115 protein-coding genes and 1 riboswitch (1 of these 116 running past the window's edge) are annotated in these 115,343 nt (G+C 49.0%); of the genes, 25 read left to right on the top strand and 90 right to left on the bottom strand.

Going from position 1 to position 115,343, the window contains the following annotated elements:
- The 16 genes from purF to AOA63_RS00500 form a co-directional block, all read right to left on the bottom strand.
- Positions 1-325, bottom strand: partial view of an amidophosphoribosyltransferase gene (purF, locus tag AOA63_RS00575; protein WP_053957887.1) — the 5' end (the start) only. Its footprint begins 1,097 nt before the window's first position; only the first 325 of its 1,422 coding nucleotides appear in the window; it begins with the start codon at positions 323-325; its stop codon lies off the left edge, out of view.
- A 2-nt stretch (positions 326-327) separates the two neighbouring features.
- Positions 328-2,499, bottom strand: coding sequence for a phosphoribosylformylglycinamidine synthase subunit PurL (gene purL, locus AOA63_RS00570; protein WP_053957886.1), 2,172 nt, complete (start codon positions 2,497-2,499; stop codon positions 328-330).
- Positions 2,496-3,179, bottom strand: a complete 684-nt coding sequence (gene purQ, locus AOA63_RS00565; protein WP_053957885.1) for a phosphoribosylformylglycinamidine synthase I — start codon at positions 3,177-3,179, stop codon at positions 2,496-2,498. Before purQ ends, purL begins: the two co-directional genes overlap by 4 nt.
- The gene (purS, locus tag AOA63_RS00560) at positions 3,176-3,424 is read right to left on the bottom strand and encodes a phosphoribosylformylglycinamidine synthase subunit PurS (protein WP_053957884.1); all 249 of its coding nucleotides are present in this window, start codon (positions 3,422-3,424) and stop codon (positions 3,176-3,178) included. The genes purQ and purS overlap by 4 nt, the downstream gene beginning before the upstream one ends.
- Positions 3,421-4,125 carry a phosphoribosylaminoimidazolesuccinocarboxamide synthase gene (gene purC, locus AOA63_RS00555; protein ID WP_053957883.1) on the bottom strand — a complete coding sequence of 235 codons (705 nt, stop codon included), beginning with the start codon at positions 4,123-4,125 and terminating at the stop codon, positions 3,421-3,423. Before purC ends, purS begins: the two co-directional genes overlap by 4 nt.
- A 20-nt stretch (positions 4,126-4,145) precedes the next feature.
- Positions 4,146-5,447 (bottom strand): adenylosuccinate lyase, encoded by a 1,302-nt coding sequence (gene purB / locus AOA63_RS00550; protein WP_053957882.1) that lies wholly within the window; start codon positions 5,445-5,447, stop codon positions 4,146-4,148.
- 151 nt (positions 5,448-5,598) lie between these two features.
- A complete protein-coding gene (gene guaA, locus AOA63_RS00545; protein ID WP_053957881.1) occupies positions 5,599-7,119 on the bottom strand; it encodes a glutamine-hydrolyzing GMP synthase in 1,521 nt (506 codons plus the stop codon).
- On the bottom strand, positions 7,116-7,658 hold the full coding sequence (gene hpt / locus AOA63_RS00540) for a hypoxanthine phosphoribosyltransferase (RefSeq protein WP_020373930.1): 543 nt from the start codon (positions 7,656-7,658) through the stop codon (positions 7,116-7,118). The genes guaA and hpt overlap by 4 nt, the downstream gene beginning before the upstream one ends.
- A gap of 3 nt (positions 7,659-7,661) precedes the next feature.
- Positions 7,662-8,096, bottom strand: a complete 435-nt coding sequence (locus AOA63_RS00535; RefSeq protein ID WP_053957880.1) for a MerR family transcriptional regulator — start codon at positions 8,094-8,096, stop codon at positions 7,662-7,664.
- A gap of 170 nt (positions 8,097-8,266) precedes the next feature.
- Positions 8,267-8,752, bottom strand: coding sequence for a hypothetical protein (locus AOA63_RS00530; protein ID WP_431607698.1), 486 nt, complete (start codon positions 8,750-8,752; stop codon positions 8,267-8,269).
- 155 nt (positions 8,753-8,907) lie between these two features.
- Complete coding sequence (gene plsY, locus AOA63_RS00525) at positions 8,908-9,501, bottom strand: glycerol-3-phosphate 1-O-acyltransferase PlsY (RefSeq protein WP_053957878.1); 594 nt, start codon at positions 9,499-9,501, stop codon at positions 8,908-8,910.
- 280 nt (positions 9,502-9,781) lie between these two features.
- Positions 9,782-11,416 (bottom strand): chaperonin GroEL, encoded by a 1,635-nt coding sequence (gene groL / locus AOA63_RS00520; protein ID WP_020373934.1) that lies wholly within the window; start codon positions 11,414-11,416, stop codon positions 9,782-9,784.
- 32 nt (positions 11,417-11,448) lie between these two features.
- Positions 11,449-11,751, bottom strand: coding sequence for a co-chaperone GroES (locus tag AOA63_RS00515; RefSeq protein ID WP_082343639.1), 303 nt, complete (start codon positions 11,749-11,751; stop codon positions 11,449-11,451).
- Positions 11,752-11,944: 193 nt separating this feature from the next.
- Entirely contained in the window at positions 11,945-12,424 is a 480-nt protein-coding gene (locus tag AOA63_RS00510) for a MogA/MoaB family molybdenum cofactor biosynthesis protein (RefSeq protein WP_053957877.1), read from the bottom strand.
- Positions 12,396-12,905 (bottom strand): cyclic pyranopterin monophosphate synthase MoaC, encoded by a 510-nt coding sequence (moaC, locus tag AOA63_RS00505; RefSeq protein ID WP_053957876.1) that lies wholly within the window; start codon positions 12,903-12,905, stop codon positions 12,396-12,398. Before moaC ends, AOA63_RS00510 begins: the two co-directional genes overlap by 29 nt.
- A 67-nt stretch (positions 12,906-12,972) precedes the next feature.
- Entirely contained in the window at positions 12,973-14,127 is a 1,155-nt protein-coding gene (locus AOA63_RS00500) for a M20 metallopeptidase family protein (protein WP_053957875.1), read from the bottom strand.
- A gap of 111 nt (positions 14,128-14,238) precedes the next feature.
- Here AOA63_RS00500 and AOA63_RS00495 point away from each other — a divergent pair, with 111 nt between their 5' ends.
- Positions 14,239-14,949, top strand: a complete 711-nt coding sequence (locus tag AOA63_RS00495) for a polysaccharide deacetylase family protein (protein WP_053957874.1) — start codon at positions 14,239-14,241, stop codon at positions 14,947-14,949.
- Between the two features lie 33 nt (positions 14,950-14,982).
- On the opposite strand, the gene AOA63_RS00490 is transcribed toward AOA63_RS00495, so the two are convergent.
- The 7 genes from AOA63_RS00490 to tsaD form a co-directional block, all read right to left on the bottom strand.
- Positions 14,983-15,837 carry a 3-hydroxyacyl-CoA dehydrogenase family protein gene (locus AOA63_RS00490; RefSeq protein WP_082343638.1) on the bottom strand — a complete coding sequence of 285 codons (855 nt, stop codon included), beginning with the start codon at positions 15,835-15,837 and terminating at the stop codon, positions 14,983-14,985.
- 13 nt (positions 15,838-15,850) lie between these two features.
- Complete coding sequence (locus AOA63_RS00485) at positions 15,851-17,032, bottom strand: acetyl-CoA C-acetyltransferase (RefSeq protein ID WP_053957873.1); 1,182 nt, start codon at positions 17,030-17,032, stop codon at positions 15,851-15,853.
- Between the two features lie 229 nt (positions 17,033-17,261).
- Positions 17,262-18,551 (bottom strand): UDP-N-acetylglucosamine 1-carboxyvinyltransferase, encoded by a 1,290-nt coding sequence (gene murA / locus AOA63_RS00475; RefSeq protein ID WP_053957871.1) that lies wholly within the window; start codon positions 18,549-18,551, stop codon positions 17,262-17,264.
- Between the two features lie 30 nt (positions 18,552-18,581).
- Complete coding sequence (gene guaB, locus AOA63_RS00470; protein ID WP_053957870.1) at positions 18,582-20,048, bottom strand: IMP dehydrogenase; 1,467 nt, start codon at positions 20,046-20,048, stop codon at positions 18,582-18,584.
- Positions 20,049-20,105: 57 nt separating this feature from the next.
- Positions 20,106-21,488, bottom strand: a complete 1,383-nt coding sequence (gene murC / locus AOA63_RS00465; protein WP_053960576.1) for a UDP-N-acetylmuramate--L-alanine ligase — start codon at positions 21,486-21,488, stop codon at positions 20,106-20,108.
- 74 nt (positions 21,489-21,562) lie between these two features.
- Positions 21,563-22,075 carry a gamma carbonic anhydrase family protein gene (locus AOA63_RS00460; protein ID WP_053957869.1) on the bottom strand — a complete coding sequence of 171 codons (513 nt, stop codon included), beginning with the start codon at positions 22,073-22,075 and terminating at the stop codon, positions 21,563-21,565.
- Positions 22,076-22,116: 41 nt separating this feature from the next.
- On the bottom strand, positions 22,117-23,085 hold the full coding sequence (gene tsaD / locus AOA63_RS00455; protein WP_139061415.1) for a tRNA (adenosine(37)-N6)-threonylcarbamoyltransferase complex transferase subunit TsaD: 969 nt from the start codon (positions 23,083-23,085) through the stop codon (positions 22,117-22,119).
- 100 nt (positions 23,086-23,185) lie between these two features.
- Here tsaD and AOA63_RS00450 point away from each other — a divergent pair, with 100 nt between their 5' ends.
- On the top strand, positions 23,186-23,677 hold the full coding sequence (locus AOA63_RS00450; RefSeq protein WP_053957867.1) for a hypothetical protein: 492 nt from the start codon (positions 23,186-23,188) through the stop codon (positions 23,675-23,677).
- A gap of 37 nt (positions 23,678-23,714) precedes the next feature.
- Here AOA63_RS00450 and rimI read toward each other — a convergent pair whose 3' ends face one another.
- The 4 genes from rimI to thiL are packed head-to-tail and all read right to left on the bottom strand — an operon-like array spanning position 23,715 to position 26,384.
- On the bottom strand, positions 23,715-24,209 hold the full coding sequence (rimI, locus tag AOA63_RS00445; RefSeq protein ID WP_053957866.1) for a ribosomal protein S18-alanine N-acetyltransferase: 495 nt from the start codon (positions 24,207-24,209) through the stop codon (positions 23,715-23,717).
- Between the two features lie 2 nt (positions 24,210-24,211).
- On the bottom strand, positions 24,212-24,901 hold the full coding sequence (gene tsaB, locus AOA63_RS00440; RefSeq protein ID WP_053957865.1) for a tRNA (adenosine(37)-N6)-threonylcarbamoyltransferase complex dimerization subunit type 1 TsaB: 690 nt from the start codon (positions 24,899-24,901) through the stop codon (positions 24,212-24,214).
- A gap of 3 nt (positions 24,902-24,904) precedes the next feature.
- A complete protein-coding gene (gene tsaE / locus AOA63_RS00435; protein WP_082343637.1) occupies positions 24,905-25,420 on the bottom strand; it encodes a tRNA (adenosine(37)-N6)-threonylcarbamoyltransferase complex ATPase subunit type 1 TsaE in 516 nt (171 codons plus the stop codon).
- Entirely contained in the window at positions 25,377-26,384 is a 1,008-nt protein-coding gene (gene thiL, locus AOA63_RS00430) for a thiamine-phosphate kinase (protein WP_053960575.1), read from the bottom strand. The genes tsaE and thiL overlap by 44 nt, the downstream gene beginning before the upstream one ends.
- On the opposite strand from thiL, the gene AOA63_RS00425 reads away from it, so the two are divergent.
- Positions 26,337-27,314 carry an alpha/beta fold hydrolase gene (locus AOA63_RS00425; RefSeq protein WP_347474735.1) on the top strand — a complete coding sequence of 326 codons (978 nt, stop codon included), beginning with the start codon at positions 26,337-26,339 and terminating at the stop codon, positions 27,312-27,314. The two genes, thiL and AOA63_RS00425, sit on opposite strands and share 48 nt — an antisense overlap.
- A 47-nt stretch (positions 27,315-27,361) precedes the next feature.
- Here the strand turns inward: AOA63_RS00425 and AOA63_RS00420 are convergent, their stop codons facing one another.
- The 18 genes from AOA63_RS00420 to AOA63_RS00335 all read right to left on the bottom strand — a co-directional run bounded on the left by AOA63_RS00420 (position 27,362) and on the right by AOA63_RS00335 (position 42,075).
- A complete protein-coding gene (locus AOA63_RS00420; protein WP_242848242.1) occupies positions 27,362-27,910 on the bottom strand; it encodes a phage holin family protein in 549 nt (182 codons plus the stop codon).
- A 71-nt stretch (positions 27,911-27,981) separates the two neighbouring features.
- Positions 27,982-28,212 carry a hypothetical protein gene (locus AOA63_RS00415; RefSeq protein ID WP_139061414.1) on the bottom strand — a complete coding sequence of 77 codons (231 nt, stop codon included), beginning with the start codon at positions 28,210-28,212 and terminating at the stop codon, positions 27,982-27,984.
- Positions 28,213-28,247: 35 nt separating this feature from the next.
- Complete coding sequence (locus tag AOA63_RS00410; RefSeq protein ID WP_053957860.1) at positions 28,248-28,847, bottom strand: uracil-DNA glycosylase; 600 nt, start codon at positions 28,845-28,847, stop codon at positions 28,248-28,250.
- Positions 28,826-29,260 (bottom strand): Fur family transcriptional regulator, encoded by a 435-nt coding sequence (locus tag AOA63_RS00405; RefSeq protein WP_053957859.1) that lies wholly within the window; start codon positions 29,258-29,260, stop codon positions 28,826-28,828. The genes AOA63_RS00410 and AOA63_RS00405 overlap by 22 nt, the downstream gene beginning before the upstream one ends.
- Positions 29,257-29,847 (bottom strand): DUF3501 family protein, encoded by a 591-nt coding sequence (locus AOA63_RS00400; protein ID WP_053957858.1) that lies wholly within the window; start codon positions 29,845-29,847, stop codon positions 29,257-29,259. Before AOA63_RS00400 ends, AOA63_RS00405 begins: the two co-directional genes overlap by 4 nt.
- 2 nt (positions 29,848-29,849) lie before the next feature.
- Positions 29,850-31,127, bottom strand: a complete 1,278-nt coding sequence (locus AOA63_RS00395; RefSeq protein ID WP_053957857.1) for a heterodisulfide reductase-related iron-sulfur binding cluster — start codon at positions 31,125-31,127, stop codon at positions 29,850-29,852.
- A 61-nt stretch (positions 31,128-31,188) separates the two neighbouring features.
- A complete protein-coding gene (locus AOA63_RS00390; protein ID WP_020373958.1) occupies positions 31,189-31,611 on the bottom strand; it encodes a rubrerythrin family protein in 423 nt (140 codons plus the stop codon).
- Between the two features lie 109 nt (positions 31,612-31,720).
- Positions 31,721-32,863: an amidohydrolase gene (locus tag AOA63_RS00385; protein WP_053957856.1), complete on the bottom strand. Its 1,143-nt coding sequence runs from the start codon at positions 32,861-32,863 to the stop codon at positions 31,721-31,723.
- Entirely contained in the window at positions 32,851-33,876 is a 1,026-nt protein-coding gene (locus AOA63_RS00380) for an asparaginase (RefSeq protein ID WP_053957855.1), read from the bottom strand. The genes AOA63_RS00385 and AOA63_RS00380 overlap by 13 nt, the downstream gene beginning before the upstream one ends.
- A 2-nt stretch (positions 33,877-33,878) precedes the next feature.
- On the bottom strand, positions 33,879-34,625 hold the full coding sequence (locus AOA63_RS00375; RefSeq protein WP_053957854.1) for a gamma-glutamyl-gamma-aminobutyrate hydrolase family protein: 747 nt from the start codon (positions 34,623-34,625) through the stop codon (positions 33,879-33,881).
- Between the two features lie 92 nt (positions 34,626-34,717).
- Entirely contained in the window at positions 34,718-35,068 is a 351-nt protein-coding gene (locus AOA63_RS00370) for a type II toxin-antitoxin system PemK/MazF family toxin (protein ID WP_171822743.1), read from the bottom strand.
- Between the two features lie 18 nt (positions 35,069-35,086).
- Positions 35,087-35,341: a CopG family ribbon-helix-helix protein gene (locus AOA63_RS00365; protein WP_020373963.1), complete on the bottom strand. Its 255-nt coding sequence runs from the start codon at positions 35,339-35,341 to the stop codon at positions 35,087-35,089.
- A gap of 46 nt (positions 35,342-35,387) precedes the next feature.
- Positions 35,388-36,494: an alanine racemase gene (gene alr / locus AOA63_RS00360; protein WP_053957852.1), complete on the bottom strand. Its 1,107-nt coding sequence runs from the start codon at positions 36,492-36,494 to the stop codon at positions 35,388-35,390.
- A 49-nt stretch (positions 36,495-36,543) separates the two neighbouring features.
- On the bottom strand, positions 36,544-38,058 hold the full coding sequence (locus AOA63_RS00355; protein ID WP_242848354.1) for an NAD(P)H-hydrate dehydratase: 1,515 nt from the start codon (positions 38,056-38,058) through the stop codon (positions 36,544-36,546).
- Between the two features lie 4 nt (positions 38,059-38,062).
- A complete protein-coding gene (gene acpS / locus AOA63_RS00350) occupies positions 38,063-38,434 on the bottom strand; it encodes a holo-ACP synthase (RefSeq protein ID WP_053957850.1) in 372 nt (123 codons plus the stop codon).
- Between the two features lie 85 nt (positions 38,435-38,519).
- Positions 38,520-39,416, bottom strand: coding sequence for a glutamate formimidoyltransferase (gene ftcD, locus AOA63_RS00345; RefSeq protein ID WP_053957849.1), 897 nt, complete (start codon positions 39,414-39,416; stop codon positions 38,520-38,522).
- Positions 39,410-41,449 carry a molybdopterin-containing oxidoreductase family protein gene (locus AOA63_RS00340; RefSeq protein WP_053957848.1) on the bottom strand — a complete coding sequence of 680 codons (2,040 nt, stop codon included), beginning with the start codon at positions 41,447-41,449 and terminating at the stop codon, positions 39,410-39,412. The genes ftcD and AOA63_RS00340 overlap by 7 nt, the downstream gene beginning before the upstream one ends.
- Before the next feature lie 98 nt (positions 41,450-41,547).
- A complete protein-coding gene (locus AOA63_RS00335; protein WP_053957847.1) occupies positions 41,548-42,075 on the bottom strand; it encodes a sulfocyanin-like copper-binding protein in 528 nt (175 codons plus the stop codon).
- A 589-nt stretch (positions 42,076-42,664) separates the two neighbouring features.
- Between AOA63_RS00335 and AOA63_RS00330 the strand changes: the two genes are divergently transcribed.
- Positions 42,665-43,816, top strand: a complete 1,152-nt coding sequence (locus tag AOA63_RS00330) for a pyridoxal-phosphate-dependent aminotransferase family protein (RefSeq protein WP_053957846.1) — start codon at positions 42,665-42,667, stop codon at positions 43,814-43,816.
- A complete protein-coding gene (gene serA, locus AOA63_RS00325; RefSeq protein ID WP_053957845.1) occupies positions 43,816-45,375 on the top strand; it encodes a phosphoglycerate dehydrogenase in 1,560 nt (519 codons plus the stop codon). The genes AOA63_RS00330 and serA overlap by 1 nt, the downstream gene beginning before the upstream one ends.
- On the opposite strand, the gene AOA63_RS00320 is transcribed toward serA, so the two are convergent.
- Entirely contained in the window at positions 45,357-46,025 is a 669-nt protein-coding gene (locus tag AOA63_RS00320; protein WP_053957844.1) for a DNA-3-methyladenine glycosylase, read from the bottom strand. The genes serA and AOA63_RS00320 overlap by 19 nt on opposite strands.
- Before the next feature lie 238 nt (positions 46,026-46,263).
- On the opposite strand from AOA63_RS00320, the gene AOA63_RS00315 reads away from it, so the two are divergent.
- From AOA63_RS00315 to leuD, 4 genes are all read left to right on the top strand, one after another.
- Positions 46,264-47,358, top strand: coding sequence for a DUF763 domain-containing protein (locus AOA63_RS00315; RefSeq protein ID WP_053957843.1), 1,095 nt, complete (start codon positions 46,264-46,266; stop codon positions 47,356-47,358).
- A 103-nt stretch (positions 47,359-47,461) separates the two neighbouring features.
- The gene (locus tag AOA63_RS19475) at positions 47,462-47,602 is read left to right on the top strand and encodes a hypothetical protein (RefSeq protein WP_020373974.1); all 141 of its coding nucleotides are present in this window, start codon (positions 47,462-47,464) and stop codon (positions 47,600-47,602) included.
- Positions 47,603-47,875: 273 nt separating this feature from the next.
- Positions 47,876-49,282 (top strand): 3-isopropylmalate dehydratase large subunit, encoded by a 1,407-nt coding sequence (gene leuC / locus AOA63_RS00310; protein WP_053957842.1) that lies wholly within the window; start codon positions 47,876-47,878, stop codon positions 49,280-49,282.
- 53 nt (positions 49,283-49,335) lie between these two features.
- Positions 49,336-49,926, top strand: a complete 591-nt coding sequence (gene leuD, locus AOA63_RS00305; protein WP_053957841.1) for a 3-isopropylmalate dehydratase small subunit — start codon at positions 49,336-49,338, stop codon at positions 49,924-49,926.
- Between the two features lie 81 nt (positions 49,927-50,007).
- Here leuD and AOA63_RS20315 read toward each other — a convergent pair whose 3' ends face one another.
- The 3 genes from AOA63_RS20315 to AOA63_RS00290 form a co-directional block, all read right to left on the bottom strand.
- Positions 50,008-50,592, bottom strand: a complete 585-nt coding sequence (locus tag AOA63_RS20315; RefSeq protein WP_082343634.1) for a methylated-DNA--[protein]-cysteine S-methyltransferase — start codon at positions 50,590-50,592, stop codon at positions 50,008-50,010.
- 32 nt (positions 50,593-50,624) lie between these two features.
- Positions 50,625-51,476 carry a DMT family transporter gene (locus AOA63_RS00295; protein WP_278277055.1) on the bottom strand — a complete coding sequence of 284 codons (852 nt, stop codon included), beginning with the start codon at positions 51,474-51,476 and terminating at the stop codon, positions 50,625-50,627.
- A gap of 176 nt (positions 51,477-51,652) precedes the next feature.
- Positions 51,653-52,393 carry a sulfite exporter TauE/SafE family protein gene (locus tag AOA63_RS00290; RefSeq protein WP_053957839.1) on the bottom strand — a complete coding sequence of 247 codons (741 nt, stop codon included), beginning with the start codon at positions 52,391-52,393 and terminating at the stop codon, positions 51,653-51,655.
- A 284-nt stretch (positions 52,394-52,677) separates the two neighbouring features.
- Here AOA63_RS00290 and AOA63_RS00285 point away from each other — a divergent pair, with 284 nt between their 5' ends.
- The 3 genes from AOA63_RS00285 to AOA63_RS00275 all read left to right on the top strand — a co-directional run bounded on the left by AOA63_RS00285 (position 52,678) and on the right by AOA63_RS00275 (position 57,383).
- Positions 52,678-55,482, top strand: coding sequence for a 2-oxoglutarate dehydrogenase E1 component (locus AOA63_RS00285; RefSeq protein WP_139061411.1), 2,805 nt, complete (start codon positions 52,678-52,680; stop codon positions 55,480-55,482).
- A gap of 13 nt (positions 55,483-55,495) precedes the next feature.
- Positions 55,496-56,755: a 2-oxoglutarate dehydrogenase complex dihydrolipoyllysine-residue succinyltransferase gene (odhB, locus tag AOA63_RS00280; RefSeq protein ID WP_053957837.1), complete on the top strand. Its 1,260-nt coding sequence runs from the start codon at positions 55,496-55,498 to the stop codon at positions 56,753-56,755.
- Between the two features lie 88 nt (positions 56,756-56,843).
- Positions 56,844-57,383, top strand: coding sequence for a cytochrome P450 (locus AOA63_RS00275; protein WP_197648367.1), 540 nt, complete (start codon positions 56,844-56,846; stop codon positions 57,381-57,383).
- Here the strand turns inward: AOA63_RS00275 and AOA63_RS00270 are convergent.
- A complete protein-coding gene (locus tag AOA63_RS00270; RefSeq protein ID WP_053960573.1) occupies positions 57,350-59,014 on the bottom strand; it encodes an IS1634 family transposase in 1,665 nt (554 codons plus the stop codon). The two genes, AOA63_RS00275 and AOA63_RS00270, sit on opposite strands and share 34 nt — an antisense overlap.
- Positions 59,015-59,825: 811 nt before the next feature.
- Between AOA63_RS00270 and AOA63_RS00265 the strand changes: the two genes are divergently transcribed.
- Entirely contained in the window at positions 59,826-61,145 is a 1,320-nt protein-coding gene (locus tag AOA63_RS00265; protein WP_053957836.1) for an RNA-guided endonuclease InsQ/TnpB family protein, read from the top strand.
- 14 nt (positions 61,146-61,159) lie between these two features.
- A complete protein-coding gene (locus tag AOA63_RS00260) occupies positions 61,160-61,666 on the top strand; it encodes a cytochrome P450 (RefSeq protein ID WP_242848241.1) in 507 nt (168 codons plus the stop codon).
- Positions 61,667-61,744: 78 nt separating this feature from the next.
- On the opposite strand, the gene mctP is transcribed toward AOA63_RS00260, so the two are convergent.
- From mctP to AOA63_RS00235, 5 genes are all read right to left on the bottom strand, one after another.
- On the bottom strand, positions 61,745-63,304 hold the full coding sequence (gene mctP, locus AOA63_RS00255; protein ID WP_242848240.1) for a monocarboxylate uptake permease MctP: 1,560 nt from the start codon (positions 63,302-63,304) through the stop codon (positions 61,745-61,747).
- Positions 63,305-63,496: a DUF3311 domain-containing protein gene (locus AOA63_RS00250; RefSeq protein WP_053957835.1), complete on the bottom strand. Its 192-nt coding sequence runs from the start codon at positions 63,494-63,496 to the stop codon at positions 63,305-63,307.
- A gap of 122 nt (positions 63,497-63,618) precedes the next feature.
- Positions 63,619-63,951 carry an AzlD domain-containing protein gene (locus AOA63_RS00245; protein ID WP_171822551.1) on the bottom strand — a complete coding sequence of 111 codons (333 nt, stop codon included), beginning with the start codon at positions 63,949-63,951 and terminating at the stop codon, positions 63,619-63,621.
- Between the two features lie 5 nt (positions 63,952-63,956).
- A complete protein-coding gene (locus AOA63_RS00240; RefSeq protein ID WP_053957833.1) occupies positions 63,957-64,697 on the bottom strand; it encodes an AzlC family ABC transporter permease in 741 nt (246 codons plus the stop codon).
- A 36-nt stretch (positions 64,698-64,733) separates the two neighbouring features.
- Complete coding sequence (locus AOA63_RS00235; RefSeq protein ID WP_053957832.1) at positions 64,734-66,059, bottom strand: helix-turn-helix domain-containing protein; 1,326 nt, start codon at positions 66,057-66,059, stop codon at positions 64,734-64,736.
- A 136-nt stretch (positions 66,060-66,195) separates the two neighbouring features.
- Here AOA63_RS00235 and AOA63_RS00230 point away from each other — a divergent pair, with 136 nt between their 5' ends.
- The gene (locus AOA63_RS00230) at positions 66,196-66,804 is read left to right on the top strand and encodes a MerR family transcriptional regulator (protein ID WP_053957831.1); all 609 of its coding nucleotides are present in this window, start codon (positions 66,196-66,198) and stop codon (positions 66,802-66,804) included.
- Positions 66,805-66,836: 32 nt separating this feature from the next.
- Here the strand turns inward: AOA63_RS00230 and AOA63_RS00225 are convergent, their stop codons facing one another.
- The 6 genes from AOA63_RS00225 to cdaA all read right to left on the bottom strand — a co-directional run bounded on the left by AOA63_RS00225 (position 66,837) and on the right by cdaA (position 73,319).
- The gene (locus AOA63_RS00225) at positions 66,837-67,190 is read right to left on the bottom strand and encodes a hypothetical protein (protein ID WP_053957830.1); all 354 of its coding nucleotides are present in this window, start codon (positions 67,188-67,190) and stop codon (positions 66,837-66,839) included.
- Between the two features lie 123 nt (positions 67,191-67,313).
- Entirely contained in the window at positions 67,314-67,631 is a 318-nt protein-coding gene (locus tag AOA63_RS00220; protein ID WP_053957829.1) for a hypothetical protein, read from the bottom strand.
- Between the two features lie 111 nt (positions 67,632-67,742).
- Positions 67,743-67,827, bottom strand: a riboswitch (Fluoride riboswitch).
- Positions 67,828-68,145: 318 nt separating this feature from the next.
- Complete coding sequence (glmS, locus tag AOA63_RS00215) at positions 68,146-69,963, bottom strand: glutamine--fructose-6-phosphate transaminase (isomerizing) (protein ID WP_053957828.1); 1,818 nt, start codon at positions 69,961-69,963, stop codon at positions 68,146-68,148.
- Positions 69,964-70,191: 228 nt separating this feature from the next.
- The gene (gene glmM, locus AOA63_RS00210) at positions 70,192-71,532 is read right to left on the bottom strand and encodes a phosphoglucosamine mutase (RefSeq protein WP_053957827.1); all 1,341 of its coding nucleotides are present in this window, start codon (positions 71,530-71,532) and stop codon (positions 70,192-70,194) included.
- Positions 71,533-71,580: 48 nt separating this feature from the next.
- Positions 71,581-72,519 carry a CdaR family protein gene (locus AOA63_RS00205; RefSeq protein ID WP_242848353.1) on the bottom strand — a complete coding sequence of 313 codons (939 nt, stop codon included), beginning with the start codon at positions 72,517-72,519 and terminating at the stop codon, positions 71,581-71,583.
- On the bottom strand, positions 72,519-73,319 hold the full coding sequence (gene cdaA, locus AOA63_RS00200; RefSeq protein ID WP_431607697.1) for a diadenylate cyclase CdaA: 801 nt from the start codon (positions 73,317-73,319) through the stop codon (positions 72,519-72,521). Before cdaA ends, AOA63_RS00205 begins: the two co-directional genes overlap by 1 nt.
- 184 nt (positions 73,320-73,503) lie before the next feature.
- Here cdaA and AOA63_RS00195 point away from each other — a divergent pair, with 184 nt between their 5' ends.
- Both AOA63_RS00195 and AOA63_RS00190 read left to right on the top strand, forming a co-directional pair.
- Complete coding sequence (locus AOA63_RS00195) at positions 73,504-75,174, top strand: ABC1 kinase family protein (RefSeq protein WP_053960570.1); 1,671 nt, start codon at positions 73,504-73,506, stop codon at positions 75,172-75,174.
- A 118-nt stretch (positions 75,175-75,292) separates the two neighbouring features.
- Entirely contained in the window at positions 75,293-76,774 is a 1,482-nt protein-coding gene (locus tag AOA63_RS00190; RefSeq protein ID WP_053957825.1) for an FMN-binding glutamate synthase family protein, read from the top strand.
- On the opposite strand, the gene AOA63_RS00185 is transcribed toward AOA63_RS00190, so the two are convergent.
- The 21 genes from AOA63_RS00185 to rapZ all read right to left on the bottom strand — a co-directional run bounded on the left by AOA63_RS00185 (position 76,775) and on the right by rapZ (position 96,478).
- Positions 76,775-77,659 (bottom strand): DMT family transporter, encoded by an 885-nt coding sequence (locus tag AOA63_RS00185; RefSeq protein ID WP_053957824.1) that lies wholly within the window; start codon positions 77,657-77,659, stop codon positions 76,775-76,777.
- The gene (locus AOA63_RS00180) at positions 77,656-78,285 is read right to left on the bottom strand and encodes a redox-sensing transcriptional repressor Rex (RefSeq protein ID WP_053957823.1); all 630 of its coding nucleotides are present in this window, start codon (positions 78,283-78,285) and stop codon (positions 77,656-77,658) included. Before AOA63_RS00180 ends, AOA63_RS00185 begins: the two co-directional genes overlap by 4 nt.
- A 28-nt stretch (positions 78,286-78,313) precedes the next feature.
- Positions 78,314-79,279, bottom strand: coding sequence for a polyprenyl synthetase family protein (locus AOA63_RS00175; RefSeq protein ID WP_053957822.1), 966 nt, complete (start codon positions 79,277-79,279; stop codon positions 78,314-78,316).
- A 95-nt stretch (positions 79,280-79,374) separates the two neighbouring features.
- Positions 79,375-80,796 (bottom strand): NADH-quinone oxidoreductase subunit N, encoded by a 1,422-nt coding sequence (locus AOA63_RS00170; protein ID WP_053957821.1) that lies wholly within the window; start codon positions 80,794-80,796, stop codon positions 79,375-79,377.
- The gene (locus AOA63_RS00165) at positions 80,793-82,235 is read right to left on the bottom strand and encodes a complex I subunit 4 family protein (RefSeq protein ID WP_053957820.1); all 1,443 of its coding nucleotides are present in this window, start codon (positions 82,233-82,235) and stop codon (positions 80,793-80,795) included. The genes AOA63_RS00170 and AOA63_RS00165 overlap by 4 nt, the downstream gene beginning before the upstream one ends.
- A 49-nt stretch (positions 82,236-82,284) precedes the next feature.
- Positions 82,285-84,150 (bottom strand): NADH-quinone oxidoreductase subunit L, encoded by a 1,866-nt coding sequence (gene nuoL, locus AOA63_RS00160; protein WP_053957819.1) that lies wholly within the window; start codon positions 84,148-84,150, stop codon positions 82,285-82,287.
- 59 nt (positions 84,151-84,209) lie between these two features.
- Positions 84,210-84,512, bottom strand: a complete 303-nt coding sequence (gene nuoK / locus AOA63_RS00155; RefSeq protein WP_053957818.1) for an NADH-quinone oxidoreductase subunit NuoK — start codon at positions 84,510-84,512, stop codon at positions 84,210-84,212.
- Positions 84,509-85,087, bottom strand: coding sequence for an NADH-quinone oxidoreductase subunit J family protein (locus AOA63_RS00150; RefSeq protein WP_053957817.1), 579 nt, complete (start codon positions 85,085-85,087; stop codon positions 84,509-84,511). Before AOA63_RS00150 ends, nuoK begins: the two co-directional genes overlap by 4 nt.
- Before the next feature lie 14 nt (positions 85,088-85,101).
- Positions 85,102-85,539 carry a NuoI/complex I 23 kDa subunit family protein gene (locus AOA63_RS00145; RefSeq protein ID WP_053957816.1) on the bottom strand — a complete coding sequence of 146 codons (438 nt, stop codon included), beginning with the start codon at positions 85,537-85,539 and terminating at the stop codon, positions 85,102-85,104.
- 118 nt (positions 85,540-85,657) lie between these two features.
- Positions 85,658-86,647, bottom strand: coding sequence for an NADH-quinone oxidoreductase subunit NuoH (gene nuoH, locus AOA63_RS00140; protein ID WP_053957815.1), 990 nt, complete (start codon positions 86,645-86,647; stop codon positions 85,658-85,660).
- Positions 86,644-88,968 carry a 2Fe-2S iron-sulfur cluster-binding protein gene (locus AOA63_RS00135; protein ID WP_053957814.1) on the bottom strand — a complete coding sequence of 775 codons (2,325 nt, stop codon included), beginning with the start codon at positions 88,966-88,968 and terminating at the stop codon, positions 86,644-86,646. Before AOA63_RS00135 ends, nuoH begins: the two co-directional genes overlap by 4 nt.
- Positions 88,949-90,241: an NADH-quinone oxidoreductase subunit NuoF gene (gene nuoF / locus AOA63_RS00130; protein ID WP_082343631.1), complete on the bottom strand. Its 1,293-nt coding sequence runs from the start codon at positions 90,239-90,241 to the stop codon at positions 88,949-88,951. Before nuoF ends, AOA63_RS00135 begins: the two co-directional genes overlap by 20 nt.
- Positions 90,238-90,714 carry an NADH-quinone oxidoreductase subunit NuoE gene (gene nuoE / locus AOA63_RS00125; RefSeq protein ID WP_053957813.1) on the bottom strand — a complete coding sequence of 159 codons (477 nt, stop codon included), beginning with the start codon at positions 90,712-90,714 and terminating at the stop codon, positions 90,238-90,240. The genes nuoF and nuoE overlap by 4 nt, the downstream gene beginning before the upstream one ends.
- Positions 90,711-91,919 (bottom strand): NADH dehydrogenase (quinone) subunit D, encoded by a 1,209-nt coding sequence (gene nuoD / locus AOA63_RS00120; protein ID WP_053957812.1) that lies wholly within the window; start codon positions 91,917-91,919, stop codon positions 90,711-90,713. The genes nuoE and nuoD overlap by 4 nt, the downstream gene beginning before the upstream one ends.
- 11 nt (positions 91,920-91,930) lie before the next feature.
- The gene (locus tag AOA63_RS00115) at positions 91,931-92,392 is read right to left on the bottom strand and encodes an NADH-quinone oxidoreductase subunit C (protein WP_053957811.1); all 462 of its coding nucleotides are present in this window, start codon (positions 92,390-92,392) and stop codon (positions 91,931-91,933) included.
- Entirely contained in the window at positions 92,389-92,904 is a 516-nt protein-coding gene (locus tag AOA63_RS00110) for an NADH-quinone oxidoreductase subunit B (protein ID WP_053957810.1), read from the bottom strand. The genes AOA63_RS00115 and AOA63_RS00110 overlap by 4 nt, the downstream gene beginning before the upstream one ends.
- The gene (locus tag AOA63_RS00105) at positions 92,895-93,224 is read right to left on the bottom strand and encodes an NADH-quinone oxidoreductase subunit A (RefSeq protein WP_242848238.1); all 330 of its coding nucleotides are present in this window, start codon (positions 93,222-93,224) and stop codon (positions 92,895-92,897) included. Before AOA63_RS00105 ends, AOA63_RS00110 begins: the two co-directional genes overlap by 10 nt.
- Before the next feature lie 79 nt (positions 93,225-93,303).
- On the bottom strand, positions 93,304-93,435 hold the full coding sequence (locus AOA63_RS20310) for a hypothetical protein (protein WP_278276918.1): 132 nt from the start codon (positions 93,433-93,435) through the stop codon (positions 93,304-93,306).
- 25 nt (positions 93,436-93,460) lie between these two features.
- Positions 93,461-94,312 carry a DNA-binding protein WhiA gene (whiA, locus tag AOA63_RS00100; RefSeq protein WP_053957809.1) on the bottom strand — a complete coding sequence of 284 codons (852 nt, stop codon included), beginning with the start codon at positions 94,310-94,312 and terminating at the stop codon, positions 93,461-93,463.
- Complete coding sequence (locus AOA63_RS00095) at positions 94,273-95,607, bottom strand: gluconeogenesis factor YvcK family protein (protein ID WP_053957808.1); 1,335 nt, start codon at positions 95,605-95,607, stop codon at positions 94,273-94,275. The genes whiA and AOA63_RS00095 overlap by 40 nt, the downstream gene beginning before the upstream one ends.
- 1 nt (position 95,608) lies before the next feature.
- A complete protein-coding gene (gene rapZ, locus AOA63_RS00090; RefSeq protein ID WP_053957807.1) occupies positions 95,609-96,478 on the bottom strand; it encodes an RNase adapter RapZ in 870 nt (289 codons plus the stop codon).
- Between the two features lie 147 nt (positions 96,479-96,625).
- On the opposite strand from rapZ, the gene AOA63_RS00085 reads away from it, so the two are divergent.
- On the top strand, positions 96,626-96,871 hold the full coding sequence (locus AOA63_RS00085; RefSeq protein WP_053957806.1) for a hypothetical protein: 246 nt from the start codon (positions 96,626-96,628) through the stop codon (positions 96,869-96,871).
- Here the strand turns inward: AOA63_RS00085 and AOA63_RS00080 are convergent.
- The 8 genes from AOA63_RS00080 to ftsE are packed head-to-tail and all read right to left on the bottom strand — an operon-like array spanning position 96,833 to position 107,662.
- Complete coding sequence (locus AOA63_RS00080; RefSeq protein ID WP_053957805.1) at positions 96,833-97,681, bottom strand: Cof-type HAD-IIB family hydrolase; 849 nt, start codon at positions 97,679-97,681, stop codon at positions 96,833-96,835. The genes AOA63_RS00085 and AOA63_RS00080 overlap by 39 nt on opposite strands.
- On the bottom strand, positions 97,660-98,001 hold the full coding sequence (locus tag AOA63_RS00075; RefSeq protein ID WP_053957804.1) for a phage holin family protein: 342 nt from the start codon (positions 97,999-98,001) through the stop codon (positions 97,660-97,662). Before AOA63_RS00075 ends, AOA63_RS00080 begins: the two co-directional genes overlap by 22 nt.
- A 50-nt stretch (positions 98,002-98,051) precedes the next feature.
- Positions 98,052-99,935, bottom strand: coding sequence for an excinuclease ABC subunit UvrC (gene uvrC, locus AOA63_RS00070; RefSeq protein ID WP_139061408.1), 1,884 nt, complete (start codon positions 99,933-99,935; stop codon positions 98,052-98,054).
- A 57-nt stretch (positions 99,936-99,992) separates the two neighbouring features.
- Positions 99,993-102,830 (bottom strand): excinuclease ABC subunit UvrA, encoded by a 2,838-nt coding sequence (gene uvrA, locus AOA63_RS00065; RefSeq protein ID WP_053957803.1) that lies wholly within the window; start codon positions 102,828-102,830, stop codon positions 99,993-99,995.
- The gene (uvrB, locus tag AOA63_RS00060; RefSeq protein ID WP_053957802.1) at positions 102,823-104,835 is read right to left on the bottom strand and encodes an excinuclease ABC subunit UvrB; all 2,013 of its coding nucleotides are present in this window, start codon (positions 104,833-104,835) and stop codon (positions 102,823-102,825) included. The genes uvrA and uvrB overlap by 8 nt, the downstream gene beginning before the upstream one ends.
- A 21-nt stretch (positions 104,836-104,856) precedes the next feature.
- Positions 104,857-106,047 carry a S41 family peptidase gene (locus tag AOA63_RS00055; protein WP_053957801.1) on the bottom strand — a complete coding sequence of 397 codons (1,191 nt, stop codon included), beginning with the start codon at positions 106,045-106,047 and terminating at the stop codon, positions 104,857-104,859.
- Positions 106,048-106,098: 51 nt separating this feature from the next.
- Positions 106,099-106,986, bottom strand: coding sequence for a permease-like cell division protein FtsX (gene ftsX / locus AOA63_RS00050; RefSeq protein WP_053957800.1), 888 nt, complete (start codon positions 106,984-106,986; stop codon positions 106,099-106,101).
- Positions 106,976-107,662 (bottom strand): cell division ATP-binding protein FtsE, encoded by a 687-nt coding sequence (gene ftsE / locus AOA63_RS00045; RefSeq protein WP_020374025.1) that lies wholly within the window; start codon positions 107,660-107,662, stop codon positions 106,976-106,978. The genes ftsX and ftsE overlap by 11 nt, the downstream gene beginning before the upstream one ends.
- A 111-nt stretch (positions 107,663-107,773) precedes the next feature.
- Between ftsE and AOA63_RS00040 the strand changes: the two genes are divergently transcribed.
- The 7 genes from AOA63_RS00040 (at position 107,774) to AOA63_RS00005 (ending at position 115,151) form a co-directional block, all read left to right on the top strand.
- Entirely contained in the window at positions 107,774-108,475 is a 702-nt protein-coding gene (locus AOA63_RS00040; protein ID WP_053957799.1) for a cytochrome c biogenesis CcdA family protein, read from the top strand.
- 5 nt (positions 108,476-108,480) lie between these two features.
- On the top strand, positions 108,481-109,002 hold the full coding sequence (locus tag AOA63_RS00035; RefSeq protein WP_082343629.1) for a TlpA family protein disulfide reductase: 522 nt from the start codon (positions 108,481-108,483) through the stop codon (positions 109,000-109,002).
- A 2-nt stretch (positions 109,003-109,004) separates the two neighbouring features.
- The gene (locus tag AOA63_RS00030) at positions 109,005-109,712 is read left to right on the top strand and encodes a prolipoprotein diacylglyceryl transferase family protein (RefSeq protein ID WP_053957797.1); all 708 of its coding nucleotides are present in this window, start codon (positions 109,005-109,007) and stop codon (positions 109,710-109,712) included.
- A gap of 43 nt (positions 109,713-109,755) precedes the next feature.
- On the top strand, positions 109,756-110,640 hold the full coding sequence (locus tag AOA63_RS00025) for a 4-hydroxy-3-methylbut-2-enyl diphosphate reductase (RefSeq protein WP_053957796.1): 885 nt from the start codon (positions 109,756-109,758) through the stop codon (positions 110,638-110,640).
- Between the two features lie 201 nt (positions 110,641-110,841).
- Positions 110,842-111,735: an alpha/beta fold hydrolase gene (locus tag AOA63_RS00020; protein WP_053957795.1), complete on the top strand. Its 894-nt coding sequence runs from the start codon at positions 110,842-110,844 to the stop codon at positions 111,733-111,735.
- Between the two features lie 923 nt (positions 111,736-112,658).
- A complete protein-coding gene (locus AOA63_RS00010; protein WP_053957793.1) occupies positions 112,659-113,735 on the top strand; it encodes a hypothetical protein in 1,077 nt (358 codons plus the stop codon).
- A 762-nt stretch (positions 113,736-114,497) separates the two neighbouring features.
- Complete coding sequence (locus AOA63_RS00005; protein WP_053957792.1) at positions 114,498-115,151, top strand: class I SAM-dependent methyltransferase; 654 nt, start codon at positions 114,498-114,500, stop codon at positions 115,149-115,151.
- Positions 115,152-115,343: the final 192 nt, after the last annotated feature.

The following is a 115,343-nucleotide window of genomic DNA, read 5'->3' as shown; positions in this document are numbered from 1 at the left end:
TTTGTCCCAGGGCTAAAAGACCAAAGCGGGTTTTCATGAGTAATGGTTGCGCATTCACGATCGACGATTCGCCTGTCGTGGAATAACGCACATGCCCAATCGCGGCATGACCGGCGCGTTGACTTTCTTCCTCGATTTTTAAGGCTTCGGTAACGAGTCCCATTCCTTTATGCACGGTAATCTCTTCACCTTGTAAGACGGCCAACCCGGCACTTTCCTGGCCCCGGTGTTGCAAGCTGAACGTTCCCCAATATGATTTCAGGGCGGCTTGATTATCCCCGTAAATTCCGAAGACCCCACACTCATCATGCAATTCGTCTGCCATCGTTACCCTCCATAGCCCTGCCTAAACGTCCTGTCGAGTTCTGTGCGCTCGAACACATAGGAGCGACCCGCCCGGATTACCATCGTGGACGAATCAGTCACGTGACCGATAACATCGGCCGGAATTTTGTGGTGATGGAACAGATTGACCCAATGCTCAGTGATGCTGGGTTCTGTAAACAATAGCATTTGTCCCATCACTTCGCTAAAGAGTTCCTGGGTCGTCTCGTCTCTCGAAACAGTGATCTCCATGCCCAAATTGGCTGGGGACGCCAACAGGGATTTGGTCAAAGCCACAAATAAACCGCCATCACCCACCAGGCGTGCACCATATTCTAACGACTCCGGGTTAGACGCAATTAATAGGTCATACATGCGAGCCAATTTGGTGATATCGGGTCTTGGATAAGCACTCAATTCGCTGTGCAGCATCTCAAACACACTGCCACCCAAATTAAAGTCCGAAGAGGGACTCAGCCGGATAATATCCAGACCCGCTTGCCAAGGAGCGTCAATAGTAGGGCGCAATGGATGGAGATGTCGACCTACCGCCCCAATAACGGGCGTAGGCCAAATAGGCTCGCCTTCCGTTTCATTGTGCAAGGACACATTACCCCCGGTGACAGGCACACGAAATTCTTGACTCGCATCGGCAATCCCTGCAATCAAATGGGTCAAAGCTAAAAATACGCGTTCTTTGTCCGGATTGCCCGCATTAATGCCATCTGTAAGACCTAGGGCCGCTGCCCCTTGAGTCGCCAATAAACCCATTACCCGGCTGACTGCAGCAAGCCCACCACTGTAAGCATCACGGGCCGCATAACGTCCAGGTCCTGAAACCGCAACAGCGAGCCCTTCTTGCGATCCCTTTATACGTAAAACGGCCAAATCATGCGTGGGCCCCCAAACCGTATTCGTCAAAATCATCGAGTCATAACGTTCATAAATTCGATGACGGCTGCGGCAATGGGGTGACCCCAAAACCTCTAAAGCCCATTCCCGTTCAAATGTCAGAGGGCGAAATGCCGTCAACTGAGGCGCTTGTTCTCGCGCATTTTCTGCCCACATCGATATTGCAGGCCTTCTGGGGCAGGAGCCGGCTAAGATCTGAGGAGGAACCGCCGCAACAATTTCCCCGTTCATGGAAATCACGAGCTCATTATCTGCACTCACTTCGCCAATAATGGAATAAGGCACTTCCCAGTGCTGGATGATGTCTTCTACCACCGGCCAATTTTCTGGAGACACGACGAGCAACATCCGTTCTTGAGTTTCCGACAACATAATTTCGTAAGGAGTCATTCCCTCCTCACGACAAGGCACCCGTTCAAGCCAAATGTGGGCACCGACGCCGGAACGATAGGCGAGTTCGGCAACTGATGAGGTCAAACCTGCAGCGCCTAAATCTTGTACAGCATCCAATTTATCGGTTTGGATGGCACTCAAGGTAGCTTCCATCAACATTTTGCCCATAAATGGATCCCCTACCTGCACGGTAGGACGCATGTGTTCTGTAGCATCGCCAAAATCTTGCGAGGCCAACAGGCTAGCACCATGAATGCCGTCGCGTCCGGTAGGCTGCCCTAACAAAACGAGATAGGATCCCACCTTTGCATCGCTTGCACTAACTTGATGTTCCGGCGACAATAGTCCGATCGCCATAACATTCACTAACGGATTTTTGTCGTAAACCGCTCCATAAGCAACTTCCCCGGTCACAGTCGGAATGCCAATAGCATTGCCGTAAGCGCCGACACCTTCGACGACTCCATTTTGAATCCATTTCGCCTTATCATCGGTTCCAAAACGCAAGGAATCTGCCAAGGCGATTGGCCTTGCGCCCATTGCGACAATATCCCGCAAAATGCCGCCAACGCCTGTCGCCGCGCCTTGCACAGGTTCTACATAAGATGGGTGATTATGGCTCTCGACCTTAAATGCCACATGAACTTGGTCGTTTAAAGCCACAATCCCGGCATTTTCTCCCGGGCCCTGGACCACTGCTGGTCCTTCATGGGGAAGCCAAGACAACAGGTTCTTCGAGCTTTTATAACTACAATGCTCAGACCATAAAACGCCAAATAACCCCAGTTCCAATTCATTGGGCTCGCGACCGAGTTGCTGTTGAATGACGCGGTATTCCTCTTGTGTAAGCCCGACATCTTGATAAGTCATGCCATGTCCTCCCCTAACCAAGCCTTTAAGAACCGCGCACCATCGGCGGAACCTAAATACGCTGCCATCGCTCGCTCGGGATGTGGCATCAAACCGACAACAGGTCCTCGACTAACCGCCGCAATATTAGCCACTGCCCCGTTGGGATTAGTCAAAGCATGCACGGCGCCGTGTTCGTCACTATATTGCAAAAAGACCTGTTGATTTTCAAAGAGCGGGGCTAATTGACCCGGTTCTACGGCATAAGCACCTTCATGATGAGCAATCGGCAAACGCAATACTTCACCAGGCTTAAGGCCGGGGAAACTCTCGGGGACAGCGTTTACGCGCACATACTCCCAAGTACAACGGAATTCCCCGGACGCATTGGGTCTTAATGCCCCCGGCAAAAGGCCCCGTTCACACAAAATCTGAAATCCATTGCAAATTCCTAATACCGGTAAGTCCTGTTCCTCAATCGCCTGTTCGACCGCATCCATAATAGGGGCCTGCGCGGCTAATGCTCCGCTCCGCAGGTAGTCGCCATAAGAAAAGCCTCCAGGTAGAATTAACCGATCAATTCCGGATAATGAGGTATCGGTATACCATAACGGCACGGCGTCAACACCTAACTGCTTTAAGGCTTCAAAGGTATCCGTATCACAGTTCGACCCAGGAAAGGTAATGACCCCGACTTTCATGATTCATTCACCACAATGTCGTAGGTTTCCATTACCGGGTTAGCCAATAATTTCTCTGCCATCTGCCGAGCCTGCTCCTTCGCGTCGTTAAGGCTTTCGGCCGTCACTTGTAATTTGATTTGCTTGCCAATACGCACATCTTGCACCGGATATCCCATATTACGCAAAACTTTGGCGGTCGACTGACCAGCCGGATCTAAAATCGCATCCTTTAACGCCACATTAACGATAATGTCGAACGTCATGATAAAACCCTCTCTAATACTTCATGATAAGCTTCTTCGACTCCACCCAAATCCCGGCGAAAGCGGTCCTTGTCCAATTTTTTGAGGGTTTGTTCATCCCACAAACGGCAGGTGTCGGGAGAAATTTCATCCCCTAAAACCAATTCATCTCCTCGCAGTCCGAATTCGAGTTTAAAATCGACAAGAATCAACTGCCGCTCGCCAAAAAACTGTTGTAAAATCTCATTAATTTTCGTAGCCGTGCTTCGCAGCTGGCGTAATAATTCTGGTGAGGCTAATTGTAACACTTCAATGTGATCGTCATTGAGCAAGGGATCACCTAATTGGTCATTTTTGAAGTAGAGTTCAATGACCGCCTTCGGCAAAACCGTTCCCTCTTTTAACCCTGTTCGCTTTTCCAAGGATCCTGCCACACGGTTTCGAACGACAACCTCCAGAGGGATCATTTGCAACAAGTCCACGGCGAGATGTCTGGCATCTACCTGCTCTCGAAAATGCGTGGCAATTCCCTGAGCTTCGAGTAATTGAAATAATTTTGTAGAAATCGCGGCATTGGCAACTCCTTTATCCGCAATTTGCCCTTTTTTCTCCCCATTGAAGGCGGTTGCATCATCTTTAAACTCCACAATCACTACACCCGGTACATCGGTCTCAAAAACTTTTTTGGCCTTTCCTTCGTAAAGCAGTTTTTGGGATGTCATTTCCTTTTACTCCCTTTCTATTAATCAATCAGTCCAATCCGGCGGTAAATCCTATCAACTTCCTTCAAATAGGGTTCGATCGCAAAAAGAGCAACAATCTTATCAGCGGTTAAATACTTCTCGATCTCAGGATCGTGCAAGATACGTTCTTGGAAATTTGGCGAGGATTCTTTCATAGCAGCCATAGCATGCGACTGAACCCGTTTGTAAGCTTCTTCCCGTGTCATGCCCGCTTCGACCAGTGCGAGCAGAATTTTTTGGGAAAAAACCAGTCCTCCGGTTAAATCAATATTTTCTCGCATGCGCTGAGTATTGACGGTCAACCCTTGCATAATGCGAAGCATCGTATCGAGAAGGTAATCAGCCAATGTCGTCGCGTCAGGAAATATCACCCGTTCCACTGAGGAATGCGAAATGTCCCGCTCATGCCATAAGGCCATATCGTCTAAAGCCGGAACCATATATCCACGAAGTATGCGGGATAGACCGGAAATTTGTTCCGCCATCACGGGATTTCTTTTATGAGGCATAGCGGACGACCCCCTTTGTCCTTCCCCAAAAGGTTCCGCTAATTCGCCCAGTTCCGTGCGCTGCATATGACGAATTTCCGTGGCGATTTTATCCAATGTTCCCCCTAAAATAGCTAAGGAGGCAATCACTTCGGCATGGCGATCGCGTTGAAGTACCTGCGTGGACAATGGGGCCGGTTTCATGCCCATTTTCTGGGCAACAAATTCTTCGATATCGGGAGAAATATTTGCGTAATTTCCGACGGCTCCAGAAATTTTTATCACGCTTATGGTGTCACGGGCCCGGTCAATCCGTTCATAATCCCGTCCCAATTCTAACCACCATAACGCAAGTTTTAATCCAAAACTTGTCGGCTCAGCATGAATGCCGTGAGTGCGTCCCATCACTGGGGTATCTTTGTAGCGAATCGCCAACTCCCGGACGACATCTTGCAGTTTCCTCAAATCATCCAAAATGATTTCTAAACTATCCCGAATTAACGACGATAACGCGGTGTCCACAACATCTGTTGATGTTAATCCAAAATGAATGTATTTGGCATCTTCAGGCGCTACTGTCTCTCCAGCAGCATTGATAAAAGCAATGACGTCATGATGAAACGTTTTTTCGTATTCATCAACGCGAGCGGGATCCACTGTGGCTTTCTTGAGTCGATCCGCCACGCCTTGAGGAATCACTCCTAAATGCTCCCACGCTTCAACCACATATCGTTCAATGTCCAACCAGCGGTTATAGCGATTTTGGTCAGACCAAAGTGTTTGCATGATGGGCCGTGCATAGCGGTTGATCAAATGAACAAACCCCTTCCTGATAATAACCGAACATTACAGTTAAATACTATAGAAATTGTTCGGAAATGTCGACCCTTATCGTCCCCCGTCCAAGAAAAAAAGAGGTCATGGGCATAATGTATCCCTGACCTCTTTTCCTATACGGTTATCCTTATTCCCACTCAATAGTGCCAGGAGGTTTAGATGTAATATCATAAACAACCCGGTTGACCCTTGGTACTTCTCCAATAATCCGGCTGGCCATGGTTTCTAAAAGATCATCTGGCAATCGTACCCAGTCCGCTGTCATCCCATCCAAACTTTCGACCGCCCGAATCACAATGGGGAATCCATAGGTCCGTTCATCGCCCATGACCCCCACCGATCGAATATCTAACAGCACGGCAAAAGCCTGCCAAATTTGGCGTTCGAGACCAGCTTTACGAATCTCTTGGCGGACAATGGCATCCGCTTGACGCAAAATATCCACCTTATCTGGGGTGACTTCCCCAACAATACGCACGGCTAAGCCGGGTCCCGGAAAGGGTTGTCGCCAGACAATACTATCTGGCAAGCCCAGCGCTTCTCCAACTTTCCGCACCTCGTCCTTGAACAGCCACCTAAGCGGTTCGACTATTTCAAACCCGACATCTTCGGGGAGACCCCCGACATTGTGATGGGATTTGATAGTCCGGGCATTTTTTCCTCCCGATTCAATCACATCGGGATAGACAGTCCCTTGGATTAAAACATCCACCGGACCTATTGCCTCTTTGGCATGTTCAAACGCACGAATAAATTCCCGACCAATAATTTTCCGTTTGGCTTCGGGATCCGTTACGCCTTTTAACGCGGCAAAAAAGACGTCATCACGACGAACGACTCGCAAATCCAACGAGGGAAATGCTTTGACGACTTCTTCGATTTCGCCTTGCCGCATTAAACCATGATCAATTAAAATCGCGGTCAATTTCGAACCAATCGCTTCATGCGCCAAAGCCGCCGCCACTGCTGAATCGACTCCACCCGACAAGGCTATTAAGGCACGTCCATTGCCCACTTTTTGTCGAATTTGGTCAATAGCTTGCGGAATAAATTGGTCGGGTTGCCAGTTTGGTTCCAGATGCGCAATCTGATATAGAAAGTTTTGGAGCATCCGAAAACCACCTTCGGTGTGGTGCACCTCTGGATGATATTGCACGGCATAGAGGTTACGGGCCGGATTGGCCATTGCCGCAATTGGCGTGGTGTTGGTCGAGGCCAGTACGGTAAAGCCTTCCGGTGCTTTTAGCACATGATCACCATGACTCATCCACACGGTGCTGTGTTCAGGAATGTCTAAAAATAGCGGGCTTGATTGCGTGAGAGTCATGAGCGTCCGCCCGTATTCACGCCGTTGTGCTGGGGTCACCGTCCCGTTTAGCAAGTGCGCCATCAACTGCATACCATAACAGATTCCCAACGTGGGAATACCCATTGTTAAAATCGCCGGATCCATACTCGGAGCCCCCGGTTCAAAAACACTCGCCGGGCCCCCGGATAAGATAATGGCAGCCGGATTTTTTGCCCGTACTTCTTCGTAAGAAATATCTCCGGGCACGACTTCACAAAAGACCTGAGCTTCACGCACACGCCGTGCAATCAATTGATTATACTGCGCCCCAAAATCTAAAACTAATACCGTATCATTCATCCATTGGCCCTCACTAACTTGCAGACATCAGGCAAGTTGCGGTAGCGTTCACCGACATCTAATCCGTAGCCTACAACAAATTCATCAGGAATTTCGAACCCTTTATAATGCAAGGGTACAGCCACTTGACGCCTTGAAGGCTTGTCCAATAACGAACAAATTTTTACGCTCAAGGCGCCACGCGATTTCACATGCCCATAAATGTAGTTTAACGTGAGCCCTGTGTCGACGATATCTTCGACCACGAGGACATGATGGCCCTCCAAGCTATGATCTAAATCCTTAATAATGCGAACCACGCCCGAGGATTTCGTTGAACTGCCATAAGACGACAGAGCCATAAAATCAACGGCCACAGGTAAATCAATAGCACGGATAAGATCCGCCAAAAAGATAAAAGACCCTTTTAGAATCCCAATCAGTATCAATGGTTTGTTTTGGTAGTCTAACGTAATACGTTTTCCGAGACTTTCCACCCGACTCGCAATGTCTTTAGCAGACAAGAGCACTTCCAGCTCTTCTCCCTGAACCCCCTGCAACCTCTACTGGTCCCCTTTCGTATCTTCGTGCCCATTTGTATGGTCACGGACTAACCGACGCATAATCTCATGACGATTGATTAAGGGATACAATGAATCCCGGTGAATTTCGGCTTTCCGGGCAATTAGCTTGCCTTGGAAATAACTTTCGGCATCCCGTTCCACATCATCAAAGTCACGGTCATGCGCAATTAAATCTTCCTGTTGAAGCTGAGCGCGCACTTCTTTTAGTGACACCCCATGGTCCAACAAGCTTTTAATATACTTCAACCGATCAATGTCTGCTTGAGTATACAGACGTTGATTTCCTTGAGTACGCCTTGGCGCTAACAAATGCAACGTCTCATAATAGCGTATGCGCCTTTCTGTCAAACCGGTCGCCTCTTTTACAACACGGATAGAAAACGAAGGCTGATCCGAATGATTGGCATTTTTCATAGCGCATCTCCTTTTTGTTAAGGTGAAACGACCTTTTGAGGCTCCGCCACCATCTTACCGAACTTTGACACGAAACTAAACAGGTTGGTAAGAATTTGGCAGGGGTCATAAAAACCCCTGCCACCTAACCCGTTATAATTCTCCATAGATCGTTGCCCAGATAACCCGTTTTATGCTTGTTCCAGGTGATTATCGGCATGGTCTTTCAATAAACGCTCCAACCGCTCGATCTGTTGGTGCGATTGTCCAAGTTTATAGGACAATTCTTGCATTTCCCGAGCTTGCCGATCCACACGTTCCTGACGGTGCCGCATTTCATCAGTCAGCACTTCCAGGAGCTGGCTCATCATGTTTTGTTGCGACTCCATTATCTTCATAAACGGTTGCCAGTTGGCCTCATTGCCAATAGCTGGCGTGTGATGAATTCTACCCATATTGGCACTGCGAGAACGCACCACTTCTCGGCCGGCTTCTAAATCTTGGGCTAATTGCCGAAAAGCTTCGCGATCGGACTGCATTAAAGCTTGGGTATCAACCACATAGGGACGCCCCGCGACGCCCTCTTGGCGTTTGGCAGCTAAGCGTCCCTTGCGAATATCGGTGCGTAAGGCTACCGCTAATTCCGGTGCCGATTCAATAAGCTGGGATAATGTCACTTCCAATGGGATAAGCCTCCTTAGACTGTTAGACTCCTTTGAGAAAGGTATTATCTAACAGTCAGCTTTCCCCATTTTACCTATTTCATTCCATTGCCAACCCATTCTTTGACTATTTCAAAGTCCCCAGAGGAAGAGACCTGTCCGTCATCACCTCACCGTCCAAAGCGAGGTTCCTGACCTTTAAGCAGTCGGCGCCAATTATTGCGATGCGCCCAAAATGCCAAGATAACCGCAGGAATTCCAAAAAACCAAAAATCGGTTTGTTGACCAAATGCCCAAAAACTCACTAGGGCCGCCAACATGGCCACAAAAGAGGCCACAGACACAATCCGGAATAGGGCGACAACGAAGGCGAAACATAAGACAGCTATGAGCGCTGCAGGCCAAAATAATGCTGACAAGACACCGAGTCCAGTGGCAATGCCTTTGCCGCCTTTAAACTTCATGAATGGAGAAAAAACGTGGCCAAGCATGGCCATCAGACCAGCTACAGCAGGCACCATTGGCAAATGAGGAAATAACATAAAGGCCATCATCACCGCCAATATCCCTTTGAGCGCATCTAAGACTAACACCACCAATCCCACGCGAATGCCAAAAGTCCGCGCCACATTGGTCGCTCCAATATTTTGACTACCATGTTGGCGAATATCCGTTTGAAAACGCATACGGGCCATCAAGTATCCAAAAGGAATAGAACCCAATAAAAAAGATCCGATAAACAACACCATTTCAGGTGCCGACACCCTGTTGCCCCCTTATCTCAATCACTTTGCATCCAATAAAGAAAATTATTCAGGTGTTCTTTTTAACATCCGTTGATGACTCATTGTTGGGTGTCCCTTACACGTTGTGCCCTCTTCTCATGCTATCAGCGTTCGACACGATAGACGTTGACACCATATACGCCTTCGGTATCTTACCACAGACCTTAAGCCCATCTCTCTGGTCTATTATTGATTGCCCTCTCGCAAAAAGAAAGAGGAGAGCAAAATCCTTTTGCTCTCCTCTGGCAACTGATGGGCCTTACATCATCATATCGCCCATGCCGCCCATGCCGCCCATGCCTCCGGGCGCTGCGGCATCTTTCTTTTCAGGCTTGTCAGCGACTAATGCCTCTGTGGTGAGAAGCATGGCCGCAATAGACGCCGCGTTTTGCAAGGTTGACCGGGTCACTTTGGCGGGGTCAACAATACCACTCTTGACCATGTCAACGAGCTTGTTGTGAGCTGCATCGTAGCCGACGTTACCCGATTCCTTTTTCACCATTTCCACAATAACAGAACCTTCGAGTCCAGCGTTGAAAGCAATTTGCCGTACGGGTTCTTCTAAAGCGCGACGAACGATGTTGACTCCAATACGCTCGTCACCTTCAGCTTCAATAGCTTCTACTGCGGGAATCGCCCGGAGCAATGCTGTTCCACCACCGGGAACAATTCCTTCTTCCACAGCAGCACGGGTTGCCGACAACGCGTCTTCAATGCGCAGTTTCTTTTCTTTAAGCTCAACCTCTGTAGCAGCACCGACTTGAATCACAGCCACGCCACCGGAGAGTTTGGCCAACCGTTCTTGCAATTTTTCACGGTCATAATCAGAAGTGGTGTCTTCGATTTGCTTCTTGATAACCTGGACGCGCTTCTTAATTTCTTCTTGCGAACCGCGACCTTCGACGATGGTGGTTTCCTCTTTAGCAATCTTGACTTGGCGCGCTTGCCCTAACATATCCGGAGTGACATTCTCTAATTTGAGACCAATGTCCTCGGAAATAACTTGCCCACCGGTCAAAATCGCAATGTCTTCTAACATCGCTTTACGACGGTCACCGAATCCCGGAGCTTTCACAGCCACGGCTGTTAAGGTTCCCCGCAATTTGTTCACAACCAAGGTAGCCAAGGCTTCGCCTTCGACATCCTCAGCAATGATGACGAGGGGTTTCCCGCGCTGAACAACTTTTTCCAATACCGGCAGCAAATCTTGGATGGCAGAAATCTTCCGGTCCGTAATCAAAATGTAGGGGTCATTTAATACCGCTTCCATCTTTTCCGTGTCGGTAACCATGTACGGAGAAATGTACCCGCGGTCAAACTGCATTCCTTCGACGGTTTCTAATGTCGTGCCCGTGGTCTTTGATTCTTCAACGGTGATAACTCCGTCCGAACCGACTTTTTCCATGGCTTCGGCAATTAACCGACCAATTTCTTCGTCATTCGCCGAAATGGATGCCACTTGGCTAATCGCGTCTTTGCCCTCAATCGGTGTCGCGATTTTCCGAATCTGTTCGACGGTTACAGCCACTGCCCGCTCAATACCCCGTTTGATGCCCATGGGGTTAGCGCCCGCTGTGACGTTCTTGAGCCCTTCTTTAATCATCGCTTGCGCCAACACCGTGGCGGTTGTGGTTCCGTCACCAGCAACATCCTGGGTCTTGGTAGCAACCTCTTTGACTAATTGCGCACCCATTGATTCGAACGGATCCTCTAATTCAATTTCCCGTGCAATCGTGACACCATCGTTGGTAATTAACGGTGCGCCAAATTTCTTTTCTAACACGACATTGCGGCCCTTAGGTCCTAAGGTTACCTTCACCGCATTGGCCAATTTGTCTACACCACGCTCTAACGCGCGGCGAGCTTCTTCTTCGTAGACCATTTGCTTAGCCATTGATTTTACCTCCTAGCCAATTCTCCAGTGTGTTAAACATGAGCCAAAGACGGGTTGATCGCTGCTAACACGTCGTCTTCTTTTAATAGCCAATAATCGTGGCCGTTGACTCGCACTTTCGTTGCAGATTCTACGTTGAATAACACAACATCTTCGGATTGAATCTCTAAAGGTGCTCGGGTACCGTTGCTCAGCAGTCTCCCTGATCCTACTGCAATCACACGTCCCCGCTGCGGATTATCCTTCGCGGTGTCGGGCAGCACAATCCCCGAAGGCATAGAATCGTCACTTAAGATTTGCACCACAATATGGTCTCCCAGTGGACGAATCTCCACAGATGTTTTCCTCCTTGCAACGAGAGTAATATGTTTTTGTTAGCACTCGAAGTCGGTGAGTGCTAACGTACCCATAAAGCAGTTTACTCAAAAGGCCTAGCAGCGTCAAATAATTCCCAGACAAACAGGATCATGATAATAAGGGATTTTCCTCCATATTTCTCGCGTTATCTCACTAAATCTAGCTCAATCTTCAATTTTTATGTCCCGTTTGCCCATGAATCACCTCAAGGGCATGGTTAAGAACGGGTAAAATAACGGGCAATAACTCCTGCACAGCTTTCAACGAGCCGGGCAAGTTAATAATCAACGTACGATCTTTTTGTCCGCACACCGCACGCGACAGCATGCCCATAGGTGTGTGCTTGAGGGATTCATAACGCATAGCTTCGCTCATTCCTGGAATTTCTCGGTCGATTATCTGGCGAGTGGCCTCGGGCATGTTGTCACGGGGACCAAGTCCCGTTCCTCCTGTGGTCAAAATCAAATCCATACCCGCATCCACCCAGGCCTTGAGTTGTGTCACCAAGCCCTCCTCATCATCGGGAAGAATTTGATACGCGACCACTTCGCCCAAGTCACGAACGGCATCTTTAATATAGGCTCCGGACGTATCGGCGCGTTGACCCAAAGCCCCTTGGTCACTACTCGTCAGGATGGCGATTTTCCACATGTGAAATGCCCTCCCGTATAAAATGTCCCGAACGCCCTCCGTCTTTTTCGAGTAACAAGATATCGGTCATGACCATTGTCCGGTCCATAGCCTTGAGCATGTCATATAACGTCAATAGGCTAGCCGAGACAGCGGTTAATGCTTCCATTTCAACACCGGTAGGTGCCGTGGTGCGCACTGTCGATTCGACCACGAACCGATCCGTTTGAACGGTAATCACGATGTCAACCGCCGTAAGCGGCAAGGGATGGCATAAGGGGATCCATTCGCCAGTCCTTTTCGCCGCCATAATCCCGGCAACCCGGCTCACAGCCAATACATCGCCTTTAGGAATCCGGCCTTCCTTTACCGCTTGGCAGATTGAAGGGGAAGCCAGAAGAGCCCCTTTGGCCCGAGCCATCCGTTCGGTAATGGCTTTGCCCCCCACATTCACCATATGCACTTCGCCACGTTCATTTAAATGATTTGGATAAGTGTCCATCAGCTATGTGACCCCCTAGTGTTGGTTATGGCGGTTTATTACGTGCTCCTTGACGCCTCTAGGGACCTCATGACACATACAGTGCCACCGCCGCATAGGCTTTAGCCCCGGTGATTAAAGCTCTCTCATCCAAATTAAAACCTGCAGAGTGAATGCCCGTAACAAACTCTGGTCCGACGACGCCGACATGTAAATTGGTAGCCGGAACTTTTTGGGCAATATAGGCAAAATCCTCGGCTCCCATTGATGGTTTGGGCAAACGTCTTACCGCATCTGGTCCTAATTCTCGCTGTAGTACCGCTTCGACTTGGTCTGTCAACAAAACATCGGCGACTAAAGGCGGATAACCGCGCGTAATTTCGACAGTCGCTTGGGCACGGTACGCCGCAGCAATTTGCTCAATAAACCGGGTAAAGCGCGTTAAGGTGTTATCAATCTCTTTTGGAGACAGGATGCGGATGGTTCCTGTCAATTCCACTTCGTCTGCAATGACATTTTCTCGGTATCCGCCATGAATCGTCCCAAATGTCACCACTAAAGGTTCTGTAGGATCGTGTTCTCGGCTTACCAAAGTTTGACAGCCTTGAACAATTGCCGTGGCCGCAATGATGGCGTCCACCGTCTTGTCCGGATGCGCCCCGTGTCCCCCTTTCCCCCGCACGGTGATCTTAAAGTCGTTGGGAGAGGCCATCGCCGGCCCACTAAAAAGACCAATGGTTCCCCATGGTAACTCACTGTCCACGTGAGTCATTACGGCGCGAGTAACCCGGGGATGGTCCAAAATTCCCGCTTCAATCATCGGCAATGCTCCTCCGGGTCCTTCTTCTCCTGGCTGAAACATGAGGGTTACTGGATGTTTTAAGTCCCTTTCCCGGCGTTTCAAATAATAGGCGGCGCCTAGCAACATGGCGGTATGCGCATCGTGTCCACAAGCATGCATGCGTCCTTTCATCTTTGACGCGTAAGGCAGACCCGTTTTTTCTTCAATGGGCAATCCATCCATATCAGCCCGCAACAAAATGGCATCGCCATTTTGGGGGCCAAGATAGCCGACCACTCCGTTCTCAACTAGCCGTCGATGACCAATCCCCAATTCATCTAACGCCTCTTCAACGCGTGAGGCGGTTTTTGGAGTGTCAAGTCCTAGTTCGGGATATTGGTGAATCTTCCGTCTGATCTCCACCATCCACGGCATAATTTCTTGCCATAATAGTTCGTCCATGTGATTCAGCCCCTTTCCCTGTTTGTTCTTTTTCGCATATTGATTTGGACCAGTGCGTACACATCATGTGAGTTGGCATGCCTAGTGCCCATTAAGGAGATGACCTGTACAATGAACCAGGGATGGGGATGGCTCGTCCTAAGTCCCGTCATAATTGTCGTGTTAGCGTTCTTTCTTGTGAGTCAGCCAGCGAGTCAGGGCGCATTGACCCACGTCGTGACTGATAAAAAAGTTGTGGCCATTACCTTTGATGATGGTCCCTCCCCCAAATATACCCCATTAATTCTCAAAACTTTATCGCAATATCATGCCTATGGCACATTTTTCGTTGTCGGCAGCGAGGTTCAGCGGTTTCCCGGATTGGTTAAGGACATTGCCCACCAAGGTTCGGCCATTGCCGATCACGGCTGGAGTCACTTAAATTTACGCCGAGTAGGTGCCCAAGCATTGTGGAATGATGCGGCTAAAACGGCTCAATACGTTCAATCATTGGGGGTTTCTGTGGTCCCGTTTTACCGCCCACCATATGGCATGGTGTCAACTTCACTACTCAAAACTTTTGGAGAACACGGCTACACCGTTGTTCTCTGGTCCATTGATACAAGAGACTGGGCACGTCCGGGAGTCGCGTCAATCATCAACAAAGTGGCCACACAGGTCAAACCAGGCTCAATCATTTTGCTACATGATGGAGGCGGAAATCGCAGTCAAACCGTCACAGCCTTAAATGCCATCTTAGAACAATTAACACAAATGGGTTACAAAATGGTCACATTACCCACCTTAGTCAAAGAACGTCACGATGCGCCTAAAGCCATCTAATCACAGCAGGCTTAAAGACGGGAAAACCCGTCTTTAAGCCTTTTCATATTCGTAAAACCCCACACCGGTTTTCCGTCCGAGTAATCCTGCATCCACCATTTTGCGCAAAAGCGGTGCTGGCCGGTATTTGGAATCGGCAAAGCCTTCATATAACACTTCCATAATGGCTAAACACGTATCAAGTCCAATAAAATCCGCCAGAGTTAACGGTCCCATGGGATGATTCATCCCCAGTTTCATCACCGTGTCTATGGCTTCTTTACTAGCCACGCCCTCCTGCAATGCAAAAATAGCTTCGTTTATCATGGGCATCAAAATTCGGTTCGAGACAAATCCGGGGTAATCCTGGACAATGACAGGGGTCTTCCCCATCATCTCCGCCCACTTGACAACCTTTTGCACGGTATCTTGACTAGTCAAAGTCCCTGCCACGACTTCAACCAGGCGCATAACAGGTACCGGATTCATAAAATGCATCCCGATAACCCGTTCGGGATGAGGAACAGGGCGGGCAATCCGGGAAATAGAAATTGACGAAGTGTTTGACGCCAGAATTGTGGATGCATCAAACAGACGGCCCAGCTGTTCAAAGAGTGAAACCTTTTCCTTCTCTTGTTCAATAATCGCTTCGACGACCAAATCGACCGGGGGTACCAAGGCCAGATCACGAGGAACAGCAATCCGCCCCATAATAGCATCAGCCTGGGATGTATCCATCTCGCCTTTTTGCACCGCTCGGTCTAAACGAGCGCGAATCTGTTGTAGCGCTTTTTCTGTTTGCTGCTTAAGGCTGTCCCAAAGAAACACCTCAAAATCGTGCTGAGCCGCATTTTGAGCAATTCCAGTGCCCATTTGGCCGGCTCCAACAACTAACAACCGCAATGACACGTGCCATCATCTCCTAATCCACGCGAACCAGTGTCGCTTCGCCCTGTCCGCCACCACTACAAATGGTCGCCACTCCATAGCCTCCACCGATTCGTTGCAATTCGACAATCAACGTCATTAATATTCTGGCTCCCGACGCGCCAATCGGATGGCCCAATGCCACAGCGCCCCCATTGACATTCACAATTTCCGGATCAAATTCGCCAATTTTGATACTTGTTAACGTCACTGCGGCAAACGCCTCATTAATTTCAATACGCTTCAATTCTGAAGCATCCAATCCTGCCCGGGATAACGCCATTTGTGCCGCATAGGCCGGCACTGTGTGAAGATATTTAGGCGCTCGTGAAACATAACCAGAACTAATGATCGTGGCCAAAATGGGTAAACCCAGTTCTTTAGCCATATTCTTTTCCATTACCACAAGTGCAGCAGCCCCGTCAGTCAATCCTGGCGCATTGCCTGCGGTAACCGTTCCGTCTTCCACAAATACTGGGCGCAATGAGCTGATTTTTTCAAGGCTCGTATCCCGCCTAGGTCCTAAATCCTGTTCAATCACAGTTTTTTCCCCGCGCTTGCCTTGAACGGTGAATGGTGCGATTTCCTTAGCAAACCGTCCGCTATCAATGGCTTCAATAGCCCGCATATGACTGCGGTATGCCCACTCATCTTGGGCTTTACGCGATATGCCAAATTCTTTGGCCACTTCGCTGCCATAAACCCCCATGTGACATTGTCCAAAACTGCACCATAAACCGTCTTTAATAACGGCATCGACGAAGGTGGTATCACCCATACGCAAACCAAAACGAGCCCCGTCGACTAAATACGGAGCCCGGCTCATGGATTCCATGCCTCCAGCCACAGCCGACCGAATTTCTCCTGCCCGGATTGCCATGTCCGCTAAATTGACTGCTCGTAAACTCGACGCACACACTTTATTGATTGTGTCCGAAGGAACAGTATCAGGCATACCCGCGCCAATAGAAGCTTGACGGGAAGGAATTTGGCCAGCCCCCGCTTGCACAACTTGCCCCATAAAGACATAATCAATCGCTTGAGGATCAAGTGCAATGCGGTCTAAGGCGGCACGAATTACGTGAGCTCCAAGTTCCGTGGCCGGGACATCTTTTAATGCCCCCCCAAAAGGAACAAAGGGGGTCCTGGCTAAACTCACCACAACACTTTCTGGCATGTGAGGTCATCTGCCTTTCTAACAAATTCGACAAGTTTTTGATTTTCCGGGTGATTCCAGGAAAAGCAGGCTTTATGGATCTTCTCTTTCATCTTCGTACCGTCAAACATGCCTTGTAAAAGGACATCTATTTCGATGTGAGAAGTGAATCCACAAAAGCCTGTTTGAATACGGGCTTCAGCTGTTATTATACTGCTGTGGGCCTGATTGCAGGGTGTGATGCCCAAGCTCACAACATTTTTGGATATTTGCCGCTATTCTCATCTTCACGATAGATTTTTGCGCCTAAGGAACTTAATTTTTGTTCGAGCGCATGATAACCCCGATCGATATATTCCACCCCTTCAACTATCGTTGTTCCCAAGGCTCCTAATCCTGCCAGCACCAGGGCAGCACCACCCCGAATATCCTGGGCCTGCACGGGGGCCCCAGTCAGTTGCTCAACCCCGCGAACAATGGCTGTTTCCCGTTCGAGTTTGATATCGGCGCCGAGACGCACTAAATCATGAGCATAGCCAAAACGGTTTTCAAACACGGTTTCTTGGACAACGGCCACACCATCAGCCAAGCTTAATAAACTCACCATTTGCGGATGCAAATCGGTCGGGAAACCAGGATGAGGCAAGGTTTCGATATCTACGGATTGTAAGCGCCGGTTCACCACGATCCGGATCCAATCCATATCCTCCTCAATTTCAGCCCCAGCTTGCTCCAGTTTGAGCAAAACGGTGCGGAGGTGCTCGGGGATTACATTGGTGACCGTAACAACCCCACCAGTCACGCCCGCCGCAATCAGGTAGGTGCCGGCCTCTAGGCGATCGGGAATAATTTCGTGATGCGCTCCATGTAATACGTCAACGCCTTCGATGCGGATTAAATTCGTTCCCGCTCCCCGGACTTTCGCGCCCATGGCATTCAGAAAATTGGCCAAGTCAACAATTTCGGGTTCCATCGCCGCGTTTTCCAACGTCGTAGTTCCTTCAGCCAAACTGGCCGCAATCATGAGGTTAATCGTGGTACCAAAGGAAGCCCGTTCAATATAAATCCGGGTTCCTACTAGCCGGTTTTCGACTTTGCCGTGAATCGATCCGTGTTCTAGCCACATTGTCGCCCCAAGAGCCTGAAACCCTTGTACATGAAAATTTACAGGTCTCGAGCCAATTTGACAGCCTCCTGGAAAGGCTACATCGGCTTGCTTTAAACGTGCGAGCAATAATCCGACGACATATGTCGAGCCCCGCAATTTTTTCGCCAATTCATAGGGCGCATGGTAATTGGATAAACTGCGTGCCGTAATTTTTAACCGGCTTTCTCCAATCCATTCGACCTCTGCGCCCAATTCGCGCAAAATTTGGCATAAATCCATGATGTCCGTGTAACGGGGCACATTTTCCAGGACCGAGGTTCCTTCGGCGGCGAGCGCCGCCGCCGTAATGATCGGTAATGCACTGTTCTTAGACCCTTCCACACTGACTTCCCCAGTTAGAGGATAACGCCCTTGAATAACGAGCCTTGCCAAGTCAATCCGCCTTTCATCAACCGTTAGCCCTTATAAACTATAATTAGGAGCTTCTTTCGTAATTTGAATATCGTGCGGATGACTTTCTAAAAGTCCGGCATTCGTAATACGAATGAATCGTCCTTTTTCGCGAAGATCCGCCAAGGTTGGCGTGCCACAATACCCCATGCCCGCACGCAATCCTCCTAACAATTGATAGGCGGTATCGGCTAGAGAACCACGGTAAGGCACTCGCCCTTCAATACCTTCGGGCACCAGCTTTTCGACATCTTGATCATCTTGGAAATAGCGATCTTTCGATCCTTCCTTCATTGCCGATAATGATCCCATGCCCCGGTATACTTTAAAGGAACGACCTTTGAAAATCTCCATTTCTCCCGGACTTTCTTCTGTGCCAGCAAAGAGCGAACCAATCATCACCGATGATGCACCCGCTGCCAGTGCTTTGACAATATCCCCGGACCACCGGATTCCTCCATCAGCAATAACAGGCACATCATATTTCTTGGCGACCTGGTACACGGACCACACCGCCGTAATTTGCGGAACTCCAATACCCGCCACCACACGTGTCGTGCAAATTGATCCCGGACCGACCCCAACTTTGACCGCGTCAGCGCCAGCCTCAATTAATGCCTCCGCAGCTTCGGGAGTCGCAATATTGCCACCGACGACATCAACATGAGGAAATAATTCTTTGATTTGACGCACGGTATTGATCACGCCTTGGGAATGCCCATGAGCGGTATCAACCACAATGACGTCGACACGAGACGCCACTAATGCCTCAACTCGCTCGATTGTATCGGCTCCCACCGAGACAGCTGCGGCCACAAGTAATCGGCCATTGCGATCTTTGGCCGAATGCGGAAACTTTTTGGCTTTCTCAATGTCTTTAATGGTAATTAATCCGCGCAAGCGTCCCATGCGGTCCACCAACGGCAACTTTTCAATGCGGTGACGGCCTAATATCGCTTTGGCTTCGTCCAAAGTGGTCCCTTCAGGAGCGGTGACCAACCCATCTTTCGTCATAACATCTTGAATCGGCCGATCGAAATTGGTTTCAAACCGTAAATCCCGGTTAGTAAGAATGCCTACCAGATATCCTCCGTCGCGGACAATCGGCACGCCCGAAATGCGGTAGCGTCCCATCATTTCCAGCGCTTCCCGAACCATATTGTCAGGGCCCAAAAAGATCGGATCAATGATGACACCATGTTCTGAACGTTTGACCTTGTCCACTTCACCGGCTTGGCGTTCAATCGACATATTTTTATGAATGACGCCAATTCCACCTTCCCGGGCGATAGCAATCGCCATACGGGCTTCTGTCACAGTATCCATACCTGCTGAAACTAAGGGGGTATTAATCATCACATTACGGGTAAATCGTGTCGTTAAATCGACTTCTTTGGGTAATACGGTTGAATGTCCTGGTACTAATAAGACATCGTCGAAAGTTAAGGCCTCAGGCCCAAACTTCTCATGAAACTCCACTGTATATCTCTCCTTCTGTTACTTGCCCGCTGTCGTTCGGAATTTCTAATCAGTCTATCACAACCCTGCGCCGGACACACCTCTGGTATTTAATTTCTTTGCCATATCCCGTGCCACTAAATAAACATTGCCGGCGCCCATGGTGATAAAAAGGTCTCCTTCTTGTAAGCTTTCGGCCAATTCATCCACAACAGCAAACATATCCTTGCGAAAATGCACGGCTTTTCCGTGACGGGCAATATCTTCGGCCAAACGTTCACCGCTGATGCCCTGGATCGGCATTTCTCCAGCAGGGGCATAAATATCGGTTAAATACAAAATATCTGCATCTTGCAAAGCCGTCACAAATTCATTCCATAAGTTTTGGGTGCGCACATACCGCTGCGGCTGGAATAATGCAATCACCCGGCCTTTAGCACGTTGCCGGCATGCTTTTAAGGTCGATTGAATCTCCGTAGGATGGTGAGCATAATCATCCACAACCATCACCGGATGCTCCAACAAGACTTGAAAGCGCCTATTAGCATTTACAAATCGTTCAAGACTTTTCGCCGACACGTCCCAGGGAACCCCAATATGATACGCGGCGGCCATCGCGCCTAAACTGTTTACGACATTATGAAGTCCCGGCACTGACAAAATGACTGGCGTCACAAATTGTCCATCAACGACAACGTCAAACCGGGTTTGATGATCCCCAAGAACGATATTCCGGGCTCGCACCCTCGCTTCAGATGAAAGTCCATAGCTCATCATTGGAACCGCCAAGGTTCGCGATAAAGTCAATAAATGCGGGTTATCCACGCCGATGACTGCTAATCCCTTCTCTGGAACTTTAGCCAAATATTCTTGAAACGCCGCAATCAACGACGAAAATTGCCCGTGATAATGATCTAAATGCTCTGGTTCGACATTCGTTGCCACCGCAATAAAGGGATGATAGCGTAAAAATGTGCCGTCACTCTCATCAGCTTCGGCGACGGCATAGATTCCTTGGCCCATACGCACATTCCCTTCAAACTGGGGGACTTCTCCTCCCACTAACACCGTGGGATCGAGTCCCGCATCTTGCAATATCGTCCCGATCATTGTCGTCGTTGTCGTTTTTCCATGCGTCCCGCTAATGGTAATGGCTTTATGACCTGCCAAGGCTTGTGCCAGGATTTCCGAACGGTGCAACAACAAAATACCTTGGGCGACCGCGGCCTGTCTTTCTGGATTGTCTTCTTGGACGTCTGTATTATAAACAACCCAGTCGGCTCCACGAACGTTTTCCGGCTTGTGTGTAAATTCAATCGGAATCCCATGCTTTTGAAGACGCTCTGTACGGCTTGAAGGATTCACATCAGACCCCGTGACCTGGTATCCTTGTTGGTGCAGCAAGAGGGCTAACCCGCTCATACTATATCCGCCTATGCCGATGAAGTGTACGTGCTTCACAATGAATCCCTCCAAGCTTTTTGGGGTATGATTTACCATCTCTGCGGTATTCATGCCTCGTTCACCAAAAATATCTACCGAAAATGCCATCCTTGCTTAATCCACAATTGCTGATAATGTTGAGCGGATTGGACTATTCCTTCCATTTCCTGTGTGGTTAAGGCTCGCACCACTTTGGCCGGATGGCCCTGAACAAGCATTCCTTCAGGAACTTCCATGCCTTGAGGTATTAAGGATCCGGCCGCGATCAGAACCCTCGGGTGAATCTTAGCGCCATTCATCACAATGGCCCCCATCCCCACCAACACCTCATCCGCAATTTGTGCTCCATGAATGACCGCATTATGGCCCACCGTGACGTTTTGACCGATGGCACAAGGAAAACCAGGATCCGCATGTATGCTCACATTATCTTGGATGTTAGTGCCAGCTCCAATGATAATGGGTGCACTATCTGCCCGAATGACGGCATTAAACCATACCGAGACATAGTCACCTAATACCACCTGCCCGATGATATAAGACCCTGGCGCCACAAAAATCGGCTGACCCACTTCGGGATAGAATTCCCCAAATTTTAACAACATGACCGATCACCATCCTCCTTTCCCCTCCTGTGTGTACCGTACTAGCGCAACGGCAAGACAGCATGAGGGCCTTCAAAAGGTCCCATGGATTTTCCGGCTTGCCACAGATAATATCCAAGCGCCGCCACCATTGCCGCATTATCGGTACAATATGCCGTAGGAGGAATATGGATGTGTATGTTTCGCATTTGCCCAAGATGCCTTAAAGCCTCGGCCAACGCTTGATTGGCACTGACACCACCAGCCACATAAAGATGCTCAACCAAATAGCGATCTAGAGCCTTCTCGACATTTTTGACAAGCGCTTTAACGACCGCTTGTTGGAGCGCGTAGGCCACTTCTTCTGGCTCATGAGAATGATCTTTCCATAACGTTTGTGTCGCCGTTTTCACCCCGCTAAAACTAAAATCTAACGTATTCCCTAGATTGGCGATGGGCAAATGCAGCGACTTTTTTTCAGCCCGGCGGGCCAGCCGTTCAATTTCAGGTCCGCCAGGATACCCAAGTCCAAGAATTCGAGCTCCTTTGTCAAACGCTTCCCCCGCTGCATCATCCCGCGTTTCCCCAAGAAGTTCCCATTGTAAATAATCTCGCCATAAAAGCAAAGAAGTATGGCCACCGGAAACCAAAAGAGCCAATGCGGGAAACTGTAAGGCATCGACTAAGGCATTAGCATAGAGATGGGCTTCAAGATGGTGAACCCCTATGACCGGAATATTGAGTGCAGCACCTAAAGTTTTGGCAAAGGTCACGCCAACCAAAAGCGCCCCCAAAAGCCCCGGCCCTTGCGTTACCGCAATCGCATCGAGATCCTGAAGGGTAAGCGAAGACTCCCTCAAGACTGCATCAACGACCGGCAAAATGGCCAGGGCATGTTCTCTCGCTGCGACTTCGGGCACGACCCCTCCGTATTGCGCATGAATTTGAGCTGATGAGGATAATGTCGTCGCAATAAGGTGTCGGCCGTCTTCAACAATGGCAGCAGCGGTTTCATCACAAGATGATTCAATCCCTAAAATTTTCGTTGGATTTCCTCCTACTCCTTAAATGCATAAAATCCCCATATCATTCGCCATATTAATCATATGTTACCCGACTAAGGAGTGCATAATGATTATGTTTGGGCTAGCGATCATCTCTACCATCTTGTTATTATTCGTCTTGGCAGGGCCTTCGGTATTGGCCTTGTCCGCGCAAACCTACCCCTATCTCACGCTCAGTCACATCTTTTCGTTTCTCTTTAGCGTGCTAATTTTTATCATTTTTGGCCGGCATCTAAAAAAGCGGGGGCACCAGCCATTTTGGCCAGGCCTACTATTAGGAGCCTTTAGTGCTTTTGCTAGCTCCCTCATTTACCAATATACAATTCGTTTACCCCAGGCGGAGATGGCTTTAATACGCCAGCTTCACGGCGTACCGGCTCAAGCGGTGATCACAATGCTGCACTTGCATATGATTTCTGGCGCAGTGATTACCGCGCTGTTTGCAGCCGGATTTTATGGTCTTCTTGGAGGCTTTGCCAGCTGGTGGGGCGGATGGCCCATCAAAGGCTCTCCTCCCAGTCCGGCCAAAAAATCCGAACCCGAGTCCCGTGTCAGTTAATTTGTTACGTGAATTTCCTGACCGCCTCAAAAACCGTTTACAATGGGTCCTTCCACATAATAAAGGCATCTTCGCGCGTATCTGTATAATAGCCGCGCCGCACACCTAATTGCACAAATCCTAATTTGTTATACAAATTTTGTGCCACTAAATTGCTGCGACGCACCTCCAACGTCATCCGCACCACGCCGGCATGTTTGGCCCGTTCAATAAGTCCCATCATAATTGCTTCTCCCAAATGGTGCCCGCGGTAATCCGGATGGACCGCAATATTGGTCACGTGCGCTTCATCCAAAATAATCCACATTCCCCCATAAGCCACAACTTTGCCATGAAATTCCACAACAAGATAGGTTGCAAAAGTATTTTCTAAAAGTTCAGTTTGGAAGGCATTACGCGACCACGGAGTAGGAAATGAATGGCTTTCAATGCCCATTACCGCATCCAAGTCAGCCATATACATATCCCGGATCACAATATCCGGGGAGGATTGAGACGAGTCGTTTCCGGTTCGATCATCACTGATTGCCATGCCTACTGTCTTCCTTTCCCCTCAGGCCCTATTCGCCCTCGTGGCGTCGATATCGCGGGTGGGCGAATATATAACGGAGCCAATGTCATGGGATCGTCCACCTGCCCTAATTGTAACCTGCTTTGACCAAGAAATGCCACACGACTCCCTAATATCGGACATTGTAAGGATATGGGGTGCAAACTGATCTGATAACTATATGACCGATCTGCAGCAACCGGACCAACGATCGCTACCGGTTCGGATAGTGGAAAAAGCTCTGGCAAGGATTGGTTCACCGCCCAATCTGGGATAATCACTTCAGGAAAAGGATTATGACCCAGAAAATACAGCCCCGCATAAAATGCCGGTCCTCTTTTTTCACTAGATACAAAAACTTTTCCCTGATATCCCTTAATGGAGTACGCCCAAGCTTGTAAAGATGAAACCCCCACTACTGGCACTTTCCATGCATAGGCCAAGGCTTTAGCAGCACTCAGTGCAATGCGAACTCCAGTAAATGATCCCGGGCCAATTCCCACGGATACACCCTCAGGTTGTCCGAATTCTTTCACAATCATCTCGATCCACGCCACTAAATGACTGCCTGCGGTTTTTGGCCGTTGCCAATATAAATCGGCCAAAACTGCATCGCCCTCAATATAGCCCACGGATAAGGTTTGACCCGATGCATCAAATCCTAATACGCGCATAATTTAGGAATTTCTCTCCTTATCTGACATAGAATGGCGAGCTTGCCATGTCCCGTAGCGTTGTTGGAGAGTTTCCCCGTGGGTCTCGAGCGTGAACCGGCGACAGGTATCCCCACACGCCTCACACGTTAGCTGAAAATACTCGGGGTAAAATGTTGTCAACATTTCGCCCCATTCGACCAAGAGCAAGGTATTCTCTTCCCCAGGAGCGGGTAAATCTAATACCGCCAGCTCCTCGGGACTGTCCAACCGGTACAAATCGACATGGTAGACACGAAAGGGATGGAACTCATAGATATGAACAAGGTCAAAGGTAGGAGATTTGACCGATTCCTTATAGCCTAGATGCCATAACATAGCTTGAATCATCGTGGTTTTGCCTGTTCCCAAATCCCCTGAAAACAACATTACTCCAGAAGGCAGCAGCAACTCTACCAGCGTGCTAGCCAGTTTCTGGGTTTGCTCGAGATTGTAACTAGTCCTGATCCAAGGCGAAGTGATGGAATCCTTTTCGTTCATCTACCGCGAGCTCCTCTCCGTCTCGCATCACATGAATTCCCAACGTATCGGTCACAACCCCGATTTCGGTAATGGGCACCCCGCAGCGTAAACACAATAGTTCGGCTTCCCGCGCACGAGAAGGTGGAACCGCGGCCAACAATTCGTAGTCTTCACCGCCATATAAGGCAAAATCTAAGGCATCTTGTCCATATTCTTTGGCAACCATTTTGGTAGCCTGATCAATAGGGACCCGTTCGGCCTCAATTCTGGCGCCAATCCCGCCAAACCGCGTCATGGCCTTCAGTTCATTGACTAATCCGTCAGAAATATCTGTCATAGCATGAGCCAATGCCCCAAGTTGCTGACCGGCCTCCACACGTGCCACCGGTGCCAAGTGAGCTTGCAAAACACTTCGATGTTGAATGGAGGTGCTTGGCCAACTCACATTGTGACACAATAGCATATAGCCCGCATAGGATGCGCCAAGACGACCCGTGACAAATAACCGGTCTCCGGGTTTGGCTCCGGATAATAACACCGGTCCTTTGGCTCCCGGATGGCCCACCACGGATACATCTAACGTGAATTTATCTGGCGAAGACACGGTATCGCCGCCTACTAATACGGCTCCGTAACGATCAAGCGCCTTCGCCATCCCGCGGTATAAGGCCTCGATAACTTCTACATCAAAATCCCCGGGCACGGCGATACTCGTTAGAATAGCCTTGGGAATGCCCCCCATCGCTGCGATATCACTGATGTTCACGGCGACCGCTTTTTCTCCCAGTTGTTCGGGAGTCATCCAATCAAAGCGAAAGTGCACCCCTTCAACCAGCATATCCTGGCTGATAAGCCAACCCGCAGGAGACGGGGGAAGATAGGCCGCATCATCCCCAATGCCTAAATATCCCATGGGAACAATAGCCTGCAAACGGTGGATCGTCGAAATGAGCGCTCGTTCGCCCACATCTTTCACTTTCATCGTTTCACCTTGTTTACGACGCCTAAATGTCCGCATCTCTATAATATCCATATCTTCTCTTTTCTACAGTCTTCCCTTCTCTTTGGTCGGCGACAAGTTTACAATAACGACAGCTTATACAAGGAGGCGACAACAATTACCACCGATATTATACGCCAGACGAGCCGTTGGCGTGGTAAAGGGTTTAGCTGGTTCGAAAGTGGTCAAGGTTATCCCCTCGTGTTTTTGCACGGTGGGGGTGGCACTGGCAAAGCCTTTTGGCACCAGATTCAGTATTTCTCTCCTTCGTTCCGAGTCATAGCCCCCGATATGCCCGGCTTTGGACAATCTGAATGGATTGATGACGTCACATCCGTTGAACATATTCCGCACGTTTTACAACGTTGGTTCGAAATTCTTAACATCTCCCAATGTATCTTAGGGGGAAATTCCATGGGAGGACGCGTGGCCCTATCCTTTGCCGCACACTATCCTCATATGGTATCAGCGTTAATTATCCTCGACAGTGTTGGCGTGAATTTGCCCGGTGTGCCGATAATCAACCCCTTAACTCTGCCCCCTGATCAATTTATGTCGGGTTTGGTTCATGATCCTCAGCGTTATCGCGAGTTCACTCCCTACCGTACCTTGGACGATGCCAAAGAACTGAACCGCGGGCGTCAAAGCTTTGCAAAATATTTAGGTTCTCAAGGCATTGTGCCGGATCCGGACCAAAATCTCAACCAGATCACGATGCCCACTTTGCTAATTTGGGGACGGGAAGACCGTATTATTCCCTTAGAATATGGCAAAGCATTAGAAAAGGCGTTACCGGATGCGGAACTCGTCGTCTTTGATGGGGTTGGCCATTTGCCTCACATTGAAGCTCCCCAATTAACTAACCGCAGCATTGCCCATTTTCTTGAACGCCGCCTCCCCCAGGTCTTTTAACGAAAAAAGAACCGTCTTCCTAAGACGGTTCTTTGTAATCAACATGTTTAGCTATTAGCCGCGGCTTCTGTTGGATCAAATAAATCCACATGCGTCGGTTCCATGCTCTTTAATAGTAAATAAGCGCGGTTCACCAACTCCGGGTCGCCACTCACTGTAACCAAATAATCGCCTTGTTCAATCGATCGTTGATAATCAATGGCTTTTTCATGTTTCATTCCCCAACCGACCAAAACGCCCGCTAAACCTCCAAAAACAGCGCCTTCCACAGCCGTTGCCAGAGCATAAGCCAACGGGCCGAATAAAATTAATGGCCCCGCTACCGGGCTGAAAAAGATGGTGAATCCCATCAGCAATCCTAAAACTCCACCCCACAAGGCACCAAACTTACTGCCTTGTTTCGCAACGCCACTAATAGTGGTATAGCCTAAAGGCTTTTCCTTAATAGCAAAATTCTTTCCCACTAAAGAAATATGTTGAACCGGAACCTCACGATCGATCAGTTTACGCACCGCATCTTCAGCTTCTTCATAGGTTTTAAAGGTCGCCGCCACATGCGCAGCGTGGTTATCATGTAATAATTCGTCAGCCATCATTCATTCCCCTTTCATCCTGATCCTTATCACTCAATCCTCATCTATTATCTCCGAAAATCGTTACCAAAATATTACTGACAATGAAATTTCACACGGATGACCAAAAATATTTTCGGAAACTCTGCGGTCGGGCCGGTTACCGTATCAGTCAAAAGACCGAACCCGTGAACCACAATGCTTTGCATCATGCGGCTAAGTCGATCGTCATGATTTATCAGACCACCGGAATCACGGCTCGCCGTCCCATTCCCTTCAAAGAAACGCCCAGGCATCGCTGCCTGGAGTCCCCAGCTGATGTTCATGGTGAAATAAGCTGCGACCGGGATATCTTCACCGTTCAGGACAGACAAAATCCCAGTTGTTCGGACGGCCGATGTTCAATGCCGTTGTCATCCATGTAGCGGATTAAGGCCGTCAAATCTTGACACATCACAACACGCATTTCCCGCCGGTAAATGAGATAGGCCGGATGAAACAAAGGAAACACAGAGGGCAGACCAGGAACTGTTACAGGTTTGCCACGCATGGCGGCAAAGTCGTCGTGTCTGGTAAGTGATTCATAGGAAATGCGGCCCAAAGTCACAATGAGGCGTGGAGCGATCTGATCCACATCTTGAAGTAGCCATGGCCTACAAGCTTCAATCTCGTCGCGACGGGGAGTTCGGTTCTTTTGGCCTTGTAACGGCCGACACCGCACGGCATTATTAAGCCAAATCTCGTCTCGCCTTAACCCTAGATAGGCTAGCATAGCATCAAAAATTTTCCCTGCTTGCCCTTGGAATCCCACTCCTAGACGGTCCTCGGCTTTTCCCGGAGCTTCCCCGGTAAACATTAAAGCAGCCTTAATGCACCCTGATCCGTTTACAATTTGCGTTCGACCGAGAGAAAGAGGACACCGTTGGCACTCTGTGACTTTTAAGGTTGTGAGTTCATACACTGCGGACAAACCCCTTCCAAAATCACCGTGTGTTGATTTATCTGCCATGTCTGTCCCTTGACCAAAAATTCCTGGGGCACCGTCATCCCAGCCGAAGGACAATCATCCGGACAATCTTCCAACCGATGGCACACTTGGCATAGTAAGTGGTCATGGTGATCCAGACGTAAATCATATCGTCTTTTACCTTCCACCATAATGACGCGCACTAGCCCTTCTTGGACCAAGCGTTCCACGGTATTGTAGACGGTAGCCACACTCATTCCCGGGTGACTATGACGCAAATGGTCATAAATTTCGTCAACTGCAGGGTGATCCAGGCCGGCAATACTTTCAAAGACGGCCAAGCGCTGCGGTGTAATCCTGAGTCCCGATGAACGCAAAAGATCTAAACTGCGAACCGATGGGTTCATAGATTTCCCCGTTCTTGAATCAAGTCCGCTAACAATGATGCTTTCGTCACTTCCGGCAGTGCCACCACATAGTCATAATGCGGATGGTGAATCGCAACCGTATTGTTCTCGGATTCGGCGAATTGTTGAACTTGTTCCTTCGTAAAGGTAAACGTCAAATAATGAACAGCACTGGTCTTTTCTTCAGTTGACCGCCCGAGTTCGGCTTGTGCATGAATTCGAAATTTGTCGGTCTGCAAATATACCTGTTCTTCAACACCCGATAGCTGCCGTAAAATTTCTGGCATATTGTCTTCTTGACTCAGTGCAATCAACAAGGTGGCACCGATAGCATATCCCAAGGGAAGCAAATCGTTATAGATATCTAATTCCTGTTGAATCAATTCCGGTTGGGTGATGTGTTCAATACGGCACATTTCCTGGACTTGAAAACGCATCGTGTCGCGATTTTCAAAGACCACGGAAATTCTAGGACCAATGTCGACCCGCCGGACTTTTTTGATGTCAATAATCCGGCGCCTGAATTGATCCCGCGTTTGTTCATATATCTCATTGGGCACAATGTCTTCTCGGGTCAAAGGTCTCATGATTAATCCTCACTTTCCAAACTGTCTACACCAGCCAGCCCATATGCGGCCTGTAATAGTTCGACCGGATGTTTAGGCGCCCTATCTGCGACCGTTTCAATTTGTAAACCGGCCAAGGCACAATCAGAGCATGCAGTCGTACCCGTCGCTTTCTGAAACGCTTCGGTTAGTTTGGCCGCGACTTTCTGCGACTCATCATAAAACTCGGCCTTTAATCCCCAGGTGCCGTCGATGCCAGCACACCGGTCCACCACATTCACTGTCGTGCCGTCAATATAACTTAACAGGTCTTTAGCCGATCGCCTCAACCCTTCGGCTTTGGTGTGGCAGGACAAATGATAGGTAACCGTGCCAAGACCGTGTTTGAAATCTGTCTTTAATTGTTTGCGTCGTGCCATATGCGCCAAGTACTCCGTAACATCGATGGTGGCCTCGCTGACGGCTTTAGCATCATCCGTTCCCAATAATAGGGGATATTCCTGTTTCAAAACATAGGCACAAGTAGGCTGTAAAGCCAAAATTTTTTTGCCCGCCTTCGCATAGGGTGCAAAAATAGAGACATTTTGTTTGGCACGTTCCATCGCGCCAGCAATATCTCCACCATCTAGTGCCGGCATTCCACAACAGCGTTGGTTTGACGGGACCGTGGCGCGCACGTCATTGTGGCTAAGCACATTCATAGCTGCCTGGCCAATACCCGGTTCATGATATTCCACGGTGCAGGTACTAAATATCGCCACATCGGTCTCTTCGAGGCGTTTTTGACGCTTTAAAGCCCACGTCGAAAACCGCATGATGGCAAATTTGGGAAGATGACGGCGATGATCAATGCCAATGGTTTTCTCCATCAATTGTCTCATCATCGGATTTTGATTGCTCCAATTGGACAATGTCGGCGCCGCCGTCCCTAAGCGCCCAATGCGTTCCGGATCTCCAAGGAAGCGGTCCACTGGTGCCATGCCGTTCTTTTTGGCCCGAATGGCTTTTGAACGCAGCATTAAGCGAGGAAAATCTAAATCAAAACGGTGCGGAGGGATATAGGGACATTTCATATAACACAGTTTACATTGGTAACATAAATCTGCAGGCCGTGCCAATTCTTCGTCTGTTAATAAGTCCACGTTGTCATCATGCGCTTCTACCGATTTAAAGAGATCAGGAAACGATGGACAAAGGCTAAAACAAAGCCGACATCCATTACAAATGTCAAATGCGGTTTTCATATCCTGGACTAATGCACTCTCATCCCAATAGGTATCCGTATTCGGATTATATTCCACTAAACATCCCCCCTTAACGTAGCGTTAAAAGGGGGCACCAAGGCCCCCCTTTGTTCCCCGGTTAGTCCTCGAGTGCAGCAAGGCCCTTGGTGAATCGCCCAGCATGACTTTTTTCCGCTCGTGCTAAAGTTTCAAACCATTCCGCGATTTCATCGAACCCTTCTTCACGGGCAACTTTGGCAAATCCCGGATACATTTGCGTGTATTCGTATGTTTCACCTTCAATCGCACTCTTCAAGTTATCTTCGGTGCTACCGACAGGAACACCTGTGACCGGATCTCCGACTTCTTCCAAAAATTCAAAATGTCCAAATGCGTGACCGGTTTCTCCTTCAGCGACGTCACGGAATAATCCAGCTACTTCGGGGCGGCCTTCAATATCGGCTTTTTGAGCAAAGAATAAATAACGGCGGTTAGCCTGCGATTCTCCGGCAAAGGCTTCTTTTAAGTTGGCGTGGGTCTTGGTATTCGCTAATGATGGCATAAAAATCCCCCTTCATTCTGTTTTGGTAATAAAACTTACCTAATAATTATTCTAATTTAGGACGTAGATAAAAGCAACACTTTTTTACTAGTAGAAAACCCAATCAGTCCTACGATGACAACACGGACTGCCCGGAAATATAGACGGCCGTGGCTTCTGCTTGAATATCGGTCAGGGGATTTCCCTTCCAAAGTACAAAATCCGCTCGATAACCGGCTTTCAACTGCCCGAGTTGATCACCCATCCCTAAAATTTGTGCCGGCGCTGTGGTGATGGTGCTGAGGGCCTGGGTAAAACTTAATCCCTGGCGCATCGTAAGGCCGGCATAAAGCCGCAGATACTCAGCAGGCACCACAGGGTGATCAGAAGCCACCGCCGTCACGATTCCAGCCTGGACTAATGCTGCTGGTGTATGAAATCCTTTGTGGCGCAACTCTTGTTTGGTTCGGGCGGAAAAAGAGGGTCCTGTCACCACGAACACGCCCGCCGCCTTAATTTGGTCGATAACTAAATCCGCCTCGGTACCGTGATCGATGACAAGATTGAGATGAAATTCACGGGCAATGCGAAGGGCGGTTAAGATATCATCTGCCCGGTGCGCATGAACCCGTAAGGGAATGTCCCGGCGGACCACAGCCGCTAGCGCTTCAAGACGCGGATCATAATCTTTATAACTAACGTGGCTTTGCTGGGCATATAACCGGGCCCTTTCTAGCCATTCCCTCAAAATGGCCGCCACTCCGGGCCGGCTACTGGGTCGGTGTTTCAAATTGCCATGCACACGAATAGGGTTCTCTCCCATAGCTGCCTTCATTCCGGCTGCAGGGGCAATCACCATGTCTTCCACGGTCTCTCCCCATAAATGCACAACAGAGCCCATGCCACTGATTACATTGGCTGAACCCATTGTTATGAACGCCGTAGTCACTCCTTGCGATAAGGCCTCTGAAATCGCGGGATCGTGGGGATTAATCCCATCTAAGGCCCGCACGTCAGCGGTGATGGCTTCGGTAGCCTCATTGACATCTTGGTTTCCTAAAGTCTCACCGCTGGTGCTCAGTCCAATATGACTGTGGGCATCAATAAATCCCGGCAAACATAGCTGCCCCTGTCCGGATACCTCTTTCACGTGAAGTGGAACCTGAAGATGGGTAGATACATCCACAATCCGCCCATTGTCGATCAACATTCCCCCATCTTCGATATCTAGCCCACTGCCGTCCATGATCCTAACATGTGTTAATGCCCACATAAGATTTTCCCCCGGTGTAAATGAAATGTCGGCGTTATGCGTCCGACCTCTAATCCGCGGTGATTGCGTAAAATGGGAACCCTCACTTCTGAGAGTGCCATCAATTCTTGAGCTGATAGGATACCCATGTCTTCTAGCGCATGGATAACAACAGGAGGGATGGTCCGTGACATGCCATCATCGATTTTAACCGCTAAACCTAGTCCTTTTTCTGGAATTCCTAGACAAAAGACAGCTTCAGCACCACCTTTAGCCACAAACCGGTGATGCGTGGCTTCAGCTAAAGTGACCTCAAGACGTCCCGTCCCACTCACCAAATATGGATGAAGGCGCATAGCTTCTGCGATAACGGCGGTAGCAGCCTGGATATCCTCAGGAAGTCCGCGGGGATCGACTAGCCTGGCATAAGCCAGAGCCATGCGGGCTAGTGGCAAGTAAAAGGTCGGGACACTACATCCGTCGATACCTGTAATCAAATCCATTTCAGGAATATCGGTCATAAGCGAGATAGCCTGGCGGATTTTGCGTTGAACAGGATGATCGCTCTTTTCATAACCGGCTAACGGGGCATCTAACATGCGTGCTAAGGTTAGCATGCCCGTATGCTTACCACTACAGTTGTTGTGTAAAATCGTCGGTTCTTGACCTGTTTCCAATAAAGACCGCCAAGATGCTTGATCACTTGGAGGATGCACACCGCACGCTAAATCCTCGCCGCTTGCGCCAATCCGCTCTAATAACGAGGACACTTGCCGGACGTGGGCCTCCTCTCCCCCGTGGGACGCACAAATAATCGCTACATCTTCGGAAGAAAAATGATACCGTTCCATCGCCCCCGACAAAATTACGGGCAGTGCTTGAAACGGTTTCGCGCTCGACCGCCAAAATGTGGGGCGTTCGGGATTCCCCAGCCAAAAACGAATATGTCCTAAACTATCAACGACTGCTACATCTGCAAATGCGCGGCTTTCTACCATCTTACCGCGAAGGATCTCGACTGCTTTTTCTGCCATGCCTAATAGTTTGCCTCCTGATATTGTCGTGCCGCTTGCACAAACGATATGAATAATTGACGAGCCTCCCCAAAGTTATCGACCAAATCTTCGGGATGCCATTGCACACCGATAGCGAAGGGATATTGCGGCAATTCAATCCCTTCAATCAGTCCATCTTCAGCATGGGCATTAACCACCCAGTTTTTCGGTACCTTGTCGACGGCTTGGTGGTGAAACGAATTTACCTGTACTTGTTCAGTGCCTACAATGCTGGCGAGACGACTCGATTTGTCCACCGTCACCTGATGAGTGGGATAAGAACGCGGCGCCGATTGATGATGGTGCAATAATGAGTCCGGATAGGTTGTAGCAATATCTTGAATCAAGGAACCATTGCCGGCCACAGCTAGGGCCTGAATACCCCGGCAAATCCCAAATACCGGCATTGCTAAATCGAAGGCCGTACGAATTAATAGCAATTCCGTTTCATCCCGGTCCGCAGAGACTCCATCCCATTTCGTTCCCTTATCGGATTGCCCATAACATGCCGGATCATAATCGCCCCCGCCAGTCAACAGCAGGCCATGGCAGACTTTTAAGGCTTCTTGGCTCTCAGGGATATTGGGCAATAATATGGGGATGCCACCTGCCAATTGTATGGCATGAAGATAACTGGCACGCAGGAAGTCACGCGGCACATTATCCGAACCGATTTCTCGTGAAACAGAAATCCCGATTAAGGGCTTCGTTAGCTGCAGCGTCGACACGAGGTGGCCCACCTTTCATTTTGGAATTCACCATGTTCCTAACTGGTGCCTTAAATAGGGAAAGTGAGTCCGTGCGTGGACTCACCTTAACTTTACAAATCGGTCAAGCCTAAACTTATGACGATGGCTTGATTGACTCGGTTCATCACTTCAGGACTTAAATGCGCAATGCGCTCTTTTAGTCGGCGTTTATCAATCGTTCGAATCTGTTCTAACAAGATGACCGAATCCCGGTCGAGATTAGATTCCTCAGCTTTCAGATCCACGTGAATCGGTAACCGTGTCTTAAAAACCTGTGAGGTAACCGCACAAATTATGGTTGTTGGACTATACCGGTTACCGATATCATTTTGCAGGATTAGCACAGGACGTATGCCGCCTTGCTCCGATCCTACTACAGGAGAGAGATCTGCAAAAAAAATGTCACCACGTTTCACGACAATGTCTGAGGTTGCCACCGATTACTCCCTAGAATATCCGGCGTATTCCCAGTGTTCTTCCGCGAGGGCCGCGTTGAGCGAGCCAAGTTCCTGATAACCTTGAATCAGTTCCTGCCGGAGTTGCTGCTTACGCTGTTCTGCAAGATAAAACTCGACGCTTTCGCGAATCACTTCGCTTCGATGACGTCCTTCTCCGTCCGCCATCTTATCTAATGCGTCCACCAAATGATGGGGCAAACGCACTATCACGCGACGGTTTTCTTCCAAAATGCCCACCTCTTTCCCTCTTCCAATTCATTATAGACTTCGCAAAATTTTACTGTCAATTACCATAAACCCGGGGAATTCTTGGTGATAACCCACTCACAATCTCATAACCGATCGTATCTAAAAGACGAGCCAAGTCATCGGCCGTAATACTCTCTTGGCCTTGTTCCCCAATCAGCACCACGGGATCGCCTATCGCCACTGGATCGTCTATGCCCATGCCTACGGTCAATTGATCCATGGAAATCCGTCCAATCACCGGATATCTCCGTCCCCGGATCAAAACGTGTGCCCGGTTCGACAGTCCCCGGCGGTAGCCATCGGCGTAACCTACCGGCACGGTCACAATCTTCATAGGTTCCTGGGTGATATAGGTGCTGCCATACCCCACGGCGAAGCCTTCGTCGACTGTTTTGATAAAAACCACTTGCGATGTCAGTTCCAATACCGGTTTTAAGTCCGCGGGCATTGGTGAATAGGCTTCCAATCCATACATGGCAATCCCAATACGGACCAAATTAAACTGAGTCCCGGGCATTTTCAGCGCCGCTGCCGAATTGGCTGCGTGCACAAAAGGCGGTTCAAGCCCGTTTTCCCGACATATCTCTAGGACGTCTAAAAATCTTTGGACCTGTTCTTTAGTCCCTCGCTCGTCTTGCGCATCAGCATTGGCAAAATGCGTCATAAGGCCTTGGAAACTTATGGCCGGATTTCTTAATCGTTCTATCCAGGTCCGGTCGAAGTAATCGGGCCATAAGCCAATCCGTCCCATCCCAGTATCTAACTTCAAGTGAATTTTTACGGGCTTGTGCAGAAATTGACCAGCGCGTACGGCCTGATCAAACGTCATGGGATCAAACACGACGATGTCCAAGTCATAGGCAATGGCCTCGGTGACTTGATTCATGGGAACTTGCCCCAACACTAAGATGGGTGATCGAATTCCATGACGTCTCAGCGCCATCCCTTCTTCAACGAGAGCGACACCAAGAAACTCTGCACCCGCCTCTAAAGCCGCCTCCGCCACTTTGTGCGCACCATGACCATAGGCATCCGCCTTAACGACAGCCATCATCTTCACATGAGGATTCAGTTGTGCTCGTATCCACTGCACATTCTTACGCAATCGATCTAAATGAATCGTGGCGACCGTCGGTCTCATCAACGCCTTGCCCTACCTCTCTATTCTGTCTATCGTGATTGTCTTGGAGTCAAAAACGTTCTGGCAACATTGGAGGTTGTTCCTCGCGCACAATGCTATCCCAAGCTTGGCCAAGTGCGGCAATAATATCCGTCGCTATCACACTGAGGCCATGCTCACGCTCCGCATGAATCCCTGCCCATCCATGCAAATAGGTGGCCAGCGCGGTCATTTCCGTAACATCTTTGGGATATCTCCCCGCTAACAGCGCGGCAATAATACCACTTAAAACGTCCCCTGATCCGGCTGTCGCCAAAGCGGGTGTATTCGCGGTGTTAACAAAAGTTGGCCCGCGGCTGATTAGCGAATAGGGCCCTTTAAGAACAACACATGCCTGGTAACGGTCTACGGCCTGTTTGACACTCTGATAGCGAAAAGCATCCACAGCTTGTGCCGTTGTTCCCAATAATCGGGCCATTTCTCCGCTATGAGGCGTTAGAACTGTTCCCTCTGGTAATGGTCCCGTGGCAATCTCTTTTAATAAGCTCAGGGCATCAGCATCAATGACCAACGGCTTGCCTAAGGTCATAACCGTTTCGAGTAATGCCGGGCTTACTCCTGTTCCTAACCCTGGCCCAATGATGACAACATCGGCCCTTTTCAACGCTTCAACGTCTTCTCCCGTTAAAACCATATTGCCGCCCTCACCGACACCACGCACCAATAATGGCGTAGGTGCCTGAACACGGTGGACAATGCTACGGGGCACAAACAGCTCGACCAGACCCGCTCCCGTTTTGAGAGCTGCCAATCCCGCAAGAACCGGAGCACCGGGCATGGACGGCGAACCGCCTATCACCGCTACGCGTCCGCGCCGGTACTTGTGGGCATAAAAGTCCCGAGGAGGCATATGCATTTTAGCCCATAATGGATCCAGCCATTGCCCAGATGGTGGACCTAAATCAGGGAGTCCTATGTCTAAGATGACCAGTTGTCCACTAAAACGGGATCCCGGAAAACTAAAATGTCCCCATTTCGCCGCCCCAAAGCTCAGGGTTTTGTAGGCATAAACGGGATCAAGACCATAACTTCCGGTATTCGCATCAATTCCTGACAAGATATCGAGAGCATACACTCTATTCTCAGTCTGACTCAGCCTTCTCCATAACTCGGTAATCAATCGGTCTTCCACGTTCCCGTGAAAACCGGTGCCAAATAAGCCATCAACAACCCATCTGGCTTGGCTCAAAGCCCTCTCCATCTGATCGGGCCTCACAATTTTAGCCCCATAATTTTGAAGGGCCTTGAGCAATTCCTCGGCTCCGGGAAATTTGGGTACACCAAATGGCAACAGCAGCTGAACATCTCCATAACGCGCCAAATGCCGTGCCATCACCAGCGCATCTCCGCCGTTATGGCCTTTGCCAGCAATAATGAGTCCATGTCCCTTGAGCTCTGGCAACAAATAATATGCAGCCCGCGCTCCTGCCGTTTCCATCAAGGCCAAGAGGTTGACGCCCATTTCTTGGGCCCTGTTGTCATGCGCGCGGGATTCTTCTACCGTCCACACGGCGTGGCTTTCCATCACGTCACGCACTCCCTTTTTCTAACACAACCATGGCAATCGCATAATGCTGCTCATGGGTAAATGATAACCAAATTTTCAAGTGATTTTGCTCAATCCATTGTCCCAAGGGTCCTCGGACCCGAACCATAGGCTCTTGATGCACTTGCCGAATGATTTCGATATCGGTCCAACGGCTTTGACGGATTCCCCCACACGCTTTGATTAAAGCTTCTTTAGCGGCGAACCGTGCAGCCCAGCGCCGGATACTTTCAGGACCATTTCCTATGCTCTGGGCTTCTTCTTCGGTAAATAAACGAGGAAGAAAACGGGGATTCCTTAACGCCTTAGCAATGCGAGCGATTTCCGTGGCGTCTACCCCAATGCCATAGATCATCAGTGGATCTCCATTCTCTCAATCAGTACACTTTTCATTTTATTATAGCCGAAGTCGGGAATATCCGAGAAACGAGACATCAGGACTATTTGAGCGAAGAATCCTTCATGATGGCCCATTCTAATATCTGGTCAAAGCGTAACTCGGGTTGTTGTAAATAATACCGTACCGTATCGAGTACGGCTTGTGCAGGCATAAATCCAACCAGCTCAGTATGGGATATGCTGACGCCATAGCGCATAGCTTCTTGCCGAATCATCTCTAAGACTCTAGGCAAAGGGGTTTTGGGATAATCCACTAAATTTAATGACACCTGCACTTGTCCATGGCTGACCGTATTCATCGCCAGGGCTTTAATCCCGACCAATCCCCCACTCGAACCGCGCACAGCTCGGGCCACATGCTTAGCCACTGACATATTGGTGGTCGTTAAAAACACGTTAAAAGCAATGAGCGGAAGTCTCGCTCCGATGGCACTCGCGCCAGCCGTAGGATGCGGATGTGCTGGACCAAAGTCAGGCGGGTCATTGACCATACGACGTGATAACCCTTCGAATTGGCCTCGGCGCACGTCAGCTAAATTCTTTCTCTCCGGTTTTGTAGCGGCCTGTTCGTATAAATAAACTGGGATATTAAGTTCTTGGGCAAACAGGTGCCCCAATTTTCGTGCGGTACTTATTGCATCCTCCATGGTAGCATCTTGCAAAGGAATAAAGGGCACGACGTCAATGGCCCCCATACGAGGATGGGTTCCGTGATGATGTTGCAAATTTATGTGACTTACGGCCACTTGGGCCGCACGAAAGACCGCCTCAACAAGCGCCTGGGGTTCTCCAACCACCGTAAGCACGGAACGGTTATGATCGGGATCTCCCTCCATGCCTAAAACTTTCACCCCATCAATCCGCGCCGCCTCGGCTATGGCCGCCATCACCTCAGGACGACGTCCTTCAGAAAAATTTGGGACCGATTCTATCAGCATGACTCCTCCTGTTGACACCATCTCATACTTACCCGCGTATTATAAAAAGTTGAGCCTCCACCGTAATCCGACAACGCTTGACTCGTTAGTTGATTCACATTCTTTCCGTTCCCATCGTTATTCCACCGGACGGCATAACTCACGAGAACACCCGGTGATACCCGTTCACTGGCATGAACAACCATTTGACACGATCCCTGGTCATTATATAATTCCACTTTTTCACCATGGCTCACATTAAAGATCTTCATGTCCTGGGGATGCATATAGACTGTTGGCACAGGCTCTTTCACTAAAAGACTGTTGATATTAGCGAAGCTTGACTTAATTGTGTTTTTTCGTGACGGGGTAATAAGCCACAAAGGGTAGCGATTATCAGCTATATTCCCGACAAATTCCTTAAACGCGTTCCTGCTAAAGGGTAAAGGATCAAGACGCAGTCCCGACTTAGGCCATCCAAAGTCGATGAATGGCCGAGCCTCTATAGACAGGCGGAGTTTTTGCACCGGCTTAGTTTGCAAAGAATCCCAAGTAATCCCTTGAAGCCAGGGATGATCCGTGTCTAGCGCCTGCTTGATTAAGATTTCATCGGAATCTAATGCCCAGGATTCTCGCCCTAATCCCACAGATTGTGCCAAACGCCGGAAAAATTCTGTATTTGATACCGCTTCACCAGGTGGGGTTATGGCCGGTTGATTCAATTGAACGTAACGATGCCAATAAGAGGTGTGCACGTCAAGAATTTCCGGAAACATTGCCGCCGGTAGCACCCAGTCAGCGTACCGGGCGGTATCAGTTAACATCTGTTCATGCACTATGGTTAATAAATCTTCACGCATGAGACCTCGCAATACCGCCGATTGATCGGGAGCGGTAGCAGCCGGATTGGAATTATACACAATCAACGCTTTGATGGGCGGATTCAATGCAGGGGATAAGGCGTTTCCTAACTGCAACATGTTTATTTCCCGCGGATTTCCCTTCAGCAAATCCGGCCGCGTGAGTTTGTCCCAATTGATGGGAAACATTTCGCTATTGGACATTAAATGTCCTCCGCCTGGATAACGATATGATCCGGTTAAAATGGATAGCGCAGATATCGCCCATATGGCTAAGGCTCCGTATTGATGGCGCTGAACCCCGTATCCCGTTCGGATTAGTAGGGGCTGAACATTTTTCATCCTCCTGGCCAGGTGTTGAATTAAGTCTTGAGAAATACCGGTGACTAACGCCGTCTTCTCTAGAGTCCATGGTTCCACAAATTGACGGTAGGCCTCTAGCCCCACGCTATAACGACCCACAAACTCCGCATCATAGAGTTTTTCATCCACCATATAGCGTCCTATGCCCATGGCCAAAACCGCATCGGTTCCGGGATTTAAACGAATATGAGAGCCATAACGGTCTGCCGTTTCGGTCCTTACCGGGTCAATCACAACCAGCTCGGCTCCGTTTTCCACCGCCTTATCCAATAAGGGGATCTGATGGATATTGGTGGCCACCGGATTGGTTCCCCATAACATAATAAATCGTGCGTAGACAATACTTTCCGGATCAGGGCCAATGCGAGAACCATAAACCCATTTCCAGGCCGCATCGGCTGATGCCGTGCAAATAGTCCGTGCAAGCCGGCTCGCCCCGATTGCATGGAAAAATCGTCGGTCCATAGATGCTTCACTTAAAATCCCCATATTTCCTGAAAAACTATAGGGTAAAACCGCTTCGCCCCCGTAATTTTGAATAATATGCTGTAATTGCTGGCCAATCTCCGTCATGGCTTCATCCCATGTGCAGCGTGTAAACTTACCTGAACCTTTGGGTCCGGATCGTCGCAAGGGATACCGTACCCGATCGGGATGATGGAGCCGTTCTGAATACCGGTTAATCTTCAAACAGGCAAAGCCTTGTGTAATGGGATGATTTCGATCTCCCTGAATGCGAATCACCTGGTTATCTTGCGCCGTGATTTCGAGGCCGCATGTATCATAACAGTCATGAGGACAGACTCCATGTACCCTTCGGGCACTGGTCATAATCAGGCCATCCTTTCTTGAAGTTCAAGTTCTTTCTCCGTGTTGTGTGCGTACGGTGTGTATGTTAAAAGGAATACGTTGCGCGCATTATATAATCTTTAGAAGCGCAAAGAGGGCTTGCCCCCATTCGTCACCACAAAATGCGCCCACATCCCCGAATCTTCGTGTCCTGGCACCAAGCTTGCTAATCGAAAATGGCCTGTACGCATAGGCGTAAAAGAGAAAACTCGGCTCTGCCCTTGGGGAATACCATTGGTTAAATCCTTTGTCGAAGCCCCCGGAAATACGACATGATTACTGGTCGGGCCCGGTACTACGGCCAAAGAGTTTGATAACCCGGAATCATTAGTAAAATGTACGGTAACATGCCAATGCACGGGCACAGTAATCCACATGGCACCATTTTGGGTACCATTTAAATTAAAGCCATGACTCTGATAGCCAGCAATAACGGTTAAACTGAGCGAGTGTGCTGCCTCATTCACCGTCATCCATTGGCTTTTGGCATGGGACGGTGAAGGAACTACCATTGAAGGCACTGTCTGGGGGGGCGGTCCAGCAAACAATCCACATCCTGACAAACCTAAACTTAAGACACTTAATGACAAAACATACCCTAACTTCATCGCAACTGTCCTCTTTATCTCAATTGAGTTTTCACGTTGTCGACGACCGTGGAACAGGCTTTCTCCTGCCCTGTCCATGACGAGCCAACGTTTCTTTCCATTGTACATCACGAGGACAAGCCATCTGGTGCAAACATGCCCGGCAAAATTTTCTTGATAAAAAGTCTTTACACGCACGCCAGACTATGTTTATAATTTCACAAACAGCCAATGAATGGGAAGAGCCGGGTGGTTCTCTAGAAAGTCGGTAGGATGGAACCCGATGAGCTGCCCGAGCCCGATTCCGCCCAGGAGGATATCAGCGATGAGTTGATCGCAGTGCTGCGTTATAGCCAAAGAGAGGGCAGATCATTGATCTGTCAAATAGGGTGGCACCGCGGTGACTACCGTCCCTAAAGATTTAGGGGCGTTTTTTGTTTTGCGTCACATCGTTGGTCAAGTGGTTATTTCATTGATCATACAAGACAAGCATCGTGTTTCTCACAAGCAAGACGTCAATTATTAGGTTGTTCTATTTCGAAAATCCTAAGACGCCAGCAGCTACAAACCGAAAAAATCTACGATCTTAAATCTCAAGGAGGAATAATTGATGTTATACCCGCCACAAATATTATTACCCGGACCCACTCCCGTTCCCCCCAGTGTGAATCTGGCCATGCAACAGGCGATGTCCGATCACCGGGGCAGTGTCTTCACCAAAGTCAAAGAGCACGTATTAGCCCAATTGCAACAACTGTTTGATGTGGGTCCAGATGGTGGCGTTGCCGTTATCCCCACCAGTGGAACAGGTGCGCTGGAAGCGGCTGTACAAAATTTCTTTTTGCCCGGCGATAAAGTCATTGGCGTGAGCACAGGCACTTTTGGCGAACGGTTTATGGAAATCGCCGAAAAAATGGGTGTACATGTGCGCCATATTCGCGTTCCTTATGGCCAAGCCTTTGACCCGCAGCATATTCTCGAAACCTTGAGCGAAGAACGTGACATCAAAGCCATTCTCGTGACCCACAATGAAACATCCACGGGCGTATTAAATCCCGTGCCACAGCTGGCTCAAGCACTCCGCACAGTCAATAATGCTCCCCTACTTATTGTTGACAGCATTTCAGGTGTTCCTTCTATTCCCTTAAAGATACAGGCTGATCATGTCGATGTCATTGTTGCCGCATCACAAAAAGGATTCATGTGCCCTCCCGGATTGGGCATTCTCGCGTTGTCAGCCCGCGCCAAACAGGAGGTTTTAAAAGATCGCCCAGGTCGCCTGTTTTTTGACTTACAACCTTATCTCAATGGCCAATTTCCCTATACCCCTGCAGTCTCTTTATGGAACGGATTGGAAGAGGCGTTAAATCTTCTCGAAGCCGAAGGCGAAATGCCACGGTTAGCACGGCACCAACTCTTAAGTCGCATGGCCCGTGCTTTTGGTCAGGCTTCTGGCATGACACCACCTGTTGAAGAAGCCATCGCGTCTCCAACGGTCACGGCATTAGCGGCTCCCAAGGGCATAACCCCCGTAGATTTCCGCAATCAGGCCGCGAAGCTTGGATTGCAAATCGCCGGTGCTATGGGACCATGGCATCATGATTACATTCGCATTGGTCATGTGGGTGCGGCATTACCGGAACAACTGTTTGAAGGCCTAGCCACGTTAGCCCACTTGTTACCGGGCGGCTTTGATGGAGTTCAGGCAGCTTGGGTGACATGGCATAACGCTATTAATGTTGAAGAGGAGGCACATGCATAATGACTCGTCCACGCATTTTGATTACAGAAACACTCGGTCAAGAAGGCATAGACATGTTACGCGAAGTTGCGGATGTCGATGCCTATGATCTCCTTCCCAAAGAACAATTGCCTGAAATTCTCGGAAATTATGATGCCGTGATCATTCGAAGTGCACACCGGCTGCCCCGGGAAGTGCTAATGAACCGTCCTCGCCTAAAAGTCGTTGCCCGGGCCGGTTCCGGCGTTGACAACGTCGATTTGAAAGCTTGTACGGAATTTGGTATCGCCGTCGTTAATGCTCCCGGAGCTAATGCGATTGCAGCGGCCGAACAAGCTTTTGGGCACATGCTCACAATTCTTCGCAATATCCATTTGGGAGATGCGCATGTACGCGAAGGCGGCTGGAACCGCAAAAAGTTTTTGGGAGGAGAACTCCATGACCGCCGTCTCGGAATTATTGGCTTCGGCAAAGTGGGTCGGGAAGCGGCTAGAATTGCTCACGGATTTCGGATGACGGTCTATGCTTATGATCCATTCGTGAGTGACGAAATTTTCCAAGCACATAATGTCACCCGCATTGATTCTCTGGAAGAACTTATGCCAGTGTCTGACATCTTAACGTTACACACTCCGAAATCGGGACCACAAATCGGAATGGACCTGCTTTCACGTTTGCCAAAAGGTGCTATTGTCGTTAATGTCGCCCGTGGGGGCATGATTGATGAAGCAGCCCTAGCAGAATTATTGGACATGGGACATCTTTTAGGGGTGGGCCTGGATGTCTTTAGTCAAGAACCGCCACCAAAAGATTTTCCGTTATTCCGCCATCCTCGAGCGGTTCTTACTCCACACTTGGGGGGAAGCACCCAAGAAGCAATGACCGGCGTGGCCGTTATGACGGCCAAAGGCGTTATTGCCGCCTTGCAAGGGCAAACTCCTCCCAATATCGTCAATGTGCCTGTTCCCCCTCTCACACCGGACGAATTTGGCATCTTGGATGAGGGGGCCCGCGTTGTCGGCCGGATTTTTGCTCAAATGAATAAAACGCTCACGGTCCCATTGGTTCTGACCTTAAAGGGACCAATAGCCAAAAACGCAATCCCTTGGCTCAAACAAACAGTCATTGCCGCTGTTTTGAGCGAGCAGTTAGATGGTCGTGTCAATGCTGTCAACGCGCTGATTAAAGCTGAAGAACAAGGCTTAAAACTGCTGGTCGAAGAAGCAGGCCCCAACCAAGCTCCGGCTTTGAGCCTCCGTCTCGAAGGACATGCAGAAACGACCACCGAGGTTGTCCTCGACAATCATGTTCCCCGTCTGCGCCGCATCAACGGCATTGCCATGGATTTGCCGTGGCCAAAAAACGCGCTAATGACGGTCCACAACGACGCACCTGGTGTTGTGGGTAAAGTCGGAACATTAGTGGGACAATACAATATCAATATTGGCAATTTGCATTTAGGCCGGGATGAAAAAGCTCACCAAGCACTGATGATATTATCCTTAGACCAAACAGCCCCTGAAGAATTGGTGCATGATCTCAAACAAATTCCGGAAATTCGTCAAGTCTTTGTTTTTTGAGCAGGTGCTTTGACCGATAGGCACGGATGATCGACAATCCAAAAACGCCAAGGAAAATTCGCTGCTTCTTCCGCATAACTGACATTGATCCTCGGACCCGCTGCAATCCGTGACGGAGGCAGCGGGTCTTGATCGTGGTAAAGGGTCAGCGGTGAGTCATATAAGGGCAAACCATAATGCTCACGGGTAATGCCCAGCGCCTGAGCTAATTTTCCTGGGCCATTGGTCAATTGACAAATTTGGCGCATAGATCCCAGCTGGGGAATCTGACGCCGTTTGGCCATTAAATCAAGTCCTTCTACCGGTTCCAACGCCCGAATTAAAATCGCTTCGGGATAACCCACTGGCCCACTAACGACGTTAAGGCAATAGTGCATACCATAAATGAAATAGACATAGGCATGCCCCGGGGGACCATACATGACACGGGTCCTTTCCGTCATTTTGCCCCCGTAACTATGAGCCGCTTTATCCGCTGGACCTTTATACATTTCGACTTCAATAATGCGGCCGGCTGTCCGTCCTAAAGGGGTATCATGAACACAGATCATTCCCAGTAATCGCCTGGCTAAATCATATGTGGGTTGTTCAAAAAATTCCTGATTAACTTGTCCATTCCAAGGATATTGCGTTGATGTGAGCGTAGTCATATTGCCCTCCTTATTATCATTTGTTTAGGAGATATTCTCGATAGATATTAAATCATGCGCATAGCCCTATCCGATCTCATATATCTTCTCGCACTTGTGAATTCTTCTAGCAATATCATCTTAAGTTCATACAACAGTTAATAGCTCCCGGGAGCAAGCCTTATCAAACTTACTCTGTTTTCCCAAGAACAGCAGAAAAATCTGATACAATGAATTATTCTTAAGGGTGGTGATCATCATGCCCAAAGTCGGGACGGCCATTGCGCCCCTCCATGGAGGACATTGTCCGCCATGGCTGTTTCAAAAAATGACTCAATTAAGCGCCGCCATTGTTGAGGCTATTATTGTGGAATTTGGCGCTGCCGAGGTTTTGCGCCGGTTTGCCGACCCGGTATGGTTCCAAGCTTTTGGGGCCGTTATCGGCTTTGATTGGCATTCCTCAGGGCTCACGACCGTAGGACTCGGCGCTTTAAAAGAAGGATTATCTCAAAAGCAGCGCGAATTAGGCTTGTTTATTGTCGGTGGCAAAGGCAATACGGCCCGCCAGACCCCGCAGGAAATTGATAACATCGGCGAATGGGCCGCGCTCACCCAGAACATTAGCCACTTAAAGGATACGAGCCGTTTGGTGGCTAAAGTGGATAATGCTTTAGTCCAGGACGGCTATCAACTCTACCACCACGTGATGATATTCACCGCTGATGGGCAGTGGACGGTGATTCAACAAGGCATGAATGAGCAAGCACAAAGTGCCCGCCGCTATCACTGGCTGAGTGAAACCGTGAAGAGCTTTACGGTGGAACCCCACCAAGGCATTGTAGGTCGCAAAGTTCCCCATGTTTTAAATTTAACCGAAAAAGACAATGTGTCCATCCAACATGCCTCCTTGCAATTAACACGCCAACCAGAGGAAGTTCTGCTTGCGTTGCGCTCTTTAGGTGTGAATCACGGCGAAAAAGAGTTGATTATGCCGAGTCATCATGATATTCCTCGTGCCCAATATCTCAATAAATCCTTGAATGCGATTTACCAGCGTGATCCCAAGACCTACCAGGATCTGATCATGACGCCAGGTGTGGGTGCCCAGACCCTAAAAGCCCTGGCCATGGTTGCTGAAATTATTTTTGGCTCTCCCCTAACTTACCAGGATCCCGTCCGTTACAGCTTCGCGCATGGGGGAAAAGACGGGATTCCCTATCCGGTCAATCGTCATGACTACAATCATTCCTTGCAAATTTTAGAAGAAGCTTTGAACAAAGCGCGCATTGATGACCGGACCAAATTCGCCAGTCTGCGCCGTTTAGCCCAGTGGGATAAACCCGTGACAACCTAACGCCGTACTCTTTACGCGTCCGCCTAATGGTATTACACTGAGTAGTGTTATCATCAAGATTTTGCCTAATTCTCATGACAACGCGAACGAGAGGGATTTAACGATGTGGCCAAAATTACCGCAAGTTTTAAGTTACCATCCCACAGTCGCGACCATTATTGGCGCCATTATTGTCACGACAGTTTTGTTTACGTTTTTGGGCAAATGGTTTGTGCGCATTACGAAAATGGACCAGGACGAGTAACAAGCCTCTGGTCCATTCCTTCACTACCACTCTGACATGCCTATGCATACCCATTCAGGCTCTTGCTAGCATTTCTTAGTGAATCCCCTTTACTAGGTTTTTTTGTGAGGAATTCTTTTTGTGAACCGGGAAAACACACGCACCATAACAAGGGGTTTTGTGTTGTTTATCTTGGCAATCTCTTTAAATCAGTGTATATTTTTCTGAACACCTAAGCAATTCTTTCTTGGTGTTCCTTTCATTGATCTCACTAATTTAAGAAGGTGACGTCCCATGCCCCCTTTAACTCTTTTTGAAAAAATTTGGAACGACCATGTGGTCATGCAAGAACCGGGAAAACCCGCCTTGCTCTATATCGATTTGCATTTGATTCATGAAGTGACTTCGCCACAAGCCTTTGAAGGATTGCGGCTGCATAACCGAAAGGTACGACGACCTGATCGCACGTTTGCCGTTATGGATCACAATGTGCCCACGACTGACCGCAGTCTTCCCATTACGGATCCCATTGCCAAACGGCAAATGGATCTCTTAGAAGAAAATTGCCGGCAATATGACATTCCTCTCTTTAACCTGCACCATCCTGAACAGGGGATTGTGCATATTATCGGTCCTGAACAAGGTTTAACCCAGCCTGGCATGACCATTGTTTGCGGCGATAGCCATACATCGACACACGGAGCTTTTGGTGCCTTAGCTTTCGGCATTGGCACAAGCGAAGTCGAACATGTTTTGGCCACGCAATGTCTGGTACAGTCAAAGCCGAAAACAATGGCCGTGTATTTTACCGGAAAACGGCCACCAGGCGTCACACCCAAAGACATGATCTTGGCCTTAATTGGACAAATCGGCACCTCCGGGGCTACTGGCTATGTCATTGAATATATGGGTGATGCGGTGCATGCCTTAACCATGGATGAACGGATGACGCTATGTAACATGTCGATTGAAGCCGGTGCCCGGGCGGGTATGATCTCGCCAGATGAAACGACCATCAATTATTTGCGGGGACGGCCCCATGTTCCTCAAGGGGAGGCTTTCGAACAAATCAAAGACCGGTGGCTCCAATATGCTACCGATCCCGGGGCTAGCTTTGACCGCGAAGTCGTCATTGATCTGGATACGTTAATACCCATGGTGACCTGGGGCACAAGTCCCGGTATGGTCGCCAGGATTGATGAGAATGTGCCCGACCCGGACTCTTTTGGCGATGACAGTATGCGTGAATCCGCCCGGTATGCCCTCGAATATATGGGTCTTAAACCCGGCACGCCCTTGACCGAGATTCCCGTTGACAGGGTTTTTATTGGTTCCTGTACGAATGGCCGCTTAGAAGACCTGCAAAAGGCCGCAGACATCGTCAAAGGAAAGAAAGTCCATCCCCGTGTTCGCGCCATGGTAGTTCCCGGTTCCGGACTGGTCAAACGGCAGGCCGAAGCCATGGGTCTTCACCAAATCTTTATCGACGCCGGCTTTGAATGGCGGGAACCGGGTTGTAGCATGTGCTTAGGCATGAATCCCGATATTCTGGAACCGGGCGAACGGTGCGCCTCGACATCCAATCGGAACTTTGAGGGCCGGCAAGGCAAAGGCGGCCGAACTCATTTGGTCAGTCCGCAAATGGCTGCGGCAGCCGCTTTATACGGCCATTTCGTCGATATCAGAAATTTATTGGATTAAGTCCGTGCAAATGTCGGAAACCATGAAATAATGAGGCGAAGGAGGATCCCTCGATGACCCCACTGCAACAACACCGTGGACTGGCTGTGCCTTTAAATCGCGCCAATATTGATACGGATCAAATTATTCCCAAACAATTTTTGAAACGGGTGGAACGGTCCGGTTTCGGCGAATTTCTCTTTTTTGATTGGCGTTATGATGCCCAGGGCCGTCCCCGTCCCGACTTTATCCTGAATGAACCCCGCTACCGAGGAGCCAGTATTCTGATTGCTGGGCAAAATTTTGGTTGTGGTTCATCCCGCGAACATGCGCCATGGGCATTGGCTGACTATGGATTTCGGATTATTATTGCGCCATCATTTGCAGATATTTTTTACAACAACTGTTTTAAGAATGGGATGTTGCCTTTAATTTTGCCTGAAGTCACCGTGCGCCACTTGATGTCTTTGGCTGAACGTTCAACTCCCCTCTATTTGACCGTGGACGTAGAAAATCTCCAAGTTAAGGCAGATAACGATCAGCTTATTGCATCATTTGACTTAGATCCCTACTTGCAAGAAACCCTGGTATATGGCTTGGATGATATTGCCCGCACCTTGCAATATGAGGACCGTATAACCTTGTACGAATCGCAACACGGCTAACTGTTTTAATCGACTCGCGTCTAGCGAGTCGATTTTTTAAAACCTTGCTTTGTAATTAAAACCTCCCCGAAAAAAGACCGTCTAACCAAAGAGTTGACGTGTTTGCTGCTCCCAACTCAGCAAGGCCTTTTTCACGTCCAGTCCGCCCCCATATCCGACTAAATCCCCCTGCTTGCCGATCACCCGGTGACAAGGAATAATAATGGGGATGCGGTTGGCATGATTGGCTCCGCCTACAGCTCTCACGGCTTTGGGATGATGAATCATGTGGGCGATATCCTGATAAGACCTCGTCTCACCGAAAGGAATCGTTAACAGCGCTTTCCAGACCGCCCGTTGAAATGGAGTCCCGTATAAGTCCAAGGTTCCAGAAAAATCCTGGCGTGTCCCGGCGAAATATTCTCTTATCTGCTGTGTAAACGTATGCAGCACACGCGGCTCATGCCGCCATGGGGCATCTGGCATAAAACGCTTGCGCCACTTTTCATCGTCCTCAAGGCTTTCTCCCGGAAGTGTAACCCGGCATACACCGAAGGGAGTGGCTGCGACATATAATGTCCAGGACCAGACGTGAAGCGCATCCCAATACACGATATCAGGAGGCTCGTGATGGGAAGCAATTTCTAAAGGCACCAGCGTTCCCTCCCCTTCCTTAATGGTCTTCATAATGTGTTTCTGACTGGAAACCGGCGTTCCCCTTATGCTGAAGCGGATGACATTTGGGTTTTATCGCGTCCAATATATAAGGCCCCCAAGATCGCGAGCGATCCTATCACAAACGATCCACTAAGATGCGTCGGGGTCAGGAGCATCGATAAAACAACGCCTAAAACTGGTTGTAGGTAGAGAAAGAGAGCCATTAATGCGACAGGAATACGGGATGCGGTATGCATCCACAAAAAATACGCCAAGGCGGTTCCCAATAAGGCTAAATAAACCGTAGCCATAATACTGGTCGTGTGCCATGTCGTCGGCCACTTTGCTCCCGTTATTAACCAAATGGGAATCGTCCCTAGAAAACCGCCGAGAAATGTGCCAGCTGTCGCTTGTCCAGGGCTCAAATGCCGGCTTAATGACGAGGAATAAACATTATAGACGGCAAAACATAAAATCGCCAACACTAATAAGATGTCTCCGGTAATATAGCCTTTGACCCCCGGACGGGGAAAGCCGGCCACGGCCCAAGCCCCAAACGCGGCAATAGCCAGCGCCCATCTACGGGCCCGGGACAGGTGTTCCTTAAGCAGCACACTAGCCATGACGGCTGTCATTAAAGGTTCTAAGGCAATGGAGATAGCGGCCATGGCTGGTGTCGACGCTTTTAATCCTTGCGTTTGCAACACCAGAGGTAGAGAGAACCCTATGACTCCTAAAAAGGCCGTGCGCAGAATCGTTCGTCTGGACCATATCCGCACATTTCGCCATAAAAATGGCAACATAACAAGGCTTCCGGTTCCCAAACGGATTAACGTGAGCAAGGATGCGGAAACGGAAATAAGCGCCACCGCGGTCGCCGGATAAGTACCTGCCCAAATCAAATTCATTGTCAACAATGAGAGAAGATCCAAAATAGTGACCCGAATGGCTCATGACACCCTTTGCCTCATATGACGTCACAAATGTCTCATTTTTATAGATATTCTTTTTAAATCTATTGTACATTGTGTAATGTCATTTAGATAGCGCCATGTCTCTTATGCATGTGGCGCTATCTAGGCTATGATGGTTAGGGTATCACTAATTTAATGCCGGCAAATGCCAGAACCAGGAGAACAAGGTATTGAAACCGTTTCGCATCAATTCGAAAATGGAGAAAGTTCCCGCCAAGCAAGCCAATGGCCACGGCAGGCAGCAGCCATGCCGATGTTACTACCGTTTTGGCCCCTAACAATCCCAACAGAAAGTATAGGCTGCCACGAACAACGCTATCGGTTATGGCGATAAATTGGAACGAGGCCCGGAACGCCCGTTTATCCAAATGCCGCATCTGAAGATATGCCACAATGGAGGGCCCACCGCCTCCATATAAGCTACCGATAACTCCCCCTAAAAATCCTAACGGAGCGCCCCAGATCCGAGAGACTTGGGGTAAACGCTCGGGTTTCGTCACGATGGCATAGACCACATAAAGCAGAATGAAAACCCCTAGCAACACGGTCACACTCTGGGCGGGCAATGTTTTTAAGATCCAGGCTCCCACAATCAATCCTAAAATCGTAAAAATCCATAACCAGGGCATTTCTTGCCAGCGAATCTCCTTAAAATCATACGAACCTAACGCCAATGACGCGACACCGTCCAACAAAAAGACAATGGGCACCACCTGTTTAATAGGCAAGAAAAATATCAAAAGCGACACGGAAATTAATCCCGATCCAAATCCCAGCATTCCCCGAATGGCAAAGGCGGCCAATACGATGAGGAATGCTATCAAATATGAATCGATGGATAAATATCCAAGATGCATACAAGGCCTCCTCGCCTGGAATCGATAATTCGATGTGACCATGAAATTTTACGCGAACAGCGAAAATCTGACAATCATGTTCACGGTCTTTATATAACTGTGAGTTTACTTTCTTATAGAAAACAGTGATTAGCCAGAATAGAAAGGGATGGTTATAGTAATAAGCGGGTTAGTAAGTACCGTTCGACATAAATTGGCAACGTCGTCCGTCGGGGTTAATGATTTTGAGGATATTTTTCAGTGATCCGGTTATCCTCAAAAAGTGGTAAAAGGAGATGGAAAGAATGGCCGCAGCTCGCGAGTTGCACACATTATGGCAAGAATTTTATGGACCGAATGCCGGCTATATTATGGACTTATATGAACAATACTTGCGGGATCCGGCGTCGATTGATGAAGCCAGTCGACGTCTCTTCGAACAATGGGGTCCTCCGCCCAATGATTTTCCCACCGAAGATTATCCCGAACCCGTCACGGTCAGCGATGCGAGCTTAGAAATCATCCGCCGCGGGACAGAATTGGCGCGCAATATCCGGGAGTATGGACATCTGCAAGCCCATTTGAATCCTCTCGCTAACAGGGTTCCTTCGTCCCCCTTATTGCGCCTTGAAACTTATGGGCTCAGTCCTGAACAACTACAACAAGTGCCAGCGAAGTCTTTATGGCCTAACTGCCCAGAAACCCTAAAAACGGGATGGGACGCAATTGAAGAGTTATTGAAATTGTACACAGGAACTGTCGCTTATGAATTTAGCCATGTGCATAACTTAGAGGAACGCCAATGGCTTATGGATTATGTCGAATCTCACCGCATTCAACTGCCATTATCACCCGTTGACAAGCGAACCATCCTGCGGCGGTTAATTGCCGTCGACCAGTTTGAAAAATTTTTGCATCATACTTTTCCGGGTCAGAAGCGTTTTTCAATTGAAGGCACTGATGCGATGGTCCCCATGTTGGACCGCTTAATTCATTTAACCGCCACGACCACTCCCATTCGTAATGTCGTGATTGGTATGGCTCACCGCGGCCGGTTAAATGTTTTAGCACATATTTTAGGTAAACCCTATGCGGATATTTTTGCAGAATTTCATAGTGCACCCAATAAGGATTTGGTTCCATCGGCTGGATCGGCTGGAATTAATTTTGGCTGGACTGGGGATGTCAAATATCACCTCGGCGCCCGCAAAATTATGCAAGAGTCTAATATGGTCGAAATGCGTCTGGCTCTAGCCAATAATCCCAGTCACCTCGAATTCGTTGATCCGGTGGTAGAAGGAATGGCTCGGGCTTTACAGGATTCTCGCCAGCGCCCTGGCGCCCCGGTGCAAGATGTCGATCGGGCACTTGCCGTCCTGATTCACGGTGATGCCTCGTTTCCGGGCGAAGGCGTCGTATCCGAAACTCTGAATTTGTCGCGGTTAGCCGCTTATAATACGGGCGGAACTGTGCATATTATCGCCAATAACTTTTTAGGATTTACGACCGAACCCGACCAAGGGCGTAGTACCCTTTATGCAAGTGATTTGGCTAAGGGATTTGAGATTCCGATTGTCCACGTGAATGGCGACGACATTGAGGCTTGCCTGGGCGTTATTGAAATGGCCCATGCCTATCGACAGGCATTTCACAAAGACTTTCTGATCGACTTGGTTGGCTACCGGCGATGGGGACATAATGAAGGGGACGACCCGAGCGTCACCCAGCCCGTGTTATATCATGCCGTCGCTTCTCATCCCGTGCCATGGCAAGTTTATGCTAAACGTTTAGAAGATGAAGGCTTGATTACCGAAGACGCGGTTAATGAGATTATCCAGGCGATCCAAGACGATTTACGTTCCATTTACCAAAAACTCACCCGAGGGGAAATTACATTAACGCCGCGGGGAACCTTGCCGGAAGAACCCGCAAATCCTTTGCCGGCTCCTGTCTCCCGCGAGTTATTAAACGATATCAACCAAGAATTATTAAGACGTCCGAAAGGATTTCAGTTATATCCTAAACTAGAAAAAATCTTGGCTAAACGACAAGACGCTTTAACCACACCTCGTGGTGTTGACTGGGCTCTTGCCGAAACTCTGGCCATGGGCACAATTTTGGCGGATGGGATTCCTATCCGGATGACAGGTCAAGATTCGGAACGTGGCACCTTTAGCCAGCGTCACTTGGTTCTTCACGATGTCCAGAGCGGCGAGAAATTTTCTCCCTTAGAACATCTTTCTCATGCGCGTGCGTCATTTTTAGTGGCCAACAGCCCCTTATCCGAAACCGCTGTATTAGGATTCGAATATGGTTATAGTACCCAGGCTCCAGACACCCTGGTGTTTTGGGAAGCGCAATATGGAGATTTTGCCAATGTCGGCCAGGTGCTTTTTGACCAATTTATCGCCCCGGGTCGAGCCAAATGGCTTCAGTCTTCAGGCCTTGTCATGCTCTTACCTCACGGTTATGAAGGACAAGGACCGGAGCACTCTAGCGCACGTTTAGAACGATTCCTACAATTGTCAGCAGATGAGAATTGGCGGGTCACAATTCCCACGAGTGCGGCCCAATATTTTCATCTTCTCCGTTCTCAAGCCGCATGGCTCAAAGAACGTCCCCGTCCCTTAGTGGTGTTAACACCTAAAAGCCTCCTGCGCAATCCTTTGGCAGCATCGGATGTTACGGAATTAGTACAGGGTCAATTTCAGCCTTTGTATCCACTGCCTGTAACCGATCCGTCTCAGGTGACGCGCTTAGTGTTAACTGCCGGAAAAATTGGCATTGAAATAGCTCAAGCGCTTAAAGAACAAGAGTCCGACGCCAAGTGGATTGCCTTGGCGCGAGTGGAACAACTCTATCCCTTCCCCTTCCCGGAACTCGACGCACTCGTTTCTTCCTTACCGCATCTCAAAGAAGTGTATTGGGTCCAAGAGGAGCCACAAAATATGGGAGCGTGGACTTATATCGCAACCACTTTACAGTACAACGTTAAGGGCCTGCCGTTAAAATATGTAGGGAGACAACCGCATTCTGCTCCGGCAGAAGGCTTTGCTCAGCACCATGCCATAGAACAAGACCGTATTATTCATGAAGCGATAAGCCGTTAGGGGGACATAAATCATGACACAGATTACGGTTCCAGAAGTTGGAGAATCCGTAACTGAAGCGACTGTTGGAGAATGGTTAAAAAAACCAGGAGACCTGGTAAAGGCCGGGGACCCCATTGTTGAGCTCGAAACCGACAAAGTCAATTTAGAAATCACCGCCAATGAAGATGGAACATTACATGAAATTCTGAAACAAAGCGGTGAAACCGTTGTCGTGGGTGATGTGCTGGCCACATTGGTTCCCGGAGATAGTTCCGCAGCTAACACAGCCCAAACGCATCAAGTCTCCACAGCCACTGTTTCAAGTGACCAGCCCGCCAATTCGGTACAAGAGGCTCCTGTCGTCCGCGCTACACCGGACGTAAGACGTTTGGCTGACCAAGAAGGGATTATTCTCAGTGAAGTGCCCACGCAAGGCAACCGAGGGCGCGTAACCCATACGGATGTGGAGGCCTATCTCCAACAAACGCGGGAAAAAGCTCCTGTTCAAAGTCCGATCGCTCCGCAAGCGCCCCAGAGCCCGAAGATACCACCTTTGTCGTCCTCACCGTCACAGACGTCCATGGATGACGTGCGGCCTGTGGAGCGCATCAAAATGTCTAGACGCCGGTTAACTATTGCCAACCGGTTAGTGAACGCGCAACACACTGCGGCCATGTTGACCACCTTTAATGAAGTGGATATGACCAAGATTTTAGACATCCGGCAACGACGCCGTGATGAATTTGAAAAGCGCCATGGCATCCGTCTCGGCTTTATGTCATTCTTTACCAAAGCATCCATTGCGGCCCTGAAAGCATTTCCCCGGTTGAATGCGGAAATTGAGGGCGAAGAAATGATTCTCAAACATTATTATGACATCGGTATTGCTGTATCTACCGATAATGGTCTTGTCGTTCCCGTGGTGCGCAATGCCGATCGTTTAAATTTTGCTGAGTTAGAGAAAGCTATTGCCGAATTAGCCATCAAGGCGCGGGATAATAAGTTGTCAATTGCCGATCTCCAGGGAGGAACCTTTACGATCACCAACGGCGGAGTCTTCGGATCCTTATTATCCACCCCTATTCTCAATGCTCCTCAGGTCGCTATTTTAGGCATGCACAAAATTGAGGAGCGGCCGGTTGTGGTTCAAGGACAAATTGTGGTGCGCCCCATGATGTACCTTGCCTTGTCTTATGATCACCGGATTGTTGATGGCAGTGAAGCCGTTCGCTTCCTGGTCTTGATTAAAGAATTGCTTGAAGATCCCGAAGCATTACTGTTGGAAGGATAATATTTTACACTTACGCCCGGCAAAAACTGCCGGGCATTTTCTTTTCGCGTTATGATTAAGGCAAACTGCCCAAAAGGCCGATAAAGGAATGGACGGCCGCTTTATCAAACGGACTCCGGCCCCAAGAACTCCTCAGCCTAAGTATCAATCTCTGCCTGTCCTTGCGCCGAGCATGCTGGTCACCAATCCCCCGGACCATACGCGCCTGCGCAATCTGGTAAACCGTGCATGCCAACCTAAACATTTAGAACGCCTGCGCCCCTATATTGCTGAACTTGCCCGGGAATTGTTAGACAGCTTTGTCAACAATGGTAGCGGCAATCTGGTTGAGGACTACGCTTTTCCTTTACCTGCTCTGGTGATTGCAGAATTAATAGGGGTCCCGGCTAAAGATCGTAGTCTCTTTCGATCCTTATCCCAGAAAATCGCCTTAATGATCGACCCCACACAAGAACCGGTCATCCGTCCACAAGGACAAGATGCACGCTGGGAACTCCTCGATTATTTTCATCATTTAACTCAGGAAAAGAAGTTAAATCCGGGGGATGATCTTCTTACTCCTCTTCCGCACGTGATGGGTGAAAGCCGTGGAATTTATCCCGAGGGTCTAGGGGGCACCTGCGTGTAAATCGTATCCGTAAAACCCAATGCGGCCAAAATGGCCGCCACCGACTGGGTATGAACCGCCGGGACAAAGAGTTGACGGGTCTGGGCATCCAGCGGCACGACAATCAGTCCGCGCAGATGATGTAACACCTCCTGCCCGGTGGGCCGCGCCAACAGACCGCGAGTCGGCGTGGGAAGGGGCGGGGCCTGCCGGGCCCGACGTTCGATGAGACTGAGCACCAACGCGGCGAGCAAGAGCACATAACCTAAGGCTTCCACCCGTTCCGGCTTGTGCACATAGAGCGCATCCACAAAGGCTGGGTCTTTTAAAAAGCGAAAACGGTGTTCGATGACCGTCTGGCCTTTGTATTCTTCGAGCAATCGGCGGGCATCAAAGGAAGAGGCCGGTAGATTGGTGATTAAGACAAACGTCGCCGCCCGGTCCTGTGCCGCCTGCACGCGTTGCGCATCGACTGCCCCAATGGTGGGATGGACCCGGTATACTGTGGTGGTAGCCGGTTCGGGGGCATCGTGGCGGGGACGCCCGCGGGTCGTGCGTTTGGGGACCTGCGTTTCCGCGACAACCGTCGCCTCGACATGATGCCATTGGGCGGTGGCCCGCCAAGCGGCCACGGCCGCTTCGGCATCATGAGCACAGGCAAACACGGTCTCCGCGAGGCGAGTCGCCGCCCGGGTTAACTGGTTATGGGCCCGTTCGACCTGGCGGGCAATGGTGTGAGCTTTCCGCTCAGCTAGATGATCGGAGCGATAAACCACGAGCCGATAGGATCGGCCCTCAATTTCGCCGGTCTGTTCTGCGGCCGCATAGGTGGCCGCATCGGCACGCTCCCCGATTTTGCCGAGGGGAACCCAGGCGTTGGCCGCCAAGGCGGCCGTCTTCGCATCGTGCGCGGCTCGAAATGTCTCCGGACAACGCGAGAGAAAGCGGAGTGAACGGTCAGCCATTGCCTTTAAGTTAGGACCTGTGATGAGAGCGGAATCGGCCACGTAGACCAGTTGTTGCAGTTGCTGAGGCGAAAAGTAATCGTCTAAGGCCGCAATCATCTCGGCATTGAGGGTTTTATCACTCAGATTCCCGTCTTGCACCGTGCCTACCACCGGAATGCCTTCTCGGGTCCCCAACAGCGTCAGGAGAATTTGACGCAGATCGGGACGATGATCCTTGGAATGGCCATAGGTGGGATGCACTCCGGTCTCGGATCCGGTGTCCGGATACGTGCCATAGACCGAGCGGGTCGTACTATCCCAGTGGACAAACACCGGACTATCGGGCGTCCACACGTGGTCGTGCAAGAGCGCTCGCGTTGCAACGGCACTGAAGACGGTGGCGCCACCGGCAGCGGCGACTTTATCCAGAGCCCGTCCGAGGGCATCATCCGTAAAATCGGCCGCGGTGCGGCCGGATCCAAACAACAAGGGCACATCGGTTAACTGAAATTGCTCGTGGACGCGATACAGAGGTCGACGAGCGGTCAGCAAATTGACGACGAGCGCGAAAATCCGTTCGCCGGGCGACAGGTGGCAACGCTGCGAATCCCACGCAACGGTCTGATTTATGGCCTCGACGAATCCAATTTCCTCACAGAGGGCTCGGATGACCGGTCCAGCCCCCACAACAACGGGTGTCGGCATGGGTGTGTTCATAAGAGATTACTTCGCCATGCGATACCCAATCTCCTTTGCGATCAGCCCAAAAAAAATAATTTTTTTGTTCCCGCCACGTGCGGAAAGTAAGTTCTTAGCACCCTTCTGCAAGTTCAAGGACAAGAAGGCACCCTAAGTGCCGGAGTTATAATCTAGCTTCCGTTATTGTGCTTAAAAGTGTAAAATATGGCCATGGATCGCACATTAACCAGTCATGAGGTAGCCCATCTGCTCGGGGTCCACATCAAGACCATCCACCGTTGAGATCGGGAGGGTCGACTTAAACCCACTGGTCGGACGGCCACGGGTCGTCGCTATGATACCGAAGATCAGATCCGGGCCTTCCGCCATCAGCAGCCCCGTCCCCCCGGACCCGAAAGATCATGGCGTATTGTCGTGTCAGCAGCCAAAGGCAGCGACCGGATTTGAAGAATCCGCGGTTAGCATGGGAACAATGCTGTTACTGTACCGCTCGCGGACTGGCCACAGTCGAGTTCATCGAGGAAATCGATGGGGGCCTGAACTTTCATCGTAAGCGATTCCTCGCCGTAATGGATGCTGTGGATGGCGAAGACGTGGCATGCTCAATCGGGCCCACACGGATCGCTTGACCCGATTCGGAGGAATGGTTTGAGCAGGTCTGCCAGCAACATGGATGCGAGATTGTGGTGCTGAATCAAGCACATCTTTGGCCGGGGTCGGAATGAGTTCAGGATTTGCTCACACACTATCACGCATGTCTTCTCGGCTCGGTTATACGGATTGTGGAAGTACCGCCAACGCTTAAAGGAGGCCCTTCATGCCGACGTTAGCGCATAAGATTCGACTCGATCCGACGCCGGATCAGATTCGGTACTTTAAGCAAGCGTCCGGAACGGCCCGGTTTGTCTGGAATTGGGCGCTAGCTGAGTGGAATCGCCAATATGCTGCTGGACAGAAGCCCAAAGCCTCTGCCTTGAAGAAGCAGTTTAATGCGCTGAAGTATCAGCAATATCCCTGGCTCCACGATATCCATCGGGATGCGCATGCCCAACCGTTTGCCGATTTAGCCGACGCGTGGCACCGATTCTTTACGCAGCAAAATGACCGCCCCGTGTTTAAGAAAAAGGGGAAAACCCCTGACAGTTTCTACGTGGCAAACGATAAGTTTCAGATCGCAAAACGTCGGGTGAAACTGCCGAAAATCGGCTGGATCCGCTTGCGGGAAACCCTCCGATTCCCCGGCAAAATCTTGGGCGCTCGAGTGCTTCGGGAAGCCGATGAATGGTTTTTGGCCATTCACGTATCCGTGCCGGATGCCATCTATTATCGGACGCGCACGGGTCATGGGGTGGAAGGCGTGGATGTCGGCATCAAGACGTTTGCCACGCTGTCTACGGGAGAAAAGATTGGCGGACCCCAAGCTCATCGCCGCGCTTTACGCCGCCTGAAAATGCGGCAACGGAGCATTACCCGAAAAATGCAGGCCGCCAAAGTCCAGATCGGCTTAGCCCCGCACGAACCCCTGCCGAAAGGCACGCGGTTGCCGCGTAGCCGGAACTGGGACAAGGCCAAAAACTCTATGGCCCGCACCCATCTGCGGGTCGCCAATCTTCGGAACGATTTCTTGCACAAGACATCGACTCGGCTTTGTCGCGAAAACCAAGCGATGGGGATCGAGACGTTGTCGGTGCGCAGGATGATGGCGAATCGTCATTTGGCCCGGGCCATAGCAGATCAGGGATTCGGACGCTTCTTCTCCCTGCTCCAGTGCAAAGCCCAACGGTATGGCACCCGATTAGTGGAAGCGGACCGCTGGTTTCCCAGTAGCAAACTCTGCGCGACCCCCGGCTGTGGCTCTGTCAAGCAGGACCTCACCTTAACAGATCGCAGGTGGACCTGTCCATCGTGCGGCATCACTCATGACCGGGATGTGAATGCGGCGCGCAATCTCAAACGGCTGGCGACCGAAACCGCCCTACCTGTGGCGACGATGGGGGCAACCCTATCGACGGTGCCGGAAGACCCCGGCATCGGCGGGAAAGTCACGCCTGTCAGAAACGAAGCGAGATCTGTTGGCTTGCCAACGGCTTCGGGGCAGGAAGAAATCGATGCGCACAATGGCGCACCGATTTTATAGCAGAACTTTTAACGATGTCCTTATTATTGTTAGTCGCTGGACATGAAACCACAACCAACCTCATTAGTCTTGGCACCTATCGCTTGCTCATGACACCCTCAGCGCTGAATGAACTCCGTCTTAAACCCGCATTGTGGGCAAATGCCGTGGAAGAATGCTTGCGTTTTGAGTCCCCAGTCCAATTGGATGGGCGTATGGCTCAACAAGACGTCCCTATAGGAGATCAAATCATTCCGAAAGGCGCGTCCGTAACCGTGGTTCTGGCGCAAGCTAATCGGGATCCGGAGATTTTTCCCAATCCGGATATGTTTGACATTCACCGTCATCCCAATATGCACCTGGCTTTTGGTCGTGGCGTTCATATGTGCTTAGGCGCGACCTTGGCCAAGATGGAAGCGACCATCGCGTTTTCTGAACTATTTCGTTATTCCCTGGAACTGCATGGCGACCCGATTTTTAATCCCAATGTCCTCTTACGCGGTTTAAAGTCGTTGCCCCTGATTGTTAAAGGAAGCCAGTAAGGCAAAAACGGCATACATCCATGTAATGCCATGAAAAAAGCGAGACCAGAAGGTCTCGCCTTTCTTCGTCGTTGAACCTTATTGACCAACCGCTTCTCCGGGTTCGGATACATAGTCTTGGTCCTGGGTATCATCGGTTCCATTGCTAATGTTGAGGGCGTTAAAGAGAATACTCAACACCACAACAATAACGATATTGACGATAATAGCCCAGACACCCGCATAGGCCAAATAGACGCTATGACCGATATGCAACGGGTAAATGGAGGTTTTGAAGGATTCGGCCGCGGCCATGCCCGTTCCAATAATCATGCCTACAAGCCAGCCCAAGAATAAGGCCCAACGATGGAACCATCTGGTGTATAAACCAAATATAATCGTGGGAACCGTCTGCAAAATCCAAATTCCTCCTAAAGTCTGGAAATAGATGGAATATTGCAACGGAATCGCGACAATAAAGAATAAGGCCCCTAAAATCACGATTAATCCGACGATTTTCGCTATCTGGGCTTCACGGTTAGGGCCGTTGTCCGAAGCAAAGTATTCCCGGTAGATATTGCGGGTAAACAAGTTCGCCGCGGCAATGGCCATAATCGCTGCAGGTACCAAAGCGCCGATGGCAATCGCTCCAAAGGCGAAGCCGGCAAACCATGTCGGCAAGGTCTTTAAAAAGAGCAATGGGACCACAAGGCTTGTATCTTTGGTGTGAATCCCGGCGGCAATGGCCATATATCCCAAAATCGCGATAAAGGTCAGTGCTAAGGAGTACAGTGGCAATAATGCCGCATTGCGTTGAATGGTTTTCCCACTTTTTGCCCCCAAGGTTCCTGTCACAGCATGCGGATAGAGCAACAACGCAAACGCTGAACCTAAAGCCAAGGTCGAAAAAGCTGTGAACAGTTTAGGCGCGAGAATAACCGATCCTTTTGTTGCCGGGAGTTTGGCCGCGGCAACCTGGAAGATGTGTCCATATCCGCCTAAGTGGATGGGAATAGCAATACATGCGACGATAACGGTCACGTAGATCAAAATATCTTTTAAGATGGCGGTAAGAGCCGGTGCTCTCAGCCCACTAGTGTAGGTGTAGGCCGCTAAAATCAGAAAAGCAATCACTAAAGGCAAATCTTTTAAGAATCCATGCCCTGATAAACCCATGGCAGCCAAGACTGCTTGAATACCTGTGAGTTGCAAGGCAATGTACGGCATGGTCGCTAAAATTCCGGTAATAGCCACCGCTAAGGCCAGTAACGGACTATTGAACCGCCCCCGCACAAAATCAGCAGCGGTCACATAATTCCGCTGTTTAGATACCCGCCATAAACGAGGCATCACAATGTACATAATAGGAAAAACGACGATCGTATACGGCACAGCAAAAAATGCAAAAGCCCCTGCACCATACACAAGAGCCGGCACAGCAATAAAGGTATAAGCCGTGTATAAATCTCCTCCGAGTAAGAACCAGGTTACGAATGTGCCAAAGCGGCGACCGGCCAATCCCCATTCTTCAATAAGATCCAGGTCACCCCGGTGCCAGCGCGATGCGGAAAAGCCCAACACTGTCACCATGGCAAAGAGAATAAGAAAGACAATAAATGCTGACCAATAAATAGGAATCACCCCTTTTCCTGGTGTCAACTAGCGATTATCAATGAGATAAACAATGCCGCTTAAAAGCGCGACAAGGAAAATCCATAAAATCAGATACCAGTACATAAACGGGAAACCCGCTAGGGTTGGTCGATACGAAGCGTAAAAAGGCGGCCACAAGGTTCCAATAAACGGTATCAGGAATAACCAATACCATCCGCTCTTTGTCTGTTTTTGCATTGTCACCACCTCCCTCATGCGGTCATGAACCGCATGAAAATTGTGACACCAAAAAGAATGCGCGTCAATCCAGCTTATTGCGACAAATAAAATTTTTTTTAAGAACGTGCGATTGCCTGAAACTAACGAATAAAAGAACTTAACCAATAAAAAAATATCCCGCTCATCACACTGGCGGCTAACGAGTGAGACCACCACGCAACAATAATAGTGAGCACGCTGGCTACGGCAATATGAAGCCATTGAAGATGTCGCAGCAGATGATAGCCATAAAAGGATTGCACCCATAAAGCCATCACAACGGCGGGAACAAAGTTGGATACCCAGCTCTTAGAGTACCGGGAATACTTTTCCAAACGGGATCCGACTTTGATCATTAAAATCCACGGGACGACTCGTTCCATCCACGTTCCCCATGCTGCTAAGACTAATATCTCCATCCATTGCCTAACCATACTCATCACCCTGCTTCATGCCACATCTGTCCATGTTCTTGCCAAAGCACTTCAATGGTCGAGGCCAAAATAGCCGCAACCAAAACACTTGTCATGCCCCAATTCAGCGATTTGGCTATTACATAAAACCCTAAAGCCATTCCTAGGACGCGTAAGGAGCCAAGGTGCCATCGCCTATGATGGAATAAGGATGTCGTGAGAATGAATATGAACAATGCAGGTAATGCAAAATTCAAAGCCAAGGACGCATGGGGAATCTCTCTGAGCACCGCTTGACCGAAAAAGACTCCCATGATAGTTCCACTCAACCATCCCCCATAGGCAATGAGTGCAATGGTCAACAGGTAGAATGTGGCTGATTTTTGATCATCTTCGCAATAAAAGGGCCGACAAATTGTCGCAAACACTTCGTCTGTCAATCCCCACCCGATGAGTAAGATCTCTTTGACTGATCGTTTTCTCTTCGAAGCCAAGGTGAGTGCCGGTCCATAAGTCACATGACGGAGATTGATCAACCAAACCGTCATAGCGCTTGACCATAGAGATGCGTGCATCGAAATCAAGGATAATAACACAAATTGGGAAGTGCCCGCATAAAGGATGGCTGATGTGGCCAAGATTTGCCATGGCAGCCAGTGATATTGTTGTGCTGTCATGCCAAAGGCCATAGAAGGAGGCAAATATCCAAGGTAAATGGGGAATCCTTCTTGTAATGCCGTGAGCACACGATGTGTTTTAGAGTGCATCTCCCTTATCCTTCCCGAAACTTTTTACACAATTTGCTAGGTGCCTTTGCCAAACACAAAAATGTGTCGACCACTGCTCCATTCAGATGAAGACCAAAATCCCGCCACCCGGTAATGGTGAAGAATCCGAAAACCATGACTCACAATCCGGTCCATCAGCGATTTGGCATCTAACCAGTTATCTAAAATTGTTTGGGGGCTGTCATTTGCAAGATGATCCCCCTCCCACTCCCATGAGTATTGAAATATTTTTAAAGTCTTCGTGAGAGCGTGATTTTTAGGGATGATCTGCTGAGGCCACTCACTTAATTGATTCATGCAGTGATATAAAAGGTAGCTACGTTGATAACTCGCCAAATCCGAAAAAGGATCCAGCACAGGGGTGGACACCATGAGCCGTCCACCCGGCAATAACCTGTCTGTGATCATGTCAAAGAGCTCCGGGGTCCACAGCTGGTCACGAAAATAGAGCCATGCCCATTGTGGATTTGTGCGGTTTTTCTCAAAATCCTTTAGCGTCTCATCTGAATCAATAATGAGCCCCTCCCCTTCAAATGAGCGGATGAGATATTCACGGGTGGAATCTTCCATATCAGCCATTGGGCGTCCCATGGGCAAAATGGCAAAACGGTAAAAGGCGGTTTCATCAATTTCTATGAGAAATGTACGGTGAGTGGACGATTGAGAATTGGCCTTAAACACTTCATCCGCCATCGCAACGGGCAGTAATCCGGTATACACGTGTTCCAGAAATTGATTGTGACTTATAGACCATGCGAGTGGCCACGATAAATATTTCTCTTTTAATGAAATATTATGGGGTAATTCCGGATAAAAAATCACGACCATGATTTCACATCCCTCCTCACCCGTTTCATAAACATGGGGACGATCTGCAAAAAAAGTGAGCACATCGCCCGCATGAACAAACCGCAATGAATCTAGCGGACCGACCTGACAGTCCCCGCGAATTCCGGTGACAACTTCAAATACGCCGGGAGGATGTGCTTTGGCTTCACGTCTGGTACGAGCACGCAGATTCATTCGGTACGTTTCGACAACGCCGAAATCCGCATGATCACGCGCCAGTAAAGAGGTTTGCCCAAACTGGTCATCCACCTCAAACGTTTCCCCAAAAGACGCGGTATCGGGTGTGATCAGCGTCCCAAACGATACACCTAATGCTTGAGACAAAGTCCACAATGTATCCAAAGTCGGATTGGCCAAGCCGCGTTCTAACTGCGATAAAGTTCCTTTGGCGATGTTAGCCTTTTTGGCCAGTTCGTTAACACTTAGGCCCCGCGTCTGTCGCCATTTACGCAAATTGGTTGCGACGATCGAGTGCAATGAGTTGTGTTTCATGAGGTCATTATATCATACTCATGTTCATTATATTAGACACTAAAGAGATTTTGCGGTTTTTCCGCAACAACCTATTGCGTTTCCCTAAAAAATGGTATTTACTGGTATTACTGGCACTACATGTAAGGAGGATAAAATGAATACAGTGACGATTGCCGAAATTGCTTCACGACTCGATTTGCCTGAGAGCACGGTCCGTTATTACCGTGACCGGTTCAGTGAGTTTGTCCCCGTCATTGGCAAAGGTCGCCAACGCCGGTATCCTGAAGAAGCTGTGGAAATTTTTCATACCATTGCTGATGGCCTACGCAATGGACAAACGGCCACGATGGTCGAAGAGACATTGGGCAGACTCTATCCCAGAAATGTCGAAACCACGGAAACGGAACTGGCTCAAGTCACAGCAGGCACACCGCAACAAGTTGCTCAAGCTATGGTACAAGTTCTTTATCAACAATCAGAAGAAATCCAGGCCATGCGGCTGTCATTAGAACAGATCAAAGATGATTTAGACCGTAAATATGAAGAAAATGTTGCCGTGGTGGCAGAAGCCTTTGAAAAACTGAAATCTCATATGGACACACAAGATATGCAGAATGCGCGATTGGCAAGGGAACGCGATCAATTTATTGTTTCTCAGATGCGGGACATGCTTCAAAAATCACAACAAACTCAAGCCCAATCCAAATCATGGTGGCAAAAGTGGTGGGGTAAAAATTCCGATCAAGCCTCGGTTCGTAGTTAAGTTCCCTGTCCGGACGCCTCAAGGCGTCCGGATTATTGCTTGTTAACGGGTTGTAACCATCCGGCCAAAGTCGCTCCGACCATTTGAGCCATGGTGTCATCCATAATCATCATTCCATGATGAGAATGCATAGCATGAATCCATGTGACCGTAATTGCCATAACGACAAATGAGCCAACCATACCGCCAGCGGTCGCCCCGATCATAGCCGTCATGAGATCAAACCGACCTTGGACTAAGGACATAACAGCTAATAATATGGCGGTTCCTAGTGCCAAAAGCACAAATGTAATCATCCAATTCGCTGTCCACCACGAGAACAATACCGTACTGATGACTGCTGACAGCATGGAAAGTTCCAGGGAATGGGTTCGAAAAATAGACATTCTCCGCCTTTCTTCTGTAGGATTTTCTATGTCATATGATACAAACCCCTCAACAAGAACTAATGATTGTTCCCCATTTGTCCCTCCGAATCTTTTCTGCAGGCCATCTTGCGATCAGGCGTTTTATATTGTTGATTCAGGTCCATTCTTCTTGGGAGGGCTCACGACACGCAAGTTGCGCCGTCGCCACCAACGTTTCACTGAAGAAAAAGAACCGTGAATCATAAACATTGTCCCTAAAGGGATCATGCCGAAAAATAACAAAGCTGCCCAGCTGACCCAATCATTCCCCCTAGCCAGATCTGAATAGCGGCGCATAATGATAAAAGCCAGAGCCCCATTAGCTAATAAAGGAATAAACAGAATAACCCACCACAGGTTGGATGCCATATTCCTCGAAGAGGATTTAACATGCCCTAAATCCGAACGACGCATTTTCATTTCTTGTCCTCCTAACCACAACCCTTTCTACAAGGCTTTCCCTGGCATGTACGGCGCAAAACATATGACCCCCACCCGTTCATGGATCATCCCAAGCAAAGGATATAATCCGTATGGGTAGGAGTCATTAGTCCTGGGGACAGTTTTTCTTTTGGCCACAACCAAAAGAACGCAGAACTCCATTGCAATATGATTAGTATATCGTACAAAATTTCAAGGCGACAAGACTCTTCCTAAGCATTTCGTGGTGTCATCTTTCCACGAGGATAAACACGCAGTCAATTACCTCGCCCTAAAGGACGAGGCTTGGATCTAAACTCCACCGCAATTCCAAAAACCTTTGCAGGCGTTTGGCTTTGGCTTCATGATCCGACCCATTTCCACCCGCACATAGCAAAAGCACAGTTGAAACGTGACAGTGATTTCAACTGTGCCATATTATCCCAAGCTATTTGTTGTTAGTTCAGTTAACGTGATTTTTGTGATTAAACAATCTTGTTCACCAGAACGGTCTTTATTCCACGGTGACAGATTTGGCCAAATTTCTCGGTTGATCGACATCATGGCCGCGGGCCACCGCCGTATAATAGGCCAAGAGTTGTAACGGGATCGCCGCCAATACCGGGGCTAAAAGGGGTTCCTCGATCGGTACCGCTATGCGGTGGTCAATAGGGAGAGTAGGAGGCAACCAATCATCAACGATTCCCCACACTTCAGCACCGCGGGCTTTCACTTCCAAAATATTTGATACCGTCTTATCCGCTACTTCCCGTTCCGTCACAATCGCCACGACCGGAGTGCCTTCTTCAATTAATGCTAAGGTCCCGTGTTTGAGTTCGCCCGCCGCATACGCTTCGGCATGTAAATACGAGATTTCCTTAATCTTCAGCTGTCCTTCCATCGCTAAGGCATAATCAAGCCCGCGGCCAATATAAAACACATCATGCATCTTAGCCAATTTCGCCGCCATACCTTGAATCCCTTGGTTCATCCGCTCGAGCACTTTATGTCCTAATAATGGTAACTGTAACATGCGCCGGACCAGATCCGGTCGAGGATTCCCGCGCACTTGGGCGAGTGCTAAAGCTAGCAGCGTCAAAACCAGAATTTGGGTTGTATAGGCTTTAGTCGATGCTACCGCAATTTCTGGTCCGGCTAAGGTGTAAGCCACCGCATCGGATTCCCTGGCCACTGTTGACCCAACCGTATTGGTTATACTATAGGTAAATACGCCTTGCTCGTGGGCCATCCGCAAGCAAGCCAAGGTGTCTGCCGTTTCTCCAGATTGAGATATGGCTAATACCATGGTGTCCTTATCTAATATCGGATGAGCATAACGAAATTCGGAGGCGACATCAACATTGACGGGAACCCGCGCCAACCGTTCGATTAAAGATTTTCCGATTAATCCTGCGTGGTAGGCGGTCCCGGCCGCAACAATTTGAATCCGTTGCAACCTCGTCAATAACTCGGGTGTCAATCCTATTTCTTTGGCGACCACCTGGTCTTCATGAATGCGCCCTAAAAGGCAGTCTCCCCAAACATCGGGCTGCTCCATAATTTCTTTTAACATAAAGTGCGCATAGCCACCGCGTTCCGCTTGCTTAATATCCCAATCCACGGTAATAACAGGACGAGTAATCATATCCCCCGCCAAATTCGTAATGGTCACAGAACGCGGGGTAACCACAGCCATATCGCCGTTTTCTAGAATTTGAGCGCGTTTGGTCGCCGCTAAAAAGGCACTAAAGTCCGAAGCCAAATAATTGGCGTCCTCGCCCAATCCAATAATTAAAGGACTCGTGCGCCGCACAGCCACAATCCGGTCAGGATGCCTCGAAGAAATTGCTAAAAAGGCATAGGCCCCTTCTAATCGACTTTCTGCTTTGCGCACGGCTCCTTCTAAATCCTCAGCCCCACCATATTCTTCTAACAAGTGAGGGATGACTTCGGTATCGGTTTCTGATTGAAACACATGGCCTTTCGCAATTAATTCTTCACGCAGGGCCTGGAAATTTTCAATAATGCCATTGTGAACCGTTGCAATTTCTCCCCGGCAATCGGTATGCGGATGTGCATTTTCATCCGTTGGCCGCCCATGCGTGGCCCATCTGGTATGCCCGATCCCACAAGGAACTCCCGACGGTAAGGAGGCCAATAATTCGCCCAAGGCCGCAAGTTTTCCGCGAGTCTTCTGAATAGCAATGCCCGATGAGGCAGCCAACGCAATACCCGCCGAATCATAGCCTCGATATTCCAAACGTTTTAGTCCATTAAAAATAAAGGGGAGGGCATCGTCTTTCTCCCCAACGAATCCTACAATGCCACACACTTGTCATCGCCTCCAATATGATTGGAGTCGGTCCCAACTACACGTTTTTGTGTCGTCTTTACAAACGACCTTTGTTCGTGATTTGACGACTGTCGGGAAGCCGGAGGTCACCCGCCGAAGACTTCGAGATCCCTCACCTCGTCAACCTTTCGTCTCAAACCTACGGTATGTTCCGCTTTCTGTCATTCTCGAACGAAAGGTTCCGGCGCTATTTGGGCCCTATGCAGGTCATGCCTTAGCCGACTCCAAAGCATGCTGCACGACCGATTCTAAACGGTCAGCCCACATTTTAATATCTTGAGGATCACGTCCCTCTACCATAATACGCAACAAAGGCTCTGTTCCGGAAGGCCGGATAAAAACACGCCCATCACGACCTAAACTCTTTTCGGCCTCTTTGACTAATTCAACGAGACCGGGAATACTCTCCCATTCTGCCACGGTCTTTTCAATTCTTACGTTACGCAATATTTGCGGGTAACGTTCCACTGCACGCACAAGTTCCGCTAACGGACGATTTTGTCGGCGAATCTCTGCTAAAAGAGCCAAAGCTGTCAATAATCCATCGCCAGTAGAAGCGTACTGGGCTAAAATCACATGTCCCGATTGTTCACCCCCAAGGACAAAACCCTGCTCCCGCATGCGTTGTGCAACCCAGCGGTCGCCCACGGGTGTGCGTTCGAGCACAATGCCTTCTTTTTCCAGAGCACGTTCGAGACCTAAATTCGACATCACGGTGGCGACGACGGTATTTTGGGCCAACAAGCCTTGTCGCTTGAGACCCGTCGCCAAAACAAACAAAATTTCATCACCGTCTACAATATGTCCTGTATGATCAACAGCAATTAAACGATCGGCATCCCCATCAAAAGCTAAACCTAAATCCCACCGATTCAACAACACTTGTTCTTGCAACGTCGACGGATCTGTGGCTCCGCAACGGACATTGATTAAGGAGCCTTCCGGTTCATTAAACAAAGGATGGACATGCACGCCGAGATTTCGCAAGACCCTTTCTGCCGTCGCACTAGCCGCTCCGTGTCCTAAATCCAGTCCCACATGGAGCTCGGGAATAATTCCCGCAAATAAACTCTCTAAATACCGAAGGTAATGGTCGATAGCTGTTGTCTCATAATGAAACACGCGTCCAATATGAGTGTCACCCAGGGCTGGGAATTGTCCAGATACGACCATCTGCTCGACGAGCGTCTCTTGCTCAATGGGCCATTTTCGTCCTTGCTGATCTAATAACTTGATTCCGTTGTATTGCGGTGGATTGTGCGATGCGGAAATCATCACCCCGGCTTGGCAATCCATTTTTCCGATCAAATATGCCAGAGCCGGAGTCGGTAGCATTCCGACTAACAACACATCGACGCCACTTGCGGTAAATCCGGCTGTTAACGCCGCTTCTAACATCGGGCCCGAAATACGTGTGTCCCGTCCAATCAAAACGCGAGCGCCAGGCCCCAGGGACTCGGCAGCAGCTCTTGCAATGTTCGTGGCTAAATCAATCGTGAGGTCTACATTCGCAATACCCCGAGCCCCATCCGTTCCAAACAACGACATGAACGACAGTCCCTTCAATCCGTTAAATAAACACCTGCTGATACCCTATTATCCCGCTTTGGTAATGGTGACAGTCACGCTAACATCTTGTTGTTTGACTCCGGATACCCCCGAAGGAAACACCAGAGGCACGGCCGCTGATACTGAACTCGTATCTCCGGAGACATTAATCGGAATCGTGTATACTACCGAGACCGCATTAATGGCGCTTTGGCTGCCAGTAATGGTAATGTTAGATGGCCGCACGCGAATATTCGTAATTTGATAACCTGACGCCGGATGACCACTTAATTTCGCTACCACCCCCACAACTTTTTCCGGCGGGCGCTTTTTGATCGTCGCCGAAGCAGAAATCATGGCTGGCGATACCTGCACATGCTGAACCACGCGATCATCCGCGTTTAAGGGTAACAGAATTACTTGTTCTTGAAAACTTGCGTCTCGGCCTCCTACCGGCACTTCGGCCACCACTTCATGAACCATATTCAAATCTGTGGTAGGCCCTGACAATGTAGCCGTTTGCGTATTACTGGTTAACTGCTGCAACTCATACCCAGGAGCTGGAGAGCCAATAGGGCGCAAATTAATATTCATATGCCTAGTGCCCATCTCGTCCACGACCACTGTCACGTTGTTGGGCACCACATTTACAAAACTTGTTCCCGTGGGAACGGAGACACGGACCGGCAAGGTATACGTTCCCGAATGAGTCAGCCCCTGCATGTCAACAAATGCCGCTATAGCATGGGGATTGACCTGGTTTATGGTTTGCACGGGCCCTTTAATTTCCACAGTGACAGTGTTCGGGTTCATAGACATTACGGTCAGATTAGATTTGGTAGGAGGGGTATATTCCAACGGCACCGGGCCAATGGGACGGTCCGCAACCACTTGGGCATTGGTGGAGGTCACTTGAAACCATAAAAATAACGCGACGACCAGGGAAATAATCTTCAAAATCGTGTCATTTTCCAAAAGACGGTCCATCACGAATTCACACCCCTCCGCCAAATTTTTAAGGGCGCATGAGGTTTGGTGATGAGTAAACGACTTAACATATCCCTTAGGGCCCGGTCATCTAGTCGGCGATATAATTGCCCTTCTACAGCCACAGATATCCATCCGGTCTCCTCAGAAACCGCCACGCTAATCGCATCGGACTGTTCACTAATTCCTATGGCGGCACGGTGACGGCTTCCCAGTTCACTGCCGGGCTGTGCACTATCAGTCAGCGGCAAAAAAGCTGCCGCAGCAATGACCCGGTCCCCGCGAATAATGCATGCCCCATCATGCAATGGGGTATTAGGAACGAAAATGTTCTCTAAAAGCGGCGCGGACACAATGGCTCCAATCGGGGTTCCCGTTGCGGCGTATTCATTCAACCCTGTCGTACGTTCTATTACAAACAAGGCCCCCGTCCGGCTCCGAGAGAGATGATCACAAGCCCTGGCCAGTTCGTCAATGGCCTTGGCCATATCGGTTTCCTCGTGCACCAAAATGCCTTCGGAAAAAAACCGGCCTTGACCAATGTGTTCAAGTGCGCGCCGGAGTTCGGGTTGAAATACAATGGGTAACGCCACCACAAGCATCACCTGAATTTGTTGCAACAGAAAATGTGTCGTGTACAGATGCAGCCAATTGGACACGGGCACCGCAACCAACAAAATGATAATACCTTTGATGAGTTGAACCGCCCGTGTTCCCCGAATGAGTAAAAAGAAGCGATAGAGTCCGTAAGCCACAATGGATATATCGACCACGGATAGGAGCCATGATGACCATGACATATTTTGTACAAATGATAACACCGGTTCCACCCCACTTACTGACTCCAATATCCTGTACCCTTTTAAGCGTACCATATTCTTCACATCAAATCTTTTGGTCACATGGCAAGTCCTTACCAAAACCCGCGTCCATCCTTTACCTGCTATGATAGACTAGCCGGGAGGGGGAAATGACGTGCCATCTATGACCCACGAGAAAGAAGGCGCCCTGCCACACGCTCAGCTCAGTTGGACCAGGGTTGTTCACCGTATTTACCGTGTCGTGACATTATTCGTTGGCATAATCCTCCGGATTGGCTGGGCAGCATTCTGGCAGCGAAATCGTCCCGATAGTCCGGAAAAAGAAGCCTTTTTCGAACAACTTTATACTCGCCAAGCTATGAAATTTCGGCAAACTGCTGAACAACTTGGCGGATTGGTGATTAAGGTTGGGCAATTTTTGTCCAGCCGGGTAGATTTACTGCCAAAACCCTTTATCGACCAACTTCAAGCTCTGCAAGACAATGTCAAAAGTGCCCCCTGGTCCCAGGTTCGTCCTATTCTAGAACAAGAGTTAGGCCCGTTGCATGAATCCTTTCTCATTTTCGATGAAAAACCTCTGGCCGCGGCCTCATTAGGACAAGTCTACCGGGCAGCCCTCCATGACGGCACTGAAGTGGCAGTCAAAGTGCAGCGTCCCTATATTGAGAGCACCGTACAGGCCGATCTCAAAGCTCTTAGTATCGTCGTCAATTTGGCCACGCGTTTTACCCGCTTTGGTCAGGCATTTGACCTGTTTACCGTATTGCGGGAATTTCGGCGCGTCGTAACGGAAGAACTCAACTACCAACAAGAATTGGCCAATACCGAACTCATTCGGCAAGACGTCCGGCACCTTGGTTATGTTATCGTGCCAAAAACATATCCTGAGTACTCCACCAGCCGTGTGTTAACCATGGCATTTCAAGATGGGATTAAAATCAATCAATTGGATGAGCTGAAGCAACATCATATAAATCCTACCGTCGTCGCCGAAGAAGCTATTCATTTATATTTACATATGGTGATGGAATCGGGTATTTTTCACGCGGATCCCCATCCAGGCAACATCCTCGTAACCCATGACGCTAAACTTATTCTTTTGGATTACGGCATGATTGGGATTATTGATCAAGCCTCACGCAAACAAATTCGGCGGCTATTTGTGGCCGTGTCCAAACGCAATGCTTCTGAGCTCCAAGCGAGCATGGAAGCTTTAGGAATGGTTCGCCCTGATGCTGACCGGGCCCAATTGCGCCGGCAGATCCAATACCTGTTAGACCGTTATTACGCCGAAACCTTGGACGAGTTAAAATCACTTGATCTCGTGGCGTTGTTGCGGGATTTTGAAAATTTGTTGCGCACTCAGCCCATTCAAGTTCCCGGACAATTTGCGTTTTTAGGGCGCGCCATCGCCATTTTAGTGGGATTAGCCACCGGCCTTGATCCTGATATCAATCTCGTCGAATTATTTGCACCTTACGCTAAGCGATTCGTCACCGAAGACCGTGGCGGCACATGGGGTTATGCCAAACATGTTGTGATGGATATGACGAAAACGCTCGTGGATCTCCCGGAATTATCTCACCGTATTCTCCAACAAGTCGAAAATGGCGAGTTAGAAGCGAAGGTCGAATGGAAACAAGGAACCTCCCAATTACATTATCTATACCGGGGAATTCGAGGCCTTATTCAGTCGATTTATGTCATCGGGTTTTCGCTGATGGCCACTATGCTACTCATTCATCATTATGATTTCCTGAGCGGCGGATTCTATCTTTTGGCGTTTTTTGCTTTTTTATATGGGACGCTTTTTCATGGGCGCCACCTCCCCTAATATCAATCCGCCTCATCATCATCATGTAATCCCCTAACACGTATTCCTGGCCCATACGACATAAATTTTCTTCTCTTGGGGCACGCTCACCAAAGACAACACTCGAGGAGTGAGAAACGTGTTTTGGCAAATCTTTGGTGCGAGCCTCTTAGCCTTGGCGCTTTTTAGCATAGTGGTGGCTTTTTTGATGCCCACATTAGAAAAAGCCTTATTTAATTATTTATCGGATCAAGCCTTACAAAAAGTCATGAAGAGCCGGTATATGACCAGTCTCACCTCAGCATGGTCTTTATTGCGCCGGGCCAACCCGCAAATTTTCTTGGAAAATTCGCTCAGAGCCACGCAAGATCAAGCCATTGGTCGCCCCATGGGCACGCCGTTAGTTTTTTCGCATTGGGAAAATCTCGTCTTCAATCCGGCACAACTGGCGCATATCCCTACCCGGCGTCGCGAAGAGGTAGAACTCAAAACAGTGATTGGGCCCAAAACAGCGCGTCCCCTTATCACGGATATTCCGATCCTGATTGCCGCCATGAGTTATGGCGGTGCCCTGTCAATGAAAGCCAAAATAGCCTTGGCCCTGGGGGCCAACATGGCCGGAACGGCCACCAATACCGGCGAATCCTATCTTCCTGAAGAACGCGATGCGGCCAAGCGGCTTATCGTTCAATATCACCGTGGCACCTGGCCTCTTTCGGCCCAAAACCATCCGGAATATTTGGAATCAGCCGATGCGATTGAAATTCAAATTGGCCAGGGCGCTCAGGCCGCCAGTGCCATGATCACCAAACATGTAGACCCAGAGATGCAAAAGTATTTTGGTCTCAAAGACGGGGACAAAGCGGTCATTGCTGCGCGCCTGCAGGGAGTGGAAACTCCCCAGGATTTCGTTCGCCTCGTGCACCAGTTAAAAGGGCGCTATAGCGTGCCAGTAGGGGTTAAAATTGCCCCATCGGGATGGCTAGAAGACGACTTGGCTGTGATTTTGGACGCTCATGTCGACTTCATCGTTTTGGATGGTGGTGAAGGAGGAACGCACAGTGGTCCTCCTATCTTGCAGGACGATTTTGGCATTCCCACCATGGCCGCGATTTCCTGGGCTGATCAATTTTTGCGTGAAAAAAACTGCCGTCAGCGGATCACGCTCATTGCTGCCGGCGGTTTAAGAAGCCCAGGAGATTACTTGAAAGCTATGGCACTGGGCGCCGATGCCGTGTATATTGGATATGCTGCTTTAATGGCGCTATCAGCCTATCAAGCGCAAAAAGTGTTGCCCTATGCGCCACCCGAAGACCTTTTATATCACAAAGGTAAACGCCATCATGAATTGGACGTCGATCAAGCAGCGCGGCACTTAGCCCATTTTCTGCGTTCCTCTAGCGATGAACTCCGTTATGGGGTACAGGCGCTGGGCAAAACCAATATTCATGACGTCAACCGGGATGACCTGGTCGCATTAGATCCTTGGACAGCGCAAATAGCGCACGTTAAAAGCCTGATCCAGCCTTGGATCAGCCAAGGAGGTCCTGGTGTCTTTCCCGAAGCTCCGCACTTTCACTTTCGATCGCCCAATGAAGGCGGAAGCCATCCCGTCCACTAGTTAGTCACAAAACGGTGGGGCTTCCGGCGAACGGCGAAGTTTAATGGGCACAACGCCCTCCGCCACGCTCACGCCAAGAATAATCAAGACAGCCCCGCAAGCTTCCATGAGATTCATGGCCTCATCCAGCACCAACCAGCCGGCGATGGCGGCTATGACCGGGATTAAATACAGATAAAGGCTGGCTTTGCCTCCCCCTACCGCCATTACGGCGTTTTGCCAAAGCGACAGGCCCATAATGGTCACAAATATTACGGTATAGCCTAAAGGAATGATCACAACCGGATGCATGGGTATCAAGCCATGCCACGATATGAACGGCATGATTCCCACTGTGCCAAAAAGACTCATCCAGCCGGTTAAGGCAATACCTTTAACCGGCACATGAAATTTGTCGGTCAAAATCGTGAATAAAGCCCACAAGAAGGCAGCTAACAGCGCCAGGCTGTCTCCCAACAATGAACCGCTACGCGACGCTCCGACCAATAAGGCAACACCAACAAGGGAAATGCCTGCCCCCAGGAACATTTGCGGACCGGAGGGACGCAGTTTTAATAGGCGCTGACCGACTAACGTCATCAAAGGGGAAACATCAAAGAGAAAAGCCACATTAGCAGCTAAAGTGTCATGCAAAGCCGTGGTAAATGCCCACTGATACAATGATACCCCAGTGAAACCTAGTAAAGCTACTTGCCCATATTGACGCCACTCCCCAGGCCGTGCTCTGAGCATCCAAGGCAAGGTAATGATCGTGGTAGCCAAAAACCGCCAAAAAACAAAATCAGCCGGGGGAAAATGCCCCACGCCGATTTTGGTGATGACATAATTGAGCCCCCAGCTTAATACCACCAGGGACATGCCGATATAAAATCCCCGACGGTTCATAAACGATTCGGAGCCTTCTGCCCCACGAAATACGATAAGGCTTGCATCTCCAATGTGAGATCAATCGGTTGCACAAAAACTTCAGGATGCCTGGTACAGACCGCAACGGGGGCAAAATTCAAAATGGCACGAACGCCCGCCTCGTCCAGCCGGTCGGCAACCAAGACCGCCGCTTCTTTGGGAACCGTCAACACGCCGATGCCAATATCTAGTTCGTGCACCAACTCTTCTAACCGCTCGACTGGCTCAACTCGCAAAGAGCCTACTTGCGTTCCAATGATAGCCGGGTTATTGTCGACCAACGCCATAATTTTGACATCTTGATGGCCTTGATCCACATAACGCACAAGAGCGGTCCCTAAATGCCCCGCTCCTACAACAATGGCACGTACACCCTGGTCTAATTTGAGTATGCGGTAAATTTCATCACGCAGAGCGCTTACATCATACCCCACACCCCGGGTCCCAAACGCTCCAAAATAGGCCAGATCTTTACGAACCTGCTCAGACGAATAACCCGTAGCCTGACCTAACATGACTGATGTCACACGTTCTTCTTCACATTCGGTAAGCCAGCGCAAATACGCAGGCAGGCGTCGAATGGCCGCATCGGGAATCCGTTGCAAGACGATCGCTCCTTATTGCCAGTCCCCATCAATACTCTCGAGCCAAGACAAACTCTGCCAGTTCTTCTAATGCTCGTTGGGCAGGGCCACTGGGCAATTGCCGGCACATTTCCAGGGCCTTATCGATATGATGACCCGCTTGAGTCTTCGCATATTGTAAGGCTCCGCTCTTCTCCAAGAGATGCCTGAGTTCTTCTACTTGGTTTTCGGGATGCGGACCAGATAAGATTTTTTGTACCTGGCTTCCCACACGCTCTTGCCGCAAAGCGTAGATAATGGGCAATGTGTAGACTCCCGCTGCCACATCTTCCCCCACAGCTTTTCCTAAGGTCTCCGGATTCGCCAACCAGTCTAAGAGATCATCCACAACTTGATACGCTAAGCCGATATGATGACCATACTGGCCGAGCAATGTTTCCACACGTTCCGGAACTCCCGTGGCAAGGGCGCCTAACCGACAACTGGTCTCGAGAAAAAATCCGGTTTTGGCTTCTATACGCCGCCAGTAGGCTTCTTCCGTAGCAACTTGACCATGATCCATGTTCTGATAAATTTCACCAACGCACATCACATGAACAACCTTGGCGGCTATATCCACAATAGCTAAATCTCCCGCCGAAGAAAAGAGGCGAAAAGCCAAAGCAAAAAGAAAATCTCCCGCTAAAACGGCAATCGTATTATTAAATTGGGTACGAACAGCCGGCATACCCCGCCGCATCGCCGCATCGTCAATAATATCGTCGTGAACAAGCGTGGCCATATGAATCATTTCCACGGCCGTAGCCACTTCGATGAGCTTTTGCAACCGGGCAGCGGATAATTCCGTTCCAAACTGCCCGGCTAAAAGCACCAACGCTGGTCGTAGCCGTTTACCACTAGCCACCAGAAGATATTGGGCGACATTTTCTATGAGTTCATTGCCCGTCAAGAGCTGTTCTTCCAACAAGCTATTAACCTGACGGAGATAGGGTTCGACCAACGAAAAAAACTCCAAAATAATCTCCTCTCTACCTGAGAAGGGTGTGAAATAAGCGCCACTTATCTTCACAATTTTAACACACCATAAGATGTTCTTAATCGAATTCTCATTTAATGAAGCCAGAAAAAGTTGGCAGATTGATTAACCCAGTGAACCACGGGTGTGGGATAAACGCCAAGACCAATCGTTCCAACCAGCGCTACCACGAGGACTACCACTTGTGCCCAATTCACATTCCAGTCAACCATCTCCAAATCGGTTTGCCGGCGTCGGAACATTGCTTGTAAGGGCCTCAAGTAGGCGCCTAGTCCTAAGAAGGTTCCTAGCACCAAACCGATTGCCAATCCTGGTTGATGAGCGAATAGGGCGGCTTGCAACAAATAAAATTTGCCCACGAATCCTCCGGTGAGAGGAATGCCCACAAATGATAACATAAAAACAATGAATAAAGCGGCTGCCCACGGTTTTTGACGCACGAGACCGTGTAAATCGTTAATCGTGACGGTCTCTTTCTCTGAACCCATCATAGTTAAAATAGCGAAAGCACCAATCACGGCCAGCCCATAAGGTAAGAGATAAAATAGCATGGCCCGGGCCCCGACCACATTGTGCACAGCCACCCCAATCAATAAAAATCCCGCATGACCAATACCCGAATATCCAAACAGCCGTTTTAAATCATTTTGGGGCAAGGCCAAAAGGTTACCTACAATCATCGTTAAAAGGGCCAAATATCCTAAAACCGGTCCCCAATTTTGGGGTGACATATAAAATCCATACGCTAAGAGGCGGAGTAAAATGACTGCCGCTCCTACCTTGGTTCCAAAAGCCATAAAACTCGTAACAGGCGTCGGTGAACCTTCGTAGACATCCGGAACCCACATATGGAAGGGCACAATTCCCAGTTTAAAGAGCAAGCCCACGAGCGTTAACATCAGCCCTGCTGCCAATAATGGCGAATTGCTATTAACTGAAGAGGCAAAATCAATGAAATTCATCGTGCCCGCTGCCCCATAGATTAAGGCCAATCCAAACAAAAGAATACCGGAAGAAAAAGCGCCCAGTAATAAATACTTTAACCCGGCTTCGCCTCCTAAGGCAGTTCGGTGTGAGGCCGCTAAAACGTATAATGGAAGGGACAAGACTTCAATTCCTAAGAACAGCGAAATCAAATTGGCCGCCATCCCTAGACTCATCATTCCCAGTGCGGCAATCAGCACCAAAATAGGAAATTCATCATGGTCTTGCTCCCCGGTCCATCCTAACAATAATGTGGAGCCGGCCGCGATGAGGACCAAAATATTCACAAACAAACTGTAGTTGTCAACGGTTAAACTTTGGTTATAGAACACCATTGGCTTTATATGTTGGGTCCACAAATCAATCGTGGCCCACAGCCCTCCCAGTGTTCCGATTAATGCTACCCAAGAACTCAAAGTGCCACGTTCATGCCGAATCATAGCGGCAATCATCGTCACCAAAATAGTAATGCCGATAATATAGTCCGGTAACAAAGCAGTGGTCGCACTCATAGTCCCTGGCCTCCTTTCGTCGCGATAAGATGCACGGCGTGATATAAAGTTGGAGCAGCATGCGATGTAATTCCCGCGGGCCAGACTCCTAAGAGCACAATTAAGAGCGCTAATGAGGCTATATAACTGACTTGCAAAACGGACATATCGGTAATGGGAGCTGCTCTATGCTGCGCCTGCATGACCCCTTGGAACAGGCGGATCATGTACCATGCGGCCACCACCAAAACGATAGCGGCAATAATGGCAAATACCAGGTCATGACCTACTAGTCCTTGGATAATAAGATACTCTCCAACAAAGCCTGGCAATCCCGGCAACCCCAACGCCGCTAAGGCGAAGAATAAAAAGTAGGCGGCAAGCCTCGGGGCGTCCTCGTTAAGACCACCTAATACTTTGATATCTCGGGTCTTAGTCCGTTCTTCCACAAATCCTAGAACAATAAATAGACCCCCAACGATGAGTCCATGAGCGACCATCAAAAATGTGGCCCCTAAAATGCCCGCGGTCGTCAACGAAAACACGCCCAGCGCCATCATGCCCATATGAGACAGGGACGAATACGCACTAATCATTTTCATATCTGTCTGCCGAAGAGCCATGAACCCGCCATAAACCAGTCCAATGACGGCAAAGATTAAGAGTCCCACCTGATAATGCTGCATTTGCGGCATAAATATCGGCAACATGATGCGAAGAAACCCGTAAATCCCTGCTTTAGACATCACACCGGACAGCAATGCCGTAACGGGAGGTGGCGCCTCTCGGTAACTGTCCGGCATCCATCCATGAAATGGCCACAAGGGCGCTTTAATGGCAAATGCTATGAAGAAGCTGGCAAAGACCCATGGCGCCACGACAGGGTTCATGGTCAAGTTCCCCAGTTGATTAATTTCGAAGGTCAAGGAACCAAACGGTGCAGCGTGAATGACCGCCACGGCCACAATCCCAATCAGCATAAATAAGCTGCCGACTAAATTCATGATTAACCATTTCATGGCGGCCCCACGTCCTTGAGGACCCGAATATCCCGTCAGCAAGAAAAAGATGGGGATCAAAATCACTTCCCAAAACACGTAAAATAACACGAGGTCTAATGATTCAAAGAGCCCAATCGTTCCAAATTCCAAGAACACTAGCCAGAAAAAATAGGCTCTGCCAAAGGAAGAAGACGACGCCAATATCGCCATAAGGGTTAAGACCGCTGTGAGTCCAATAAGAAACATCGACAGCCCATCAGCACCCAAGTGAAAACGCACGCCCCAAGAGGGAATCCAGGAGCGATTCAATGCCATAGGCCCATGAATCAATAAGATGAGAAATGCAATCAGTTCAATAAAACTCACGATAATGCTGAGCCCTTTGGCCAAACGGTTGCCGCTAAATAGCACAACAAAGCTGCCAATTAGCGGAATAGCCATCAACCACACTAAAACCATTACCTAGCCTCCTCACCTTTTTTGCACTGTCAGCCTCAGATGTCATCCATCACACACGGATAAGATAGTAGGCCAGCAATGCACCTAATCCCACCATGATGGACAGGGCGTAACGCCTGACATATCCGCTTTCTAAGGGACGCAAGTCTTCGGCCCAGTCCCATACCAAGGTACCAATCCCTTTTACTGTCCCTAAAATCCCGCTCTCTAATTGGCGGACGCCATTGCCAATCATCTTGAAGGGCACCACGACCAAATACATCCACATGCTATCGACATACCAGGCGTTATACGCCCATAACCCCACACCCTTTTCTGTGGCCGCGTTGGTTGGGGTTTCCTTGCGAATGTATAAAGCGTAGGCGATGATAAAGGCAATCACAGCCAAGCCCACCGTAAAAGCCGTGGTCCAAAAGGGGCCTTGTTCAAGACTGGCATGGGGTGCGCCCAAATACTGATGAAAGGTAGGTGACAACCACCCGTTCAGCCACGATCCCAAAAACCCGCCAATGACCGCTAAAATCGCTAAGATTACGACGGGAATCGTCATCACTAAAGGCGCTTCATGAGCATGATCATATAAAGATGCATCCCGTGGTTTTCCAAAGAACGTCAAGAAGAAGAGACGAAACATATAAAATGTGGTCATGCCTGCTGCAATAGCGCCAACCAACCATAAAACCGGATGCCCGAGATTAAAGGCCTCTCCTAAAACCGCTTCTTTTGAATAAAATCCGGAAAACGGCGGAATCCCAGAGATAGCCAAAGTTCCGGCGAGAAACGACCATGTAGTCCACGGCATTTTCCGCCATAATCCCCCCATCCGGTTCAAATCCTGCTCACCAGCCAACGCATGAATGACACTGCCTGCACCCAAGAATAAGAGGGCTTTGAAGAAGGCATGCATCATAAAGTGAAAAACACCAGCCGTATAAGCACCCACTCCGACTCCTAGAAACATGTACCCGAGTTGGCTGACTGTCGAGTATGCCAATACCTTTTTAATATCCCGCTGAAAAATGGCACTACTTGCGGCCAAAATCGTCATGAACGTCCCAATTGCCGCAACAATATAAGCCATCGTCGGAGCCACCCGTAAAAGCGGGTATAGTCTTGCCATCAAGTAAACGCCAGCCGTGACCATGGTGGCAGCGTGAATGAGTGCAGATACCGGCGTTGGCCCTTCCATCGCGTCGACCAACCACATGTGTAAAGGAAACTGTGCCGATTTGGCCATGGCCCCAATATAAAGCAGGAAGGCTGTCCATTCAAAAAAGGCTGAGGAATGCGATGCGTCAAATATTCGAAAGAGACCCGGGTAAGACACTGTGTGAAAGTGGGCATATAACAGCGCCAGTCCCACTAAGATACCGGCATCCCCCAAGGTATTCATCACAAAGGCCTTTTTGGCCGCGCGCACTGCTGAGGGACGGTAATACCAAAATCCGATGAGAAGATAAGACGCCAATCCCACTAATGCCCAACCAATAAGCAAAATCAGCAGGTTTCCCGCTAAGACCAACAAAAGCATGGAAAAAACAAAGAAGTTGAGATACGAAAAATACCGGTCTTGATGAGGATCATCATGCATGTAGCCTATCGAATAAATGTGAATCAGCATGCCAACACCGGTGATGACGAGTAACCAAACGCCGGACAACGGGTCAAGATAATATCGCCAGTCAATGGCGGGCCCAAACCCGGTCACCCACGGAAAGAAAATACCGGTAATCACGCGGTGGTTTGAAGGCAGTGATGCCAATTTCACATCCATACTAATACTCACCAAGAAACTAATCCCCACGAGCAGGCTTGCCCAAATGCCGGGAAGTTTCTTGGGCATTATTCCTTTAAATACGCCAATGGTTATTGCGCCAAACAAAGGCAATAGCACAATTTCCGCCACACCTTGCATATCCGCCGCTCCTTACTGGACACTCGTTTAGTCTGTTGTGTCCGCTATCATTAGTCCATTTAACCTTTCAGACGGGAAATTTCATCAATATCCAAGCGATGCCGTTTATGATAGACACTGACAATAATTGCCAACCCTATCCCCACTTCGGCAGCCGCTGTTGCGATAATCAAAAAGGCCATAACTTGTCCATTCATGTCATGAAGTTCCCGGGCATAAGCAACAAAAGCCAATGCTGCGGCATTCCACATCATTTCTGACGCCATGAACATAATGAGAGGATTGCGCCGAAACATGACACCAATGGCGCCAATCGCAAAGATAATGCCCGCTAAGGCCACAACCCAATTGCTATAGATCATGAGCCCGTTCCCTCCTGCTCTTTTTTGTTGCTGAGGTTTTTGCTCTGTTCTTTGGCTTGGGATGCTTCCATTTGAGCTCGACGCCGCCTTGGCGGATTCAATACCAATACGCCTAAGGCCGCCGACACCAGCATAATGGCGACCGCAATTAAGAAGAGAAAATCGGGGCCCCATAATAAGCGGCCAATTCCCGTAAGATCTCCAAAATGGGCAGGCAAGGGAGCATGAATCGCTGATCCCGGATACTTAATAGCTAAAGCGACGAGGATGACGCCCACAACAATCGACAAAACCCCCGCCGTGAGCCGTTGCCCGGGCAAATCCTCGGGGAGTTCTCGCTCTTCTTTACCCGCTGTTAAAAGCGTAACCACAAAGAGGAAGAGAACCATAATGGCGCCGGCGTACACAATAACTTGAGCAGCTGCCAAAAATTCCGCTTTTAAGATCAAGTACAAGAGCGCCAACGACAAAATATTTCCGACAAGATATAACGCACTGTGAACAGGTTGACGTGCTGTGACAACCCCAATGGATGCTGCAATAGCCAATATGGCCAATATGCCTATGCCGACCATGTGCCGAAATCACCTCATTTTCTGACTGGCGGATGGAGTAGTTCTTCTTTGTCTGCAATCATATCTAGACGGTCTGAGGCCGCTAATTCGTTAAAGGGAGTCAGCCTGACCGCATTCGTCGGGCATGCCTCCTCACACATCCCACAGAAAATGCATCGAATTAAATCGACTTCATAATCGACCGCATAGCGATTGGTCCACGAGATCGCTTTGCCTTCTGGTGCTTCGGCCGCCACCACGCGAATTGCATGAGCCGGGCATACCGCTTCACATAACCCACACCCCACACACAGTTCATGCCCGTCGGCATCTTTGGCGAGCATGTGCTTACCGCGAAAACGGGGGGAGTATTCCCGGCGTTTTTCGGGGTACTGGATGGTATCACGAGGTTCGCCTAAAGCCTTAAACGTGGTGCCAAGCCCCTTCGCTAATGCCTTAATCCCTTCCAACATGGATGAGTCCCTCCTTTGAATTTGAATTGTTGCATTTTGCGTTTTGAGTTTGAATTTGTTAACAGATGGCGCGTAATGCAGTGTCCTCGGAGCTTAGAGCATCTCAAGCATATAAGTTCTAGATCACACCGGAAACAAATGCCGCCGTCGCTAGAAAGTAGACAAACGACACGGGAACCAGAAACTTCCAACCAAATGACATCAGTTTGTCATAGCGAAAGCGGGGAAATGTAGCGCGAATCCAGATAAAGATAAAGATTGATACCCCAACCTTCAACAAAAACCAAATAATTGGGGGCAAGAAACTAGGACCTAGCCAACCTCCAAAAAACAGGGTGACCGCAATCCCACTCACCGCAATCATATTGATGTATTCTGCGATATAAAACATGGCAAAACGGAATCCAGAGTATTCGGTATGATACCCGGCAACGAGTTCGGATTCCGCTTCCGGCAAGTCAAATGGGGTCCGGTTGGTTTCGGCAATAGCGGTGGTGTAGTAAATCAAAAACGGAATAAATTCTGGGATAAAGAACCAGCCATGTTCTTTTTGCGCTAGCACAATTCCCTCTAAATTAGCGGTTCCCGCCAGCATTAAGACGCCCAGCACCGAGAGGCCCATTGCTAATTCATAAGAAATCATCTGCGCTGAGGCGCGAATACCTCCCAATAGTGAATACTTGTTCTGAGAAGCCCATCCCCCTAAAACAATGCCATAGATCCCCAAGGAACTAAAGGCAAAGGCAATCAAAAGACCGATAGACGGGTTAGCAATGTCCAAGGAGATGGTGGTTCCAAAGAGATGAATTGGCGCCCCAAAAGGAATTACAGCATCAACCGACAAAGCTGCAAAGAGCGAAAACACCGGCGCCATCCGAAAAACCCATTTATCAGCACCATTGGGCATCAGATCTTCTTTCATTGCCATTTTTAGACCGTCAGCCAATGGCTGCATGAGTCCAAAAGGTCCAACCCGATTGGGTCCGAGACGCAGTTGAAAAAATCCCAACAAACGGCGTTCTAACAGCATGGTATAGGCAAAACCACCCATTAACAAGCCAATCAACAAAATAATCTTGACGACGAGAATAATCAGCTGCAATATCACAGGCTCTTCACCTCCTCACGGCGGCTAAGCTCTTTCACGTCGTGAAGATCGGTAATCCAGTCATAGTGAGAGGTTCTCGGAACCCATAATGTTCGAAGAGGAATCGCATCATCCGGTCTAACGCCTAGCGTCAATGTTCCGGAGGAGGTTATCACATCCACGTATCCACCCTCTTCGGGGATTTGCAAGGCTTTGGCCTCATCCGGATGAATGCGGGCAACAAATGGCGTGAAACGGGGTTCCAGAATTTCAGATGGAATGCCATTTTCAAAAACCCATTCGCCGTGAATGACCCGCCATAGCGACGGATCGTCAGAAGCCACTGGCCGCGTAATGGGTACGACCAGCGATTGCTCTGCATCTTGATTGCGAGGAATTAAATCACCCGCTACGGTGTCAAAGAGATCCCACAAGTCTTCGGTGCCAAAAACCTGCTTAAATAACCGGGCCCAACCCACCAGATACGTTTTTGTTGGGCGAGATTGGCCAGGCGGCTGCACCCCAGCGGCCGCCAAAGCAATGCGCCCTTCCATGTTGACATAGGTTCCTTCCACTTCTCCCCAGGTTGCGACTGGCAGTAACGCGTCGACATAGGGCATATCCAAAGGTGGCCGGATTTGCGCCGAAATGACGTAATCCACAGCCTCTAAGGCCTCCTTTGCCAATGCCTTGTCGGGAAAGTCACGTAATAAGTCTGCGCCCCACAATATCAGCATGCGAATTTCCCCATTTTTGGCTTTCACCAATAAATCCCGCACCGCTTCGTAACGTGTCGGAATGCCGGCCCACTCATATCCGCGCCAGTTCACGGGGCCAAAAGTCGGTAAGATGGCAGTAGGATTTTCGCGCATAGCGCGTAAAGCTGTGAAAATTTGCTCCATCTCCGGATTTTCGCCATCCCATAACAGCGTTAAATACGGCGAATTTAGAAGCGATTCGCCGAACGCTTTTAGTGCATCCGCGGGTACCGGTAACGGATAATCTTTCACCTGTTGCACGAGTGTTTGCGCAATAGGGTCATCGTCTTTGGCCATAAATAATGCTTGAGCAAATAACACCGCTTCATCTTCACTAGGCACAATATAATTTTCTCCCGGTAACGTCGGGCGGGTTAATTTCCTCGGTCCAACCCCTGCGACCTGAAGGGCGGGAAAGTGTTTGTAGCGATCTCGCAATTTGAGATGAACGACAGGCACAGCTTCATAGGGATCAACGCCCACAAAAACCACCGTATGGCTTAGGGCAATATCCTCAAATGTGCCATTTAAACTCATGGGAAGATACCCCGGCACATTGCGGACTGTGGCACATTGCGGACTATGCACAACATCCTGAGCAAATTGTTTGATCCAATACGCTTCCTCAGAGGTAAAATGGCCTCCTAAGATAAAGCCAATGCTGCCGTACCCATATTCCCTGAGCGTTTCCTTCATCCATTCAGCCGTGTCACGCATAGCTTGCGCACTGGATAAGGTTTCACCTTGGACGACAGAATCTAGAACACGCAACGGATGATACCCAAAGTCATAACCAAATCGACCCCGGTCACATAAAAAGCCCCAGTCTCTCTCCGGGATCGGCCGGCCTTCCATCCGGATAATATGACTTTCCCGAGTTGTCATTTTGCTGGCGCAACCGACAGGACATTGGGGACAAATCGTGGTTTGCCGGTCAATATTCCAAGGACGACCTTTATGGTGATACGGCGCAGACAACAAAGCACCCACTGGACACAAGTCAATGACATTCCCAGTAAACACACTGGTTGCTGGTTCATGGTTAACGGTCGTCACGACGGTTTCAACGCCCCGTCCCTCCAACAACAATTGGCCTTCGCCGACATATTCGTTCATATAACGCACACAGCGTTGACACAATACACAGCGTTCTTGATCGATTAACACAAACTCGTTAATGGGCCCATCTTTAACTTTTTGAATCTTGGGCTCTTGAAAGCGTCCCCGGCCCGGACCATATTCGAAGGTATAATCCTGAAGATAACACTCTCCCCCTTTATCACACACTGGACAATCTAAAGGGTGGTTAATTAAAAGAAACTCGAGAACTCCTTTTCGACCTTTTTCAACGGCGTCGCCTTTGGTATGCACAACCATCCCTTCAGCCACCGCCGTGGTACAGCCGGTGACCAGTTTAGGCATTTTCTCCACCTGCACGAGACACATACGACAGGCGCCTAAGGGGCCTAAAGATTGATGATAGCAGTAAATCGGAACGTCAATGCCTAATTTAGCTGCGGCATCGACAATCATCGTGCCTTCAGGCACGGTGACTTCTTGACCATCAATGGTTAACCGTATCATATAATTTCGCTCCCATCGGACATGCGTGTTCAAAGACATGGGCTTCGAACTCGTCACGGAAGTATTTCATGGCACTAACCAGCACACCTAGTGATGCATCACCAAGTGGGCAGAAACATTTTCCGCCGATATTGTCGGCAACATCCAACAGCGTGTCGAGATCGGCAGGTGTGCCCAAACCGTGTTCAATTCGTTCGAGAATATCGGTCATCCAGTACGTTCCTTCTCGGCACGGCGTACACTTTCCACATGATTCTTCCCGGTAAAATTTCACGAGCCTTGCGGTCGCGCCTACGATGCACACCTGATCGTCGAGCACGATACAGCCTCCGGACCCCAACATGGAACCCGCCTGCAAAACCGATTCATAATCCAAGGGCGTGTCCAATTTATCGGGCGTAAGTAGTGGCACTGAGCTTCCGCCTGGAATGACTGCCTTAATCTTGCGGCCCGGCAATACACCTCCGGCATAATCCTCAATCAGGGTGCGAAGAGGGGTGGCAAGCGGAATTTCATAATTGTCTGGACGATTGACGCGTCCACTGACGCTAAATATTTTTAATCCGGGGCTTTTGGCGGTTCCCATCGAGGTGTACCATTCTGCCCCGTAGGTCACAATTGCGGGGATATTAGTGATTGTTTCCACATTATTGACCACCGTTGGACCGCCGTACAACCCTGCAATAGCGGGAAAAGGCGGCTTTAGACGGGGATTGCCGCGCTTGCCTTCAAGGGATTCCAATAAAGCGGATTCTTCTCCACAAATATAGGCCCCCGCGCCCCGGTACACTTTCAGATCCAAAGAAAATCCCGATCCTAGAATGTTTTCCCCGAGAAATCCCTGTTCATATGCTTCTTGCACGGCACGCTTTAGTTGTTCCGAACCAAAGAGAAACTCGCCGCGGCAATAGATATAGGCTTCGCGCGCTTTTGTCGCATAACTGGAAATGATAATGCCTTCAATAAGTTGGTGAGGATTGCGTTCGATAATTTCGCGGTCTTTATAAGTTCCCGGTTCGGCTTCATCAGAATTCACGACTAAATATCGTTTTCGGCCATCATTAGGCAAAAATCCCCATTTCATGCCTGTGGGAAATCCCGCTCCGCCTCGTCCCCTTAGACCCGATTTCTTAACCAACTCCACAAGTTCTTCGGGCTTAAATTCATTTAATGCTTTGCGTAAGGCTTGGTAGCCGCCGTTGGCAAGATACACAGGCATTTGATCAATATCCGGAATTTCCCGGTTGCGTAATAAGTAATATTTCTGACTCACGACTTCACCTCTTTTTCGTCATCGGCCAACAGCGCATCTAATTGAGCGGTATTTACGAGCCCATGGTAGCGCAAGTTGCGCTGGACGACGGGAGCCAGATTGCAGGCGGCGAGGCATTCCGCTTCTAATAACGTATACTCTCCATCGGGTGTGGTCTGACCTTCGGAAATCCCGAGTTTATGCTCCAGCTCTTCCATAACCTTGTCAGCTCCGGCTAATGCACAAGACAATCCGACGCAGACATGAATAACATTCTTACCCACTTTTTCCCGATATAACAACGAATAAAATGAGGCCACGGATTCAACATACTGGGTGGTTAAACCGAGTAGTGAAGCCACGTCCCTTATGGTGTCATCAGACAACCATCCCTCGGCCTGTTGAATCCGGTGTAAAAGGGGCAATAGGCTCGAATTGGCTTCCGGAAACTGTTCTTTGGCTTCTTGAGCCCACTTTATCCATTCAGGCTTCATTTGTCGACATCCCCCAACATTATGTCTATGCTCCCAATAGCCGTAATCACGTCGGCCACAAGCCCGCCCTCACACATCTGCGGTAGGGATTGCAAGTTATAAAATGATGGGGTCCGGGCCCGCCACCGGTAGGGTTTAGATCCACCATCTGACACAATATAAAATCCAATTTCACCCCGCGGGCCTTCGATACCCTGATAGACCTCGCCAGCGGGCACGGGAAATCCCTGCGTCACCAACTTGAACTGATGAATCAACGCCTCCATATTGCCGTAAATCTCCTCTCGGGGAGGCAAGCTGATTTTCCGGTCACTGGTGGTATAAGGTCCTTTGGGTTCAATTTTGTCAATCGCTTGTTCGATGATTTTCATCGATTCGTACATTTCTTCGACACGTACCCAAAAGCGTGCGTACGCATCACATTCCGTGCGAACTGGAACATTAAACTCAAAATCGTCATAGGATGAATAGGGTTCATCTTTTCTCAAATCTAAAGGCATTCCCGTAGCCCGCAAATTCGGTCCTGTCACCGAGAGGGCTAACGCATCCTCCTGGGTCAATACGGCGATGCCTTGCAGACGCTCGTTAATGAGAGGATTGCCATCAAAAAGATGACGATAGGTTTTCATCCACCGCGGAAAATCTTTAATGAAGGCATAAACTTTGTCGTGAAAGCCTTCGGGAAGGTCATAGGCCAGTCCCCCAATTCGGAAATAGCTCGGGTTCATGCGGACGCCTGAGACGGCTTCAATGAGATCTAAAATGACCTCCCGTTCCCGCATGGTATAGAAAAATAAACTCATCGCACCTAAATCCATCACGTGGGTGCCGAGCCAAACTAAGTGGCTGGCCACGCGCGTCAATTCCGCAAATAGGACACGAATATATTGAGCGCGTTTAGGCACTTCGACATTTAGCAATTTTTCCACCGCTAACACATACGCCAAATTATTCGTCATCGGCGCCAGATAATCTAAGCGGTCCGTTATCGTATTACACTGTTGATAAGTTAAATTTTCCGCCGTCTTTTCAAATCCTGTATGCAAATATCCAACCACCGGCTCAGCATGCACCACCCGCTCTCCATCGAGCTCAAGGCGCACGCGGAGTACCCCGTGCGTACTCGGATGCTGAGGCCCTAAATTAATAATCATGGTGTCATTGCCGTCCGAGGTTTCTAGCAATTCAGGCTTTTCAGTGGCCATATCGTCACCTCTCAATCAACTCGTGTGCCTGTTAAGGGATAATCTTTACGCAAGGGATGCCCGTCCCAGTCATCCGGTAAATAAATCCGGCGCAAATCGGGGTGCCCTTCAAACTGAATGCCAAACAAGTCATACGCCTCACGTTCTGGCCAATTGGCCCCTGGCCACAAGGCTGTGACACTTGGAACTTTTTCATTAATACCCGCCCGCACTTTAACCCGGATACGGGCATGTTTCCACGGATTGTATAAGTGATAAACCAGCTCAAAACGTGGACGGTCTGGCAAGTAGTCTACGGCCAAAACATCAAGGCAGATGCGGTATTGCGCCTGATCCCGCAGATATTGCATGACGGCGAGCAATTGTTTTAGGGAAGTGGAGATCGTTGGCTGGTCAATTGCATCCACCACCGTAAATTCCCCGGGAAACTCCTCAGCCAAGCGTTCTAATATATCGGGGTCATTATGGTTCATGATGTGTGTCCCTCCATGGCCATGCGTTGGTATTTAGGAGGAATCCCTTGCATAATTTGTTCTTGCAATTTCAATATCCCAAACATCAACGCTTCAGGATTCGGCGGGCACCCTGGAACATAAATATCCACCGGCACCACATGGTCCACGCCTTGAATAATGGCATAGTTGTCAAACACACCACCTGAGGAAGCACACGCTCCCATCGATATGACCCATTTGGGTTCGGGCATTTGTTCCCAAATTGTTCTCAGAACAGGAGCCATCTTTTGGCTAACACGTCCGGCAACAATCATCAGGTCGGCTTGCCGCGGGGAGGCCCGAAAGACCTCGGCGCCAAATCTGGCTAAATCATAGCGGGAATTGGTCACACTCATCATCTCAATGGCACAGCACGCTAACCCGAAGGTTGCCGGCCACACCGACGATTTCTGCGCCCAGCGCCCCATTTTCTCCACAGTGGTGAGCAACAAGGATTTTTCGGTTTCTTTTTGTGTGAGATTTAATCCCATTGAAATCCCCCTTTATTCCAGACGTAAGCAAACGCTAGAGCGACGACCACTAAGAAGATTAGGGCTTTAACGAATCCCGCTTGGTGAAGGCTGGTTAAACTAATGGCCCATGGATAGAGCGCCATGACGGCGACATCAAAAATCATGAAAAACATCGCGACACGATAAAACCGCACAGAAAAATATCCGACCGGCGCCTCCGGGATGATTCCAGACTCATAGGTCGTGCGTTTCAATCCACCCGGTGCCTTAGGTCCCAGCAAGTCTGAGGTAAAGGACATGCCGAAAGCCACAAGGAAGGCCACGATGATATAAATCAAAAGCGCGGTATAATGCGTAAACAATACAACACCCCCGCCATCTGGTTAAAGGTTAGGAACTAAAATAGCTAATTCAAATTTACGTGACCGGATTCACAAGTAAATTATACGCTGTGCGGTACACCCCGTCGACACGACGGTGCGTTTCGTCAAAGTACTCTAACAATTCACCATTATGCCAAAACAACAGACAGAACGGTAGCTTTTTCACAAAAATGATGAAAAAATGGCTAGAGTTAACTGGTTGTTCTCATTTCATAACCGCGCAAAAGACGCCGCATACGGTGATTGACAGCCGATTTGCTAAGGGGCGGATGAAGAGCCAATCCCAATTCTTTTAACGACCAATCTGGATGAGCAATTCGCAACAGGGCTAATTCCCTCAGCGCCGGCGGAATGTCGTCATGCGAGCTATTCAGAAGATCCTTAAGGATCCGAGCCTGTTCCAACCCTGATTCCACAGCACGCCGCAAGTTGGCGGTTTCCGAATTCACCAAACGGTTAACCTGATTTTTCATGGTTTTCATGACTTGCGCACTTTCTAGTGCCAGAACCGCTTGGTGGGCACCAATATGGGTCAAGAAACGCCCGACTTGTTCTCCATCTTTCAGATAAAGAATAACGCGCCCCCGCCGCCTGGAACTTTTGGGCCGAATCTTAAGAGGTAGCAAGATCCGTTCGGCAAGATCAAATTGCTCGGGGTCATTCATCCACATTTCCAAATGAATTGCACGTTCGGGTTCAGCTAAGTAGCCCCGGGCCAAAAAAAGACCGCGTAAATACGCTTTGGGACAGCCCATAATGGGATTTTCGTTGGTTCCCGCAGTAGGCTCCGTGGAAGAGACGTGAAAGACTAACCGGCGTCGTGAGCGTGTTACCGTAATATGCGGCGATAGACCCAACCATTTCATGATGTGGTATGCGCGCCGTGCCACGAGGGCATTGCCGACATCCAACCCCGATGATAGTTGTTCCATGCCCAGATATGAGCCCATTCCGAGCAATTCTGCCCATAAGCAAAGCCGACGTTTTTCTTGAGGAAGCCGGGCTAATTCGGCCTTGATTTGCCTGGCATATGACCATCCCATCGCGGTTGATGTCGCTCCCGTAAACGATTTTCCAACCATAAGGCGTCGATCAAACGCCCTTCAGCCCACTTCGGGCGAAATTTGAGGAGCACCCGCAAAAGTGCCGGTGCCAGCTTATCAGGATCGTGACGTACGACCCCATCTGCTAAAAGTAGATTATCATAGATTATAATCGGTTGTCCGCTAACCAGTGATTCTTCTCCTTGAAAGGTCACTTGATCAGCTCCTTCCCTCCGGTATTTTTGCAACAGGCGTTCGGGAACCTTTTCGTTGTTCACCAAAACCACATCGATTAGCCCAGGTCCCACATGATCTTCGATAGCTTTTAAATGATCCCGGACAGAAAAATTCGCTGTTTCCCCGGGTTGGGTCATGATATTAGCCACATAGACTCGAATCCCTTTGGATTGCCGGATTGCATCGGCAATAGCTGGAATTAATAGATTCGGCAAAATAGAGGTGTACAGACTGCCTGGGCCCAAAACCACCATATCGGCAGCAACGATCGCTTCCACCGCTTCCCGAAGAGGAGTGGCATCAGGAGGATCCATCCAAATACGTTGTATCCGGTCAGTACTGTGTCCAATAGCACTTTCCCCTTCCACATGCGCTCCTGTCACCAGCGTGGCATGAAGCGTGACATGCTCCAGGGTGGCTGGCAGAACCGTCCCGCGAACGGCCAAAACCCGGCTCGATTCCCGTAAAGCGGTGACAAAATCCCCGGAGGCTTGTTCCATGGCCGCCAAAAATAAGTTGCCAAAACTGTGGCCTTTTAATTCTCCGGCTTGAAAGCGGTGCTGAAAAAGTTGTTCCATTAATGGTTCGGTGTCGGCTAAAGCAACCATACAATTACGAATGTCTCCGGGCGGCAACATGCCCAAATCACCGCGCAGCCGCCCTGAACTTCCGCCGTCGTCGGCCACGGTCACAATCGCCGTTAAATTCGAGGTGTAATGTTTGAGGCCTCTGAGTACCGACGGCATTCCCGTCCCGCCTCCTAAGGCGGCTATATGTGGGCCTCTAGCCAGTTGCCGCCGGGAGTACAATAATCCCGCCCATTTATCAGATCCCAGCACCTCGTTAATGGAGCGCCACAATCCCCAAAATCCTCCCACCACCAACACGGTGCCCACGATAAATAACACCATTTCCAATACCGGCCTACGCCAAAAGGGAAACAAATAAGGTTCTATCCAGGCTGATAGCCCCATCGCCACGCCTAGTGCCATAAATCCCAAAGCAATCAAAGCCAGAAAACGTTTGAGCTTTAAACCCGGAACCAACAACCGCCACATATTAGTCCTCCCGCAAGTCCAAATCACGATGTTCGACCAGCGCTTGATGCCCAGCTTGCGTTAACAAGTCTTTCAAGTGGTTGGCGAAGACCACAGACCGGTGTTGGCCACCCGTACAGCCAATGCCGATCGTGACTTGCGGTTTTCCTTCTTGCTGAAACTGGGGAATCAAAAAGGTAAGCAGATTGGCCAGTTTGTCGAGAGTTTCTTTGGATTGGGGAAAACGCATCACATATTGATCAACTTCTTCGTCATTCCCGGTCTTACTCCGTAATTCCTCCACATAATAAGGGTTAGGCAAATAGCGGACATCAAACACTAAATCAGCATCTTTCGGCAATCCATGTTTAAACCCAAAAGACACTAGCCGCACTTGAAATAGGGACTGTGTCCCATCAAGACGAAACACATCGGAGATACGCTGCCGAAGCTGGAGAGCCGTCAAGCCCGAGGTATCAATGATTACATCGGCTTTACCCCGGAGTTCCCGCAACGCCTCTTTCTCTTTGCGCAAGGCGTCCACCAATCGTCCTTGCGTCTCCAAAGGATGGCGGCGTCTGGACATTTTATAGCGCCGGATTAAAGTTTCTTCATCAGCTTCTAAATAAAGAATCTGATAGGGTAATTGGCCTTTATCCAGTTCATTCAAAGATCCTTGCAGCTCGGAAAAAAATACCCCGCCGCGAATATCCATCACCAAAGCGGCTCCTTGAACTTCAGGACTTTTTTGCAGGAGTTCCGCAAATTTGCTAATCAAGTTAGGAGGTAAATTATCGACACAAAAATATCCTAAGTCTTCAAAAACGCGCATCGCTTCGCTGCGCCCAGCGCCGGACAGACCGGTGATAATCACTAAACGTACGTGTTCCATCCGTTTCACTCCGATTTGGCCTCACCTAAATTTTGCCGCAAGCTCATGACTTCTGCCGACAAACTTGTAATTTCGTCACGACGTTAACAGGAAAAATTCGCTTCTTGTCGAATAATACCCCAAAGAGTTTCTCTCGGGAGGGCTATTATGGCGACATCCGAATTATCCAGGCGTGCCCGTCAGAACAAATCCGAATCGTCCTTTACCGTTGAACGGGTTTCACGGGCGGATCTTAAACGCATGGCTCAGCAGCGCCGAATGGAGCGGGAATTTGCTTGGGCCTTTTCCATTACCTTGACCTTCACCACGCTCTATCTGATTTGGCGACTGCCATGGGGACAGCAAGCATTGGTCTCAGTGCTGCATTTCGTGAAAACCTTGCATCGGCTCTAATAACCACCGGTAAATCGCATAAGCTGCCCCATCCTGATCAACGCTCTTAGTGACAACGTTGGCGGCACGCTTCACCAAATCCGGTGCCTGACCCATTGCTACGCCCATTCCCACCCATTTCAACATGTCGACGTCATTTTCAGCATCGCCAATCGCCATGATGTGCTGTGGGGACAAATGCAAACGTTCAGCGACTTTTGCCAACGCCGGTCCTTTGCCCACACCGGCCGGAACAATTTCTAAATAATCCGCTTGCGATTTAAAAATTCTTCCCTGTAATCCCAAGACTTCTGGAGAAATGCGGAGACGAAACTGATCCAATTTATCTGGATCATCTTGCAACAAAATTTTAATCGGCGGTGAGGGCCAGGTGAGAAGCCCTTCACGGGATTTTACGTCACCGGGAATATGATTCACTGTAATATAATGTTGAGCTCGCTCATCTTCTCTGGATAGCCATAATTCGTTGCCGACATATACCTGGGTGAGAATGTCTGCATCTAAAGCTTCTTGAATGACAAACCGCGCCACATCTTCCGTGAGATGCCAGGTAAACCATGGATTTTGCCGAGGCATTTCCACAACCATACTCCCGTTATACGCAATTAACGGTCCCGTGCCCAGTTGTAACTGTAGCCAATAAGGTTCTGCTGAACGGACCATCCGGCCTGTGGCCAAAATGACGGCAATACCGTGGTCCTTCGCCTGATTCACCGCCTTCACTAATGCCTCTGATAACGAACCATCTGAGCGCAGCACAGTGCCGTCTAAATCTAACACTAATAACTTTATGCGTACCTGATTATCCAACCTACAACCCCCGATACAATCGACAAAATTAATGCACCCCAAAAGGCCGCGCCGAATCCGTGCACAATAAAGCCAGGGACAATAGCCGAAACCAGCCACAGCATTAAGGCATTGATAACCCATCCAAAAAGACCGAAGGTCAGCAAGTTAATGGGCAAAGTCAGGAGTTTCACGATGGGCTTAATCGTCGTATTAACCAAGCCTAAAACAAAAGAGGCGACGATAATAGCCTCCGTACTCTTAGCCATAATGCCTAAGTGTATATGACTTACCACCGCGAGTCCAATCGCCGAAGCAATCCAGACCGTTAACCACCGCATAGTCTCTCCCCTTCCCCCTCCTGTACTCTTCCCATAATATCGTTGAATCCTTATTCCGGCACCCGTTTTCCCTCGTCACTCGGCTTAAAATGTTCATCGAGATAGCGTTTGACGGCTTCCGCTGCAGGGCGCGTCATTTTGGGTAATTCCGCCAATTCGTCGACACTCGCTTGCGAAATGGCTTCCAAATCGCCGTAAGTTTGCCGCAGAATTTTCTTGCGTGCCGGGCCAATACCCTCGATGTCATCTAAGATCGAGGCGAGGTTGCGTTTAGTCCGGAGTTTACGGTGATATGTAATCGCAAACCGGTGGGCTTCATCCCGGAGATGCATCAAGAGTTTGAGGCCAGCGGAATCGCGATCAAGAATAATGGGTTCAGCACGGTCTGGTTCAAATAGCCACTCATGTTGCTTGGCTAAACCAAAGACGGGAATATCTGCCACATTTAATTCGCGCATCGCCTGATAGGCATATCCGAGCTGGCCACGGCCTCCATCGATAATCACCAAGTTGGGGGTTTTGGCAAAGTGACTTTTACCCATTTGTTTGGCATCTTGCGCTTGATGATGAAATCGCCGGGTTATGACTTCTTTCATGGATAAAAAGTCATTGGGGCCTTCCACACTCTGAATTTTAAAGCGCCGGTATTGGCTTTTATCCGGCCTGCCATCGGTGAAAACGACCATAGACGCGACGGATTCGGTCCCTTGGGTATTAGAAATATCGTAACACTCCATCCGGCGGGGAAATTCGGGGAGACCTAGGGTTTGCTGAATCTCCAACAAGGCCCGTTCGCGGTCTCGTTCTTTGATTTCCATTCGCCGGAGTGCTTCATCGCGGGCAATCGTCGCATTTTGCCGGACCATGGCTAACAGCCGTTGTTTCTCCCCCCGCACGGGGACTTTCAATTCAACCTTGCCTCCGCGTTTGTCGCGAAGCCATGCAGCAATTTGACTATCATCGGGAGGGAGGCGTTCAATCAGAATTTCCTGGGGAATGTCTCGTGCCCGGTCATAATATTGCATTAAAAAGGCGTGCGCCAATTCTTTTTCATCGGTCCCGTCGACACCGGTTAACGTAAATGACTCCCGCCCAATGAGCCGACCATCGCGCACCATAAATACCTGTAAATAAGCATCTTGATTGCTCAAGGCCCAGCTAATCGCATCCAAATTTCGTCCCGCTTCCGCAGAAACCTTTTGTTGCGCCGTGATTTCCCGAATGGCCATAACCTGGTCGCGCAATTTCGCCGCTTTTTCAAATTCCAGCTCTTCTGCCGCGTGGTTTAATTCCTTCACTAAGGATTTTTCTACGGCGTCGACCTTGCCTTCTAAAAACCATTCCACATTTTTCATCATGTCCCGGTAACTCGCTTTGTCGATCAAAGCCTGACAAGGACCCGGACACCGTTTAATATGATATTCCAGACAAGGGCGAACCGCATTTTTAAATTTCTGGTTCGTGCAATTCCGAATAGGAAAAATATGGCGTAAGAGACGAATCGTTTCATGCACACTTTGTGCCCGGGTATACGGGCCAAAATAGCGACTTCCAGAATTATCAGGGCGTCTGGCAATAATGAGCCGCGGAAAATCTTCCTCCCATGTCAAACGGATATATGGGTAAGCCTTATCATCTTTTAACCGGATATTGTAATGCGGCCGGTATTTTTTAATGAGCGTGGCTTCCAAGATCAAGGCTTCGACTTCAGTATCGGTCGTAATAATTTCAAAATCTTCCACATGGCGCATCATCGCCGCCACTTTTGGCAAAAGCCGGCTCGCTTCTTGGAAATAACTTCGGACTCGTTGTTTTAAATTGACGGCTTTCCCAACATAAATGACGTGCCCTTCGTGGTCTTTCATCAGATAGACACCGGGTTTATCCGGAAGTAGTTGGCGTTTTTCTTCTAGGTGTTCTGATAATGTCATCATACCCTCTGCCTTTCTTGCCACTCCCCTCACATGCACTTGCCGGCTATCTTCGTTATTTTAGGGCTGAACCATTTGCCGACGTTGTAAATGCCGCGCCAAAAACTGACCGGTATAAGATCTTTCGGAGGCAATAATTTCCTTCACAGGACCCTCAGCGACAATCTCTCCCCCTAAATCGCCGCCTTCTGGACCTAAATCAATGATCCAGTCCGCAGTTTTGATAACATCCAGATTATGCTCAATAACTAACACGGTATCACCTTGCGAGACTAAACGTTGCAACACGTCCAGTAAATGGCGAATATCTTCTTGATGAAGCCCTGTCGTGGGTTCATCTAAGATATAGAGGGTGCGGCCTTCCGAACGTCTGGAAAGTTCGGTCGCCAATTTTACCCGTTGAGCTTCGCCTCCGGATAATGTCGTCGCACTTTGGCCTAAGCGCACATAACCTAATCCCACATCGCGCAACGTCTCTAATTTTCTTTTTAAACGAGAATGATGTTGAAAGAAGTCCAACGCTTCATCGACGGTCATGTCCAGCACATCCGCAATGGTTTTGCCACGGTAGTGCACTTCCAAGGTCTCGCGATTGTAACGCGTCCCTTTGCAAACTTCACAGGGGACATAAATATCGGGGAGAAAATGCATTTCAATCTTCAAAATCCCATCTCCCTTACAGGCCTCACAGCGTCCCCCGCGCACGTTAAATGAAAACCGTCCGGCTTTATACCCACGAATATTCGCCTCAGTGGTATTCGCAAAAATTTCCCGGATCAAATCAAAGGCGCCAGTATAGGTCGCCGGATTGGAACGCGGAGTCCGGCCAATAGGACTTTGGTCAATCGCGATGACTTTATCTAAATACTCTAAGCCGGTAATCGAGTCATGTTCACCGATGCGCCGACTCCTCGCTTTATTGAGTGTGACTTCCAGTTGCTTACGAATGATTTCATTGACGAGCGTCGACTTTCCCGATCCCGATACGCCAGTGACCACGACCATGAGCCCCAAAGGAATTTTCACCGTAATGTTTTTCAAATTGTGTTCACGCGCACCGACGATCGTCAGCCATCTGTCTTGGGGTTCGCGGGGGACTTTAGGCATGGGTATTTCTTTTTGTCCGGATAAGTATTGTCCCGTCAAGCTTGCTGGATTGGCCATCACTTCTTCGGGAGTGCCGTGAGCCACAATCTGGCCCCCATAAATTCCTGGTCCCGGACCCACGTCAATTAAATAATCTGCTGCTAACATAGTATCTTCATCATGCTCAACGACTAATACGGTATTACCCAGGTCCCTAAGTCGTTTCAATGTCGCAATGAGCCGGTCATTGTCTCGCTGATGAAGGCCAATTGAAGGCTCGTCCAAGATATATAAGACTCCCACCAATGACGAACCAATTTGCGTAGCCAAGCGGATTCGCTGAGCTTCTCCCCCCGACAACGTCCCCGCTGCCCGGGACAAGGTCAAATAACCAAGACCCACATCAATCAAAAAACTTAACCGTTCATCGACTTCTTTCAAAATAGGTCCCGCAATCATTTGTTCGCGTTCGTTCCAGGTTAAAGAGCGCAAAAATTCTCGGGCTTTACGCACGGATAGGTCGGTTAAATCCGCAATGGACATATCACCAATGGTCACCGCCAACACCTCGGGTTTGAGCCGTTTGCCTTGGCAGGTTGCACAGGGTTTTGAGCTCATATATTCTTCAACGTCCTGGCGTGCGCTTTCACTACTCGATTCCTTATGACGCTTGGCAAGAATCGGAATAACGCCTTGGTACCGGGTCATATGCACATGATTCCCAAAAACGCCTTCGTAATGAAAGGGCAAGGTCTTCGGATAGCCATAAAACACAATCTGCTGGGCCTCCTGCGGCAAATCTTTAAACGGGACATCTAAAGAATAGCCCGCATCCTCAAAAACCTTTGCTAACAAATCCATGTAAAACCGGGTCGGGGCCCGGAAAAACGGGGCAATGGCTCCTTCATTAATGGATAACGTGGGATTTGGCACGATCAACTCGGGATCAGGTTCTAGTTTATAGCCAAGGCCCATACAATCGGGACAAGACCCATAGGGGGCATTAAACGAAAACATCCGTGGCGTGAGTTCCTCTAAGGAAATGCCACAATGTGGACAAGCGAGCTCCCTTGAATATAACTCACTAGGACCATCGGGTTCGCCCACTTCTGCCAGTCCTCCACTTATCTCGAGCGCCTGTTCCAACGATTCCGCCAAGCGGTGCTGAATGTTGGGCCGCACCACGATCCGGTCGACAATAGCGGCGATATCGTGCTTTTTATTCTTATTTAAGACGGGAGGATTTTCGATTTCAATTAAAGCCTGATCCACCCGGGCCCGGGTAAATCCTTGTTGCCGCAGTTGATCAAAAACTTTTTCGTGACTTCCTTTCCGGCCACGAATAATGGGGGCGCGAATTTCTAGACGTGTCCCTTCCGGTTTTTCCACAATGCGGTCGACCATTTGTTCAATCGTTTGTTGGCTAATCCGTTCTCCGCACTGTGGACAGTGCGGTGTACCAACCCGCGCGTACAACAACCGAAGATAATCATAAATTTCTGTTACCGTGCCCACTGTACTTCGGGGATTATGGCTCGTCGTCTTCTGGTCAATCGATATGGCAGGGGATAAGCCATCGATACTATCCACGTCCGGTTTATCCATTTGCCCCAAGAATTGGCGTGCATAACTCGACAATGACTCCACGTAGCGCCTTTGTCCTTCGGCATAGATCGTATCAAATGCCAAAGAGGATTTCCCCGATCCCGAAACGCCCGTAATAACAACCAATTTGTCACGGGGGATGTCGACGGAAATATTCTTTAAATTGTGTTGCCGTGCTCCGTGAATGGCAATCACATGCTTAGCCATGGTCTTTCTTTTTCCCTCCCGACACGGCCTTAATTGGCCGCTCATTTTCGAGTTCCATGAGCATATCCCGCAACATGGCCGCCCGTTCAAATTCCCAATTGCGGCTGGCTTCTTTCATTTCTTTCCGCAACTTCTTGGCTAACTCCGTGCGTTCCCGCAGGGTCATCTCTTTAATCGATTTACCCCTATCGGGTGGATCTTCCACAGCCTTTGTTGCTTGGATGACATCCCGCACTTCTTTAACAATGCCCTTCGGCGTAATGTGATGCACCTCGTTATATTCTTGTTGTATCGCACGCCGGCGGTCGGTTTCATCGATAGCCTTACGCATCGAGTCCGTGATTTTGTCTGCGTACATAATCACTTGACCTTCCAAGTTTCTCGCGGCGCGGCCAATGGTTTGCACCAAAGACGTGACCGAACGTAAATAGCCTTCTTTGTCGGCATCCAAAATGGCCACCAGTCCCACTTCAGGCAGGTCTAGTCCTTCACGCAACAAGTTAATACCTACCAACACATCAAACTCGCCGAGCCGTAAGTCACGAATAATGGCCATCCGCTCGAGCGCGTCGATATCGGAATGGAGATATCGAACCCGCACCTGGTTTTCTCGCAGATATTCGGTCAAATCTTCCGCCATTCGCTTGGTAAGGGTCGTGACCAACACGCGTTGAGACTTAAAGACACGCTGACGAATTTCCGCCAACAAATCGTCAATTTGTCCCATTGTGGGTTTCACCACAATAGGCGGGTCGACGAGCCCAGTCGGACGGACAATCTGCTCCACCACTTGTTCGGCGACTTGTAATTCGTAAGGGCCGGGAGTTGCTGATACATAAATCACTTGATCAATACTGTGTAAAAATTCATCAAAACGCAACGGGCGGTTGTCCAAAGCCGAGGGCAAACGAAATCCATGCTCGACCAAGGTCGTTTTTCGCGAAATATCCCCCGCATACATGCCCCGAATCTGGGGTACGGTGACATGGGACTCATCAATAATGGTTAAAAAGGGATGGGGAAAATAATCCAAGAGTGTATACGGGGGAGCACCAGGAGGGCGTCCGGTGAAATGCCTGGCATAATTTTCAATGCCTGAGCAAAAGCCGACTTCTTCCAGCATTTCTAAATCATAGCGCGTGCGTTGTTCCAACCGTTGCGCCTCAAGATCTTTTCCTAAATCTTTCAATTCTTTAAGCCGCTCGTCTAATTCTTGTTGAATACTCAAAATCGCCGGTCTTAACCGGTCTTGACCCATGACATAGTGGGAGGCCGGATAAATCGCAACATGATCCCGGTCCCCAATAATTTCTCCGGTGAGAGGATCAAATTCACGAATGCGTTCAATTTCGTCCCCAAACATTTCTACACGAATTGCTTGCTCGCTTTGGTTAGCCGGAAAAATTTCGATAACGTCACCGCGAACTCGAAATTTGCCGCGAACAAAGTTGACATCATTGCGGTCATATTGAATTTCCACTAACTTACGTAAAATACTGTCGCGTTCCCGTTCCATGCCAACCCTTAGGGACAACACCAATTGTCGGTAATCCTCCGGAGATCCTAAACCATAAATACAGGAAACGCTCGCCACAATAATGACATCCGGTCGTTCAAGCAAGGCAGAGGTCGCCGAGTGTCTCAGTTTATCGATTTCATCATTAATTTGAGAATCTTTTTCGATATACAGATCGGTTTGAGGCACGTAGGCTTCCGGTTGATAATAATCATAGTAACTAATAAAATATTCGACCGCGTTATGGGGAAAGAAGGCTTTGAGCTCTCCCGCCAACTGCGCGGCTAAGGTCTTGTTGGGCGCCATGACCAATGTTGGCCGATTCACCCGTTGGATGATATTCGCCATGGTAAAGGTCTTGCCCGATCCGGTGACGCCCAATAGAACTTGCTGGCCCAAATTCTGTTGAATGCCGCGGACCAAGGCATCAATGGCTTTGGGCTGATCACCCTGAGGCTCATAGGGACTGACTAATTGAAATACGCCCATCCTTTATCCTTTCTCAAACACTTACCGATGTGCCATGTGCTGAAGGAGAACCGCGATGGCCTTTTGCAACTGGGGATCCTGGTTGGGATTATTGGATGGTACTACATCAATGGGTTCAGGATCATAGACATTAGGGGACAGTCCCACATGCTCAATGTATTGACCATCCGGTGTGTAATAGCGCGCCACGGTCAATTTTAAGGCCGCATGCCCAGGCAATGACAAGACCTGTTGCACAATGCCCTTGCCATATGTTCTCGTGCCGACTAAAAGACCGCCCTGCCGTTCTTGAATAGCTGCCGACAATATTTCTGCTGCGGATGCGGTTTGTCCGTTAACCAATACCACGATGGGAAGTGAAGTCCCTGGCCCCTCTGAATTGAGGGTTTGATCCTCGGCCGGATTTTTAAACTTTAATGTCACCACCGGACCTTTGGGCACAAACAAGTTAGCCACTTCCAAGGCTTGCGATACTTCTCCTCCCGGATTGTTGCGCAAATCCAATAGTAATCCCCGAGCACCTTCGTGAAGTAACTGGTGCCATTGTTGGGTAGCCTCTTGTCCGGTGTTATTGCCGAATTCTGTGATGTTCATATAGGCAATATGGTGAGGCATCATTTGACTAAACACCGTGGGCAACGCGATTTTCTCGCGTTCAATCCGGTGGGTTTGAAGCTGGTTGTGATCTTCGACTGTTAAGGTCACATATGTGCCCACAGGTCCCCGAATCCGGCTTAAGGCTTGAATAGGATTCAGACGAGCTACTGCAGTATGGTCGACATCCACGATCAGTTCGCCGGGTTTGAGTCCTGCTAATGCCGCCGGAGAATGCGGAAAGACTTGCATAATACGCAAGTCATGGACTTCAGGCTCGACCTCAATTCCAATCCCGGTAAATGTGGGATTGAGCAATGCATTAAAATTCTTATTGCTGGAGGGCGAGAGATAATTCGAGAATTGATCATGTAAAGTCCCCACCATCCCATTAATTGCACCGGCCAATAATTGATGGGGACTATTCGACCAAATGGTCTTACTGCGAATTAACTGATAGGTTTGGACAAACTGCGCGAATTCCGGATTGTTCCGCATGCTGGCAGGAATCCGGACGCCAGGATCGACTTGGGTTAACCAATACCAGGTTCCGACTGAGGATCCCGCCATTAACACCAGTGTCGCGCTCAGCCAAAGACCCCATTTGGGAAAACGCATCGGGTTCCTCCCTTAGTTTCTCCCTGCCATTATACCACGCGTTATCAAAACTCAGACGCGCAAGAACCGTCTGAGCGCCACAAGACTAGCCAATCCGCCGACCAAAAGTCCCCCAATCAACGTAAAATCTAAAGTCTTGTGCATCACTTGCTGAAACGGTGCCATGGGCCAAAATGGCAGCGCGTTACTCGCTTCAACAAGAAGCCAGTGATAGCCTTGGGCTACAATAATGTCCGCAACGACAGCCCCCACGAGGCCCAGGGCTAATCCCTCTAACACAAACGGCCAACGAATGAACCAATCTGTCGCTCCCACCAATTTCATGACGGCTACTTCCCGTCTGCGGGCAAATACGGCTAAACGAATCGTGTTGACGATAATAAAGAGCGTCGCCAACCCTAATAAAAACTCAATGCCCCAACCCACCCACTTCAAAACCACCGATAGACGGGATAAGCGGTTGACAACTTGCCCCTCATAAACGACATTATGCACAATTTTTTGATGGTCAAAGCGTTTAGCTAACCCAGGAATTTGTTGGGGATTTTCCGTATAGACATTATACCCATCGAATAATGGATTGGATTTCGATATCAAAGTCAGCAAATCTTGCTGGTTGGGAAATTCTTTTTTGAGCTGGGCCGCCGCTTGCTGTTTGGTAAAAAACTGAATTTTTCTTACCCCGGGCCAATGTTTTGCCTGCGCCAATAATGCCATTTCTTGAGAACGGGACACATGGGTTTTGATAAAGACCCGCATTTCCACCTGACTTTGTAGCACGCTCGTGACATGATTCATATTCACGGTTAACACCAAAAAGAACGAGAGCACAAACATGGAAATGGCCACTGTCGAAACCGAAGCCAAGGTCATCCATGCATTATGGATGAGATTGCGTCCTGTTTCTTTGGTAATGTACCATATGCTGCTAAGGCTCATAGCCATAAGCTCCTCTCGCTTCATCACGCACAATTCGACCATTTTCTACGGCTACAACGCGCTTGTGCATCTGGTTAACAATATCTTTGGCATGGGTCGCCATAATCACCGTCGCTCCCCGCCGGTTGATTTCATTCAACAATTTAATAATTTCAAATGAGGTTTCCGGATCTAAATTACCCGTTGGTTCGTCGGCAATAATGTAGACGGGATTATTGACTAATGCCCTGGCGATCCCGACACGCTGCTGTTCTCCTCCAGAAAGCTGATGGGGATAATTATTGCGTCGCCTGGATAAACCAACCAGTTCCAATACTTGCGGAACCCGTTTATGAATATCGCGGCTTGAGGCGCCCACAACTTCCATGGCAAACGCAACATTTTGATACACCGTACGATTCGTCAATAATTTCACATCTTGAAAGACCACCCCAAGTTGGCGCCTTAGGCGCGATACTTGGCCCCGTCTCAACTGTGAAAGACGGAACTCATCGAGGTAGATCTCGCCTGAGGTCGGCACTTCTTCCCGATATAAAAGGCGGATGAGGGAAGACTTCCCCGCCCCTGAGGGTCCGACAAGGAAGAGAAATTCGCCACGCCGAATTTCGAGATTCACATCGATGACGCCATAATGCCCGTTCGCATATCGTTTACTGACATTTTCCAACCGTATCATAATAGCCTCCCAACATATTAAAATACGACATAAATCGTCAGATTCCTGCTCACATGACACACGAGTGCTGACGTGATATAATTTCCGCCATCAAAAGGGGGCACGTGGGAATTGGACATCTCGTTAGTTTCGTTAGGAGTTGCATTCATTGGAGGGCTGGCTTCCGTGCTTTCTCCTTGTGTGTTGCCTTTGATTCCGTCATATCTCACGACGATGGCGGGAACAGCATTAACAGCGGATGCTATCCAAAATCACCAGGTGCGACGTCGGGTCATGCAAAATGCCTTCTTGTTTGTTCTCGGCTTTTCGACGGTTTTGGTCTTGGCTGGCCTTGGAGCAAGTAGTCTTGGACAATTTGTTCAGTTCCATCGCCACGTTATTGCCCAGCTTGGGGGACTCATTACCATTATTTTTGGTCTCGAAATCCTGGGATTCATTCAAATTGGTCTCATCAAGCGGGATGTTCACTTATCCATGAAACCAAGAGCCCAAGGGCTATCGGCGGTATTATTAGGTATCGTCTTTGCCGCAGGATGGACTCCCTGCGTCGGTCCCATTTTAACCAGCATTTTATTATTGGCGGCCCGTTCGTCCACTCTTGGCGCAGGGGGCATGATGTTAGCCAGTTATGCTTTGGGATTAGCGGTCCCATTTTTAGCGCTGGCTTTTTTCCTTGGGCAGGCCGCTCAATGGACGCGGCAGATGGGACGTTATCTCCCGTGGATTGAACGCATTTCAGGCGCTATGTTAGTCATCTTGGGGGTCATGCTGCTTACGGGATGGTATGACCGCATTCCCAATATTGTGGCATAAGGGCCATGAGTATGCATACGTGGCGTAATATTTTAAGCAGTCTCTTGGTTGTCTTGTTAGCTCTTAGCATCATCATCCGGCCCGCCAAGACCTCGGGTTTTAATGGGCAGGTCGGACAATCCGTCAATCATATTCGCGTCGTTAGCGGGAGCGGGAAGACAAAAACATTGGGCCAGATTTTACATCACCACCCCGCCTTGATTAATTTTTTTGCCACATGGTGCCCTGCTTGCAAAATGGAACTTCCTGACTTACACCAAGTCGTGGCCGCCCCAAATCAGCTAATTCTCATAAGCCAGGGCAACAGTGCCAGCACGGCCGTATTTCTTCAGCATTACGGGATTGCCTCCGATCACAGTTTTTATGACCCCTCGGGCCATGTGTTTAATAGTTTCTTTATTACAACGTTACCGACGTCCTATTTTGTCAATCGAAACGGTATCATTGTCAGCAAGGTGATTGGACCGATGACGCCACATCTCATTAGACAAAACTTGAGATTAGCGGATACGAGTCAGGAGCGATAACGATGTATTTACCTTCGCAAATATTTATTGGCCCCTTGCCTTTATTTAATGTTCTCATGGTTCTCAGCATCGCACTGGCCTCGTTCCTGTTATCGCGCTATCAGGCCCCGGACCGTGTTCAGGACATTTTTTGGGCCATTCTTGTCGGCGCCATTTTGGGCGATAAAGGCATTTATATTGTCACTGATCTCCATTACTATCTCGAAGATCCAGCTCATTTAATTTTTACTCCGGAAAGTTCATTGGGATTATGGGGACTAGGCATTGGTGCCGTTATCGGGACCGTAATTGTCATCTTCCGCCACCACTCAGAATGGACCCGTCACGATATGGATGTCATGGCTTTAGCCGCATCTCCTGCCTTAACTTTATGGAGTCTTGGTTTTAATTGGATTGGATTACCCAGCAAGATTCCCCTGCTCAGTATTCACAAACAGCATTTGGACCGTTTTGCCACGTTTTTCTTCTTCTTTTTGCTCATGGGAATAATCACGGTTATCATCACCATCTTTCACCGACGTTTTTCGAACACTCATGGTCAGGTAGCCGGTCTCTTTCTTCTGTTAACGGCGATTTCTCTAGTGGCCGCCCAATTAACAGCACCCCGTCCTGAATTCACTTTGAGCACATTAGATTGGTTAGCCATCATTTCAGCCGTCGCCGGATATCGTTTCATGACACCCGTAGCTGAAAATCATGAAACGAATTAGAGTACAATAGAGGTATTGACTATAAAGGAGCCAAATAAGTCTTATGAACGTAGTGAAAATTCATCCTCGCGGGTATTGTTATGGAGTTGTCGATGCTATTACGATGGCTAAGCGTATTGCGCAAGATCCTACAATTCCCCGTCCTATCTATATCTTGGGACAAATTGTTCATAATCAGCATACCGTTTTGGAACTCGAACAATATGGTATTACGACCTTAGACGGGGGATCGCGGCTGGAACTGCTGGACAAAGTCCCCGACGGTGCCACCGTGATTTTTACGGCACATGGGATTTCGCCCGCTGTCAAAGCGCGCGCTCAAGAACGGCACTTGACGTTCTTTGATGCGACCTGCCCCGATGTAACCAAAACCCATACGTTGATTCAGGAAAAAATCCATCAAGGGTATTCGATTATCTATATCGGAACCAAGGATCATCCAGAACCCGAAGGAGCTATGGGAGAAGCGCCGCATGATCGCGTCTTTTTGGTCACGAATGTTCAGGATGTGGACAGTGTGCCCTTTGACCCGACCACACCATTAGCCATTGTCACGCAGACGACATTAAGCCAATGGGATACGCAGGCGATTATCGAAGCATTGCTTGCCAAATATCCGCATGCCGAAGTGCACAACGAAATCTGTTTAGCAACTCAATTACGACAAGAAGCAGCGGTCAAAGCTGCCAAAGACGTAGATATGGTTGTTGTGGTTGGGGATCGGCGCAGTAATAATTCTAATCGTCTGGTTGAAGTCGTTGAAAAAATTGCTCATAAGCCCTCCGTTCGTGTCGAAAGTGTTGAGGATTTAGATCCCAATTGGTTCGTTGGTGTGAATACGGTCGGTGTCACAGCTGGTTCATCGACGCCAAGTCGCATTACTCGTGAAGTGATTAACCGCCTCGAATCCTTTAAGCAGCCCGATTAATTTTTCTGGGTATAAGGATTTTGTGGTAAATCAAAAAATTTTGCGGCCAAACGCCGGAAGGGCTGTTCATGTTGATTGAATTGCCTTTTCGAGCAGACGATCGAACAGGTAGTTCCAAAACGCATACCAATAGTTCTACCATTCCCCATTTTTCTGATATACTGACCGCAACATTAGCGCATCCTCATGGGGTGAGATAGCATGGGTGCAATAGTGCGGGTCCGGGGCACACGGTTGTGGGTCGAAGACCTCGGAGATTCCAACAGACCAGTGGTTTTATATTTACACGGCGGACCCGGCTCCGGTTGTTATGACTTTGTGCTTTATCAAGGTCAACGATTGGCGACCTCCGTCCGGTTAATCGCAATGGACCAACGCGGAGTTCTTCGATCGGATCTTCTGGGTAATCAAACCCTCTCGCTTAGGGATTTAGTGGAGGATGCAGAAGCTCTTAGAAAGCATCTCGGCATATCTCGATGGTCTGTAATCGGTCATTCTTTTGGCGGATATGTGGGACTTTTGTACTCCAGCACTTATCCAGATGCCATTGACCGGCTAATCTTTGAAAATCCGACCTTTGATCTCGCGGCTTCAGCTCGCTCGTTATTGCAGCACACCGCATTGGAATATGGCGTACTGGGAAACCAAGAGAAAGCGCGTGAATGTTTAGCCATTGCGTCTGATGACGCACTTGACTCCCGCTTTGTTTGGGACAAATTTACTGTGCTGTCCCAGGGATTGGGTAAGCAGCGCGATAATCTTTATGTCTATGGCCCGGACAAACAGTTTTTCCAACGGCTGGTTCGTGAGTCGTCTTTTGGAGATGAATTGTGGAAGCGCGGTGCAGACCACCAAGCTGCTCTATATGAAGAAGGCGCAATTTTTGATTCGTTAATATCCCGTTTTTCTCAAATTACCCATCCCACGCTATTTATTCGAGGTTATTATGATGCCGTGTTTGGACTGGATCAAATCCATCGCTGTCTCGAAACACATCCCCATTCCAAACTCATGGTCGCCGATGCGAGCAGCCATTTCGTGCATGTTGAACAGCCAGAGTTATTCGCAGCGGCCGTCGTGAACTGGATGGCGTGAAATAGATAATGACCGAGTTAGGTCACGCTGTTCATGAAATGCCGATCTAAAGTCGCCCCATACGCTTATTTCTCCGTTTGTGATGTCATCCAGCCGAAACGTGTAGCTTGCTAAAAAATTGTCAATTCTAGGGTAGGTCTATTTTCTTGGTCTAATGCGAAGAATTTCATTGCTGAATTTGACAAATCATAAAGGCTTCATGCCCAGGTATCACGAAGACCAACTGAAGAACTATCTATCCCGAATATCCTGTTTTGGATAGTAAACGGAAGAAATAAAAAATCCCCTCTCATCCTATGTGAGAGGGGTTTTTTTAATAATGCAAATGAGCTTCAAAATCTTACGGCTAGCATTACCTTGTTTGATATTCTCATTTACACATAGATAATCTTCCTATGCTTGTTCGCATCAACCTCAGACCTTGTCATGACGCTATGCAACTTTTCGATCTCTCCATCTAGTCCTCCGCAGAGTGGTTATTCCCATCGAAATTGGCGACAATTCAGCCTATCGCTTGGATAACTACACGGAAATCATGTGCCTGACGAATACCCAAGCTTTGCACAATCAAAAAATAGGAACACATATTGCGAAGATGAAGGTAGTAATGAAAGAGAAATGAAAGAGAAATGAAAGAGAAATGAAAGAGAAATGAAAGAGAAATGAAAGAGAAATGAAAGAGAAATGAAAGAGAAATGAAAGAGAAATGAAAGAGAAATGAAAGAGAAATGAAAGAGAAATGAAAGAGAAATGAAAGAGATTGAGACCTTTCCTGATATTGTCGCGCCATTATGGGGGAATTACGCTCAATAACGAAAACTTCTGACATGATTTTCAATTTAAAAGTCATTGGGCGAACCGCTCCGCCTGAGGGGATTGATAGCTTTAATAATGACAGGAAAGCCAAGAAGGGAGATTAGACTATGTCAAAAAGTTGGGTCACACGGATTAAAAACGTTGGTCTTTTAGCCACCATGCTGTTAATCGATGTATCTATTATGCCTGGAATGACAGCATTGGCAGCCAGTTCAGCCAGTACAACCCTAAAACTTATTGGGCCGAATGCCGCCATTGTGGCCGGACAAAGTCCTACATTTACAGTGGAAAGTTCGAGTAATACCACCGGATGGGAATATCAATTTTGGATGGATTCTTCACAAGGATGGAAACTGGTGCAAAACTACTCAACGAATAACTATTACACAATCCACGATATTATGCCGGGCAGCTATGAAATCGTTGCGTATGCTCTGCCCGGCTCTTCTGTAAAATCGCATGCTTGGACGAGTGCGATTGTCACCACGCGATTTGTTGATGTTGACAGCCAAGTACACCTAAAGACTATGCCCATGATGAATAATATGGCGTCTATGGAACCTATGGTTCAGGCGATGGCAAGTAATCTGATAGATCCCGTCTATCAATTTTGGTGGCAGGGTCCAAACGGGCATTGGACCTCAAGTGGAAATTATTCTACAATATCGATGATTACCGTACCATTTTATCCTGTATCACCGTCCCATGCTGGTACATATCATGTTATGGTTTATGCGAAAGACGGTAATGCGCCGGCGACGCCAGCGAATGAGATTTGGAGCCCTGAGATGAGTGTGACTGTAATGCCTACGGTAGATTTTCAGTTAACTCCTTCACTGATATCCATCAATGCTGGTAGTTCAGCCTCGTTAACATTGTCTCAGGTTTACGCTAATGATGAGCTCGCTATGGGAATGTCCTTAGATAATTTAGATTCGATTTTTACAATCACAAATGCGCATGGTCAGCCGGCCTCCGGTTTTACGATTTCGGGATTTGGGGTCACCAACCAGGAACTCGTTCATGGTCAATATACCTTTCAAAATGCACCGACTCTTCAAACTGGCACGGTGGTGATTACCGCAGGAGCCAATGTTTCTCCAGGAATATATCAAATTACGGCTTCCGATCCCGATCACATGAATGTGACATCTTTGCCTGTCCATCTTTTAGTTAATCCTTAAAATGCGATACCATAGTGTCAATGCAGATTTACCAGGAGACCAGTGTATATTGATATATCTTGTATTCTCGTAAAATAGGCTCTTTTTTGAATATAAGACCCGTGCATTTGCCCTCTGAGGGGATAGCCAAAATAGCGTTAAGCGGTGTTTAGGCTGCTAGATGACCAGCCCCTTTTCTCAAATCTTGTGTCATGGTAAACGCGGGCAACTTATATTCGTAGGAAGGTTCCGTGATGATCACTCGGTATCCATTGCGTGTGTCTCCCAGAGCAGCAAGGGATTTTGCGCCGCTGGCTCGCGTGTCAATGCCTCATCTATTATGCTCTTTGGATGCGACGGGTGAAATCACACGCTAGCACTGCACGTTGGGACAGACACATTTTCTATGAAGATTATTTTCTCGTTCGCCCATCGTTGCCATGCTATCCTTCGTTCCTGTCCATCGTTATTGAGAGTGGTCCCATGCAGGGTTCGCATATTGGATATCGCTCCAGGACGCATTGCGAAAGGCTGGCGCCATTTGTCGGTAGAACAGCTAAAAAATCGCATATGCGGGGGATTATGGGAGTTCCAATCTGCTAGTCCCTTTCAGTCGTTAGATCTTTGATCGACAATTGCTCCAAAAAGCTTATATTGCCTAATATCGGCGGCAACGCCAAATATGGCAGCGAAAATAGGCGTGATCCCAAAAAAGCGTTTTGGAAAAGCGTTTTGTAGAATTCCGGCTCGACTTGAACTGATTCACTCAAGGGGGATTTCGCTGTGGAAACATATTACGGAGCACGCTCCCGTGAATATGAGAAAGTTTATTTAAGAAGCGAGCAGGTCTGTCAGCGCGAGTTACTAGAATTACGGCATGCTATGACGAACTTATTCTCGGACAAATCGGTGTTGGAAGTAGCGTGTGGTACGGGTTATTGGACACAATATCTCGCCCGAATTGCCCGTCATGTCGTAGCGGTGGATGCCTCTAAAGAAATGTTAAACATTGCCAAAAGCAAAGGTCTCGATTCCGACATCGTCATATTTTGCCAAGGAGATGCTTATAATCTGAATAGTCTACGAGGCAATTTTGATGGAGGAGTGGCAAACTTCTGGTTTTCTCACGTGCCTAAATGCCGCATTCACGAATTTCTAAGCCATTGGCATGCCCGTCTTGGACAAGCTTCCACAGTTTTTATGGCTGATAATGTTTATATGGACGGCGTAGGGGGACAACTGATTTCTAAAGCTTCGGATAACAACACATACAAAATGCGGACGTTGGAAGACGGTCGGAGATATGAAGTTCTAAAAAATTACTACACTCAAGACGAGCTGAGAACATTATTCTCTCCGTATGCTGATGCGCTACACATTCATGTTGGTCAATGCTATTGGTGGTTAAGTTATCGAGTTAAAGGAACGAATGGCTGACTAATTCCTTCTCTTTGCCAAAGTGAGGGAGCGATCTAGGATAATTGGAGTCAGTGAGGTTATTGGTTAATTTCTAGGAAAATAACCAACTATCTGTCGCGTAATTTTTCGGAAATTCGGGCACAAATAACACTGGGGCTAATGTGGAAAGAAGTTAAATTTGGATCTAGACAAGATTATAAGGTTGGTGTT

Origin of the sequence: Sulfobacillus thermosulfidooxidans, from assembly GCF_001280565.1 — a bacterium.
In the GTDB taxonomy this organism is placed as follows: domain Bacteria; phylum Bacillota; class Sulfobacillia; order Sulfobacillales; family Sulfobacillaceae; genus Sulfobacillus; species Sulfobacillus thermosulfidooxidans_A.
This window is presented reverse-complemented; position numbering and strand designations above follow the sequence as displayed.

What these genes read in the sequence shown, in the direction of transcription:
- purL (WP_053957886.1), bottom strand. Translation starts at nt 2,499, where the DNA reads ATGACTTATCAAGATGTCGGGCTTACACAAGAGGAATACCGCGTCATT.
- purQ (WP_053957885.1), bottom strand. Translation starts at nt 3,179, where the DNA reads ATGAAAGTCGGGGTCATTACCTTTCCTGGGTCGAACTGTGATACGGAT.
- purS (WP_053957884.1), bottom strand. Translation starts at nt 3,424, where the DNA reads ATGACGTTCGACATTATCGTTAATGTGGCGTTAAAGGATGCGATTTTA.
- purC (WP_053957883.1), bottom strand. Translation starts at nt 4,125, where the DNA reads ATGACATCCCAAAAACTGCTTTACGAAGGAAAGGCCAAAAAAGTTTTT.
- guaA (WP_053957881.1), bottom strand. Translation starts at nt 7,119, where the DNA reads ATGAATGATACGGTATTAGTTTTAGATTTTGGGGCGCAGTATAATCAA.
- AOA63_RS00535 (WP_053957880.1), bottom strand. Translation starts at nt 8,096, where the DNA reads ATGAAAAATGCCAATCATTCGGATCAGCCTTCGTTTTCTATCCGTGTT.
- groL (WP_020373934.1), bottom strand. Translation starts at nt 11,416, where the DNA reads ATGGCTAAGCAAATGGTCTACGAAGAAGAAGCTCGCCGCGCGTTAGAG.
- AOA63_RS00510 (WP_053957877.1), bottom strand. Translation starts at nt 12,424, where the DNA reads ATGTGGAAAATCGCCATCCTGACGAGTAGTGACCAAGGGGCTTTGGGT.
- moaC (WP_053957876.1), bottom strand. Translation starts at nt 12,905, where the DNA reads ATGGACACTTATCCAAATCATTTAAATGAACGTGGCGAAGTGCATATG.
- AOA63_RS00500 (WP_053957875.1), bottom strand. Translation starts at nt 14,127, where the DNA reads ATGGACGAACTATTATGGCAAGAAATTATGCCGTGGATGGTGGAGATC.
- AOA63_RS00495 (WP_053957874.1), top strand. Translation starts at nt 14,239, where the DNA reads ATGAACCAGGGATGGGGATGGCTCGTCCTAAGTCCCGTCATAATTGTC.
- AOA63_RS00485 (WP_053957873.1), bottom strand. Translation starts at nt 17,032, where the DNA reads ATGCCAGAAAGTGTTGTGGTGAGTTTAGCCAGGACCCCCTTTGTTCCT.
- AOA63_RS00460 (WP_053957869.1), bottom strand. Translation starts at nt 22,075, where the DNA reads ATGTTGTTAAAATTTGGGGAATTCTATCCCGAAGTGGGTCAGCCGATT.
- AOA63_RS00450 (WP_053957867.1), top strand. Translation starts at nt 23,186, where the DNA reads ATGATTATGTTTGGGCTAGCGATCATCTCTACCATCTTGTTATTATTC.
- rimI (WP_053957866.1), bottom strand. Translation starts at nt 24,209, where the DNA reads ATGGCAATCAGTGATGATCGAACCGGAAACGACTCGTCTCAATCCTCC.
- tsaB (WP_053957865.1), bottom strand. Translation starts at nt 24,901, where the DNA reads ATGCGCGTATTAGGATTTGATGCATCGGGTCAAACCTTATCCGTGGGC.
- tsaE (WP_082343637.1), bottom strand. Translation starts at nt 25,420, where the DNA reads ATGAACGAAAAGGATTCCATCACTTCGCCTTGGATCAGGACTAGTTAC.
- thiL (WP_053960575.1), bottom strand. Translation starts at nt 26,384, where the DNA reads ATGAAAGTGAAAGATGTGGGCGAACGAGCGCTCATTTCGACGATCCAC.
- AOA63_RS00420 (WP_242848242.1), bottom strand. Translation starts at nt 27,910, where the DNA reads ATGATGGCTGACGAATTATTACATGATAACCACGCTGCGCATGTGGCG.
- AOA63_RS00415 (WP_139061414.1), bottom strand. Translation starts at nt 28,212, where the DNA reads ATGAACATCAGCTGGGGACTCCAGGCAGCGATGCCTGGGCGTTTCTTT.
- AOA63_RS00405 (WP_053957859.1), bottom strand. Translation starts at nt 29,260, where the DNA reads ATGAACCCATCGGTTCGCAGTTTAGATCTTTTGCGTTCATCGGGACTC.
- AOA63_RS00400 (WP_053957858.1), bottom strand. Translation starts at nt 29,847, where the DNA reads ATGAGACCTTTGACCCGAGAAGACATTGTGCCCAATGAGATATATGAA.
- AOA63_RS00390 (WP_020373958.1), bottom strand. Translation starts at nt 31,611, where the DNA reads ATGCCATCATTAGCGAATACCAAGACCCACGCCAACTTAAAAGAAGCC.
- AOA63_RS00385 (WP_053957856.1), bottom strand. Translation starts at nt 32,863, where the DNA reads ATGTGGGCATTAACACATGTTAGGATCATGGACGGCAGTGGGCTAGAT.
- AOA63_RS00380 (WP_053957855.1), bottom strand. Translation starts at nt 33,876, where the DNA reads ATGGCAGAAAAAGCAGTCGAGATCCTTCGCGGTAAGATGGTAGAAAGC.
- alr (WP_053957852.1), bottom strand. Translation starts at nt 36,494, where the DNA reads ATGAGACCGACGGTCGCCACGATTCATTTAGATCGATTGCGTAAGAAT.
- AOA63_RS00355 (WP_242848354.1), bottom strand. Translation starts at nt 38,058, where the DNA reads ATGGAAAGCCACGCCGTGTGGACGGTAGAAGAATCCCGCGCGCATGAC.
- acpS (WP_053957850.1), bottom strand. Translation starts at nt 38,434, where the DNA reads ATGATCTATGGCATTGGGGTAGACGCCACGGAAATCGCTCGCATTGCT.
- ftcD (WP_053957849.1), bottom strand. Translation starts at nt 39,416, where the DNA reads ATGCTGATAGAATCGGTCCCAAATTTTTCTGAAGGACGTCGTCCTGAG.
- AOA63_RS00340 (WP_053957848.1), bottom strand. Translation starts at nt 41,449, where the DNA reads ATGACCAGTGCCCGAAGGGTACATGGAGTCTGTCCTCATGACTGTTAT.
- AOA63_RS00335 (WP_053957847.1), bottom strand. Translation starts at nt 42,075, where the DNA reads ATGAAGTTAGGGTATGTTTTGTCATTAAGTGTCTTAAGTTTAGGTTTG.
- AOA63_RS00330 (WP_053957846.1), top strand. Translation starts at nt 42,665, where the DNA reads ATGTTATACCCGCCACAAATATTATTACCCGGACCCACTCCCGTTCCC.
- serA (WP_053957845.1), top strand. Translation starts at nt 43,816, where the DNA reads ATGACTCGTCCACGCATTTTGATTACAGAAACACTCGGTCAAGAAGGC.
- AOA63_RS00320 (WP_053957844.1), bottom strand. Translation starts at nt 46,025, where the DNA reads ATGACTACGCTCACATCAACGCAATATCCTTGGAATGGACAAGTTAAT.
- AOA63_RS00315 (WP_053957843.1), top strand. Translation starts at nt 46,264, where the DNA reads ATGCCCAAAGTCGGGACGGCCATTGCGCCCCTCCATGGAGGACATTGT.
- AOA63_RS19475 (WP_020373974.1), top strand. Translation starts at nt 47,462, where the DNA reads ATGTGGCCAAAATTACCGCAAGTTTTAAGTTACCATCCCACAGTCGCG.
- leuC (WP_053957842.1), top strand. Translation starts at nt 47,876, where the DNA reads ATGCCCCCTTTAACTCTTTTTGAAAAAATTTGGAACGACCATGTGGTC.
- leuD (WP_053957841.1), top strand. Translation starts at nt 49,336, where the DNA reads ATGACCCCACTGCAACAACACCGTGGACTGGCTGTGCCTTTAAATCGC.
- AOA63_RS20315 (WP_082343634.1), bottom strand. Translation starts at nt 50,592, where the DNA reads ATGAAGACCATTAAGGAAGGGGAGGGAACGCTGGTGCCTTTAGAAATT.
- AOA63_RS00290 (WP_053957839.1), bottom strand. Translation starts at nt 52,393, where the DNA reads ATGCATCTTGGATATTTATCCATCGATTCATATTTGATAGCATTCCTC.
- AOA63_RS00285 (WP_139061411.1), top strand. Translation starts at nt 52,678, where the DNA reads ATGGCCGCAGCTCGCGAGTTGCACACATTATGGCAAGAATTTTATGGA.
- odhB (WP_053957837.1), top strand. Translation starts at nt 55,496, where the DNA reads ATGACACAGATTACGGTTCCAGAAGTTGGAGAATCCGTAACTGAAGCG.
- AOA63_RS00275 (WP_197648367.1), top strand. Translation starts at nt 56,844, where the DNA reads ATGGACGGCCGCTTTATCAAACGGACTCCGGCCCCAAGAACTCCTCAG.
- AOA63_RS00270 (WP_053960573.1), bottom strand. Translation starts at nt 59,014, where the DNA reads ATGCCGACACCCGTTGTTGTGGGGGCTGGACCGGTCATCCGAGCCCTC.
- AOA63_RS00265 (WP_053957836.1), top strand. Translation starts at nt 59,826, where the DNA reads ATGCCGACGTTAGCGCATAAGATTCGACTCGATCCGACGCCGGATCAG.
- AOA63_RS00260 (WP_242848241.1), top strand. Translation starts at nt 61,160, where the DNA reads ATGTCCTTATTATTGTTAGTCGCTGGACATGAAACCACAACCAACCTC.
- AOA63_RS00250 (WP_053957835.1), bottom strand. Translation starts at nt 63,496, where the DNA reads ATGCAAAAACAGACAAAGAGCGGATGGTATTGGTTATTCCTGATACCG.
- AOA63_RS00245 (WP_171822551.1), bottom strand. Translation starts at nt 63,951, where the DNA reads ATGGTTAGGCAATGGATGGAGATATTAGTCTTAGCAGCATGGGGAACG.
- AOA63_RS00240 (WP_053957833.1), bottom strand. Translation starts at nt 64,697, where the DNA reads ATGCACTCTAAAACACATCGTGTGCTCACGGCATTACAAGAAGGATTC.
- AOA63_RS00235 (WP_053957832.1), bottom strand. Translation starts at nt 66,059, where the DNA reads ATGAAACACAACTCATTGCACTCGATCGTCGCAACCAATTTGCGTAAA.
- AOA63_RS00230 (WP_053957831.1), top strand. Translation starts at nt 66,196, where the DNA reads ATGAATACAGTGACGATTGCCGAAATTGCTTCACGACTCGATTTGCCT.
- AOA63_RS00225 (WP_053957830.1), bottom strand. Translation starts at nt 67,190, where the DNA reads ATGTCTATTTTTCGAACCCATTCCCTGGAACTTTCCATGCTGTCAGCA.
- AOA63_RS00220 (WP_053957829.1), bottom strand. Translation starts at nt 67,631, where the DNA reads ATGAAAATGCGTCGTTCGGATTTAGGGCATGTTAAATCCTCTTCGAGG.
- glmM (WP_053957827.1), bottom strand. Translation starts at nt 71,532, where the DNA reads ATGTCGTTGTTTGGAACGGATGGGGCTCGGGGTATTGCGAATGTAGAC.
- AOA63_RS00205 (WP_242848353.1), bottom strand. Translation starts at nt 72,519, where the DNA reads ATGGACCGTCTTTTGGAAAATGACACGATTTTGAAGATTATTTCCCTG.
- cdaA (WP_431607697.1), bottom strand. Translation starts at nt 73,319, where the DNA reads ATGTCATGGTCATCATGGCTCCTATCCGTGGTCGATATATCCATTGTG.
- AOA63_RS00195 (WP_053960570.1), top strand. Translation starts at nt 73,504, where the DNA reads ATGACCCACGAGAAAGAAGGCGCCCTGCCACACGCTCAGCTCAGTTGG.
- AOA63_RS00185 (WP_053957824.1), bottom strand. Translation starts at nt 77,659, where the DNA reads ATGAACCGTCGGGGATTTTATATCGGCATGTCCCTGGTGGTATTAAGC.
- AOA63_RS00170 (WP_053957821.1), bottom strand. Translation starts at nt 80,796, where the DNA reads ATGAGTGCGACCACTGCTTTGTTACCGGACTATATTATCGGCATTACT.
- AOA63_RS00165 (WP_053957820.1), bottom strand. Translation starts at nt 82,235, where the DNA reads ATGGTTTTAGTGTGGTTGATGGCTATTCCGCTAATTGGCAGCTTTGTT.
- nuoL (WP_053957819.1), bottom strand. Translation starts at nt 84,150, where the DNA reads ATGCAAGGTGTGGCGGAAATTGTGCTATTGCCTTTGTTTGGCGCAATA.
- nuoK (WP_053957818.1), bottom strand. Translation starts at nt 84,512, where the DNA reads ATGATCTATAGCAATTGGGTTGTGGCCTTAGCGGGCATTATCTTTGCG.
- AOA63_RS00150 (WP_053957817.1), bottom strand. Translation starts at nt 85,087, where the DNA reads ATGGTCGGCATAGGCATATTGGCCATATTGGCTATTGCAGCATCCATT.
- AOA63_RS00145 (WP_053957816.1), bottom strand. Translation starts at nt 85,539, where the DNA reads ATGTTGGAAGGGATTAAGGCATTAGCGAAGGGGCTTGGCACCACGTTT.
- AOA63_RS00135 (WP_053957814.1), bottom strand. Translation starts at nt 88,968, where the DNA reads ATGATACGGTTAACCATTGATGGTCAAGAAGTCACCGTGCCTGAAGGC.
- nuoE (WP_053957813.1), bottom strand. Translation starts at nt 90,714, where the DNA reads ATGAAGCCTGAATGGATAAAGTGGGCTCAAGAAGCCAAAGAACAGTTT.
- nuoD (WP_053957812.1), bottom strand. Translation starts at nt 91,919, where the DNA reads ATGGCCACTGAAAAGCCTGAATTGCTAGAAACCTCGGACGGCAATGAC.
- AOA63_RS00115 (WP_053957811.1), bottom strand. Translation starts at nt 92,392, where the DNA reads ATGAACCATAATGACCCCGATATATTAGAACGCTTGGCTGAGGAGTTT.
- AOA63_RS00110 (WP_053957810.1), bottom strand. Translation starts at nt 92,904, where the DNA reads ATGGGATTAAATCTCACACAAAAAGAAACCGAAAAATCCTTGTTGCTC.
- whiA (WP_053957809.1), bottom strand. Translation starts at nt 94,312, where the DNA reads ATGGGATGGTCATATGCCAGGCAAATCAAGGCCGAATTAGCCCGGCTT.
- AOA63_RS00095 (WP_053957808.1), bottom strand. Translation starts at nt 95,607, where the DNA reads ATGTGGCGGTTGTTGGTTCCGGGTTTAAAGCTCAAACGTTTTCTGGCT.
- rapZ (WP_053957807.1), bottom strand. Translation starts at nt 96,478, where the DNA reads ATGGAACACGTACGTTTAGTGATTATCACCGGTCTGTCCGGCGCTGGG.
- AOA63_RS00085 (WP_053957806.1), top strand. Translation starts at nt 96,626, where the DNA reads ATGGCGACATCCGAATTATCCAGGCGTGCCCGTCAGAACAAATCCGAA.
- AOA63_RS00075 (WP_053957804.1), bottom strand. Translation starts at nt 98,001, where the DNA reads ATGCGGTGGTTAACGGTCTGGATTGCTTCGGCGATTGGACTCGCGGTG.
- uvrC (WP_139061408.1), bottom strand. Translation starts at nt 99,935, where the DNA reads ATGATGACATTATCAGAACACCTAGAAGAAAAACGCCAACTACTTCCG.
- uvrA (WP_053957803.1), bottom strand. Translation starts at nt 102,830, where the DNA reads ATGGCTAAGCATGTGATTGCCATTCACGGAGCACGGCAACACAATTTA.
- uvrB (WP_053957802.1), bottom strand. Translation starts at nt 104,835, where the DNA reads ATGGGCGTATTTCAATTAGTCAGTCCCTATGAGCCTCAGGGTGATCAG.
- AOA63_RS00055 (WP_053957801.1), bottom strand. Translation starts at nt 106,047, where the DNA reads ATGCGTTTTCCCAAATGGGGTCTTTGGCTGAGCGCGACACTGGTGTTA.
- ftsX (WP_053957800.1), bottom strand. Translation starts at nt 106,986, where the DNA reads ATGAGCCTTAGCAGCATATGGTACATTACCAAAGAAACAGGACGCAAT.
- ftsE (WP_020374025.1), bottom strand. Translation starts at nt 107,662, where the DNA reads ATGATACGGTTGGAAAATGTCAGTAAACGATATGCGAACGGGCATTAT.
- AOA63_RS00035 (WP_082343629.1), top strand. Translation starts at nt 108,481, where the DNA reads ATGAGTATGCATACGTGGCGTAATATTTTAAGCAGTCTCTTGGTTGTC.
- AOA63_RS00030 (WP_053957797.1), top strand. Translation starts at nt 109,005, where the DNA reads ATGTATTTACCTTCGCAAATATTTATTGGCCCCTTGCCTTTATTTAAT.
- AOA63_RS00025 (WP_053957796.1), top strand. Translation starts at nt 109,756, where the DNA reads ATGAACGTAGTGAAAATTCATCCTCGCGGGTATTGTTATGGAGTTGTC.
- AOA63_RS00020 (WP_053957795.1), top strand. Translation starts at nt 110,842, where the DNA reads ATGGGTGCAATAGTGCGGGTCCGGGGCACACGGTTGTGGGTCGAAGAC.
- AOA63_RS00010 (WP_053957793.1), top strand. Translation starts at nt 112,659, where the DNA reads ATGTCAAAAAGTTGGGTCACACGGATTAAAAACGTTGGTCTTTTAGCC.